Raw genomic sequence first — 115,343 nt, forward strand, 5'->3', positions numbered from 1 at the left:
CAGCTAGGTGTGATCAAAAAAGAAAAATCCACAAGCCAGAATAAGAAATCAGTTGATCCAAAAAAGGCAAAGCCTGCTAAAGTAAAAAATAAACATGTACACATTCAAAAGCAAAACAGTCATGATGCTCCATCTATTCAAGCTCTTCCAATGAAAGCGCAAATCAGTGTTCTAGAAAGCGGAAAATCAACTTCCACCGATGAAGCGACAGGGAAATATCAGCTGTCTCAAGGAGCAGGAGAATGGACAGTGAAAGCGGAAGCTTACGGCTTTGAATCACGGTCCCAAAAAGTCAAAGTGGCATCAAAAGAAACAGCAGAAGCGAATTTCTCCTTACAGCCGCTAGAGAAACGAACGATCTCCGGCACGGTCGTCAATGAAACAACTGGTGAAAAGGTGAAGAATGCAACTGTTTATCTTGTGGAGGACGCAAAAATTGAGCCGGTGAAAACAGATGAATCCGGTGAATTTTCTCTAGAGGCATTAAGCGGTGTCTATACAGTCAAAATTTTTGCAAAGGGGTTTAAAGGCTATACGTTTACAGCGGATGTGACGGAAAAGCCACTTGAAAAGTCAGTGAAACTTGAGCCTTTTATCGGTTTTCCGGGAGAGATTGGCTACGATGATGGAACGGCTGAAAATGCACGGGCTTTCTACGATCCTGGCAATGGCTGGGCTGTAAAGTTTTCATTAGAAAAAGGAAAGAAACAAGCACAAGTCACAGGTGGTCTTTTCCGGTTTTGGACATCAGAATGGCCAGCTCCTGGAGGCGATGAATTTGCTGTTGAAGTATATGATGCTTCTGGGAAGGGTGGCGCACCAGGTGAGAAAATCGCAGGACCTTTAAAAGCAAATGCGCTGCGTAATGGTGAATGGACAAAAGTAGATTTAGAAGATCAAGCCATTACAGTGGATGGAGATTTCTATCTTGTTTATATTCAAACGAAAAAGAATACCGAATCTCCGGGACTTGCCACAGATGAAGATGGCCCTAATGCTGAAAGAAGCTGGCAGCTGACGAGCGGTGCTTTTTCTCCTTCTCCGAAAGAAGAGGGGAATTATATGATTCGTGCGCTCGTAAACTATGAAGCAGATGTACCAGAAATCACTTCTCCAAAGGAAGGAACCATTACAAATCAAGGTGAATTGACGATTGAAGGCACAGCCTCTCCGGGGCTCGATGTGGCCATTTATCAGAATGATGAAGAGGTGGCCAACGTCAAATCAGATGAGTCGGGTACTTTCAAAGAAAATGTATCTGTTCCAAGTGGAGAGCATGTCTTCACGGCGGCGACTGTAACGGATAAAGGCTCAACAAAACATTCCAAGCCAGTCAAGGTGATCATCGATCAAACAGCACCGACGTTGACCATTGATACACCGAAAAAAGGCGACAAGTCTAATAGAGAATCACTCACGGTGGAAGGGAAAGTAGCGGATGATTATCTAGATCAAGTCACAGTCAATGGAAAAAAAGCGACTGTAAAGGATGGGGCATATTCTGCAAGGGTGCTGCTTGAGAACGGGAAAAATACAATCAAAGTGACAGCAAAAGATGCAGCTGGAAACAAAACGACTAAAAAGGTCGACATCGATGTTCAATATGATGCACCTGTCATTTCTGAATTAACGCCAAAAGATAATATGAATCTATCATCAGGTGAATCGGTTAAGATTTCATTTAAAAGCAGGGAAAAGCTAGATGCCACCTTTGTTCTTCATATGCCGCTGACAAATGCTAGATCAAAACTTCAAAACACAACCGAACTGCCGATTCGTGAAGTAGCACCGGGAACGTATGAAGGCTACTGGACGGCGACATCTATTGCAAAAGCAAAAGGTGCAGTGATTGAAGTCATTGTCAAAGATGATTATGGAAATGTCACAAGACAGAAGGCAGAAGGAACACTCACCATCAATGAGAAAGAATGACAGCGAAAAAGACACGACTCTTCGGAGCGTGTCTTTTTTTGTGCAATGGGTAGAGGAGACACTTGTCCAACAAATCATTCGGATGTTCTTTCTGTCTCATACGTCGACAAAAACGATAACAATCCACCAAAAGTTCTCTATCATCCCCTACAAGAATTGACAGACTTCCATCCGATGACTGTTTTATACTGGTACAAACAAGTGCAAGTACTGCTTTTGATTCTTTGTTTCAGATGAAAGGAGCAGAAGGTGGTCATTTATTTAGATGTCATTTGGCTGTTAAACTTTTGTTTTGATCTATTGCTGCTCTTACTCACGGCATTTATTCTCAAACGACAAGTGAAAAAAAGGCGATATATGTTAGGAGCTCTCATTGGATCGAGCATTGTTCTCTTGCTCTTTACGCCATTTGCAATGATTGTGTCGCACCCATTAGGCAAACTGCTTTTTTCTGTCTTGATCGTGCTTGGAACCTTTGGCTTTCAAAGATTTCGTTCCTTTTTTCAAAACCTGTTTGCTTTTTACTTTGTCACATTTTTGATGGGAGGGGGCATGATCGGGGTTCATTCGTTTTTGCAGACAAATACAGTCATTCAAGATGGACTGCTTATTTCACAAAATGATGGATTTGGTGATCCCATTAGCTGGCTTTTTGTTCTCACTGGCTTTCCGGCCATTTGGCTGTTTTCAAAGAAACGATTAGGAGAGGTTGGTGCGAAAAAAAGACAATATGACGAACAAGTACTTGTGGAGATACACATTCAAGGAGAAACAATCCGCTTAAATGGTCTGGTCGATTCTGGAAATCAGCTGTATGATCCATTGACGAAAACACCTGTCATGATCGTCCAGCTCGATCAGCTCACATCTATTTTCGGAGAGCCATTTATAGAAAAAATGAAACAGTTTCATCCTGTTGAAGTGATGCAAAAGCTCGATGACCATTTTCCGCTGCTTGATCGTTTAAGACTCGTTCCGTATCGCGCAGTCGGTCATGATCACGGGTTTCTACTATGCTTTAAACCAGATACGGTCGTCCTTTATACAAAAACGCATATGATCCAGCCAGCGAAGTGTTTTGTTGGGATGAGTCTAAGTGGATTATCAGCAGATCAGGAATTTCAATCCATCATTCATCCAGAGATGTTAGACGGAAAAATGATACAAGGGGTGTCGTAGTTTTTTTGTGATGTCTTTTATCTTACGAAGTCAACTGGACATTTAGAAGGGAGAAGAAGATGAAAAAATTAAAATTTAAACTCACTTACTACTGGTATAAACTCCTCATGAAGCTAGGGCTAAAGAGTGATGAGATTTATTATATTGGTGGAAGTGAGGCACTGCCTCCGCCGTTATCAAAGGATGAAGAACAAGAATTGCTCGTTAAATTACCAAAAGGGGATCAAACAGCAAGAGCCATTTTGATCGAAAGAAATTTGCGATTGGTCGTTTATATCGCAAGAAAATTTGAAAACACAGGCATTAACATTGAGGATTTGATTAGTATCGGAACGATAGGTCTCATCAAGGCAGTAAATACGTTTAATCCAGAAAAAAAGATCAAACTGGCCACATATGCGTCTAGATGTATTGAAAATGAGATTTTGATGTATTTGCGCCGAAATAATAAAATTCGTTCAGAAGTATCCTTTGATGAACCGCTTAACATCGATTGGGACGGCAATGAATTGCTTTTATCAGATGTACTTGGGACAGATGATGACATTATCACCCGCGATATTGAAGCAAATGTCGATAAAAAATTACTGAAAAAAGCGTTAGAACAATTAAACGATCGTGAAAAACAGATCATGGAACTGAGATTCGGTTTAGTTGGCGGTGAAGAAAAGACCCAAAAAGATGTTGCCGACATGCTTGGTATTTCTCAGTCCTATATTTCAAGGCTCGAAAAAAGAATTATTAAACGATTGCAAAAAGAATTTAATAAGATGGTCTAAAAAAAATTTTTGAAAGCTTTATCCCTGTACTGTCAAAGGGATCACCATTTTTTCACATATTTCTCGTCATAGACCGTGCATATTTTTCCATCCCACGGAGATACTGAACTTTGTACAACAGCTCCTGTAGGGAGGGAAAAAAGTGTCCAGAAATAAAGTGGAAATCTGCGGAGTCGACACCTCCAAACTGCCTGTTCTGAAAAACGACGAGATGAGAAAATTATTCAGACAGCTGCAAGATGAAGGTGACGATACAGCAAGAGAAAAGCTAGTCAATGGCAATTTGCGGTTGGTTTTAAGTGTGATTCAGCGTTTTAACAACAGAGGCGAGTATGTTGATGATCTCTTCCAAGTAGGCTGTATCGGATTAATGAAATCAATTGATAATTTTGATTTAAGCCACAATGTCAGATTTTCAACTTATGCGGTCCCTATGATCATAGGAGAAATCCGTCGATACTTGCGCGATAACAACCCCATCCGGGTGTCTCGTTCACTAAGAGATATTGCCTATAAGGCGCTTCAAGTCCGTGAGAGACTGATTAGTGAGACAAGCAAGGAACCAACGGCAGAAGACATTGCCAAAGTGTTAGAAGTCCCTCATGAGGAAATTGTTTTTGCCCTAGATGCCATTCAAGATCCTGTTTCTTTGTTTGAACCGATTTATAATGACGGAGGAGATCCGATTTATGTGATGGATCAAATTAGTGATGAACGGAACAAAGATACACAATGGGTAGAAGAATTGGCCTTAAAAGAGGGAATGCGCAGATTGAATGATCGAGAAAAAATGATTCTTCGTAAACGCTTCTTCCAAGGCAAAACACAAATGGAAGTGGCAGAAGAAATCGGCATTTCTCAAGCACAAGTATCAAGGCTTGAAAAAGCAGCAATCAAACAAATGAATAAAAATATTTTTTAAAGCCGCCGCTAATGTGCGGCTTTTTTCATTCTTTTTAGAGAACCCATCTGTAGTATTGACTCTGTTATTTTTTTCATTTAATCTGTTTTTAACAAATGTTATTTAAAATATCATTTGTGAGGGAATAGAGAAGCGGAAAGAAGGGTTATTATGACATTCCATGATGAAAGAAGGCTGCTCATTAAGGTTGCGCATATGTACTATGAAGAAGGCGCCACTCAATCTAAAATTGCAGAAGCTGTTGGGGTTAGCCGTTCGCTCATATCGAAATATTTGGCAAAAGCACGTGAAGCAGGAATCGTGGAAATCATTATTCATGATGAAGTAAATCAACAATATGGTTCGTTAGAAAGAAAAATAGAGCGGAAATACGGGCTGCGAGAAGTCGTGTGTGTGGAATCTCTCAGTCAAGAAACAACAAAAAGTCGAATAGGAGCTGCGGCTGCGGGCTTTTTATTAAAAGTCATGAAGGATGGACAAGTCATCGGTTTTTCATCAGGGACAACCTTGCATGAAATGGCGAAAGCGCTTACGTCTGTTCAGCATTTTCCATCTGTGACATTTGTTCCGCTTGTCGGAGGCGTCGGAAATGAAGATGTTGATATTCATGCCAACTATATTATTGGAAGATGCTCAGAAGCACTCAAATCCAAATGTGAGTTTTTACATGTGCCTGTCATGCTTGATACGAAAGAAGCGAAAGATGTACTCATTAGACAGCCGTCGATCAAAAAAGTCATTGAATTAGGAGAATCATCAAATATCGCGGTCGTAGGAATAGGCGGGGTTCCGCAACATTCAACGATGGTGAAATCCTATATGACAAGTGGTGAGGAAGATATCCTGCAAGCGAAAGATGTTGCGGGCGACATTTGTTATAACTTTATTGATCATAAAGGTGAAGTGTATCCGCATCCGTGGAACGACCGGGTGATGGGGATCAGTCCTCTAAAACTGAAAGAGATCCCTCTTGTGATTGGTGTCGCTGGAGGAGAAGAGAAAATTGAAGCGATCAGGGCAGCGTTAGAAGGTGGATTAATTCATGTGTTAATTACAGATGAACAAACCGGAGATGCCCTATTAAAGTAACTACCTAAGCCGATTAGGTAGTTTTTTTGAGTCTTTAGACTCAAAAAGATTGAGAATTTTATCGATTTTATCTTGACACAAAGTTGACACATCATATAAACTAAGTTCATAACAAATGATAAATAAAATAACAAATGTTACAGTAAACAGATTTTTGTTAATTTTTATAACATTTGTTAAAAGTTTCAGATTATTTTTCTAGCAATCTATTGTGAAGCAAGAAAACCTGAAAGGATGATTTAGATGTCAATTTATCAACAATTGTTAGCACGAGAACGCAGCGGAGATCCAATCAAAGTTGGGATTATCGGGGCAGGCCAAATGGGGTTTGGACTCATTTCACAAATTTCTAAAATTCCAGGCATGATTGTTGCAGGTGTTTGTGATATTCATCTTAGTGCAGCTGAGAAAGCAGCGAATTTTTACAAGCAACATGCGAAACCACATCAAATGGTCGTCACAAATGATTACAGAGAAGTGATTCAATCAGATTCTGTGGAAGTCGTTGTGGATGCAACAGGTGTTCCAGAGGTCGGAGCAAACATTTCTTTGGAAGCGCTTAATTCAAAAAAACATCTCGTTCTTTTAAATGTAGAAGTCGATATTACGATCGGCTTGGTCATGCATAAATTATTCACGAATGCAGGACTTGTTTACTCTGGATCAGCTGGAGATGAACCAGCAGCAACGCTAGAACTATACGAATTTGCAAAAACAATGGGGCTTGAAGTATTGGTTGCTGGGAAAGGTAAGAACAACCCATTCTTCCCAGAAGCAAACCCAGATACGTGTAAAGCTGAAGCAGATAGTAAACATATGAGTGCCCACATGCTAGCAGCATTCCAAGACGGAACAAAAACGATGGCAGAAATGAACCTATTAAGTAATGCAACAGGACTTTTGCCTGATAAAGTCGGCATGCATGGAGTAGAAGCGAATTTAGAAAATGTAGCAGATAAATTAAATCAAAAACAGCAAGGCGGCGTACTGGATAACTTCGGAGTCGTTGAATATGTAAACGGACTGGCACCAGGTGTCTTTGTCATCGTCAAGAGTGATCTTGAGCCAGTAGATGAAGAACTTCGCTACTTAAAAGTTGGAAAAGGTCCTCACTACACACTGTATCGTCCTTTCCACTTAGCAAGTCTTGAAACACCAGTGACGATCGCAAAAGCAGTCTTACAACACGATTCTTCAATCCATCCAATTGGTGTACCAGTATCAGAAACTGTCGCTGTGGCGAAAAGAGATATTAAAGCAGGAGAAACACTTGATGGTATTGGCGGATACTCCGTAAGAGGTGTACTTGAAACACATCAAGACATGAAAGCGAACGGCCACATCCCAATTGGCTTAATCAGCGGAAAAGTGGTAGCGAAAAAAGATATCAAATTGGGGCAATTCCTATCTCATGATGATGTAGAACTTGATGCAAGCACAACGGTCTGGAAGCTGCGTTCATTACAAGATCACTTATTTCAATCATAAGGACGTGAGGCTATGGAAAAATTAGCAATCGTACTTTGTATCATTTTGATTGTGCAGTATGGTTTATCGTTTATTCAAATCAAGTACTACCGCAAGAGCATGGATTCACTGATTGACGACTATAAAGGGAAACAAGGCTATCACTTGTTTTCAGGAATGGAGCGGCGCAAATTTGGTCCTGGAGCCATTGCGCTCATCATTGTCGATGAATCATACATCATTCAAAAGTGTCATGTGCTGGGTGGCGTCTCGATTTTGTCTAAATTTAAGGAACTGCCTTCCTATGAAGGAAAACATGTGGGGGCTGTGCTTGATGAGCATCACATGATGAAACAAACATTGAAAAAGCGCAAAAGGGGACCAGCTGTCATGCAAGCACTCTCCATGGCAGCGGAGCAGGCGCTTGTCTCGATTTCTAAAAAAAATATAACAAATGTGAACTAAGAAAGGGGAGATGAAACATGGAATGGATTCAATGGTTTGGAGAGCACTTTATCGGGATGTTTGAAGCCGGCGGAAAGCAGTTCATGGGTCTTGTGACAGGTATCGTTCCAACTCTTGTTGTGTTACTTACTTTCACTTATGCTGTCATGAAGTTTATTGGAGAAGAGCGAGTGAATAGAGCGATTCAGTTTGCAGCGAAATATACCATTTTGCGCTATACGTTAATGCCGATCTTATCCGTTCTTATTTTGACAAACCCAATGGCTTATACGTTTGGCCGCTTCTTACCTGAAAAACAAAAACCAGCATTCTATGATTCAGCTGTTTCATTTGTTCATCCGGTGACATCGCTGTTCCCGTATGCCAACGCAGGAGAACTGTTTGTCTACTTAGGAATTGCGAACGGGATTAAAGAAGCTGGATACTCTATGTCAGAGCTGGCTGTTCGTTACTTCTTAGTCGGGATCGTTGTCATTTTACTTCGCGGAATCATTACGGAATGGATCACAAAGTACTTAGCAGGAAAAATGAAAGCGAATTCACAATAGGGGAGGGTTAGACATGACAAACCACAAAGTATTTGTTGCAAAAGGTGCTGGCGGATGGGGAAAAGGATTAGAGCTCGAACCAACCGGTAAAAGAAGAAAGGTCGTTTCCATTACAGGAGGAGGCATTCACCCAGTTGCACGTAAAATTGCAGAAATGACAGGGACAGAAGCATGTGATGGCTTTAAAAATTCTATACCAGAAGATGAAATGATGTGTGTTGTCATTGACTGCGGAGGAACAGCGCGAATTGGGCTTTATCCAATGAAACGCATTCCTACTGTCGATGTGCTGGCATCCTCTCCTTCTGGACCGCTTGCAAAACACATTACAGAGGATATCTTCGTATCAGGTGTCACAGAAAAAGATATTTCCTTTGCTGAAGCATCTGATAGTGAAGGGAATGTAGAAGGTCAAGAAAGCAGCGGCCCAATTGACAAAGAGAATTTCAAAGAAACCTATTCAAAACTGAAAGAGGAAAATATCGAGCGTCAAGAAAAAGGGAATTTCCTCATGAGATTCTCAAGAGGAATCGGAAAAGTAACCGGCACATTCTATCAAGCTGGTCGTGATTCTGTTGATATGCTCCTTAAAAACATTATTCCATTCATGGCCTTTGTCAGTATGTTAATTGGAATTATCAATTATACAAAAATCGGTGATCTGATTGCCCATTTCCTTTCACCTTTGGCAGGATCTTTATGGGGGCTCTTACTGCTCGTTGTTGTCTGTACCTTACCGTTCCTATCGCCTGTCTTAGGACCTGGGGCAGTCATCGCACAAGTCATCGGTGTACTGATTGGTAGTCAAATTGCACTAGGAAACATTCCGCCTCAATTTGCTCTTCCAGCACTGTTTGCAATCAACGGTCAAGTAGGGTGTGACTTTATCCCGGTTGGGCTATCACTTGGTGAAGCGAAGCCGGAAACGGTACAATATGGGGTACCAGCTGTTTTGTATAGCCGTCTCATTACAGGCGTTCTATCTGTTGTGATCGCATACGTTGCTAGCTTCGGTATGTATTAAACGTATTAAAGGAGGAATCGAGATACATGGTAACACAATCTGTCGTAAAAGAAATTGGGATATTAGTCCCGCAGTTTAAAGAAGATAAGCTGATTGTTTTATTTGGACCAGCAGCGCCGCAGGAATTAAGAGATATGTCTGTCATTCATGAGTTTGAACACTTAGAAGAAGAGCCGCTGAAATTAGGCGGAACGATTCAAGTGGGCGACCAAACTTATACCATTACTGCTTTAGGCAATAAAGCAAATGACAACTTTAAGGAACTCGGCCATATTTCGATCTACTTCCAAGAGCCGTTTGATGATGTATTACCGGGAGCTGTCTTTGCATCCCCACATACGTTTCCTGATATTAAAGAAGGCGTACGAATTGAAATTTCGTAACCATGGAAAAAAGCTGTTCCTTATAGGGAGCAGCTTTTTTGCGTTAGGTTTACTGATTGAAACATTTGCGATATGCTGTAGACGTTATTATTTGTATATTCAGAATTTTTATTCAGGGGGAAAAGATCGTGTCGCTTGACTTGAAGGATGTTTCTTTAAAACGAAATGGAAAATGGCTGCTTCGTTCTATTGACTGGCAGGTGAAAAACCAGGAACACTGGGTGCTTTATGGTTTAAATGGTGCTGGGAAAACGGCTTTATTAAATATGCTTTGCTCATATTATTTTCCAACGTCAGGTGAGATGACGGTGTTAGGCCATGTGTTTGGCAAGGAAGCGCTTGGTGAAAAACTAAGGAAGAAAATTGGTCTCATCTCTGCTGGTCTTGAAAAGAAGCTGCACAGAGATGACAATGCATTTGAAATTGTTTTGAGCGGGGCATTTGCTTCCATCGGACTTTATGAAACACCGACAGATGAGATAAGAGAGAAGGCGATTGATTTATTAAAAACATTTGGCTCGTTTCAATATGCCAATCGCACGTATGAAACCCTGTCGCAAGGAGAGAAACAAAAAGTGCTCATCGCAAGAGCTTTAATGAATGATCCGAAGCTCCTAATATTAGATGAACCTGTGACGGGTCTTGATTTTTTAGCAAGAGAACAGGTGCTAGAGACGATCTCATTGATTGCATCAAAACCAGATGCGCCCACATTGCTCTATACGACCCACCATGCAGAAGAGATTCTCCCGATTTTTCAGCACACCTTATTATTAAAAGAAGGTACTGTTTTTCATAAAGGGGAGACAAAGCAGATAATGACAAGTGACTTGCTTTCTTCCTTTTTTGAATGTCCAGTCGAAGTCATGTGGCAAAACGGCCGTCCTCACTTAAGTAAATTGTAGATAAGAGAAACTATTGGTCTGCTTCCCTGCTTTTCCATCATACATATTATAGTAGAAAACGAAAGGCGGGGAAGGACAGATGATCAGTATTTCTGAATTCCAAATCAAAGATGTCGTCGATGTGTCCAGCGGAAAAAAATTAGGTACTATTGGAGACATTGATATCAATGTCACGAGCGGTAAAATACAAGCGATTATCATTGGCGGTACAGGTAAAATGATGGGATTTTTCGGAAAAGAAGAGGAAATGATTGTCCCGTGGCGAAATATAGTAAAAATTGGCGAAGATGTGATACTTGTCCGTTTGTCTTCTTAATTTGTGTAAATTCCTCAACTAATAGATCAAATTTTCCTTAAAACAAGCTCTCCATTCTCAGCAATCAATGTCTTTTTCGGGTAAAAAGATTACGTTTTCATATCAATTTGAAAAAAAACCTGTAGAAAGGGCACATTTGAGTGTAATATTTAATGAATCCCACTAACTGTCTTAGCAGGTCTTGTGGTAAAATAGGAGCGATATAAAGAGAGATGAATGAAAGGTGGGAGGCAGCTTTGATAGACAAATATGACCCCTTTCAGCAGAAATCACCTTATGCAATGCTAATTCATGATTGGACGAACATGACATGTTCTGGAAAAGAGATATTGGCCGGTTTTACGACAAAAAATGGCGGCTTTAGTCTTTCTCCATATCAATCAATGAACACTGGACTCCATGTAGGAGATGATGCTTCTAGTGTCCAAATGAATCGTCAAGTCATTGCAGATGCTACTGCTGTGCCGCTCTCTAATTGGGTGTTTGCTGACCAAACACACGAGGATCGCATCATGAAAGTCACGAAGGAACAAAAGGGAAGAGGAAGTCTTCAGTATGATGAAGCACTCTCTAGAACAGATGGTTTATACACCTCTGAACCAAACATCATGCTCGCTCTTTGTTTCGCTGACTGTGTTCCGCTTTATTTTCTAGCGCCGCAATCTGGGCTGATTGGAACGGCTCATGCCGGCTGGAAAGGAACCGTCAAACAAATTGGCGCCAACATGGTTGATGCATGGGTTCGCCAAGAAGGCGCTGATGCCGATCATATACAAGTCGTCATTGGACCATCCATTGGCAGCTGCTGCTACATAGTAGATGATGTTGTCATAGATCAAGTGAAACAGCTTCCTTTTTCAACAGAGGATGTGTATTCCGAGATGTCACAAGGACAATACAAAATTGACTTAAAAACACTAAACAAAAACGTATTACTTCATGCAGGATTAAAAGAAGAAAACATACATGTCAGTTCGATGTGCACAAGTTGCAATAAGCAGCATTTCTTCTCACACCGGCGTGATCAAGGGAAAACAGGACGTATGATGTCTTTTGTCGGGTTTAAGGAGGCATAAGTGCAATTGAATGTACGAGAGAATCTCAGACAAATAAATGAACAAATAAACGAAGCATGTAAAAGAGCAGGTAGACATCCAGACGATGTATCGGTTGTCGCTGTCACAAAGTATGTCTCGATTGAACGAGCATTAGAAGCCAAGGATGCCGGAATTTTGCACTTTGGTGAAAATCGTGACCAAGGGTTACTTGAAAAACAGGCAGCCATAACCGATGAAAACATTAGCTGGCACTTCATCGGCAGTTTACAGACGCGAAAAGTGAAATCTGTCATTCAGACCATTGACTACTTACATTCGCTAGACAGAATGTCCCTTGCGAATGAAATTGAAAAAAGAGCGGATCACACGGTTCGCTGTTTTGTACAGGTGAACACATCACTTGAGGAGTCAAAACACGGCTTACAAAGCGAAGACGTGATTCCATTTGTCAAACAGCTGGCTGATTTCAAACATATTGAAATTGCTGGACTCATGACGATGGCTCCATTTACAGATGATCACACGGTGATACGAAACTGTTTTAAAACATTAAAAAGCCTTCAACAAGAGGTAAAACAACTGAACCAAGTAAATGCACCTTGTCAGCATTTATCGATGGGCATGTCAAACGATTTTGAAATCGCAATTGAAGAAGGTGCGACATTTGTTCGGATTGGCTCTTCACTTGTTGGAAATGAAACAGGAGGTGCGTGACATGAGCATAAAAAATAAGTTTAAAAGCTTCTTCACACTCGATGATGAAGAGTATGAGTACGAATATATTGATGAAGAAAGAGAACCAGCACAAGAAGAAAAAAACACAAAAGATAAAGCGGCATTTCAAGAGCGTCCTCAGGCAGGAAAACAAAATGTCGTCAGCTTGCAAAGCGTGCAAAAATCCTCTAAAGTGGTGTTAAGTGAGCCGCGTGTTTATGCAGAGGCACAGGAGATTGCAGATCATATTAAAAATCGGCGTGCAGTCGTCGTCAATTTGCAGCGCATTCAGCACGATCAAGCAAAGCGAATCATCGACTTCTTAAGCGGAACGGTTTATGCAATCGGTGGAGACATTCAGCGTATTGGCTCGAATATATTCCTCTGCACTCCTGATAATGTGGATGTATCTGGCACAATATCAGAGCTATTGACAGAGGAAGAACCTCAGAGGTGGTAAACCAAAGTGACTCTATATTACATTTTTCAGTTTCTACAGACTGTATTAACGATTTACTCATTCGCGATCATTATTTACATCTTTATGTCATGGGTACCATCTGCAAGAGAAACAGCGATTGGCCGCTTCTTGACAAACATTTGCGAACCGTATTTAGAACCATTCCGTAAAATTATTCCGCCAATTGGCATGATTGACATCTCGCCAATTGTGGCATTGCTTGTGATTCGTTTCGCATCATTGTATGGACTAACTGGTCTTTATAATATGATTGTACGATTCATGTAAACAGGCTGCCGGGCTTGGCATCTGCCAGGCTCTTTTACATAAAAGGGGAACAAAATGAGCGATATTTATCAACATTTTAGAAAAGACGAACAGCCATTTGTCGACCAAGTATTAGGCTGGAAAAACATCGTACTCGAACAATATCGAATGAAATTAACAGACTTTCTTGATCCTCGTGAGCAGTTCATTACCCAGTCCGTGATTCAGCATTCTGATGAACTGGGTCTCATGTTTTTTGGCGGGTATGAGGAAGCGGAGCGAAAAAGGGCTTTGATCTATCCTGACTATTTAGCACCGACCATACAGGATTTTGAACTGACTTGTTTTCAGGTGAACTATGCGAAAAAGTTTATTTCTATAGAACACCCCAACCTTCTCGGTTCGCTCATTGGGACAGGCCTGAAGCGTCAAAAATTCGGTGATTTGTTGTTTTCAGAGGACAACGTGCAATTTATTTGTACAAGCGATGTTGCCGATTTTGTTCGGGCTCAGCTGACGCATGTCGGCAGAGCATCTGTTTCATTAGAGGAAATCAGTAAGGCAGATCTTCAGCCAGTCATCAGCAAAACCGATATCAAAGAAGATACGATTTCTTCACTGCGGCTTGACGCTGTATGTGCTGCTGTCAGCCGTCAGTCTCGGCAAAAAGCACAGCTTTTGGTCAAAAATGGTCTTGTCAAAGTAAACTGGAAAGTCACTGAAGACCCTTCCTTTACAATTGGTGAAGGTGATCAGCTCTCTGTCAGGGGATTTGGCCGCTTTAGCTTAAAAACAATTGATGGGAAGACGAAAAAAGATAAATTCAAAGTAACATTTGAGCTTCTGACATAACGAATTTGAATCTGGAGGTGGCAAGAGTGCCATTAACACCTAATGATATTCATAATAAAACGTTCACAAAAAGTTTTCGCGGCTATGACGAAGATGAAGTAAATGAGTTTTTAAGCCAAGTACGTAAAGATTACGAGATCGTACTTCGCAAAAAGAACGAGCTTGAAGACAAAGTCAACGAGCTTGATGAAAGACTAGGCCATTTTGCAACAATTGAAGAAACATTAAACAAATCCATTCTTGTGGCGCAAGAAGCAGCAGAAGACGTGAAGCGTCATTCTGATAAAGAAGCGAAATTGATCATTCGTGAAGCTGAGAAAAATGCAGACCGTATTATCAACGAAGCGTTATCAAAATCAAGAAAGATTGCAATGGAAATCGAAGAGCTCAAGAAACAGTCGAAAGTCTTTAGAACTCGTTTCCAAATGCTCATCGAAGCTCAGCTTGATCTTCTGAAAAATGATGATTGGGATCATTTGCTGGAATATGAAGTTGACGCTGTCTTTGACGAAAAAGAATAAGCGCATCACCTTGACATGACGTGCTCATGTTGCATATAATACCATCATAAATTAACAAGAGATAAACGTTTGAAAGGGACACTCGCAGCGGTTACATGCGTAATAAAGCGAATCAGGGACGGTGGAAGCCTGACATTACGAAACGCTGCAATGAGATCACCCCTTTAGTTCCTTTTCTGAAATGAATGAGTAAGAAAAGGCGTCAGATCACGTTACGATTTTAGAGTGGATAAGCGGCAATTTCAAAGCGCTTGTCTAAAAGGGTGGTACCGCGAGACAAGCCTTCTCGTCCCTTATGGGATGAGAGGGCTTTTTTTATTGTTTTTTAATACGAATTTGCATGTGGAGGAATAGGTATGAACTACAAAGACACCTTATTAATGCCAAAAACAGAATTCCCGATGAGAGGGAACTTGCCGAACAAAGAGCCTGAAATCCAAGAGGAGTGGGCAGAAAAAGACATCTATCAAATGGTTTTAGAGCGGACAAAAGGACGCCCAACCTTTATTTTGCATGATGGACCTCCATATGCGAATGGTGACATTCATATGGGGCACGCGCTCAATAAAATCCTCAAAGATTTTATTGTCCGTTTTAAATCAATGAATGGATTCCATGCACCGTACGTACCGGGCTGGGATACACATGGCTTACCGATTGAAACAGCCCTTACGAAAAATAAAAAAGTCAAACGCAAAGAAATGTCGACAGCAGAATTCCGTAAACTATGTGAGGAGTATGCTTGGAAACAAATCGAAGGTCAGCGCAATCAGTTTAAACGTTTGGGCGTAAGAGCAGACTGGGATAATCCATATGTGACATTGAAGCCTGAATACGAAGCGCAGCAAATTCTTGTCTTTGGTGAAATGGCGAAAAGAGGCTATATTTACAAAGGTCTTAAGCCTGTTAACTGGTCTCCATCAAGTGAATCAGCACTTGCTGAAGCAGAAATTGAATACAAGGACAAACGTTCACCATCGATTTACGTATCATTTAAAGTGAAAGATGGCAAAGGCGTACTTGAAAACGGCGAGCAGTTCATCATCTGGACAACAACACCTTGGACACTTCCTGCAAACCTTGGCATTTGTGTACATCCAAACCTAGAGTACAGTGTGCTTCAAGTGGGTGCTGAGCGATATGTCATCGCATCTGAGCTAGTTGAACAAGTGGCAAAAACACTTGGCTTTGAAGAGTACGAAGTTGTGAAAACCTTAAAAGGTAAAGAATTAGATAAGGTCGTTGCAGCACATCCAATTTACGATAGAGATTCTCTTGTGATGCTTGGCGATCACGTCACAACAGATGCAGGAACAGGCTGTGTTCACACAGCGCCAGGTCACGGGGAAGATGACTTTATCGTAAGTATGAAGTACGGTCTTGATGTGTTATGTCCAGTAGATGAAAAAGGTGTGATGACAGAAGAAGCACCTGGTTTTGAAGGAATATTCTACGAGGATGCCAATAAAGCCATCACAGAACAGCTTGAAGCAAAAGGCGCATTGAAAAAGCTCGACTTTATCACGCACTCCTATCCGCATGACTGGAGAACGAAAAAACCAACAATTTATCGTGCAACTGCTCAGTGGTTTGCTTCCATTAAAGATTTCAGAGAAGCGCTATTAGATAATATTAAAGAAACGAAATGGGTTCCAGCTTGGGGCGAAACGCGCCTGTTCAATATGGTGCGTGACAGAGGTGACTGGTGCATTTCAAGACAGCGTGTATGGGGCGTTCCAATCCCAGTCTTCTATGCTGAAAATGGTGAGCCAATCATCACAGATGAAACGATTCAACACGTCTCTCAATTATTTAGAGAACATGGCTCGAATATTTGGTTTGAAAAAGAAGCAAAAGAATTATTGCCTGAAGGCTTTACACATCCAGGCAGCCCGAATGGTGAATTTACGAAAGAGCAAGATATCATGGATGTATGGTTTGATTCTGGTTCTTCTCACCAAGCGGTATTAGAAGAACGAGATGACCTGGTTCGTCCGGCAGACCTTTACCTTGAAGGTTCTGATCAATATCGCGGCTGGTTTAACTCATCTTTATCTACAGCAGTTGCAGTCACTGGAAAAGCGCCATATAAAGGTGTTCTCAGCCATGGCTTTACGCTTGATAAAGAAGGACGCAAGATGAGTAAATCATTAGGCAATACGATTGATCCGACGAAAGTGGCGAAGCAGCTTGGTGCGGAGATTCTTAGACTTTGGGTATCTTCTGTCAACTATCAAGCCGATCATCCAGTGTCTGACGACATTTTAAAACAAGTCGCAGAAGTTTATCGTAAAATCCGTAACACGTTCCGCTTCTTGCATGGTAACCTGTTTGACTTTGATCCAGCAGTCAATGCAGTACCAGTCGAAGAGCTTCGCGAAGTGGATCAGTATATCTTAATCAAATTAAACAAATTGATTGATAAAGTGAAAAAAGCTTATGATGATTACGAATTTGCGGTTGTCTATCATGCCATCCACAACTTCTGTACGATTGAGCTTAGCTCTTTCTATCTCGATTTTGCAAAAGATGTGGTATACATTGAGCATGCGGATCATCCAGACCGCCGCAGCATGCAAACGGTTTTCTATGAAACATTAATGGCGTTAGTGAAGCTAACAGCACCAATTCTTCCGCATACAGCAGATGAACTATGGAGCCACTTAAGCTTTGTTGAAGAGCCAAGTGTTCAGTTAACAGATATGCCAGAAGGTGTAGCTGTTCCTCAAGCAGAAGCGACAGAAGTGAAGTTTGACCGCTTTATGGAAGTACGTGACGATGTGCTAAAAGCGCTGGAAATTGCGCGTAATGAGAAAGTCATCGGACGTTCACTTGAAGCGAGTGTGACCCTTTATGCAACAGAGGAAGTGAAAAACCTTCTTGCATCCATTAAAGAAGATGTGAAGCAGCTCTTTATCATTTCTGAGTTAACAGTAGAAGATGAGAAGCATGCAGACGCATCAGCGCCTGAATACACATCAGGACGTATTGTTGTTCAAAAAGCAGAAGGCGAACTGTGCGAACGTTCCCGCATTATTTCAAAAGATGTTGGCGCAAATCCAAAATACCCAACATTGTCGCTCAAAAATGCTGAAATCGTGGAGAAATATTACCAGAATTAACAGCGTGATATCACCAACTAGCGCCCCGCATATAGCGGGGCGTTTTTGATATAGAGAAAATGACAGCGTTTAGAACGAAAGGAAAAATCTTATGGCTTTAAAGTGAACAGGCGGGGCAACAATATGATTATCACGACAGGGCAGGAGTTGAAACAGCGACATGAATGGCGATCTAGAGACGATTTACATGGAACTCCTTCAAATGAGAGAAGAACTGCAATCGAAACTGTTTGAATATGCATCATTGCGTTCACCCGCTGAACATGTCACGTTCGATCAAGCAAAAACGACCACGCTTCTTTATCACATTAAAGAAGAACTGCAAGATGTTTCGCTCGCGATTGCAAAAATTGAACAAGGAACTTATGGCATATGCGAGGCGACAGGGCATACAATGCCTATTGAACAAATGAGTATTCTTCCGACTGCTCGTACGACTGACGACTTTTTATATCATAAGCAATACGAGAAAAAAGCATTCACCCCTTATCCTTATGAATCAAACGATTCTCATTTTGAAGCCTTCCACATGTAGGGAGGTTTTTGTCTGTCAACTAAAGTTTCTTTACTCCATCCTGTTTTCTTGATAAAATGCATAAAGACCAAAGTATGAAGATGGAGGAACGTGTGTGTTCTATTACATAATCGCATTCGTGATAATTTGTTTAGATCAATTAACAAAATGGCTCATTGTCAAACATATGATGCTCGGTGATTCTATTCCTGTGATTGATGGCTTCTTTTACATCACATCCCACCGAAATTCAGGAGCCGCATGGGGGATTCTCCAAGGACAAATGTGGTTTTTCTATGTGATCACACTCGTTGTTATTGCAGGAATTGTTTATTATTTGCAAAAACATGGACAAAAGGACAAGCTACTTGGCGTAGCGCTTGCCTTAATGCTTGGCGGAGCAATTGGAAACTTTATTGACCGTATTTTCCGTCAAGAAGTGGTTGATTTTGCTCATTTCGTATTTGGGGATTATCATTATCCAATCTTTAATATCGCAGATTCCTCTCTATGTGTGGGGGTCATTCTGCTCTTTATTCAAATGCTGTTAGATGGAAAGAAAAATAAGGAGTCAACTACATGAATCAAGTAAACATTGCCGTTTCAGAAGAACAAACGAGTGAACGGCTTGATAAATTTTTAAGCACAACTGAACCAGAATGGTCAAGAACCCAAGTCCAACAGTGGGTGAAAGATGGGCTCATCGAAGTAAATGGAAAACAAGTGAAGGCCAATTATAAAGTACAAGCTGGAGATCAAATCAAAGTAGAAATTCCAGATCCAGAAGCACTAGATGTAGAAGCGGAATCAATGGATCTTGATATTTATTATGAGGATGAAGATGTACTAGTGGTTAATAAACCAAGAGGAATGGTCGTTCATCCAGCACCAGGACATGTGACAGGTACTCTTGTCAATGGCCTCATGGCTCATTGCAATGATTTGTCAGGCATTAATGGTGTGATGAGACCAGGAATTGTCCACCGGATTGATAAAGATACGTCAGGGCTTTTAATGGTCGCAAAAAATGATATGGCGCATGAATCACTCGTCAATCAGCTGGTGGCGAAAACGGTCACTAGAAAATACACAGCCGTTGTTCATGGCATCATTCAGCATGATACTGGAACGATTGATGCACCAATTGGTCGAGACAAAAAAGATCGCCAAAGCATGACGGTCACAAAAGAAAATGCAAAGCAGGCGGTCACTCATTTTGATGTGATGGAGCGCTTTAAAGACTTTACCGTTGTAGAATGCCGCCTTGAAACAGGAAGAACCCACCAAATTCGTGTTCATATGAAATACATTGGCTATCCGCTTGCAGGAGATCCAAAATATGGCCCGAGAAAAACTGTTGATTTCAATGGACAACTGCTGCATGCAGGCGTGTTAGGATTTGATCACCCTAGAACAGGAGAATATATGGAGTTTACAGCTCCAATTCCAGCTGATATGCAAGCTTTTATCGATTCATTAAGAAATAACGATTGACAGGCCGTTCTTTTTTTGAAATAATAAACGAAGAAATTGAGATTCTTTAAAACAGTCCAGAGAGGCTGAGAAGGATAACGGATCAATTTGTGCACGAGTATGCACAAATGAGCGCCCCTCTCTGCCCTTTGCAGAAGGGGCTTTTTATTTGTCAAAAAGAGGTGTAAAAGATGGAACAAAAAGCAGTTATTCTTGATGAACAAGCGATAAGACGAGCGCTTACCCGTATTGCACATGAAATGATTGAGCGCAACAAAGGGATGAAGGATGTCATCCTGGCCGGGATCAAGACAAGAGGTATTCATCTTGCAAAGCGCCTTGCAGAGCGCATCGAGCAAATAGAAGGAAACCCCGTGACTGTGGGTGAACTGGATATTACGCTATACCGTGATGACCTGACAAAAAAGACAGAGAATCAAGACCCGCTTGTCAAGGGTGCAGACATTCCAGCTGACATTAATGACAAAACACTCATTGTCGTGGATGATGTGCTGTTCACAGGCAGAACGGTGAGAGCAGCAATGGATGCGCTTGTGGATGTAGGAAGACCATCTTCCATTCAGCTGGCTGTTCTAGTCGACCGGGGACACCGGGAGCTGCCGATTCGGGCAGATTATATCGGAAAAAACATCCCGACATCAAAAGCAGAGACAGTCATGGTTCAGCTTAATGAAGTAGATCAAAACGACCTTGTCGCTATATATGAAAAATAACCTTTTTAAATGCATTCCAGAGAGTTTGCAAAGAGGGCAATAACAGAGACACCGAGCACACGACTAAAGTGACGTGTACGGTTTTTCTAGGCCTCTTTGCGCATACTCGCAAAGAGGCTTTTTTAATGAAAAAGGACACATCTAGGAGGAAAATCATGAGTCAGCAAAAAGCCAATTTAGGCATTCGAGATATCCCAAAACCGTTCACATGGCTGTCACTCAGCCTGCAGCACTTGTTTGCCATGTTTGGTGCAACCATTCTTGTACCAAAGATCATTGATATGAGCCCAGCCGTTGCGCTCATCTCAAGCGGGGTTGGAACCATTGTGTACTTAATCATCACAAGAGGACAGATTCCGGCGTATCTTGGATCGTCCTTTGCCTTTATCGCCCCTATCTTGAATGTAAAAGCCACCGGCGGCCCTGGAGCCGCAATGGTAGGTGCCTTTATGGCGGGTGTGGCATATGCACTCATCGCATTATTTATCAAATGGCTCGGCACAGGCTGGTTAATGAAGCTTCTGCCGCCTGTTGTTGTAGGACCCGTCATTATGGTCATCGGACTCGGACTCGCTGGAACAGCTGTTAACATGGCGATGTACGTGGATCCAAATGCAAAGGAGCTTGTTTACAGCCTGAAGCACTTAATGGTTGCAGGTTTCACGCTCGCTGTCACCATTATTAGTATGATTTTCCTAAGAGGATTCCTTAGCTTGATTCCAGTCTTAATCGGCATTATCAGCGGCTACCTTTTTGCTTTAACACAAGGTATTGTGAACTTCCAGCCAGTCATTGACGCAAAATGGTTTGCTGTACCAGACTTTGTTGTGCCATTTGTCGACTATACACCTGCTGTGACCTTAAGCATTCTCACAGTGATGGTGCCGGTTGCCTTTGTGACCATGTCTGAGCACATCGGCCATCAAGTCGTGTTAAGCAAAGTTGTTGGACAAGATTTTATTAAAAAGCCAGGTCTTCATCGCTCCATTTTAGGAGACAGTGCGGCGACAATCTTCGCTTCACTCATCGGCGGACCTCCAACAACGACTTATGGAGAGAACATTGGTGTCCTTGCGATCACAAGAGTGTTCAGTATCTTCGTTATCGGCGGAGCAGCGGTGTTTGCGATCTGCTTCGGCTTTGTTGGGAAAATTTCAGCATTAATCAGTACAGTACCGTCCGCGGTTATGGGGGGCGTTTCGTTCCTGCTCTTTGGAATCATAGCCTCAAGCGGACTGCGAATCCTGATTGATCATAAAGTGAACTTTGAAGAAAAGCGCAATCTCATTATCGCATCAGTCATCTTAGTCATTGGAATTGGCGGGGCATTCATTGAGGTGAAACAAATCAATCTGACGCTGTCAGGAATGGCACTCGCTGCCATTACTGGCGTCCTGTTAAACCTGATTCTGCCGCATCAGAAGGCAGAAGATGATGAGTCAAATGAATCGAATACTGAAAACCTTTTAAAAGAAGTCCAGTGAGGCTGACAAGGGTTCTAAACGGAGCAGAACGTGCGAAAGCACCCCTGCTTCTTTTGGAGAACCCTAAGCTGTCGAGGCTTAGGGTTTTTTTGAACCTGAAAGTGATGAAAAACTAGAGGGGGCAGAAAAAATGAATGATTTATCGACAATGAGCAGCTTGTCAAAGGAAGAAATTTTACAGCTGATTGAAGAAGCATGTGCATTGAAAAAAGGGAAACAGGAACATGGTTTAACAGGTGAATTTGTAGCGAACCTCTTCTTTGAACCAAGTACAAGAACGCGTTTTAGCTTTGAGGTGGCAGAGAAGAAACTTGGAATGAATGTGCTGAACCTAGACGCAGCAAGTACCTCTGTTCAAAAGGGAGAGACCCTTTACGATACAGTGAAAACACTTGAATCCATCGGAGTCAAGGCATGTGTCATCAGAGACAGTACAGACGAATATTACAAAGAGCTGATTGGGAAGGTCGGGATTCCAATCATTAATGCGGGAGATGGCTGCGGTCAGCATCCTACCCAATCATTGCTGGATTTGATGACGATTTATGAAGAGTTTGGCGGTTTTGAAGGATTAACGGTCTCGATTCATGGTGATATCAAACATAGCAGGGTGGCAAGGTCCAATGCTGAAGTCCTCGCAAGACTAGGAGCGACAGTGCTCTTTTCAGGACCAGCTTCTTTCCAAGATGAACAAAATCCTCATGGAACGTATGTCGAAGTGGACGAAGCCATGAAGCGGTCTGACGTGGTGATGCTGCTGAGAATTCAGCATGAAAGACACTCAGAAAAGATGGGCAACGAGGGTTACTTATCGACTTATGGATTAACAGTAGACAGGGCAAGCAAAATGAAAGAAAGAGCAATTATTATGCATCCAGCACCAGTAAATAGAGGTGTTGAAATAGATGATTCATTAGTAGAGTCAAAACAGTCAAGGATTTTCAAACAAATGGAAAATGGTGTGTATATCCGAATGGCTGTGTTAAAAAGGGCTTTTCAAAATAGCAGACTACATCAAAAAGGGAGAGATTCTGTCTATGTCATATCTCATTAAAAACGGTTTTATCTTAACAAGCACAGGGGAAAGAGTGCAGCAGGATATTAGGGTAGAAGGAAAAGTGATTCAAGCAATGGGTCACTTAGAAAGAGAAGACGGAGAAGAAGTCATTGATGCAGCAGGGCTATTTGTATCACCAGGTTTGATTGATCTGCATGTGCATTTAAGAGAGCCAGGCGGCGAGAAAAAAGAAACCATTGAAACAGGTTCTAAGGCAGCAGCAAGAGGCGGGTATACGACCATTGCAGCGATGCCGAATACAAGACCAGTTCCAGATACAAAAGAACAAATGGAATGGCTGATGAATCGAATCAAAGAGACCTCCTCTGTAAGAGTACTGCCATACGCTTCCATCACGACGAGACAAATTGGCGAAGAGATGACAGACTTTGCAGCGTTAAAAGAAGCGGGCGCATTTGCCTTTACGGATGACGGTGTTGGTATTCAAACCGCAGGCATGATGTACGAAGCAATGAAAAAGGCAGCAAGCCTTGATCAAGCCATAGTGGCGCACTGTGAAGATAACTCACTCATTTATGGAGGATGCGTTCATGAAGGAGACTTTTCAAAAGCAAATGGGTTAAACGGGATACCGTCAATTTGTGAATCGGTGCATATTGCAAGAGATGTCCTCTTAGCAGAAGCAGCGAATTGTCATTATCATGTATGTCATATCAGTACAAAGGAATCCGTCCGAGTGGTACGCGATGCAAAAAAAGCAGGCATTCGTGTGACGGCTGAGGTCTCTCCACATCACCTTCTCTTATGTGATGCAGACATTCCAGGTCTTGACACAAACTATAAAATGAATCCGCCGCTCAGAGGAGCAGAAGATCGCGAGGCACTGATCGAGGGACTTTTAGATGGCACGATTGATTTTATTGCCACAGACCATGCACCGCATACAGAAGAAGAAAAGAACGAAACGATGCAGAGGGCACCATTTGGGATTGTCGGACTTGAAACAGCGTTCCCGCTTCTGTACACACGTTTTGTGAAAACAGGGGAATGGACATTAAAAGAACTAGTTGATTATATGACCATCAAACCAGCAGAAGCCTTTGCTCTTCCATACGGAAAGCTGGAAGAAGGTCAAATCGCTGATATCACACTGATTGATTTAAACAAAGAAATGGCAATTGACAAAAAAAGCTTCTTATCTAAAGGGCAAAATACACCGTTTGACAAATTGACTGTATCAGGATGGCCGGTCATGACACTTGCATCTGGGAAAGTCGTTTATGAAGAGGGGAGACTAGTAAAATGAAGAGACGCTTAGTGCTAGAAAACGGAACAGTATTCGAAGGAACAGGCTTTGGCAGCTTAGAACCGTCAGTCGGAGAAGTCGTCTTTAACACAGGGATGACAGGCTATCAAGAAATTTTGTCTGACCCGTCGTACTGCGGACAAATTGTCACACTCACTTACCCGCTGATCGGCAACTATGGCATTAACCGTGATGATTTTGAATCGATCACACCGTTTGTGAAAGGGCTGATCGTGAAAGAGCTTTGTGAAAAGCCTTCAAACTGGCGCTCTTCATACTCACTTGATGAGTATTTAAAAATGAAAAATATCCCGGGTCTTAGCGGCATTGATACACGCAAGCTCACGCGCATGATTCGAAGTGCAGGTACATTAAGAGGAGCTTTTGCAGGACCGGATGAACAAGTAGAAGACGTTGTGAGCCGCCTTCAAACAATGCAGCTACCAACAGATCAAGTAAGCCAAGTATCTGTGAAAAATGCGTATCCAAGTCCAGGAAGAGGCAAAAGAATTGTGCTTGTCGATTTCGGCATGAAGCATGGCATTTTGCGCGAACTCAATAAGCGAGATTGTGATGTCATTGTGGTGCCATACAATATCACGGCAGATGAAGTATTACAGTTAAAACCAGATGGCATCATGCTTTCAAACGGACCTGGGGATCCAGTCGATGTGCCAGAAGCGGTTGAAATGATTCAGCAGCTGATTGGAAAGGTACCACTCTTTGGTATCTGCCTAGGACACCAGTTATTCGCGCTTGCGTGCGGCGCAAGTACAGAAAAAATGAAATTTGGGCATAGAGGATCCAATCATCCAGTCAAAGAACTAGCAACTGGCAAGGTAACCTTGACGTCTCAAAACCATGGCTACACGGTTAGCGCCATTAATGAAGACGTGCTTGAAGTCACACATATTGCGCTAAATGATAATACGATTGAAGGATTAAAACATAAAGAAGCACCAGCATTCACTGTCCAGTATCACCCAGAAGCATCACCGGGTCCAGAAGATGCGAACTACTTATTTGACGAGTTCATGGACATGATTCATACAACTGAGAAAGAAGGGGAAGAAGTATGCCAAAACGCGTAGATATCAAAAAGATTTTAGTGATCGGTTCAGGTCCAATCATCATCGGTCAGGCAGCGGAGTTTGACTATGCAGGCACACAGGCTTGCTTAGCGCTAAAAGAAGAGGGCTATGAAGTCGTTCTTGTGAACTCTAACCCTGCGACGATCATGACAGATACAGAAATGGCCGATAAGGTATACATCGAACCACTGACACCAGAATTTTTAACACGAATCATTCGAAAAGAACGTCCTGATGCGATTTTGCCGACACTTGGCGGACAAACTGGATTGAACCTTGCTGTTGAATTATCAGATCTTGGTGTACTCGCTGAATGCGGTGTTGAAGTACTAGGGACCAAGCTGTCAGCTATTCAAAAAGCAGAGGACAGAGATTTATTCCGTAATCTAATGAATGAATTAAATGAACCTGTACCAGAAAGTGAAATCATCCATAACCTTGAAGAAGCGATGGCATTCACAGATCAAATCGGTTTCCCGGTCATTGTTAGACCAGCCTATACACTAGGCGGAACAGGCGGCGGAATTTGTACAAATGAGCAAGAATTAAAAGAAATCGTCGAGAATGGACTGAAGTTAAGTCCGGTGACACAATGTTTGCTTGAAAAAAGTATCGCAGGCTTTAAAGAAATTGAATATGAGGTCATGCGTGACAGCGGAGATCATGCCATTGTGGTTTGTAACATGGAAAACTTTGACCCTGTCGGCATCCACACAGGAGACAGTATCGTTGTGGCACCAAGTCAAACGCTAAGTGATCGTGAATATCAGCTGCTTCGTAATGTGTCACTCAAGTTGATTCGTGCACTTGGCATTGAAGGCGGATGTAACGTACAGCTGGCGATTGACCCAGACAGCTTCCAATACTATATCATCGAAGTAAACCCGCGCGTGAGCCGTTCTTCTGCTCTTGCGTCTAAAGCAACTGGATATCCAATTGCAAAACTTGCAGCGAAAATCGCAGTCGGCCTAACACTTGATGAAATGATGAACCCAGTCACAGGCAAAACATATGCAGCGTTCGAGCCAGCACTTGACTATATTGTTTCAAAAATCCCGCGCTGGCCTTTCGATAAATTTGAATCTGCCAACAGACGACTTGGAACACAAATGAAAGCAACGGGTGAAGTCATGGCGATTGGCCGCACATTAGAAGAGTCTCTTTTAAAGGCTGTTCGTTCACTTGAAGCGGATGTGCATCACATTGAATTAAAAGACGAAGCGGACATTACAAACGAAGTGCTTGAAAAGCGGATTATCAAAGCAGGAGATGAGCGTCTGTTTTATATCGCTGAGGCGCTAAGAAGAGGCTATACTGTCGAACAGATTCATGAATTCTCGAAAATTGATTATTTCTTCCTTCATAAACTGGAAGGCATCATCGCATTTGAAAAGACACTAAAAGAAAACAAAGGCAATGTAGACGTTTTAAAAGAAGCGAAAGAAAAAGGTTTCTCAGATATTTATATTAGCCGCGAATGGAATATGAATGAGGCAGATGTCTATAACCTAAGAACAGAAGCAGGCATCGTTCCTGTGTATAAGATGGTGGACACATGTGCGGCAGAATTTGAATCAGAAACACCGTATTTCTACAGCACATATGAAGATGAAAATGAATCCGAACGAACAGATAAGAAAAGTGTCATCGTGCTAGGCTCAGGTCCAATCAGAATCGGACAAGGAGTAGAATTCGATTATGCGACCGTGCATTCAGTGTGGGCAATCAAACAAGCAGGCTATGAAGCCATTATTATTAACAACAACCCTGAAACTGTCTCAACAGACTTTAGTATTTCAGATAAGCTCTACTTTGAACCACTCACTGTAGAAGATGTGATGCACATCATCGACCTTGAACAGCCAGAAGGTGTCGTCGTTCAGTTTGGCGGACAAACAGCGATTAACTTAGCAGATGAATTATCAAATAGAGGGGTTAAGATTCTTGGAACTTCGCTTGAAGACCTTGACCGTGCGGAAAACCGTGACAAGTTTGAACAAACATTAGAAACACTCGGCGTGCCGCAGCCAAATGGTAAGACAGCAACGTCTGTGCCAGAGGCAGTAGCGATTGCGAATCAAATCGGTTACCCCGTGCTTGTCCGTCCTTCCTATGTATTAGGCGGCCGTGCAATGGAAATTGTGTATCAAGAAGCTGAGCTACTTCACTACATGGAGAATGCGGTGAAAGTCAATCCGCAGCATCCAGTGCTCATTGATAAGTATTTGACAGGAAAAGAAATTGAAGTAGATGCTGTGTCTGACGGAGAAACGGTTGTCATACCAGGCATTATGGAACACATTGAAAGAGCCGGAGTTCACTCTGGAGACTCCATTGCGGTCTACCCGCCGCAAACTTTGTCTGAGGACATCAAAGCGAAAATCGCAGAATACACGATTAAACTCGCAAAAGGCCTTAACATCATTGGGCTTTTGAACATTCAATTTGTTCTATCAAAAGGTGAAGTGTATGTACTTGAAGTGAATCCGCGTTCAAGCCGGACTGTCCCATTCTTAAGTAAAATTACAGGCATTCCAATGGCGAACTTAGCTACAAAGGTTATTTTAGGAGAAAAACTGAAAAACTATGGCTACCAAGAAGGGCTTCATGTTGAGCAAGAAGGCGTATATGTTAAAGTTCCAGTCTTCTCTTTTGCAAAACTAAGAAGAGTAGATATTACACTAGGGCCTGAAATGAAATCAACAGGTGAAGTCATGGGGAAAGATGTCACAATCGAAAAAGCCCTCTACAAAGGGTTGATTGCATCAGGCATTCAAATTCCAAAAGACGGAACGGTTCTCCTGACAGTGGCTGATAAAGATAAAGAAGAAGGACTTGAGATTGCAAGAAGATTCCATTCCATCGGCTATCATATTTTAGCAACAGAAGGAACAGCGAATTACTTAAAACAAGCCTCCATTCCATCAAGTGTTGTTGGCAAAATAGGAGAAGAAGGAAAGAATCTGCTGGATGTCATTCGAAATGGTGAAGCCCAATTTGTCATCAACACCTTAACAAAAGGAAAACAGCCGGCAAGAGACGGCTTTAGAATTAGACGTGAATCTGTTGAAAATGGTGTCGCTTGCTTAACGTCACTAGATACAGCGGAAGCGATTTTAAGAGTGCTAGAGAGCATGACATTTAGAGCAGATGAAATGCCAGAAGTGAAAACGAATGCTGAGGTGACTGTAACGATATGAAAAAAGCATACTTGACGGTCGTCTCGAACCGAGAGATCGCTGATCATATTTACGAAATGACATTAAAGGGTGATCTTGTTGAATCCTTTCAAACAGCTGGACAGTTTCTTCATATAAAGGTCAGTGAATCCATGACACCGCTGCTGAGAAGACCGATCAGTATTGCCAACATTCATGCCGAAAAGCAAGAAGCAACCATCATTTACCGCGCAGAGGGAGAGGGCACAAAGCTCCTTTCCCAAAAGCGGGCGGGAGAGTCAGTCGATGTGTTAGGTCCGCTTGGAAACGGCTATGACCCTTCAGTCGTTCAGGCTGGACAGACCGCATTATTAGTCGGTGGAGGAATCGGTGTGCCTCCGCTATATGAACTGTCTAAGCGGTTAACGAAAAAAGGCGTCATCGTAAAACATGTTCTCGGTTTTCAATCGAAAAAGGATGTATTTTATGAGGAGAAATTTCAAGCACTCGGAGATACGTTTATCGCAACCGTTGATGGGACATATGGTTCGAAAGGTTTCGTGACAAATGTCATTGAAGAGAATGAGCTGGACTTTGATGTCTTGCTTTCCTGTGGACCGACACCTATGTTAAAAGCACTAAAAGACTCTTATCCCGATAAGCCTGTCTATATTTCAATGGAAGAACGAATGGGCTGCGGAATCGGTGCATGCTTTGCTTGTGTCTGTCATACCGATCAGCACGAGAAACCGTACGTTAAAGTTTGTCTGGATGGACCTGTTTTTAAAGCGGAGGAGGTGGCGCTATCATGCTAAACATCGAATTACCCGGCTTATCTTTAAAAAATCCAATCATTCCTGCATCAGGCTGTTTTGGATTTGGAAAAGAATTCGCATCATTATATGACCTTTCCTTGCTGGGTGGCATCATGATTAAAGCCACGACCCTTGAACCGAGATTTGGCAACCCGACACCGAGGGTAGCTGAGACAGGAGCCGGTATGCTGAATGCGATTGGTCTCCAAAATCCAGGTCTAAAAGGCGTGCTTGAACATGAATTACCTTGGCTTGAGCAGTTCGATACCCCTATTATTGCCAATGTTGCTGGATCACAAGTTGATGATTATGTTGAAGTAGCAAAGCAAATTAGTCAAGCAAGCAATGTTCACGCCCTTGAACTGAATATCTCGTGTCCGAATGTGAAAACAGGCGGAATTGCCTTTGGGACCGATCCAGAAATGGCGGCTACATTGACAAAAGCTGTTAAGGAAGTTTCCTCCGTTCCTGTTTATGTGAAACTGTCACCTAATGTAGCCAATATCGTTGAGATTGCTAAAGCGATTGAATCGGCTGGAGCGGATGGACTCACCATGATCAATACCTTGATTGGGATGCGTTTAGATTTAAAAACAGGCAAACCCATTCTTGCCAATAAAACAGGCGGATTATCAGGTCCTGCTGTAAAACCTGTTGCCATCCGAATGGTACATGAGGTCAGTCAGGCCGTTTCTATTCCGATTATTGGGATGGGCGGGGTGCAAAGCGCTGAAGATGTACTTGAATTTTTACTAGCTGGCGCAAGTGCGGTAGCTGTTGGGACAGCCAATTTTGTGAACCCATTTATTTGCCCGGAAATCATTGATGAACTACCGAATGTGTTAGCGGCTTATGGGTATTCATCTGTAGAGGAATGCATCGGAAGGAGCTGGAAACATGAAGTACTTGCCCATCATCGCGCTTGATTTTCCATCAGGACAGGAGGCGCACGCCTTTATAGATCGTTTTGAAGGCACTCCATTATTCGTAAAGGTCGGCATGGAGCTGTTTTACCAAGAAGGTCCTGCCATTATTGATGCACTGAAAGAAAAAAATTGCCGTATTTTCCTTGATCTGAAGCTTCATGACATTCCAACAACCGTGCAAAAAGCGATGAACAGGCTTGCTGCACTTGGTGTTGATTTGGTGAATGTACATGCAGCCGGCGGGAAAAGAATGATGCAGGCGGCCGTAGAGGGGCTTGAAAGCGGAACCCCTGCCGGGCAAAATCGCCCGGCTATTATTGCAGTGACCCAGCTGACAAGCACGTCAGAAGATATGATGAAAAAAGAATTACTAATTGACCGCCCATTGCAAGAGGCGGTGCTTCATTATGGACAATTGGCATATGAAAGTGGACTTGATGGTGTGGTGTGCTCTGTTCATGAATCAAAACAGCTTCATGAACAAATCTCTCCTTCCTTTCTCACTGTGACGCCAGGAATTCGCTTACCAAATGATCAAACGGATGACCAAAAGCGTGTGGCGACACCTGCCTTTGCCAAAGAACAGGGTGTTTCACAGATTGTTGTGGGAAGATCGATCACAAAAGCCACAAACCCAGTGGAAGCTTATCAACAAATTTTGAAAGAGTGGGAGTGACTGCCGGATGAAAACGAAAATCGCGAAGCATTTATTACAAATCAAAGCTGTCTCTTTAAAACCAGACGAACCATTTACATGGGCGAGCGGTATCAAATCACCGATTTACTGTGACAATCGCCTCACCTTGTCTTATCCTGAGGTCAGAGGGGACATTGCGGAAGGTTTAAAAGACTTGATTCTCACTCATTTTGAAGGAGCGGAAGTTGTCGCAGGTACAGCTACAGCTGGCATTCCTCATGCGGCATTAGCAGCTGATCGTCTGAATGTACCGATGTGTTATGTAAGAAGTAAACCAAAAGCACACGGAAAAGGAAATCAAATTGAAGGAGCCGTATCACCTGGACAAAAGGTGGTTGTCGTAGAAGACCTCATCTCAACTGGAGGCAGCGTTCTTGAAGTTGTGGCTGCTCTAGAAGACGAAGGCTGTGACGTACTCGGAGTTGTTGCGATCTTCACTTATGGACTGCCAAAAGCAGCTGCGGCTTTTCAAGAGAAAAACATTCCCTATGTCACGCTGACAGACTATGACACACTGACAGAAGTGGCACTTGAGCTAAAAGCAATCGAGCCTTCTGCTATGAATAAACTAAAACGCTGGAGACAGGATCCTTCGTCTGAATCTTGGATGGAAGAAACGGTCTAAAAAGCTTGTCTTGTTTTAAAAAAGCTGTGCTGCGCTGCACAGTTTTTTATTTGGTTAAAAATAGTAAAATAGACTCAAATTTAAATAAAAACTAATCCTATCAATAAAGTCGGGTTGACTTTTGTTTGAATTGTGTTAATATTTAATACAAATTAAAACTCTTATCCAGAGAGGTGGAGGGACTGGCCCGATGAAGCCCGGCAACCTGCGATTTGCAAGGTGCTACTTCCTGCAAAATGATTCTATTTTGAAAGATAAGGAAATCGTGAGCTTCCTCATCTTTCTTTCGGACTGAAAGAAAGTTTTTTTATTTTAACGGTGAGGAGGAAGAGGAGATGGAACTGAAACAAAACCAGGATGAGGACTTAGTGAAGCATATGCAAGAGCTGATTGGGGATATGAAATTCGGTTCAATTACGTTGGTCGTTCAGGACGGTCAAGTGATTCAAGTGGAAAAAAATGAAAAAATCAGATTAAAGTAGTGCGGAGAATAGCAATAGAAGCAGTACTCCGGAAGGGGAGAAACAATGTTAACTTATGAAAATTGGCAAGAGCCGTCCATTACATTTCAAGAGGACGATTTGTATAAAGGGGCCCTATCTGTGCTGAAATGGGCGTACGGCCACTATGGTGATCAGCTCGTTTATGCATGCAGTTTTGGCATTGAGGGCATTGTCCTGATCGATCTTATTGCGAAAGTAAAAAAAGATGCAAGAATTGTCTTTTTAGATACAGGTCTGCATTTCAAGGAAACATACGACACCATTGATGCAGTTAAGGAAAGATATCCTGGGTTAGACATCGTGCTGAAAACACCTGAGCTGACGGTGGAAGAGCAGAATGAGCAGCATGGTGATAAATTATGGGAAACGAATCCTCAAAGCTGCTGCCATATGAGAAAGGTCATTCCATTGCAAGAGGCACTATCTGGCTATCCGGCATGGCTGTCTGGTTTAAGAAGAGAGCAGTCGCCTAAACGAGCAGGTACGAACTTCTTAAATAAGGATGAAAAATTCCAATCAGTCAAAGTATGTCCGCTCATCCACTGGACGTGGAAGGACATATGGAGATATGCGTCTAGAGAGGATCTTACTTATAATCCGCTGCATGACCAAGGATATCCAAGCATCGGGTGTGCACCTTGTACACAGCCGGCATTTACTGCTGATGATTTGCGTTCTGGAAGATGGTCAGGGACAGCAAAGACTGAGTGCGGATTACATGAGTAAGGGAGCATAATGTATGGAAATCGCCGCAATTTTATTTAGCTTATTCTTTGCTTTAAATATTGGCGCAAGCGGAGCAGCCGCTTCGATGGGCATCGCATATGGTTCAGGTGCGATCAAAAAGCCAATATACGCGCTCAGCGTTTGTGCAGTTGGAATATTAGCAGGTTCAGTGATTGGCGGCGGCGAGGTCGTCAAAACGATCAGCTCCGGGATTATGCCTGAATCTGTCATCACACTTGAAATTGTGTGTATCATCATTGGCTCGGCCGCATTATCACTTTTCATAGCGAATCTCTTGGCCATTCCTTTATCCACAAGTGAGGTCACAGTAGGAGCTGTGGTCGGTGTGGCAGCCGCATATAAAGTGCTGTATGTGAAATCGATCTTAGTCATTGTCTCTTTTTGGGTGATTATTCCGATTGTTGCCTTTGTTTTTACCTTTGCTGTTGTCAAAATCATCAGATTGTTCCCTAAACGGACATTATCCAAAAAAGGAATATTGATCTTATCTGTTGTTTTGATTATCAGTGGGTTTTTAGAAGCGTTTTCAGCCGGCATGAACAATGTCGCCAATGCGGTCGGCCCGCTTGTCGCATCAGGTGTTTTGTCAGTCGGGCAAGGGACCCTTTACGGCGGAATTTTTGTGGCCATTGGGGCGCTGCTTCTAGGAAGAAGGGTGCTAGAAACAAACGGAAAGAAAATTACACGCTATCAAACGGGTGAAGGCATTCTATTATCGAGCACCGGTGCAGGACTTGTCATCGTCAGCTCTATATTCGGACTCCCTGTTCCCCTTACTCAAATTACCTCCTCGTCCATTATTGGGCTTGGTATGGCAAAGGGTGGCCCGAACATTTTTCATAAACATGTTGTGAAAAAAATGCTGAAGGTATGGGTTGTGTCACCTTTCTTATCACTTAGTCTATCTTATTTGTTGGTAAGCCTTTTCTTAAAAGGAGACTATTACTCTATCTTTATCATGATGAGTGTACTGCTTGCTTCACTAGGTGCACTGAGTCTTATGAAGGCAGTTAAAAATGAGAGCAGCTCGATTCATGAACAGGGCGGCGGGATTTAAATATAAATCCGACTATTAACATCTAATAAATATGAACATTGAGAGGAAGATGAACAAATGAGTTTAACACCACATGGTGGCGTATTAATTAATCGAGTAAATGAAGAATTTGATCTAAGCACAGCTGCGAAAGAAATTGAGCTGGATGCCATCTCTTTTGCAGACCTTGAACTCATCGCAATTGGCGGGTATAGTCCGATTGAAGGGTTTTTAACGAAAGCTGATTATGAAGCAGTTGTCAGCAGTATGCGACTAGCAAGTGGTGTCGTTTGGTCTCTTCCGATTACTTTGCCTGTCACAAAGGAAAAAGCAGCGGAGATCAATCAAGGTGACATTGTTCGTCTATCGTATAATGGAACAGTATACGGGGTCATTGAGGTGGAAGATCAATACACACCTGATAAGGAAAAAGAAGCAGTGAATGTGTATAAAACAGATGACCGCAATCACCCAGGCGTGAAAAAATTATTTGAACGCGGTGATACGTATATTGGTGGTAAAATTACACTGACGAAACGCAGCGAAAAACCTTTCCCGCAATTTACGTATGAGCCAGAAGAAACAAGAAAACAGTTTAAAGAAAACGGCTGGAAAACCATTGTCGGTTTCCAAACGAGAAACCCAGTCCATCGTGCGCATGAATACATTCAAAAGACAGCACTGGAAACAGTGGATGGTCTATTTCTAAATCCACTTGTTGGTGAAACAAAATCTGATGATATTCCAGCAGATGTAAGAATGAAAAGCTATCAAGTGTTACTGAACGGTTATTACCCGAAAGACCGCGTCTTTTTAGGTGTTTTTCCTGCTGCCATGCGTTATGCTGGACCAAAGGAAGCCATTTTTCATGCGCTTGTGCGTAAAAATTATGGCTGTACACATTTTATTGTCGGCAGAGATCATGCAGGTGTTGGTGATTATTACGGCACATACGAAGCGCAGGAGCTATTTGAACAATTTACAAGCGAAGAAATTGGGATCACACCATTAAAATTTGAGCACAGCTTTTACTGCAATACATGTGAAGCCATGGCAACACCAAAAACATGCCCACATGATAAAAGCGAACATGTCATTCTTTCAGGTACAAAGGTTAGAACGATGCTGAGAAATGGTGAATTACCACCGAGCACGTTCAGCCGAAAAGAAGTCATTGAAACATTAATCGAAGGATTAAAAACGACGGTATCTTAAAGGAGGGTATGACATGAGCAACGAACATATCGTGTGGCATGATTCATCTATTACTAAAAAAGAATATCAACAGAAAAACAACCATACAAGCGGGATCATTTGGCTGACAGGACTAAGCGGTTCAGGTAAATCGACGATCGCCAACGCAGCGGCTCGAGAGCTGTTTGAACAGGGGTACCAAGTGACAGTCCTTGATGGCGATAACGTACGCCATGGACTCAATAAAGACTTAGGCTTTTCAGATGACGACAGAAAAGAGAACATTCGGCGCATCGGTGAAGTGGCGAAATTATTTGTTGAGCAAGGAACGATTGTCATTACTGCTTTTATTTCACCATTTCAAGAAGACCGCCAAATCGTAAGACAGTTAGTCGAAGACGGAGAATTTCACGAAGTGTTTGTGAAATGTGATCTGAACGTGTGTGAAGAGCGTGATCCAAAGGGATTATATAAAAAAGCAAGAAACGGCGAAATTCCATTTTTCACGGGAATCGATTCACCATACGAAGAGCCAGCTGCGCCTGAGCTCGTCCTAGATACAGGTGAATTATCACGCGAGGAGTCAAAACAGCGCCTTGTTGATTATGTAAAGGATAAAACGAAATAATCGCCTGATGGCAGGGGGAGAAAGCAAGATGGGGAAAGTATACATTGTTGGTGCCGGACCGGGTGACCCAGACTTAATTACACTAAAGGCCCATAAGGCAATACAGCAGGCAGATGTCATTTTATATGATCGTCTTGTCAATCAAGAGATTCTTGCCCATGCCAAACCGGAGGCGGAGTTGATCTATTGCGGCAAACTGCCGAATCATCACACGATGAGACAGGAAGCGATTAACGAAGCACTTGTTGCTCATGCGAAGGAAGGGAACATAGTCGTTCGTCTAAAAGGCGGTGATCCCTTTGTATTTGGCCGTGGCGGTGAAGAAATCGAATGCTTAGCTGAGCATGGTATTCCGTATGAAGTTGTCCCGGGGATTACTTCTGGCATTGCAGCGGCTGCTTATGCAGGCATTCCAGTCACGCACCGAGAATTCAGCTCAAATGTTGCGTTTGTGACAGGGCATTATCAAAAGGATGAACATTTTGAAGAAAAGTGGGAAGCGCTGGCGACGGGGATTGATACCCTTGTCATTTACATGGGCGTCAAAAACGTGGAAAGAGTCCAGCGGCTGCTTTTGAAAAATGGGCGGAATCCTGAAACCCCAGCTGCGTTTATTCACTGGGGAACGACCACAAGGCAAAAGACGACTTGCTGCACGGTGGCGACACTATCTGAAACGGTTGAAAAAGAAGGGATCGAGCACCCAAGTTTAATCGTGGTAGGAGATGTCGTTCACTTTCATCAAAAGTTGAACTGGTTTGAACCAGCACTGATTGAGAAATGAGAACAAAGGTGAAAAGACACGTGTAGGCATCGTGTCTTTTCGTCTGAATAAAACTAAGGTCGCAAGGAGGAGTCAAATGAAACAAGCTGTCCTTTATGTTGGGCATGGAAGCAGGGTAAAAGAAGCACAGGATAAAGCCATTTCTTTTATGAAAAGCTGTATGCCGTTAGTGGAAGCAGATATCCAAGAAATTTGTTTTTTAGAGTTGACGGACCCTTCAATCGAAGAAGGGTTTGAGACTTGTGTACAAAAAGGAGCAACCCACATTGCGATCGTCCCGCTCCTCCTTTTAACTGCCATGCATGCCAAATCAGATATTCCAGATGAGATTGTGAAAGTACAAAAACGTTTCCCACAAGTGAAGGTGACATATGGAAGACCTATAGGCGTGAACCAAGAAGTCACGAAAGCGGTTATCGCAAGGATTGAAGAAGCTGGATACAAGGGAGAGCGTGCAAAAATTCTCTTAATTGGCCGTGGAAGCTCTGATCCAGATGTAAAGCGGGATGTGTTTGGCATTGCAGATGATGTCCGAAGCATGTTGCCTTGTGCAGAGGTTTTTCCGTGTTTTATTACAGCGTGTGAACCGAATTATCGTGACGTCTTAGCACAGTTAACAGTAGATGACGATACACCTGTCTATCTCGTGCCTTATCTTTTATTTACCGGCATTTTAATGAAAGAGATTGAGAGTGAAGCAAATCAGGCGAGAGAGCGGCTGCGAGATGTCCGTGTCTGCCGATATATTGGGTTTCATCCCCATGTAAAAGCAGCTTATATTGAACGTGTGCAGGAAACCATCTTAAACAAAGAGGATGCGTTTCGTTTTCAAGGAGAAAGCCATGCTTCCAGTTCATCTTGATCTAACCAATAAACACGTGCTAATTGCCGGCGGTGGAAGGATTGCGGCTAGAAGGACGAGTGCGCTATGCATGGAGCCATGCAGCATAACCATTGTGAGCCCTGACATTTGTGCTGAAATGGCGAATCTCATTGAGACATATCAGCTGACTTGGAAGAAAAAGAAAGTTGATGCGGAAGATGTAAAGGATGCATTTTTAATTGTTGCTGCTACAGATGATCCTTCAGTAAACGAGTGGATGACGCAATCAGCGCTTCCTCATCAGCTCGTCAACTGTGTGAGCCAGTCAGAGCTAGGCAATGTGATTGTGCCAAAGGTTGTAAGGGCAGGAAAAGTAACAATCTCCATATCTACGAGTGGTGCAAGCCCAGCCCGCACTAAACAGCTGGCTGCGGCCATTGAGACCTTGCTTGAACAAGAGGATGTAGATGCACTGGATGAGCTCTATATAGAAAGAAAAAAAAGACAAAGAAAAAGCCGATAAAATCTCATCTAAAGATTTAATCGGCTCTTTTTTATTTTCTTAGCTTTAGGACAACATCCTCATCAGGCGTCACAAATAATGTTTGCTGCTGATCATATGTGACAAAGCCCGGTTTTGCTCCGTTTGGTTTTTTCACATGCCGGATTTTCGTATAATCGACAGGGACGGAGCTTGATTCTTTTGCCTTCGAGAAGTAGGCAGCAATTTGTGCCGCTTCAAGCAAGGTTTGTTCATCAGGTGCTTTGTGACGAATGACGACATGTGATCCAGGAATATCCTTTGTGTGCAGCCAAATGTCATCACGAGCTGCCGCCTTTGTGGTCAAATATTCGTTTTGCTTGTTGTTTTTTCCAACGAGAATCGGAACACCTTGAGAGGATTCATATGCTTCAAGCTGAATGGCCGATGGTTTTTTCTTTTTGGCATTGCGTTTTTGTTTGGGACGCAAATATTTTCCTTCCACCAGTTCTTCTCTTATTTCCTCTAAATCTTTTGGTGAGGCAGAGGACAGCTGCTGGATCAGCTCGTCAAAATAAGCAATTTCTTCATGTGTACGCTCAATTTGTTCATTTACGGCCTCTACTGCATTTTTTGCCTTTTGGTATTTTGTAAAATACGCTTGCGCATTTTCAGAAGGGGTTTTGTTTGTTTTGAGCGGGATCGTGATCTCTCCGCCATCTTCATCATAATAATTGATAACTGTCGCTTCTTTATCCCCTTTTTTAATCGCATATATATTGGCAGTAAGCAATTCACCATAAAGCTGATACTTATGCGCATTTTGAGATTCTTCAAGCGTTCTTGTTAGTTTTTTTAGCTTGTTTTCATTTTTCTTTTTTTCATTGGCAACAAAGCGTTCAAGATCAGCCGCCTGCTGTTTGACTCTATCTCTTTCAGCTTTTCCGAAATAAAAGCGGTCAAGTAGCTCACTAAGAGAATCAAACGTCTTCATGTCACCATCGACGTGCTGAAGTTCTAATAAATAAAAATACTCTTTCCCATCTTTTCTCGTGAGCTGAGGGGTAAAAGAATGCGCCTGAATGAGCTGAAACATCTCGAGCAATGTACTTGGAATCGTTTCCTGATTGGCAAGACCGGCCCTGTGGACAGCTTCCTTAGCAAACAGCGGAGAAACCCCAGAGAATGTATCGACAATTTGATTGGCGATTTTCCCTTCTTGAAAACGTAAATGCTTTAAAATATCTTCCTTCGTCACGTCAAAAGGATTCAGCTTTTGCTGTGCCGGCGGCAGAAGATATTGATGTCCGGGCAGCACCGTTCGATAGCTGTTCACAGATGGAGAAAGATGTTTCAGTCCGTCAATGATCTGCTCCGTTTCGTCCTCCACGAGAATTAAGTTGCTGTGCCTGCCCATAATTTCAATATACAGCTTACGGGTTTGTTCATCGCCAATTTCATTTCGGCTTCGCACGTGCAGCACGATCACCCGATCTAACCCAATTTGTTCAAAACGTTCAATGAACCCACCCTCAAGATGTTTTCTGAGGAGCATACAAAACATTGGCGGTTCGCTCGGATTATCATCATGGTGCTCAGTGAGCTGTACCCTTGCATAGCTCGGGTGAGCGGATAAAAGAAGCTTATGATTCTTCCCCTTTGACCGGATATGAAAAATCAGCTCATGCTTGTAGGGCTGATGTATTTTCGAAATTCTTCCGCCAGTTAATGTTTCTTGCAATTCATTTGTCATACCATATGTAAAAATGCCGTCAAATGACATGTTGGATACACCCTCTTCTTTCACACAAATCTACTGAAAGAACCTTACGTTTTCTCGTTCTTTAGGCAGTCTTATTATTATAGCATGATTTAGGACGAGTCTGAATAAACTGGCTTATAGAACACTGCATAAGAGAGAGAACAAAAGAGGAGTGGACGAGGTCAAATGAATTGGCATGAACTGAACCAAACCGATTTATTAAAAACAATGAATACATCGATAGGTGACGGACTGTCAGAAAAAGATGTGCAAAAGCGGCTTGAAAAGCATGGGCCAAATGAATTACAGGAAGGGAAAAAGGCGTCGGCGTTCGTTATTTTTTTAGCGCAATTTAAAGACTTTATGGTGTTAATCCTGCTTGCGGCAACGATTATTTCTGCTTTTTTAGGTGAATACATTGATGCTGTGGCGATTGTGGCGATTGTGCTGATAAATGGTGTGCTTGGCTTTTATCAGGAACGCCGTGCGGAAAAGTCCCTCCAAGCACTAAAGGAATTATCAACGCCGCATGTCTATGCAAGGAGAAACAATGAATGGGTCAAGATCCCGTCAAAGCACCTCGTGCCGGGAGATATTGTGAAGTTTTCAAGCGGGGACCGAATTGGGGCAGATATCAGATTACTAGAAACAAAGAGTTTGGAAATCGAAGAATCTGCCCTCACCGGAGAGTCCATCCCAGCGGTCAAACATGCGAGTCCGCTCTCGCGAGATCATGTCTCACTTGGAGATTTGACGAACATGGCCTTTATGGGGACGCTTGTCACGAGGGGAAGCGGTGTAGGGGTTGTCATTGGTACAGGGATGAATACGGCGATGGGACAAATTGCCGGTATGCTGGATTCAGCAGGTAATATGGAAACACCGCTGCAAAGACGCCTTGAGCAGCTGGGGAAAATTTTAATTGTTGCTGCATTATTTTTAACTGTTCTTGTGGTTGTTCTTGGTGTGGTGCAAGGTCATGATTTGTATCATATGTTCTTAGCGGGTGTATCTCTCGCTGTTGCTGCGATTCCAGAAGGACTGCCGGCGATCGTCACTGTCGCACTTTCCCTAGGTGTGCAGCGGATGATTAAACAAAAATCCATTGTCAGAAAGCTGCCGGCTGTGGAAACACTCGGCTGCGCCTCGATTATTTGCTCCGATAAAACAGGCACAATGACACAAAATAAAATGACAGTGACACATGTATGGGCAGAGGGGAAAACATGGAATATTTCTGGCACTGGGTACGAGCCGTCAGGTGATTTTACCTTAAACGGAGAACTTGTCCATGTAGACAAACATCCAAACCTGCAAAAGGTGCTATTATACGGAGCACTTTGTAATACATCGACCATCGTTGAAAAAGACGGAGAGATGAGACTTGATGGCGATCCGACAGAAGGAGCACTTCTAACCGCTGCGCGTAAAGCGGGTTTTACAGAGCAATTCATCGAAGCGGGATTTCGTGTGGTGGAGGAATTCCCTTTTGACTCTGAAAGAAAAATGATGTCAGTCGTCGTGGAAACGAATCAGAAGGAGCGGTATGTCATTGCCAAAGGGGCGCCAGATGTGCTGATGAACCGTTCAAGTCATATGATGCACGGCGGACGCACCGCCTCATTTTCAAAGGCCCACCGGCAAGAAACAGAAGCTGCCATTCAAGGTTTAGCAAGACAAGCGCTTAGAACCATTGCGATTGCATATAAAAAAGTAAGCCTGACAGAAAAAATTACCTCTGTTCAGCAGGCAGAAACTGGCCTCACATTTATCGGTCTAGAGGGCATGATTGATCCACCTCGTCCTGAAGTGAGACGAGCGATTAAAGAATGCCGGGATGCTGGCATTAAAACAGTGATGATTACAGGCGATCACGTAGAAACGGCCAAAGCGATCGCTAAAGATTTAAGTCTCTTACCGAAGCAAGGAAAGGTGCTTGATGGAAAAGCTCTGGATCAGCTAAGTGACAAAGAGCTGGAGCAAACAGCAGAAGATGTGTACGTCTTTGCCCGTGTATCACCTGAGCATAAACTGAGAATTGTGAAGGCCTATCAAAAAAATGGCCATATTGTCGCGATGACAGGTGATGGGGTGAATGATGCGCCAGCGATTAAACAGGCGGATATCGGCATATCCATGGGGATTACCGGAACAGACGTTGCCAAAGAAGCTTCTTCTCTTATTTTGCTTGATGACAACTTTGCGACCATTAAATCCGCTATTAAAGAGGGCCGGAATATTTATGAAAACATTCGCAAATTTGTCCGCTATTTGCTGGCATCGAATGTGGGAGAAATTTTGGTCATGCTGTTTGCGATGCTTCTTGCGCTTCCATTGCCTCTCGTTCCAATTCAAATTTTGTGGGTAAACCTTGTCACAGACGGCTTGCCGGCTATGGCACTTGGAATGGATAAACCAGAAGGCGATGTCATGAAGAGAAAGCCGCGGAACATGAAAGAGGGGATTTTTGCAAGAGGGCTTGGTTGGAAGGTCATATCAAGAGGGTTTCTGATCGGGATTGCCACTTTGTTAGCCTTTATGTTTGTGTATCACCGTGATCCGAACAATCTTCAATATGCGCAGACGGTTGCATTCAGCACACTCGTTTTGGCGCAGCTCATTCATGTGTTTGACTGCCGCAGTGAACGGTCTATTTTTGAACGCAATCCATTTGGTAATATGTACTTGATCGGCGCTGTTGTGTCTTCACTGCTGCTGATGCTTGTGGTCATTTATTATCCGCCGCTTCAGCCGATTTTCAAAACGGTGGCAGTTGCACCAGTTGATTGGCTTCTGATCATCGGTATGTCTGCATTGCCAACTTTTTTACTGGCGGGATCACTTTTGACAAGAAAAAAATAATTGGTTATGGTATAATTTTGAGGTAATAGTGTCTGCTATTACCTTTTTCATTTTATTAATATGAAAGAATTGGGTGTTTTCAAATGATACGCAGTATGACGGGATTCGGCCAAGCGAGTAAAACGGATGGTGAACTGACAGTGTCAGTTGAGCTAAAATCGGTCAATCACCGTTTTAAAGAGGTTCATGCCCGTTTGCCGAGGCCGCTTTTATATTTCGAAGATACATTAAAAAAAATCATTCTTCGTCACGTGCAGCGCGGTCGAATTGAGCTGTTTGTTACGATTGAAGGCGGTAAACTTGCAAGCCGGTCTTTACAGATTGACTGGCCGCTGCTTGATGAATATATGAAAGCCGCAAAAGACCTTGAGGACCGCTATCATATTTCAGGTATTCAGCATGCACATGACTTACTGAAGCTGGAACAGGCTGTTCAGGTGGAAGAGTCAGTCAGCCGGAATGAGCAGCTGGAGCATTTGCTGATTGACACTTGTGAAGAAGCTGTCAAGGAGCTTTGCTTTATGAGAGAGCAGGAGGGAACATCACTTCAAAAAGACTGTGAACTCAGGTTGTCTGAACTCGAGGCATTTACAGAAGAAATCAAAGTGTTTGCACCAGAGGTTGTGAGTCAGTACAAAGAACGATTGAATCAAAGATTGCAAGAATGGATCGGAGAGGCGCTTGAAGAGAGCAGACTGACCACAGAGGCGGCCATCTTTGCTGATCGCTGTGACATTACAGAAGAGATTACCAGGCTGAAAAGTCATTTTCAGCAGTTCCAGCAAATTTTGATGCAAGGCGGCGCTGCCGGACGAAAGCTTGACTTTCTTGTACAGGAGCTCAACCGTGAAGTGAACACGATTGGATCAAAAGCAAACCATCACCAATTAACAAAGCTGGTGGTTGAAATGAAAAGCGCTATTGAAAAAATAAAAGAACAAGTGCAAAATATAGAATAGTCATTGTGTATGCTGTTTACAGTGCGTCTCTTTCGGCGAGACTAGAGACGTTTATATTACAGGGGGACGAAAGAAGATGACCATAAAGTTGATCAATATCGGATTTGGAAACATCATTTCAGCGAATCGGATGATTTCGATCGTCAGTCCGGAATCAGCACCGATTAAACGAATGATACAAGACGCAAGAGATCGAGGCATGCTCATTGATGCGACATACGGAAGAAGAACCCGTGCTGTTGTCATTATGGACAGTGACCATGTCATCTTATCTGCCGTTCAGCCTGAGACTGTCGCGCAAAGACTTTCTGTAAAAGAAGAAATCATAGATGAAGGGCAGGGGTAATACGCCATTATGAAAGAAAGAGGACTTTTAATCGTTCTCTCTGGACCTTCGGGAGTTGGAAAAGGAACGGTCAGACAAGCCATTTTCTCCCAGGAAGATACGAAATTTGAATACTCTATTTCTGTGACAACCCGCAAACCGCGTGAAGGTGAAAGAAATGGTGTTGATTATTTCTTTAAAACCAGGGAAGAATTTGAACATATGATTGAAAACAAAAAGCTGTTAGAATGGGCAGAATATGTCGGGAATTACTACGGCACGCCTGTTGACTATGTAGAACAAACATTGAGCGAAGGAAAAGATGTTTTCCTTGAAATCGAAGTGCAAGGTGCACTTCAAGTAAGAGAAGCATTCCCGGAAGGTCTCTTTATTTTCCTTGCACCGCCAAGTCTTTCAGAACTTCAAAACCGCATTATTACACGCGGGACAGAATCTGAGGATCTCATCCGTAACCGAATGGCTGCTGCAAAAGAAGAAATTGAAATGATGGATGCTTATGACTATGTCGTTGAAAACGACGATGTCGAGCTTGCATGTGAAAGAATTAAAGCGATCGTCCTTGCAGAGCACCTGCGAAGAGACAGAGTCGCACCAAGATATAAAAAAATGCTGGGGGTAGAATAAACCATGTTAGATCCTTCAATTGACTCATTGATGAACAAACTTGACTCAAAATATACACTTGTCACAGTGTCTGCACGCCGTGCACGTGAAATGCAAATCCATCAAGATCAACAAATCGAAAACACAAAATCCTATAAATTTGTAGGGAAAGCTCTTGAAGAAATCGATGCTGGTCTTTTGACATTTGAAAAAGAAGAGCAAGAATAACATCGCTTCTGCTATGCAGATACGATACGTTCAAAAAAGTCAAAACTATGATTGGTTTTGACTTTTTTGAATTGTAGACGAATTTGTGAAAAAGGCCGTTAAGGGGGACAAACAAATGTTACAGTCAAAAAATATTTTACTCGGCGTCAGCGGAGGAATCGCCGTATATAAAGCAGCTGCACTCACTAGTAAACTCGTACAGGCAGGCGCAAACGTAAGAGTGATTATGACAGAATCTGCCCGTGAGTTTGTGTCTCCGCTCACCTTTCAAGCCCTATCTCGGCATGAGGTGTATGTGGATACATTTAAAGAAAATAATCCAAAAGTCATAGCGCATATTGATGTAGCTGACTGGGCCGATCTCATTCTTGTTGCCCCTGCAACAGCACATACCATTGGTAAAATGGCCGCAGGACTTGCTGATGATATGCTCACAACGACCTTGCTTGCTTCAACAGCTCCTGTATGGGTTGCACCGGCTATGAATGTGCACATGTATGACCATCCAGCTGTCAAGCGGAACATCCGCACTTTATATGAAGACGGCTACCGGTTTATAGAGCCAAGTGAAGGCTATTTAGCATGCGGCTACATTGGAAAAGGACGCTTAGAGGAGCCTGAAAAAATTGTTGAACACATCCGTGCGTTTTTTGATGAGCCAACCAGCTTGCCGCTTTCAGGCAAAAAAGTCGTGGTCACAGCTGGCCCTACACGAGAAGTGATCGACCCTGTTCGTTTCCTTTCAAATCGATCTTCTGGGAAAATGGGCTATGCCATTGCAGAAGCTGCCGAGCAAATGGGGGCTGATGTCACGCTCATTTCAGGACCTGTTTCGTTAACTGCGCCTGAGCATGTGAATGTGGTGCAAGTGGAATCGGCTGAGGAGATGTATCAAGCAGCGTTAGAGGTGTACGAGAAAGCAGATATAGTGATTAAATCAGCAGCCGTTGCCGATTATACGCCTGTCACGACGTATTCTCATAAAATGAAAAAACAAGACGGTGAACTAGCGGTTGAATTTAAGCGGACGAAAGATATTTTAAAAGAGCTTGGGAAAAGAAAAGAACATCAGGTCCTAGTCGGCTTTGCAGCTGAAACGCAAGATGTAGAATACTATGCGAAAAAGAAAATCGAATCCAAGCATTTAGATATGATTGTCGCGAACAATGTTGCAGCAGAGGGCGCGGGCTTTGGCACAGATACGAATGTCGCAGCATTGATCAAAGCAGACGGAACAAAAAAAGAGCTGCCAATGATGAGCAAAAAAGATCTTGCCTTTGAAATCTTACAGGAGGCAAAGCAGCTGCTGCCAAAAGAGCGTGATCGAGCATGATTGCTGAAGTGATCGTCGATGTCACAACGAAAGCCATTGACAGGCCATTTGACTATCGTGTGCCAGACCGCTTTAAAGGCCTTGTCAAGGCTGGTATGAGGGTAGTGGTTCCTTTTGGCCCAAGGAAGATTCAAGGGTTTGTGACAAAAATCAAAGAAGAAACAGACGTACAGTCAGGAAACATCAAGGACATTGTCGATTTATTTGATTTATCTCCTGTTCTGACAGATGAGCTATTGGAGCTTTCCCACTGGCTGACGGAAAAAACATTGTCCTATCATATTACGGCGCTTCAATCGATGCTTCCAGCAGCGATGAAAGCCAAATATGAAAAAGAAATTCAGGTGTTATCAGCTGAGGAACTTCCGCAGTCATTGAAAGAGCTTTTCGGTCAGCAAGAGAGCATCCTTTACGCTGACATTCCGCCTGAACAGCTGAAGCCTATTCAAAAGCATGTCCAAAAAGGTCATCTAGAAGTCAGATATCACGTCTCACAAAAATCCGGAAAGAAAAAGGTACGGACACTTCAGGTAGCAGTTACGAAAGAAAAACTTGAAGAAAAACAGAAGCAGTTAAAGAAAAATGCGGTGAAACAGAAGGCGCTGCTTACCTTTTTATTTCAAGCGAATGAAACGACGTTTTTAGCAAAAGATTTGCAGCAGCAAACAGGTGCTAGTTCTCAAACGATAAAAGCCTTGATTCAAGAAGGTCTGTTAACAGAAAGCTATGAAGAGATTTATCGAGATCCTTATCGGGATAGGGAGTTTACACCATCTACTCCTCTTGATCTCACAACAGAGCAAGCAGAAGCGGCAAAACCCATTCATCAAGCAGTGAGCGATGAAAAATATGAAACGTTTTTACTGCACGGGGTCACAGGAAGCGGTAAAACCGAAATTTATTTACAGACGATTGATCATGTCCTCCAAAAGGGAAAAGAAGCGATCGTCCTAGTTCCTGAAATTTCATTAACGCCTCAAATGGTCCAGCGTTTTAAAGAGCGCTTCGGGTCCAATGTGGCTGTCCTTCATAGCGGCTTATCGACTGGGGAAAAATACGATGAATGGCGGAAAATCCACCGCAAGGAAGTCAAGCTTGTCGTTGGCGCAAGATCGGCTGTTTTTGCCCCGTTTGAAAATCTAGGAATGATCATTATAGATGAAGAACACGAATCGTCATATAAACAAGAAGAAATGCCTCGGTATCATGCGAAAGATGTGGCCATTGAACGAGCAGGGCGGCACCAATGTCCGGTTGTATTAGGCAGTGCAACGCCTTCACTTGAGTCATATGCGCGTGCGAAAAAGGGTGTGTATACACTGCTGACGCTCAAACGGCGCGTCAATCAGCAGCAGCTGCCGCACGTTTCGTTAATTGATATGAGAGAAGAATTAAGAAACGGAAACCGCTCCATGTTCTCAGAAGAATTAATGCTCAGGTTAAAAGAAGTACTTGAAAGGAAAGAGCAGGCGGTTTTATTTCTCAATAAAAGAGGTTATTCATCCTTTGTGATGTGCCGGGATTGCGGATATGTGGAACAATGTCCTCATTGTGAGATCTCTCTCACTTATCACCGCTTTCAAAAACGGCTGAAGTGCCATTACTGCGGTCACGAAGCTCCTGTACCTGCAGAATGTCCAGAATGCCATAGTGAACATATTCGCTATTTTGGTACAGGCACGCAGCGTGTGGAAGAAGAGCTGACGAAGGTATTGCCAGAAGCAAGGGTCATCCGAATGGATGTAGATACAACCTCTCGGAAAGGTGCACACGAAAAGCTTCTCACGTCCTTTGGTAATAAAGAAGCGGACATTCTGCTTGGGACGCAAATGATTGCAAAAGGATTAGACTTCCCAGATGTTACACTTGTCGGTGTCCTTAGTGCGGATACGTCTCTTCACATCCCTGATTTTCGTTCAAGTGAAAAAACGTTTCAGCTTCTTACACAAGTAAGCGGACGTGCGGGACGTCATGAAAAAGCGGGGTCAGTCATTATTCAATCATATACACCTTCGCATTATAGTATTGAATTAACCAAACAGCATGATTATGAAGCCTTTTATGAGCAGGAGATGTTGCATCGTCGTCATCAGTCCTATCCGCCATTTTATTTTTTGGCGATGGTGACTGTATCACATGAAGAAGTGACAAAGGCAGCGCATGTCACAGACAAAATTGTTCAGTTCCTGAAAATGAATTGTGCACCGAATACAAGAATTCTCGGTCCTGCTGCTTCTCCGATCGCTAAGATCAAAGATAGATATCGATATCAATGCGTGATAAAATACAAAAGGGAAAATGAACTGGCAAGTTTATTACGAAAAATACAAGATCATTATCAAAAAGAAATGGAACAAAAACAGTTGATGATATCAATCGATATGAATCCATATATGATGATGTAAAACGGAGGTCTTTTCGTGGCAATCAAACCGATAGTCTTACATCCTGCAGACGTGCTTGAACAACAAACAGAGCTTGTTGATACATTCGATAAAAAACTGAAAAAACTGCTGGATGATATGTATGATACAATGCTTGAACTAGATGGAGTCGGCCTAGCCGCACCACAAATCGGCATCTCAAAAAGAATCGCCGTGGTCGATATCGGAGAAGATTCTGGGAGGATTGACTTAGTAAATCCTGAGATTCTTGAAGTGGAAGGGAGCCAGACAGACATTGAAGGCTGCCTGAGCTTTCCATCTTTGTACGGAACGGTTGAAAGACCAAATTATGTGAAGGTGAAAGCCTTTGATAAGAAAGGCAAACCATTTACAATAGAAGCAGAAGGATTTTTAGCAAGAGCTTTATTGCATGAAATTGATCACTTAGACGGCGTATTATTCACGTCGAAGATCATTCAAACGTATACAGAAAAAGAACTTGCGGAAATGGAAGGGTGAAGAAAATGGCACGTATCGTATTTATGGGAACCCCTGATTTCTCAGTACCTGTGCTGCAAACACTTATAACAGAAGGATACGAAGTTGTCGGGGTCGTCACACAGCCAGATCGCCCGAAAGGCAGAAAACGAGTGCTCACGCCGCCTCCTGTAAAAGTAGAAGCCTTAAAACACGGCATTCCAGTTTTACAGCCTGAAAAGGTACGTCTTGATGAAGAAATTGATAAAGTGCTTGCGTTAAAGCCAGATTTGATCGTAACAGCAGCATTCGGACAAATTTTGCCAAAAAGATTACTTGATGAACCTGAATTTGGCTGTATCAACGTTCATGCCTCACTGCTCCCAGAACTAAGAGGCGGTGCACCGATCCATTATGCGATCCTGCAAGGCAAAAAGAAAACAGGCGTGACGATCATGTATATGGTAGAAAAGCTTGATGCAGGTGACATGATTAGCAAAGTAGAAGTAGAAATTGATGAATTAGACAACGTCGGAACACTGCACGATAAATTAAGTGTGGCTGGTGCGGCCTTATTAAAAGACACAGTTCCAAATGTGTTAAGCAGGTCTATCTCGCCAATTCCGCAAAATGAAGAGGCAGCAACGTATGCACCAAATATTAAGCGAGAGCAGGAAAGGTTAGACTGGACCAAGCCAGGGGAAGAGCTTTACAACCAAGTTCGCGGCTTAAATCCATGGCCAGTTGCCTATACTGAATGGAACGGTGCTAACTTAAAAGTATGGGAAACGAAAAAAGTTCCGCTTCAAGCACCAGAAGAACCTGGGAAAGTGATTGAGCTTCAAAAAGAAGGACCAGTCGTTGGAACAGGAAATCAGCAAGGCCTTTTATTAACGAGTGTACAGCCCGCTGGAAAGAAAAAAATGAGCGGTGAAGACTTCTTAAGAGGCGCAAATATCGAAATTGGACAGAAATTAGGGCTAATCAATGAAGAAAAGTAATGTGAGAGAAGTAGCGCTAGACGCTTTAATCAAACTCGAACAAAATCAAGCCTACAGTAACTTGCTTTTGCAGTCAGTGATGAAAGAGAAAGAACTCTCCGATCAAGACAAACCGCTATTAACAGAACTTGTATACGGTACACTGCAAAACAAGCTGGCACTTGATTATATGCTCACACCCTTTGTGAAAAAACCGCAAAAAGTGGCTCCTTGGGTGATGCAGCTTTTACGGATGTCTCTTTATCAGATGGTTTATCTTGAAAAAATTCCAGATCGTGCAGCCATCCATGAAGCAGTGGAACTCACGAAAAAGCGCGGACATAAAGGTATTTCTTCACTAGTCAACGGCGTTCTTCGTTCTGTGCAAAGAGAAGGCGTGCCATCATTTGATGCGATCAAAGATCCGGTCAAGCGGCTATCGGTTGAGACAAGCCATCCATTGTGGCTCGTACAAGAATGGGTGGAGGCGTACGGTTTTGAAGCAGCAGAAAGCATGTGCCGTATTCATTTAGTCCCGCCAAAGCAGACATTGCGTGTCAATCAAATGAAAAAAAACCGCACTGCACTGCAGCAAGAACTCATGGATGCAGGAATTGAGACAGAACTCGGCGATCTCTCTGAGGATGCACTCAAACTCATGAAAGGATCTATCGTATCCACTCCTTTCTTTCAAGAGGGCTTTGTCACGATCCAAGATGAAAGCTCCATGCTTGTCGCAAGAGCGCTGGACCCTCAGCCGGGAGAAATGGTGCTTGATGCCTGTGCCGCCCCTGGTGGTAAATCAACACATATTGCAGAGCGAATGAACGATGAGGGGAACATTGTGTCTCTTGATTTACATGAGCACAAAGTAAAACTGATCAAACAGGCGGCAAAGCGTCTAAACTTAACGCATATTGAGGCAAAAGCGCTTGATGCAAGAAAAGCATCCGACCATTATGATGATGCTTCGTTTGACCGTATTCTCATTGATGCACCATGTTCAGGTTTTGGCGTCATCAGACGAAAACCAGATATGAAATATACAAAGTCCTCGGAAGACTCAGCAAGACTTGCGACAATTCAGCAATCGATCTTGCATGAAACAGCCCAGCTGCTAAAGCCAGGCGGAACCCTTATATACAGTACATGTACAATGGATCCAACAGAAAATCAACAAGTGATTCATGCGTTTTTACAAGAACACCAAGACTTCGAACCCGATCTATCTCTTAATGAACGGCTGCCTGAGCAGGTTGCTCCGTTTGTTCAAAACGGAAGTGTACAAATACTTCCTCATTATTTCGGAACAGATGGTTTCTTTATTTGCAGCATGAGAAAGAAGGGATAAAAAATGACAGAACAAAAACAAAAAGTAAGAAAAGAACTGAAAACAGACATGCCGTCGATCTACTCGTTTGAGCTAAATGAAATCAAAGACTGGTTAAAGGAACAAGGCGAAAAGCCTTTCCGTGCAACACAAATTTTTGAGTGGCTTTATGAAAAACGCGTCACATCCTTTGATGAAATGTCTAACCTTTCAAAGGAATTAAGAGAAAAATTAAAAGATCAATTCGCCATCACGACTTTAAAAACAGTGATCAAACAAACATCTCAAGATGGAACGATCAAGTTCTTATTTGAATTACACGATGGCTATACCATTGAAACCGTGCTAATGCGCCACGAATACGGCAACTCTGTCTGCGTCACAACACAGGTTGGCTGCCGGATTGGCTGTACATTCTGTGCATCTACACTTGGTGGATTGAAACGTAACCTTGAGGCGGGAGAAATTGTGGCCCAAGTCTTGAAAGTACAACAGGCGCTTGATGAAACAGATGAACGTGTCAGCTCAGTTGTCATTATGGGAATTGGCGAACCGTTTGATAACTTTGATGAAATGCTTGCATTCCTTAAAATCATTAACCATGATAACGGCTTAAATATTGGAGCACGTCATATTACGGTTTCGACGAGCGGGATCATTCCAAAGATTTATCAATTTGCGGATGAGCAAATGCAAATCAACTTTGCTGTCTCCCTGCACGCACCAAATACTGAAATTCGAAGCCGCCTCATGCCAATCAATAAGGCATACAAGCTGCCAAAATTAATGGAAGCTATTGAATATTACATTCAAAAAACAGGCAGACGCGTGAGCTTTGAATACGGTCTGTTTGGCGGAGTCAATGATCAAGTCCATCACGCAGAAGAACTTGCTGATTTATTAAAAGGAATCAAATGCCATGTAAACCTCATCCCGGTGAACTATGTACCAGAAAGAGATTACGTGAGAACACCAAGAGAACAAATCTTCCTATTTGAAAAAACGCTGAAAGAACGAGGCGTAAACGTAACGATTAGACGAGAGCAAGGCCATGATATTGATGCTGCTTGCGGTCAGCTAAGAGCGAAGGAGCGTCAGGAAGAGACGAGGTGACGAATGTTGATAAGGGCAGCCTTTCAAACCGATACAGGAAAAGTCCGTCAGCATAATGAAGATGATGCAGGTATTTTTGAAGCAAAAGAAGACACACTTCTAGCTGTTGTAGCAGATGGAATGGGAGGTCATCTTGCTGGTGATGTAGCCAGCAAGATGGCAGTTTCTTCTTTAAAAGAATACTGGCAGGAAACATCTTCAATTCCAAATAAACCAGCCGATCAAGAAAATTGGTTAATCTCAAAAATTAGCGACATTAATGACCAAGTATACGAACATGCGAAAAACAATGAGGAATGCCAAGGAATGGGGACGACCATCGTTTGTGCGCTCGTTCATTTGCAAACGGTCACAATTGCCCATATTGGTGACAGCCGCTGCTACTTGCTAAGAGAAGGCGCGCTGACCCAATTAACAGATGATCACTCACTAGTGAATGAGTTAGTGAAAACAGGAGAGATTTCAAAAGCGGATGCAGAATATCATCCAAGAAAAAATGTGCTGACCAAAGCGTTAGGAACAGATAAACACGTTCAAATTGATGCACGAACTTTTGAAGTGGATCCAGGAGATCAAATTTTGCTTTGCTCAGACGGATTATCGAATAAAGTAGAAGAAGAACATTTGATTCAGATTTTATCGCAAACAACCGCACCAGATGAAAAAGTAACAGAGTTAGTTCAAACAGCGAATGACAACGGCGGTGAAGATAACATTACAGCAGTACTGTTAGAAATCTCCTCCCAAACAGAGGAGGGTGACAGCAAGTGTTGATCGGAAAAAGGATCAGCGGCCGTTATCAAATTCTTCGCGCCATAGGCGGAGGCGGAATGGCCAACGTTTATTTGGCGGAGGATATGATTTTAGATCGCGAAGTGGCGATTAAAATTTTACGGTTTGACTTTGCAAGCGATGATGATTTTATTAGACGGTTCCGGAGAGAAGCGCAATCAGCAGCCAGCTTAGATCATCCGAATATTGTCAGTATCTACGATGTAGGAGAAGAAGATGACATTTATTATATTGTCATGGAATATGTCGAAGGGATGACGCTGAAAGAATACATACACGCCAATGGACCGCTTCATCCAAAAGAAGCCGTTCGCATCATGGAGCAAGTCGTTGCGGCGATGGAAGAAGCCCATGCGAAACAGCTCGTCCATCGAGACATTAAGCCTCACAATATATTAATAGACAACTTGGGAAATATCAAAGTCACTGATTTTGGCATTGCCATGGCACTTAGCTCAGCGACCATTACCCATACGAATTCTGTTCTTGGTTCCGTGCATTATTTGTCCCCAGAGCAAGCGCGCGGCGGTCTTGCAACGAAAAAGTCAGACATTTATTCACTTGGTATTGTTCTTTATGAGCTGATTTCAGGACGCATGCCATTTGAAGGAGAATCCGCTGTCAGTGTCGCACTGAAGCATTTGCAATCAGAGCCGCCATCTGTGAGAAGGTGGAATCCTTCTGTACCACAAAGCGTGGAGAACATCATTTTAAAATCGATGGCCAAAGATCCATTCTATCGATACGAAGATGCATCTGAAATGCAAAAAGACTTAAAAACGGCTTTTGACCCTGCAAGACTAAAAGAAAAGCGCTTTGTCATTGAAGAAGATCATGAAGCAACAAAAGCCATTCCTATTATAAAAGATCATCAAGTCGATCAAGACAATGAAAAAACAGCCGTCCACCAGGTTCAAAAACCAAAGAAAAAAGAGAAACAAAAGCCGAAGAAAAAACGGAAAAAATGGCCGTGGATTGTAGCGTCGATCTTATTTGTTTTGACGGCTGCGACCATTTTAGCGATCACGGTCTTCCCAGGATTACTCTTTCCAAAGGATGTAGAGGTGACCGATGTTTCTGGCATGACGGTTGAAAAAGCGGAAGACACCTTGAAGAAAGCCGGATTTACCGTCGCTTCTGAACCCATTGATATTGCCGACGAGAAGATTGAAAAAGGGCTGGTTGTCAAAACAGACCCGAAAATCGGAACGAAGGTAAAAGAAGGGACAGAAATTCAGCTTTATCAAAGTACAGGTAAAGAAAAAACCGAATTACCTGATGTAACAGGTGAAAAGGTCGAGAAAGCAAAAGAACTATTAGAGAAAAAAGGGTTTAAACAGGTTGTTGTGGAGGAAGTAAATGATAATGACACAGAATCAGGCATTGTCATGGAACAGAAACCTTCCGCGAATACAGAACTTGTCGCAGCAGATGAAGAAGTCACATTGACCGTCAGTATAGGCCCTGCCGATATTACCTTACGGGATTTAACGACGTATAGTAAACAGGCCGCATCAAATTATCTAGAGGATAATGGACTAAAGCTAGATGAAAAAGAAGCATATTCTGACGATGTGCCAAAAGGTGAGGTCATGAAGCAGGAACCGGGAGCTGGGACAGCTGTTAAACCTGGTGATACGGTTAAAATTACGTTCTCTCTTGGCCCAAAAGAGAAACCGGCTAAAACGGTGACTGAAAAGATTGCGATTCCGTATGAACCAGAAACAGAAGGACAAGAAATGAATGTTCAAATATCTATTGATGACGCAGAACATAGCATTTCTGATTTATATGAAACCTTTAAAATCACTGCGCCCACTGAGCGAACGATTAAATTTAAGATAGAACCTGGTCAAAAAGGATACTATCAGGTGACAGTGGATGATAAAGTAGTAAGCTCCAAAACGATTGAATACCCTGATGATGAATAAAGGAGGGACTTTATGCCTGAGGGCAAAATTATTAAAGCATTAAGCGGATTTTATTATGTGCTGGATGAGTCTCTAGAAAGTGGCAAAGTAATTCAGTGTAGAGCGAGAGGGATTTTTCGTAAAAACAAAATAACCCCTCTTGTTGGAGATTATGTCGTCTATCAAGCAGATAACGATAAGGAAGGCTATTTGCTGGAAGTAAAAGAGCGGACCAATGAGCTGATTCGGCCGCCTATTAGCAACGTTGATCAAGCGGTGCTCGTTTTCTCAGCAGCAGAGCCGACCTTTAGTACATCGCTTTTAGACAGATTCCTAGTGCTTGTTGAAGAGAGCCGGATTGAACCGATTATCTGCATCACAAAAATGGACTTGCTGAAAACAGAGCAAGAGCGAGAAACGATTCAAGCCTATGCAGAAGACTATCGCCAAATTGGATACGACGTTCATTTAACATCGACGATCGAAGGGGATGGAATTGAAAAGCTGACCCCGCATTTCCATCACAAGATTACTGTATTTGCAGGTCAATCAGGTGTAGGGAAGTCTTCTCTCTTAAATGCGATGAGTCCTGATTTAGCACTGAAAACAAATGATATTTCCTCCCATCTTGGCAGGGGGAAACATACAACAAGACATGTGGAACTCATTCGAACGGCTGAAGGGCTCATTGCTGATACACCAGGATTCAGCTCGCTTGAATTTACAGGTATCGAAGCGGAAGATTTAGGGCTCTATTTCTTAGAAATCAGAGAGAAGAGTGCAGAATGTAAATTCAGGGGCTGTTTGCACGTAAAAGAGCCTGGATGTGCGGTAAAAGAGGCAGTAGAACACGATCGCATCAGAGAGTATCGCTATCAGCATTATTTAGAGTTTTTAACTGAAATTAAAGATAGAAAGCCGAGGTACTAAATCATGGTTTATATTGCCCCATCCATTTTATCAGCCGATTTTGCCAATCTGGAGAAAGATATCCGTGATGTGGAACAAGGTGGAGCGGATTATATTCATATTGATGTGATGGACGGTCATTTTGTACCGAATATGACATTTGGACCAAATGTAGTGGAGGCGATCAGGCCGCATACAAAGTTGCCGCTCGATGTTCACTTAATGATTGAGCAGCCAGACCAGTATATCCCTGCATTTGCAAAAGCGGGCGCTGATATTATTTCTGTTCATGTCGAGGCGTGTCCACACTTACATCGCACGATTCAGCATATAAAAGAACAAGGTGTCAAAGCAGGGGTTGTTTTAAACCCGCACACACCCGTTTCTCAAATTGCGCATGTATTAGAGGATGTTGACCTAGTCTTATTCATGACGGTGAACCCTGGTTTTGGCGGACAGGCGTTTATTCCATCTGTTCTCTCAAAGGTAAAAGAAGTAAAGACACTTAGTGAACAAAAAGGCTTAACTGATTTACTCATTGAAATAGATGGCGGTGTCAATGTAGAGACAGCAAAGAGCTGCAAAGAAGCAGGCGCTAATCTACTTGTTGCCGGCTCAGCGGTATATGGGAAAGACGACCGCGCGGCGGCCATTCAGGCCATTCGAAAAGCATAACAAAAAGAACCAAAGTCATTGTGATCTTTGGTTCTTTTTCAATGGAGAGGAGCGTAATCATGCACATACATATCGTAGCCGGCGGTCCTTTTGCGTACATCCCGCCGCTTGATCATGAAGCATCTGAGGAGGACATTCTCTGGGTCGGCGTAGATCGGGGGACCCTTTTCTTACTAGAGCATGGCATTGTACCTGACAGAGCATTTGGTGATTTTGATAGTGTGACAGAAGAAGAGCTTCATGAACTGAAAAAGAAATTGCCTGCACTCAATTTATTTCAGGCAGAGAAAGATGAAACGGATTTAGAACTTGCGCTGAACTGGTCTTTGCGTCAGAATCCAGCACATATTCAAATTTACGGCATCACAGGCGGAAGAGCAGATCATTTTCTTGGGAATATCCATCTCCTTTACAAAGGCATTCAGCACAAACAGAGCATGACCCTTGTAGATAAACAAAATATCATTCAAATGTTTGGACCTGGTACATACGAAATCAAACAAGACTCGGATAAAAAATATGTGTCGTTTTTGCCCTTCGGTACATCGGTTGAAAAGCTGACATTAAAAGGTTTCAAATATCCTCTGAAAAATTGTCATATTGAGCCTGGTTCCACACTATGTATTAGTAACGAACTCATCCACTCAAATGGTACTTTTTCTTTTCATGAAGGCATATTAATAATGGTAAGAAGCAAAGATTGACCAACCTATCAATGTGGATGGCTGATTAAGCTCAATTGTGCTGCAAGCGGTACTTTTAGGAGGGGGACAAAATGAAATTTTATACAATCAAACTGCCTAGATTTCTTGGCGGCATTGTCCGTGCGATGCTTGGTTCATTTAAGAAAGATTAATGAGTAATCTCCTTTATTTCCACATAAAAACGCCTGCTACAGTTAAATGTAGCAGGCGTTTACTCTTGCTTATACACGCTCAACTTTACCAGATTTCAAAGCTCGAGCTGATACATATACTCTTTTAGGCTTACCGTCCACTAGAATACGAACTTTTTGAAGGTTCGCGCCCCATGTACGTTTTGTAGAGTTCATTGCGTGAGAACGGTTGTTCCCAGCTTTTGTTTTTCTGCCTGTAATAACGCATTTACGTGCCATTTGTTTCCCTCCTAACTGCGAAAACATCATCATATTCTTCATATACGTACTTAGAGATGCCTCAAGATACTTTAATAATTTACCACAGCTTCAAGGGGTTTGCAAGGATTGTTTACTCCTCTTTCAAGAAAAATACCTTGACATCTTGATAAAAAATCAAGGCTATAGTATAAGTAGGATTGGGTCGGATTGAATGATTTCTTTTAAAAAGAAGGGTCTTATAGTAAAATAGTGATAACTCAGGGCAATTTCTCAAAAAGGGGGAACCAATGTGTCCATTGAACTTAGAACGAAATACGGACAAATTGATATATCAAATGAAGTCATTGCAATGGTGGCAGGAGGCGCTGCGATCGATTGCTATGGTATTGTTGGCATGGCGTCCAAAAATCAAATAAAGGACGGCTTGACGGATATTCTCCGCAAAGAGAACTTCAGCCGGGGTGTTCTTGTGCGTCAAAAAGAAGATCGCATTCATATTGATATGTACATCATCGTCAGCTACGGTACAAAAATATCAGAAGTCGCACATAATGTTCAAACGAAAGTCAAATATACGATTCATCACACGATTGGACTTTCAGTTGACTCAGTCAACATTTATGTACAAGGAGTAAAAGTTACGAACCCGTAGTAAGGAGGAAATATATTGTCTATTAGAAATCTGGGTGGCCGCTCATTTGCAAAAATGATTCTTGCAGGTGCTCACCATCTTTCTCAAAACGCACAAATTGTTGATGCGTTAAATGTTTTTCCAGTGCCAGACGGAGACACGGGGACAAATATGAATTTGTCAATGACTTCAGGGGCAAAAGCAGTTGAAGAAACAAATACCGATCACATTGGTAAGGTCGGGGTGGCTCTGTCGAAAGGGCTGTTAATGGGGGCAAGAGGAAACTCAGGTGTGATCCTGTCTCAGCTCTTCAGAGGTTTTAGCAAAAATATAGAACAAAAAGAAACAATTGATGCAAAAGAATTTGCGCTTGCCTTGCAGGCCGGTGTTGATACAGCATATAAAGCCGTCATGAAACCGATTGAAGGAACCATCTTAACGGTTGCAAAAGACGCAGCAAAGAAAGCGGTTGCTGTTTCAGCAACAGAAGACCAAATCGATCGTGTGCTTGAATTAACGATTGAGGAAGCAAGAGCATCACTAGACCGCACACCAGATCTCCTTCCTGTTTTAAAAGAAGTCGGCGTTGTAGATAGCGGCGGTAAAGGACTTCTTTGTGTATATGAAGGTTTCCTTGCTTCATTAAGAGGAGAAGAGCTTCCTCCTAAAACGGCCTCTTTGCCAACATTAAAAGAATTAGTGAGTGCAGAGCATCATAAAAGTGCACAAAGCCATATGAACACAGAAGATATTGAATTTGGCTATTGTACAGAATTTATGGTGAAATTCGAAGAAGACAAACAGTCCTTTGACGAAAATGCCTTCAGAGAAGAATTAAGCGAATTCGGAGATTCACTTCTTGTGGTATCTGATGATACGCTTGCAAAAGTTCATATTCATGCAGAGCAGCCAGGGGATGTCTTATCATATGCACAGCGCTACGGCAGCTTAATTAATATGAAAATTGAAAACATGAGAGAGCAGCATAGCTCGATCGTCAATGAAGAAAAAGATCACTCGCCTGCTGCACCAAAAGCAACAGCTGCTGAAAAACAGCGTTTTGGAGTAGTGAGTGTCGCAATGGGAGAAGGGATTGCTGACTTGTTTAAAAGTATCGGAGCATCCGTCGTCATTGAAGGCGGACAGACAATGAATCCGAGCACAGAAGACATTGTCAAAGCAATTGATAGCATTCATGCCGAAACCGTCTTTATCTTACCTAATAATTCTAATATTGTCATGGCAGCTAAACAGGCGGCAACTGTCTCAAGTCGTGAGGTCGTTGTTATTCCGACAAAGACCGTTCCTCAAGGAATGTCGGCACTTCTTTCTCTAAATGAAGCAGCTTCAAATGAAGACAATGAAGCAGCGATGTTAGAAGCGATTGATCATGTGAAAAGCGGCCAAATTACCTTTGCAGTGAGAGATACCCAAATTGATGGGATCGACATTGCCAAAGGCGATTATATGGGCCTATACAATGGAAAAATCACCTTAACAGCTAAAAATCAATTAGATGCAGCAAAAGAGCTTTTGACCCAAATGGTGACAGAAGATGATGAGATTGTCACAATCATCAAAGGGGAAGATGCATCATCTGATGAGATGGAAGCTTTAGAAGCATATATTGAAGAAACATTTGAAGATGTAGAAGTTGAAGTCCACGATGGAAAACAGCCGCTTTATTCATATATTTTGGCTGTTGAATAAAGAAAGAAGGGCACATGAAGCCCTTCTTCTTCTTTTGCATTTTTTTACTATGTGTTCATTCGTCAAATGAGTTGCGGGAATCGAATGAATCCATTAGTCTAAAGGGAGTAACAAACCAATCTGTGATTGGTGATGAGAGGGGAAGACCTATGAAATTTAGAAGTGTGTTTGATATTATTGGACCCGTCATGATTGGTCCATCAAGTTCGCACACGGCGGGTGCGGCTCGTATTGGAAGAGTGGCTCGCAGCTTGTTCGGAAGAGAACCGAAACGAATTACTGTATCGTTTTATGGCTCTTTTAAAGATACGTATAAAGGACACGGGACAGATGTAGCCATTATCGGCGGTGTTCTTGACTTTGATACATTTGATGAACGAATTAAAACAGCGATCGATATTGCAAAAAGCAAAGAAATCGACATTGAGTTTAAAGAAGAAGATGCGGTGCCAGCGCATCCAAATACAGCAAAAGTAGAAATTTCAGATGCGAATGGAAGCCTTGAATTAATCGGGATTTCCATTGGCGGAGGTAAAATTGAAATCACAGAATTAAATGGCTTTGAACTGAGACTCTCAGGGAATCACCCGGCCATTCTTGTGGTTCATAACGACCGTTACGGGACGATTGCAGCAGTTGCCAATGTGTTAGCGAAATTCGCCATCAACATTGGTCATATGGAAGTGGCACGTAAAGAGGTCGGGCAAGAAGCACTCATGACGATTGAAGTGGATCAGAATATTGATCCAGCGGTTTTAACAGAGCTTGAGACGCTGCCAAACATTATTCAAGTCACACAAATTGCAGAGTAACAACAAGGAGGTTATGTATGATGTTTAAAAACGTCAAAGAACTCGTGCAGCTAACAGAAGAACGGAATACCTCCATTTCAGAAATTATGATTACTCAAGAAATGGAAGTGACAGGGAAGTCACGTGAAGACATTTTCTCGCAGATGTACCGCAACCTAGAAGTAATGGAACAGGCCGTTGAAAACGGACTGAAAGGTGTGAAATCATTATCTGGTTTAACAGGCGGGGATGCGGTGAAACTTCAAGCATATATCGCATCAGGCAAAACATTGTCTGGTCATACCATTTTAGATGCTGTCAGTAAGGCAGTGGCAACAAATGAAGTGAACGCAGCAATGGGAACGATCTGTGCAACGCCTACAGCTGGCTCAGCAGGTGTTGTGCCAGGAACGCTCTTTGCGGTGAAAGAAACATTAAAGCCAACAAAGGAACAAATGGTCAGATTCCTATTTACATCTGGTGCATTTGGTTTTGTTGTCGCCAATAACGCAAGTATCTCTGGTGCAGCAGGCGGCTGTCAGGCAGAAGTAGGATCTGCATCAGGTATGGCAGCAGCAGCCATTGTAGAAATGGCAGGCGGTACGCCGCAGCAATCCGCTGAAGCCATGGCCATCACCTTAAAAAATATGCTGGGTCTTGTTTGCGATCCAGTCGCAGGACTTGTGGAAGTGCCATGTGTGAAACGAAACGCAATGGGCGCTTCTAATGCGATGATTGCAGCAGATATGGCACTTGCCGGCATTACAAGCCGCATCCCTTGTGATGAAGTCATTGATGCGATGTACAAAATTGGTCAAACGATGCCAACCGCTCTTCGTGAGACCGCACAAGGCGGACTTGCTGCAACACCGACAGCAAGAGAGCTTGAAAAGAAGATTTTCGGAGGTGTGACCTCATCTCGTGATACAGAAATTGCAAGATAAGATCTCTGCCTTGAAAGGGATTGGAGAAGAAACAGAAAAAACACTAAATGAACTTGGAATCTACACAGTAGCCGATTTACTCGGCTACTTTCCTTATCGATATGACGACTATGAGCTTCGCAACTTAGAAGAAGTCAGGCATGACGAACGTGTCACAGTTGAAGGAAAAGTGCACAGTGAGCCCGTTCTCACCTATTATGGAAAAAAACGAAGCAGGCTGACATTCAGGCTGCTTGTCGGTCGTTTTTTGATTACAGCCATATGCTTCAATCGCCCTTATTTAAAACGAAGTCTTGTTTTAGGCGATACGGTATCCGTCACAGGGAAGTGGGATAAAAACCGGCAATCCATTATGGTTCAGGAATTTAAAAAAGGAACACACGAACAAGATGGCAGTATAGAACCTGTTTATTCAGTCAAAGAAAATGTAACCGTGAAGATGATGAGACGATTTGTAAAACAAGCGTTGTCACTCTATGTAGATCATGCAGAAGATCCACTGCCAAAACAGCTTGTAGCTGCTTATAAACTCATGTCTTATCAAGAAGCACTAAAAACCATTCATCTCCCTGAAACGAGAGACTCGCTCAAGCAAGCAAGACGACGCTTCGTGTACGAGGAATTTCTCATCTTTCAGCTGAAGATGCAGGCGATCAGAAAAAAAGAACGAGAAAAAACATCAGGCATCCAGCATCCGTTCTCAAAAGAGGCGGTCTTTGAGTTTGTTCATAGCCTGCCGTTCCCGCTGACAAAAGCACAATCAAGAGTGCTGGATGAAATTATGTCAGATATGGCATCCCCGTACCGAATGAACCGGCTTCTTCAAGGGGATGTTGGATCGGGGAAAACAGCTGTAGCGGCAATTGCCCTTTATGCCGCTCATTTATCCGGCTTTCAAGGTGCGCTGATGGTGCCAACTGAAATTTTGGCTGAACAGCATGCCGATTCACTGTATCAGCTATTTGAAAAATGGGGGCTAAATATTGCTCTTTTGACGAGTTCAGTGAAAGGAAAGCGCCGCAGAGAACTGCTTGAACGTCTGAAAGAGGGAGATATTGATATTTTAGTCGGCACGCATGCCCTTATCCAGGACGAAGTGGAATTTCAGCAGCTTGGTCTTGTTATTACAGATGAACAGCACAGGTTCGGCGTGGAACAGCGGAAAAAACTGCGAAGCAAAGGACAGGACCCAGATGTTTTGTTTATGACCGCAACGCCGATTCCAAGAACGCTTGCCATCACAGTATTTGGAGAAATGGACGTCTCTGTCATTGATGAGCTGCCAGCTGGCCGAAAGCAGATTGAAACGTATTGGGTGAAGCATGACATGCTTGAGCGGATTCTTGCTTTTGTTGATAAAGAGCTGAGAAAAGGCAGACAAGCGTATATTATTTGTCCACTTATAGAAGAATCAGACAAACTGGATGTCCAAAATGCGATTGATGTTCACAGCATGCTGACAGAGGCGTATCGCGGAAAATGGTCGATCGGCTTAATGCACGGGAAACTTGCAAGTGATGAAAAAGATCAAGTGATGAGAGATTTCACTTCCAATGAAGTGCAAATCCTTGTATCAACGACAGTTGTTGAAGTTGGAGTCAACGTGCCAAATGCGACCATCATGGTCATTTATGATGCGGACCGTTTTGGGCTGTCACAGCTTCATCAGTTAAGAGGCCGGGTCGGACGCGGAGAGCATCAATCTTTTTGTATTTTAATGGCGGACCCTAAATCAGAGACCGGTAAAGAGCGCATGCGGATCATGTCTGAAACAACGGATGGCTTTGAACTGTCTGAAAAGGACTTAGAACTAAGAGGCCCTGGCGACTTCTTTGGCAAGAAACAAAGCGGAATGCCTGAATTTAAAGTGGCTGATATGGTTCATGACTATAGAGCGCTTGAAACCGCTAGAAAAGATGCGGCAGAGCTCGTGCAGTCTGAAGCCTTTTGGACAGACCCTGAATACAAAGAACTTAGGCAAACACTCGTAGACAGCGGTGTGCTTGGCGGAGATAAATTGAGCTGATCAAGTGCTGGAGGAATTTTCTTGTCTTTTTGAAACAAGGATTGATTTATCATCTATGAGATTATATACTACTATTAGTACCTAGTCATAAATGTACGGATGGTGTCTGCATATGAAACTAAATAAAAAAGAACGACAAAGGCTTCTCCAGCAAACGATCAGCTCGACTCCGTTCATTACTGATGAAGAATTGGCAAGTAAGTTCGGTGTAAGCATTCAAACAGTTCGTCTTGACCGTTTGGAGCTGTCAATCCCTGAGTTACGCGAACGAATTAAGCACGTGGCCGAAAAGACATTAGAGGATGAAGTGAAGTCTCTTCCGCTGGATGAAGTTATTGGAGAAATGATTGATGTAGAGCTTGATGATCAAGCGATTTCCATTTTTGAAGTAAGAAAAGAGCATGTATTCAGCCGTAACCAAATTGCCAGGGGACATCATCTTTTTGCCCAGGCAAATTCGCTGGCAGTAGCCGTCATCGACGATGAACTGGCTTTGACAGCAAAAGCAAATATTAAGTTTACAAGGCAGGTCAAACAAGGCGAAAGAGTCGTCTCAAAAGCCAAAGTTGCCTCACATGATAAAGAAAAAGGCAGAACCGTAGTTGAAGTAAACAGCTATGTAGGTGAGGAAGTTGTCTTCTCAGGCGATTTCGTCATGTATCGCTCAAAACAAAAGTAAAAGGTGGCACATAACATGAGAATTGCAGTCGATGCAATGGGGGGAGATCATGCCCCTAAAGCCATTATTGACGGTGTGCAAAAAAGCTTAGAAGCATTTTCAGATATCGAGATTACACTAGTCGGCGATGAAAGCAAGATCAAATCATACATAACAAATCATGAACGCATCACGATCTTAGATGCAAAAGAAGTCATTGAACCAACGGATGAACCAGTGCGTGCAGTGAGACGTAAAAAGGATTCTTCTATGGTGAAAATGGCGCAGGAAGTTTCAGAAGGAAGAGCAGATGCCTGTATTTCAGCTGGAAATACTGGGGCACTCATGACAGCAGGCCTGTTTATCGTAGGCAGAATTGATGGCATTGACAGACCAGCACTTGCTCCGACGTTGCCAACACTTGATGGCAGCGGGTTCTTATTATTGGATGTCGGCGCAAACGTTGATGCAAAGCCAGAGCATCTTGTGCAATATGCGATGATGGGATCTATTTACGCAGAGCATGTCTTCCCGAAGAGCAATCCACGCGTTGGACTTTTAAATGTCGGGACAGAAGATAAAAAAGGCAACGATTTAACGAAAAAAACCTTTGAATTATTAAAAGCATCAGATTTGAATTTCGTAGGAAATGTAGAATCGCGTGACTTATTAGAGGGTGTAGCTGATGTCGTTGTCACAGATGGTTTCACGGGGAATATCGCCCTTAAAACGATCGAAGGCACAGCCCTTTCTGTTTTTAAAATGCTGAAAGAAACCTTAACATCCAGTTTCACAGCTAAAATAGCAGCAGGTATGATGAAGCCAAAATTAATGCAGATGAAATCTAAAATGGATTACTCCGAATATGGTGGTGCCGCATTATTTGGTTTAAAAGCACCCGTTATTAAAGCGCATGGTTCCTCTGATGAAAATGCGATTTTTCATGCCATTCGTCAGGCGCGCGACATCGTTAAAAAAGACGTTTCAGCTATCATTCATCAAGAAGTTCAAAAAGAAGACACGAATGAGTCGTAATGGAGGTAGAGCAGCATGAGTAAAATTGCTTTTTTATTCCCAGGCCAAGGCTCTCAAAAAATTGGCATGGGAAAAGATTTATTTGACCAAGAAGCAGCATCTAAAGCTGTGTTTGAAGAAGCAGATCAGACCCTTGGTTTTGATTTATCTTCAATGATTTTTGAAGGAGATGCAGAAGAACTGACGCTGACATATAATGCACAGCCAGCTCTTTTAACGACAAGCATCGCGATCTTAAAGAAGTTTGAAGAGAGCGGAATCAAAGCAGATTATGCAGCAGGGCACAGCCTGGGTGAATATACAGCCCTTGTTGCAGCGGGAGCTCTTTCGTTTAAAGATGCCGTTTACGCAGTGAGAAAGCGCGGCAAATTAATGAATGAAGCCGTTCCAGCAGGAGAAGGCGCAATGGCGGCGATTCTTGGCTTAGACCAAGCAGCGCTTGTAGAAGTGACAAAAGAAGTGACAGAAAGCGGTCATCTTGTAGAACTTGCGAACTTAAACTGTCCGGGCCAAATCGTCATCTCTGGTACAGCAAAAGGTGTGGAACTTGCATCAGAGAAAGCGAAAGAAAAGGGCGCAAAACGTGCAATTCCACTTGAAGTGAGTGGACCTTTCCATTCTGCATTAATGAAACCAGCAGCTGAAAAATTCACAGATGTATTATCTAAATTAGACATTTCTGATGCCGCGACGCCAGTGATTTCAAACGTAACAGCAGACATCGTGACATCACGTAATGAAATTGAAACGAAGCTGATTGAACAATTGTATTCTCCTGTTCGATTTGAAGAAAGTGTAGAACGCCTGATTGACTTAGGCGTGACAACATTTATTGAAATTGGTCCTGGTAAAGTGCTCTCAGGTCTTGTGAAAAAAGTCAATCGCCGCCTGACGACCATTTCCGTATCAGATCAAGCAACAATTGAAGCAGCCATTCAAACACTCAAGGGGGATTCTTGATGCTTACAAATAAAACAGCCGTTGTTACAGGTGCATCACGCGGTATTGGCCGTTCGATTGCGATCGATTTGGCGAAAAAAGGTGCCAATGTTGTGGTGAACTATTCAGGCAACGAAGCAAAAGCAAATGAAGTCGTCGATGAGATCAAAGCAATTGGCCAGCAGGCTTTTGCTGTCAAAGCGGATGTGTCAAATGCAGAAGAAGTACAGGCATTAATGAAACAAGCCGTTGATACATTTGGTTCAATCGACATTCTTGTGAATAATGCTGGAATTACAAAGGACAACCTGCTCATGAGAATGAAAGAAAATGAATGGGATGATGTCATTAACATAAACTTAAAAGGTGTCTTCAACTGTACAAAAGCTGTGACACGTCAAATGATGAAACAGCGCAGCGGAAGAATCATCAATGTAGCATCTGTTGTCGGCGTTTGCGGAAACCCTGGACAAGCAAACTACGTTGCAGCAAAAGCAGGTGTGATCGGTTTAACGAAAACAACAGCGAAAGAGCTGGCAAGCCGTCATATTACAGTCAATGCCGTAGCACCAGGCTTTATTTCTACTGATATGACTGACAAGCTTGATGAGAATGTTCAAACAGAAATGCTGAAGCAAATCCCGCTCGCACGCTTTGGTGCGCCTGAAGATATAAGCAACGTTGTTGTCTTTTTAGCTTCAGAAGGAGCAGGTTATATTACAGGCCAAACCATCCAAGTAGATGGCGGAATGGTTATGTCCTAAGAAATATCAAAATTTCGTTACGTTTTCTCTAGTTTTTTAAAAACGAATCAACTATAATACTTTGAGGGGAGGTGAAAGGCAATGGCAGACGTATTAGAGCGTGTATCAAAAATTATTGTAGACCGCCTTGGCGTTGATGAGGCTGACGTGAAAATGGAAGCTTCATTTAAAGAAGATTTAGGCGCTGATTCCCTTGATGTAGTTGAGCTAGTTATGGAACTTGAAGATGAGTTCGATATGGAAATTTCTGACGAAGATGCTGAAAAAATTGCAACAGTCGGTGACGCTGTGAACTACATAAATAGCCAGCAATAAGCGTAACAAAGTCCCGTCTATTTTCATGGCGGGACTTTGAAAATTTATGTTAGTTTCAACATATTCAGCTGATCAATTGTCAGCCTTTTTCAGATGCTAAGGAGCACGGTTTCCTTGCATGTAGAAAGAGAGACTCCATATAATCAGTATCCTTAAAGGCGATGACGCCTACCTGGAGGTTGCTATGCCAAAACACTATAAAGACAAACAGAAACAGAGCAAAAAACTAGAGCAATTCAGAGAATTTCAGCAGCGCATTTCTGTACACTTTAAAAATGAAAAACTACTCTATCAAGCCTTTACACATTCCTCTTATGTGAATGAGCATCGGAAAAAACCTTATGAGGATAATGAAAGACTTGAATTTTTAGGGGACGCTGTTTTAGAATTGACGATCTCACAGTTCTTATTTGCAAAGTATCCAGCCATGAGCGAGGGAGATTTAACAAAATTGAGAGCGGCGATCGTATGTGAGCCATCACTTGTGTCATTAGCACATGAGCTGTCCTTCGGAGACCTTGTTCTTTTAGGAAAAGGGGAAGAAATGACAGGCGGCAGAAAGCGTCCGGCACTCTTAGCAGACGTATTTGAGGCGTTTATCGGAGCGCTTTATTTAGATCAAGGACTTGAGCCTGTTGAACGATTCCTAGAAGCCTATGTGTACCCGAAAATTAATGACGGGGCATTCTCACATGTTATGGACTTTAAAAGCCAGCTTCAAGAATTTGTTCAGCGAGATGGAAAAGGTGTACTTGAATACCGAATCCTGCATGAAAAAGGCCCAGCACATAACCGGGAATTTGAAGCCAATGTATCCCTTAGAGGAGAAGTGCTCGGAATTGGAAATGGCCGTTCAAAAAAAGAAGCGGAACAGCATGCTGCACAGGAAGCACTTGCTAAATTACAGAAACATCATATGAACCAATAAAATCCCCCTCGTGATTCAGGGGGATTTCACTCTGTTTTCCATCATCTTTTTTCAGTTCATATGGTAAGATAAAAGTACTTTAAATACATAAGGAGGATCACTCTCATGTTCCTCAAACGTTTAGACGTGATAGGATTCAAATCTTTCGCACAGCGGGTGACTGTAGACTTTGTCAAAGGGGTTACAGCTGTTGTTGGACCAAACGGAAGCGGCAAAAGTAATATTACTGATGCGATCCGCTGGGTACTTGGAGAGCAATCAGCAAAAAGCCTCCGCGGAGGAAAAATGGAAGACATCATTTTTGCAGGAAGTGACTCAAGAAAACGAGTCAACTTAGCAGAAGTGACATTAACGCTCGATAACGAAGATCACTTTTTGCCGATCGATTTTCACGAAGTCAGTGTGACAAGAAGAGTCTATCGTTCTGGAGAAAGTGAATTTCTCATTAACAATCAATCTGTCCGCTTAAAGGATATTATTGATCTTTTCATGGATTCAGGTCTTGGAAAAGAAGCTTTTTCGATCATCAGCCAAGGTAAGGTAGAAGAGATTCTATCGAGTAAAGCTGAAGAAAGACGTAGTATCTTTGAAGAAGCAGCTGGTGTCCTGAAATATAAAACAAGAAAGAAAAAAGCCGAGAACAAACTGTTTGAAACGCAGGACAACTTAAACCGGGTAGAAGATATTCTGCATGAACTAGAAGATCAAGTAGAACCACTAAGAATGCAGGCATCTATTGCAAAAGACTATCTGCAAAAGAAAGAAGAACTTGAAAATGTAGAAATTGCTCTCACCGTCCATGATATTGAAGCACTGCACAAAAAATGGACAACACTTGGTGAAGCTGTCGAGCGGTTCAAACAAGATGAAATGAAGCAGTCCACAGACATTCAAGCGAAGGAAGCCAAAATCGAAGAATCGAGAGACCGTATTCAGGCGCTTGACGATTCGATTCATGACCTCCAAGAAGTCCTCCTTTTCACAAGTGAAGAACTAGAAAAGCTTGAAGGGAAAAAAGAAGTTCTAAAAGAACGGAAAAAAAATGCGGCCGCTAACCAAGGGCAGCTAGAAGACACGCTCGTGCGTTTAACCGAAAAACAGGCGTTGTTAACGGAAAAGATTGAACAGCAGAAAGTCACACGTGACAGCCTGCAAACAGAAGTGCAGCAGCTAAAAGATGAAGTGAAAACAAAACAGCATCAGCTGTCTCTTCATAGTGAAGATGTGGAAGGGCAAATTGAACAGCTGAAAAGCGATTATTTTGACCTATTAAACGAGCAAGCTTCTATCCGAAACGAACGTAAATTACTAGAAGAACAGCAGCGCCAAGCAGCCTTGCAGCTAGAGCGGTTAACGCAAAATAATCAGAAACATATCGAAGAACGGGTATCTGTGAAGGAAAAGAAAACAGAAGCCGAGAAGCAACTTTCAGAACGAGAAGAAGACATTTTGGCTCAGGTGAAACGCTTTAGAGAAGCGGAACAAAAGCTAGAGCAGATGAAACGTCAATACGAGAAAAAAGAAACGGCACTTTACCAAGCCTATCAATATGTACAGCAGGCAAAATCTAAAAAAGAAATGCTTGAATCCATGCAGGAAGACTTCTCAGGATTTTTCCAAGGAGTGAAAGAGGTTTTAAAGGCAAAGGATCGGTTAGGCGGTATTCACGGGGCGATTGCAGAGCTGATTCAAACAGAGCAGCAACATGAAACAGCGATTGAAATTGCACTTGGCGCAGCCACGCAGCATGTCGTTACTGAAAATGAAGCGGCTGCCAGACAGGCCATTGGATACTTAAAGCAGCATTCCTTTGGGCGTGCGACCTTCCTGCCGATGAACGTCATCAAAGAACGAACCATTCAGTTCAGAGATATTCAAACAGCTGAGCAGCATGACGCATTTATCGGCGTAGCGAGTCAGCTCGTTTCCTTTGATGAAAAGTATGAAAAAGTCATTCGGAATTTGCTTGGAACGGTCCTGATTGTTCAAGACTTAAAAGGTGCCAACGAGCTAGCGAAAATGCTTGGACATCGTTATCGTATCGTGACCCTTGATGGGGACGTGGTGAACCCAGGCGGTTCAATGACTGGGGGAGGCGTAAAGAAAAAGAACAATTCCCTCCTGTCCAGAAACCGAGAGATTGAAACATTAACAAAGCAGCTCGTTGAAATGGAAGAAAAAACAACGATCCTTGAAAAAGAAACAAAAGAAACGAAGCAATCGATTGCCGAAAGCGAAGTCCAATTAAATGAATTGCGTCAGCGCGGCGAAATGCTTCGAGAAAAGCAGCAAGAGTTAAAAGGGACATTATATGAACTGCAAGTAGCTGAAAAAAATATTAACGCTCATCTAGAGCTCTATGATCAAGAAAAAGAAGAGTTGCAGCAGCGCTCTAGCGAACTTGCGAGCAAGGATAAAGAGCAGGCAGCCCTTGAAACATCTATAGGTGAGAAACTGACCTCTCTTGACGAAGAGATCAACACGTTAACAAAACGGAAGCAGACCCAAAGCTCAACGAAAGAAACCATTTCTTCCGAATTAACAGAGCTGAAAATCTCGCTTGCCAAAAAAGAGCAGTCTTTAGCAAATGAACAAGAAAAACTGTCGAGCTTAACGGCTGAATTAGAAGAGGCTGAAAAGACGCTGACGGAAACAAAAGAAGATTTGTCCCTCTTAACAAGTGAAATGTCATCCAGCTCAAGCGGCGCCGAACAACTGGAAGAAGCGGCAAAAGAGAAACTGGAACATAAAAACAAAACGACAGCGCTTATCTCAGAGCGACGCAAACAGCGCCTGGCTCTTTCTGAAACATTAGAATTCGCTGAACGTGAACTGAAAGAGCAAAAACGTCTGTATAAACAGCTCACGACAAGCTTAAAAGATGAAGAAATCAAGCTTGGCCGCATGGAAGTTGAACTTGATAACCTCATCGCCTATTTAAACGAAGAGTATGCCCTTTCGTTTGAAGGAGCAAAAGAAATGTATCATCTGACGCTATCGCCGGATGAAGCAAGAAAACGCGTGAAATTGATCAAACTAGCCATTGAAGAGCTTGGAACAGTGAACTTAGGCAGCATTGACGAGTATGAACGTGTGAATGAACGTTTTCTCTTCTTAACTGAACAACGCAATGATCTGACAGAAGCGAAAAATACGTTATTCCAAGTCATTGAAGAAATGGATCAGGAGATGACGAAACGTTTCTCTGAGACATTCTCTCAAATCCGCGGGCATTTTGAATCTGTTTTCCAAGCATTATTTGGCGGAGGAAGAGCAGACCTTAAGTTGACAGATCCAAACGATTTACTAAACTCAGGTGTCGATATTGTGGCGCAGCCGCCGGGGAAAAAGCTGCAAAATCTAAGCCTACTTTCAGGCGGAGAAAGAGCATTAACAGCCATCGCTTTATTATTCTCGATCTTAAAAGTGAGACCAGTTCCATTCTGTGTGCTAGATGAGGTAGAAGCGGCACTTGATGAAGCGAATGTGTTCCGCTTTGCCCAGTATTTAAAGAAATACAGCCAAGAAACACAGTTCATTGTGATTACACACCGAAAAGGAACCATGGAAGAAGCAGATGTTCTGTACGGTGTCACGATGCAGGAGTCAGGTGTCTCAAAACTGGTATCTGTCAAACTAGAGGAAACGAAAGAGCTTGTCCAGTAATTAAAGGAGGTTTTTGAACCCATGAGCTTTTTTAAGAAATTAAAAGAAAAATTTACGCAGCAAACCGATTCAGTATCAGAAAAGTTTAAAGATGGACTTGAAAAAACGAGAAATTCGTTTCAGGGAAAAGTAAATGAACTCATTTCTCGCTATCGTAAAGTGGATGAAGACTTTTTTGAAGAACTAGAAGAAGTGTTAATCGGTGCGGATGTTGGTTTCACGACTGTGATGGAACTGATTGATGAGCTGAAAAAAGAAGTGAAATTAAGAAACATTCAAGACCCAAGTGAAGTACAAGCAGTCATCTCTGAAAAACTCGTGGAGATTTACAATAGCGGTGAGGAACAAATTTCTGAACTGAACATTGAAGACGGCCGTTTAAATATTATTTTATTTGTAGGCGTGAACGGTGTCGGCAAAACCACAACCATTGGTAAGCTGGCAAACAAGCTAAAAAATGAAGGGAAATCCGTCATTTTAGCAGCAGGTGATACGTTCCGTGCGGGGGCGATTGAGCAGCTTGAAGTATGGGGCGAGCGCTCTGGTGTTCCTGTCGTTAAACAAACAGCAGGCTCTGACCCGGCAGCGGTCATCTATGATGCCGTTCAATCAGCTAAAGCCAAAAAAGCAGATGTCTTGATCTGTGATACAGCAGGCAGACTGCAAAACAAAGTCAACTTGATGAAAGAGCTAGAGAAGGTCAAGAGAGTCATTGAGCGCGAAGTGCCCGATGCACCGCACGAAGTACTGCTTGCCCTTGATGCGACAACAGGTCAAAATGCGATGGCGCAAGCGAAGGAATTTTCTAAAGCGACAAACGTGACAGGTATCGCTTTAACAAAGCTTGACGGTACTGCAAAAGGCGGGATTGTTCTTGCCATTCGCAATGAGCTCAACATCCCTGTAAAACTTGTCGGATTAGGTGAAAAAGTAGACGATCTGCAAGAGTTCGATGCTGAATCGTATGTGTACGGATTATTCTCAGACATGATTGATCAAGAAGACTAATCAAAAAGCCGGCAAAACTGCCGGCTTTTTTATTTAAATATCGCCGCAGGAAGTGACAAGATAAAAACTTGACACATAGATCAGAACCGTGTAAACTTAGTTGTTGTAAAGGGAATGAACTTAACAAAGGGGAGAGAGCCCATGACGCTTGAAAAGACAACGAGAATGAACTACTTGTTTGATTTCTATCAATCGTTGTTGACCGCAAAACAAAAGAGCTACATGTCGCTTTACTACCTAGACGATTTTTCCCTCGGTGAAATTGCGGATGAATATGAAGTATCAAGACAGGCTGTTTATGATAATATTAAACGGACTGAAGCGATGCTTGAACAATATGAAGAAAAGCTGCTCTTGTTTAAGAAATTTAAAGAGCGTAAAGAACTTCTCACAAAAATGAGAGAGCTTGTAGCAGATTCCGCGCAAAAGGAAGAAGCAGAAGCTTTAATTGAATCGCTTGAGAAATTAGATTAGGAGGCGGCACAGTATGGCATTTGAAGGATTAGCCGACCGACTGCAGCAGACGATTTCAAAAATCCGCGGCAAAGGAAAAGTGTCAGAGCAAGATGTAAAAGAAATGATGCGCGAGGTACGCCTTGCCCTTCTTGAAGCTGACGTCAATTTTAAAGTAGTCAAAGACTTTGTGAAAAAAGTAAGCGAGCGGGCAGTTGGACAAGAGGTCATGCAAAGTCTTACCCCAGGACAACAGGTCATTAAAGTTGTAAAAGAAGAACTCACTGAATTAATGGGTGGGGAAGAGAGTAAAATCGCTGTAGCGAAAAAATCTCCAACTGTCATTATGATGGTTGGTCTTCAAGGGGCAGGTAAAACGACCACAACTGGAAAGCTTGCCAACTTACTTCGCAAAAAACATAATCGCAAGCCGATGATGGTGGCCGCTGATATTTACAGACCAGCAGCGATCCAGCAGCTTCAAACGCTTGGGAAACAGCTTGATATGCCCGTATTCTCATTAGGTGATCAAGTCAGTCCTGTCGAAATTGCCAAACAGGCAATTGAAAAAGCGAAAGAAGAACATCACGATTATGTCATTTTAGATACAGCAGGACGTCTTCATATTGATGAAGACTTAATGGATGAACTTCAGAAAGTAAAAGAAGTCGCAAATCCAGAAGAGATTTTCCTCGTTGTTGACTCGATGACTGGTCAAGATGCTGTCAATGTCGCAAAAAGCTTTAATGAACAGCTTGGTTTAACAGGTGTCGTTCTGACAAAACTAGACGGTGATACGCGAGGCGGGGCAGCACTATCAATTCGTGCAGTCACAAATACGCCGATTAAATTCGCCGCACTAGGTGAAAAGCTTGATGCAATTGAACCATTCCATCCGGAGCGGATGGCATCGAGAATTCTTGGCATGGGAGATGTGCTCACGCTTATTGAAAAAGCACAAGCAAACGTTGACCAAGATAAAGCGAAAGAGCTTGAACAAAAAATGCGGACAATGAGCTTCACGCTCGATGATTTCCTCGAGCAGCTTGGGCAGGTTCGTAACATGGGTCCACTTGATGAACTGATCCAAATGATGCCGGGAGCCGGTAAAATGAAAGGGCTCAAAAACGTCCAAGTAGACGAAAAGCAGCTCAATCACATCGAAGCGATCATTAAATCAATGACGACCGAAGAAAAAGAACAGCCAGAGGTCATCAATGCAAGCCGAAGAAAACGGATTGCAAAAGGAAGCGGAACATCTGTACAGGAAGTCAATCGCCTTTTAAAACAATTTGACGAAATGAAAAAGATGATGAAGCAAATGACCAATATGTCCAAAGGAAAGAAAAAAGGCGGCTTTAAATTACCATTTATGTAATTGGTTATACATGATAAAACCGTTGTTAAGAAAAAACACTTTACAAACCCTTTTATCATTGTTAATATACTATCTTGTTGAAATATTTTCGGAGGTGCTAGTAAAATGGCAGTAAAAATTCGTTTAAAACGTATGGGATCAAAAAGATCTCCTTTCTATCGTATTGTTGTAGCAGATTCTCGTTCACCACGTGACGGTCGTTTCATCGAAACAGTTGGAACATACAATCCAGTGTTATCACCAGCTGAGGTGAAAATCAACGAAGAATTAGCGCTTAAATGGCTTCAAAATGGTGCGAAACCATCTGATACAGTTCGTAACCTTTTCTCAAGCCAAGGAATTCTTGAAAAATTTCATAATGCGAAAAACAGCAAATAATGAATGAGCTGTCCTTGGAAGAATTGATTGTGTCCATCGTCGAGCCACTTGTTGATTTCCCTGAAGATATTCACGTATCTTCATTAGAAAAAGATGAGCAGGTCATTTACACACTGTCTGTCAATGCTGAAGATACCGGAAAAGTGATCGGAAAGCAGGGACGTACAGCTAAAGCGATACGAACAGTCATGTTTGCAGCAAGTGCAGAGTCTTCTAAGAAAGTTCAACTTGAGATTGCTGACTAAAAAGGGAGAGGGCTTAGGACCTCCCCTTTTTTTACACGTTTAAATCTATTTTTCGTTATACTGTAGAGGACAAATGCCTTCGGATAGGGGGACAAAAAGGAAGATGCAGATCATTCAACATGTCACCGTCATGCAAGTATTAACTGAAAGCAGTAAGGACAAACTGTTAACGACTTTTTTGGAGAAAAAAGAAAGACTAGAACGTGAGTGCAATCAACTATATTTTCAACTCAAAAAGCATGAAAAAGAACCACATCAGCAAGAAGCCATCCCTCAATTTCAAAAAGCCATTGAAAAAAGACAAGAGAAAATGAGGCAAATTGATTTTCAAGTCGAGCAGCTGCATATCTTGCCTCTTGGCAGTGAAATGAAAGAAACAGAAGTGGATGCGCTGATTGAAGTAAAAATAGGTGATAAATGGGATGACAAAATGCAAGACAATGTCATCGTCGTGAAAGACGGCACCATTGTGGAAATACGTCAGGGGTGATTGAGAACATGGAGCTAGAATGGTTGAATGTCGGAAAGATCGTCAATACACATGGAGTGCGCGGAGAAGTACGTGTTGTGTCAAAAACTGATTTCCCAGAAGAACGCTACAAAAAAGGCAGCGTCCTTTATATTTTCAAACAAAATCAAAAAGAACCGCTAAAAGTGACTGTCGCATCACATAGACAGCACAAACAATTTGATTTACTGACATTTGAAGAAGTCGGTTCATTAAATGAAGCTGAGCAATTAAAAGAGTCGATTTTAAAAGTAGAAAAAGAACATCTTGGTTCATTAGATGAAGGGGAATTCTATTTCCACGAAATCATCGGCTGTGAAGTATATGATGAAGAGGACAAACTGATTGGTCAAATCAAAGAAGTTTTAACGCCAGGGGCAAATGATGTATGGGTGGTTGGAAGAAAAGGCAAAAAAGATGCCCTCATCCCTTATATTCCATCTGTCGTCAAAACAGTTGATATTTCATCCAAGAAAGTACACATTGAAGTGATGGAAGGACTCATTGACGAATGAAAATTGACTTTTTAACACTGTTTCCTGAAATGTTTGAAGGAGTGCTTCACTCATCGATCTTAAAAAAAGCTCAGGAAAAAGATGCGGTCTCATTTGATGTCGTGAATTTTAGGGAGTATTCCGATCATAAACATAAAACAGTGGATGACTATCCGTATGGCGGCGGTGCTGGCATGGTTCTGAAAGCACAGCCTGTATTTGATGCGGTAGAAGATTTAACGAAAAAAGCAAACAAGAAGCCCCGCATTATTCTTGTCTGTCCTCAAGGAGAAAGATATACACAAAAGAAAGCAGAAGAGCTTGCAAAAGAAGAGCATCTTATGTTCATTTGCGGCCACTATGAAGGCTACGATGAGCGCATCAGGGAGCATCTTGTCACAGATGAAATCTCAATCGGGGATTTCGTTCTCACAGGCGGAGAGCTGCCGGCGATGATGATTGCAGACAGTGTGGTCAGGCTTTTGCCTCATGTGCTTGGAAAAGAAGCGTCTCATATCGAAGATTCATTTAGTACAGGTCTGCTTGAGCATCCGCACTATACAAGACCAGCTGATTATAAAGGATTGAAAGTACCAGATGTGCTTCTCTCTGGAAATCATGCCAAAATTGAAGAGTGGCGGCGTAAAGAATCGTTGAAGCGAACCTATACAAGACGGCCAGATTTGATCGATTCTTGCAAAACATTAACGGATGAAGAAAAAAGATGGCTTTGGCAGCTTCATAATGACTAGATTGTATTGCACAAGGTATACAGGTGTGGTATGATACTACTTGTGACTTGGACGGCTTGCCGATTCAAGTTTGAAAACGATGTTCCGCTGCAATGAAGAAAGAGGACATGAGCATCTGTTGGAAGGAGTTGAAAACGATGCAACAATTGATTGAAGAAATCACAAAAGAACAATTACGCACTGATCTTCCTGCGTTCCGTCCTGGTGACACTTTACGTGTACACGTGAAAGTTGTCGAGGGTACTCGTGAGCGTATCCAGATCTTTGAAGGTGTTGTAATTAAGCGTCGTGGTGGTGGAATCAGCGAAACTTTCACAGTTCGTAAGATCTCTTACGGTGTAGGCGTTGAGCGTACATTCCCTGTACACACACCAAAAATCGCTAAGATCGAAGTTGTACGTCACGGTAAGGTACGTCGTGCGAAACTTTACTACCTACGTGAACTTCGCGGTAAAGCGGCTCGTATCAAAGAAATCAGACGATAATGATATCAAAGGAAAGAGCTTGTTACCTGTAACAGGCTCTTTTTTTGTACAATGTATAGAGACAACCGTTAGAAGAGAGAAGGTGCACATATGACAATTCAATGGTTTCCAGGCCATATGGCAAAAGCAAGACGGGAAGTCACAGAAAAATTAAAGCTCATCGACATCGTATTTGAATTAACCGATGCAAGAATTCCGATGTCCTCTAGAAACCCAATGATTGAAGAAATCCTCCAAAACAAACCGAAAATTATGCTTTTGAACAAAGCAGATAAAGCAGATCCTCGTATGACAAAAGAGTGGCAGGCACACTTTGAAGCGCAAGGTGTACGGTCGCTTGCCATTAATTCTGTCGATGGACAAGGGTTAAATCAAATCATTACGACATCAAAAGAAATCTTAAAAGAAAAGTTCGATCGAATGAAAGCAAAAGGTGTTAAGCCGCGTGCCATTCGAGCTTTGATTATCGGAATTCCCAATGTCGGCAAATCAACGCTGATCAATCGGTTGGCAAAGAAAAATATTGCGAAAACAGGAGATCGACCTGGTATTACGACGTCACAGCAATGGGTGAAGGTAGGAAAAGAACTTGAACTGCTCGATACCCCCGGAATTCTCTGGCCGAAATTTGAAGATGAACAAGTAGGTCTTAGGCTGGCCGTCACTGGAGCGATTAAAGACTCTATCATCAACTTGCAGGATGTCGCAGTGTATGCGCTCCGCTTTTTAGAAGAGTACTATCCAGAGCGGTTAAAAAAACGCTATGATTTAGCAGAAATACCTGAAGATACAGTTGAGCTGTTTGATGCCATTGGCACAAAACGCGGCTGTCTGATGAGTGGAGGATTCATTAATTACGACAAAACGACCGAAATCATTATTCGGGATATTCGAACGGAAAAATTTGGTCCCCTCACTTTTGAGAAGCCTGAAAGCTAAAAGACACGCAGCTCATGCGGGTCTTTATTTTTTGCGAAAAACTGCCGATATAAAGAAGGAGGCTGCGGAAAAGCCAATGTACACGGTCAAACAAATAAAAGAATTAATAGAACAACATGCTGACGACGAGTCATACATTCGTGAACTATTGAAAGACGATACAAGAAAAAGTGTCCATAAGCTGATGGACAAATGGAACAAAGAGAGAGAAAAGCAGCAAGAACTGCATGCAGCATGGAAGCAAATGCTGCAATTTGAAACCAAAGCAAGAGCGCAAGGATACAATTGTATTGCAGGCATAGATGAAGCAGGAAGAGGACCACTGGCTGGCCCAGTTGTTGCGGCAGCTGTGATATTAAAAGAGGATACCGTCCTACTCGGTTTAAATGATTCAAAACAGCTATCTGAGAAAAAAAGAATGACCTATTATGAGCTCATTCAAAAGGAAGCACTCGACATCGGCATCGGCATTGTTGATGCGGCAACGATTGACGAAATAAATATATACGAAGCATCAAGACTGGCGATGGTGAAGGCTGTAAAGCAGCTCACTCACACACCTGATTATCTACTCATAGATGCGATGACGCTCCCGCTTCCTACTCAACAGGAGAATATCATCAAAGGAGATGCTAAAAGCGCATCCATCGCAGCTGGTGCATGTATTGCCAAAGTGACAAGGGACAAAATGATGGAAGAGTATGGACGCCAGTACCCTGAGTATCAATTTGAAAAACATAAAGGGTATGGAACGAAAGAGCACCTGGCTGCCATTCAAACACATGGCGCCACACCTATCCACCGGTTATCATTTGCACCAGTGAAATCTGTTATTTCATAAATATTTTGACACAAGGAGGCTGCCTGTGATGACAAGAGTTGAAGATATACATACTGCACTGAATAGTCGGCTGAATACAGCAGAATCTGTTCCGCTTAACACGGAAGGAAAGGAAAATATTCACCGGCTCATTCTCGGCAAAGTACTGAAAATGCTTGGGGATGATACAGCACTTGTTCAAATAGGTTCGACCAAAATCAAAGCGCAGCTAGCGGCTCAGCTAAAAGCCGATTCTTTCTACTGGTTCCAATTAGAACAAGAAGGTGGAGGCAGTCTGAGTAAATTAAGACCTGTTCAGCAATTTGACCAAGATCCTAAAACATTAAAGGATGCCGCAGCTAAACTACTAGAAGGTCTGTCGCTTAAAAATGGACTTGAACAAATGTTAACAGCTACAGCCTTTTTAAAAGAAAAACCGGTCATCAACGAAGCAGAGTTAAAAACGGCAGTAAAATGGATTGAACAACTTCAAGGCGCGGATATCAAAAAAGGCCTGCAAGCACTTCTTTTTGCTTTAAAGAAAGATTTGCCGATTCAACAAGGAGTACTCCAATCAATATTAGCGATGAAATCCCCCTCTGCACTTCATCAGGATGTGACAGCACTGCTAGATCGATTAACACAGCTTCCGAAGCAATCAGAAGCCACACAGGCTCTTACACAGGCCGTTCGTACGGTTGTAAATGCTGAGACAACTGTTCATGCAGAAAAGCTCTTATCGGTGCTTCTAGGAGCAAAAGAAGGTCAAACGAAGCAAGGAGAAAGCTTGCAGCAGGTGAAGCCTCATGTCAATCCGGCTCAGCAAACAAAGCAGAGCCAGCCCGCCGCTATACAAGGGCGACAGGTGGATACAGTGAATCAGAACAGCGTGCAGCAATTATTAAGTCCAAAACAGCTCCCGCTTCAGCAAATAGAACGCATTCTGACAAGCATCACAAAGCAAGGCACAGACGGACAGCAGCAGCTTGATGTAAAACAACTCACATCACTGGTTCAAGCAGTCCAGCAGGCAGGGCCACAGGCTGACGCAAAGGCAGCCGTGCTTCAAAAGGAATTTCCGTTTCTTTCAAAAACAGAGGCGAACGCATTGGCAAAGGTCATTCAGCAGACTGAACCAGCATTAAGCAATAAAACCGATGTACTCGATTTACTGATGACGATGAAAAAAGCGATAGGTGTACGAGATGAAATTGGGATGCTGAAATTACTGGAAAAGGGCAGCCAAGATGTCAAAAGCCAAGAGCTTCACCAATTAAAGATGGTTTTAAATGATGCAAGGCAAGCTGATGTTCCGGAACCCGTAAAAAAAGAAATGGATCAATTATTCCATAGATTAAATGGGCAGTTACTAGTGCATCAGGAAAACCAAACAGTTAGTCAAATGATGGTTTCTTACCCGCTTTTCTCAAAACATAGTGTTCAAGATTTAACCTTTATTCTAAAAGGGCATAAGAAAAAAGATGGCTCTATTGATATTTCTCAGTGCCGTTTAATGTTTTATTTAAACATGGAAAACTTAGAAGAAACGTTAATAGACTGTACGATTCAGCAAAAAGTAATGTCAATTACAGTCGAGACGGCTTACGAACTGCAAGGGACCATTAATCCAATGATTCCAGCTGTTCGAGAGAATTTAAATGCCCTAGGGTATAGTTTGACGGGGATTACAGCGAAAAAGAGAGAAGAGCCAATTGATCCGTCTGACTTTCTAGATGAACACTTTCATAAAATCAGCGAGAAAGGGCTGGACTTACGAGTATGAAAGATTCAAAACCGCTTAGAAGAGCGGTCGCTCTACACTATGATGAAGAAAAACAAAAAGCGCCAAAAGTCGTTGCAACAGGCAGCGGCTATGTGGCTGATCATATTATTGAAGAAGCTCAGAAAGCTGGGGTTCCTATCCAAGAAGACCGTAATTTAGTAGAACTGATGCGCCACTTAACGCTTGATGAGGAAATCCCAGAAGCGTTATACGATACTGTAGCAGAAATATTTTCATTTATCTATCGATTGGATCAAAAAATGAAAAAATAAGGTAAAATAAGTGTTTTGACTGAAAAATTTATATTTTTAATAAAATAAAAGTTTGAATGTTTAGAAGGATTTTACGATTTTACATAGAACCCTAGACATTCTCTTTTTTATTCTTTAAAATGAAAGCGCAGTCTATTTTATAATTTTTGTTTCTACATATGTTGGGAGGATGGGAAATGAATATCCATGAGTACCAAGGAAAAGAAATCCTAAGAAAATATGGGGTTTCAGTTCCAAATGGTAAAGTAGCATTTACACCTGATGAAGCAGTGAAAGCATCAGAAGAGCTAGGAAGCTCTGTATATGTCGTAAAAGCACAGATTCATGCAGGCGGCCGTGGTAAAGCAGGTGGGGTAAAAATTGCAAAAACAAAAGATGAAGTGAAAGGGTTTGCAGAGGAATTGCTCGGCAAGACACTTGTCACACATCAAACAGGGCCTGAAGGGCGCGAAATAAAACGCTTACTTATTGAAGAAGGCTGCGATATTCAAAAAGAGTACTATGTAGGACTCGTTTTGGATAGAGCGACATCAAGAATTGTTTTGATGGCTTCTGAAGAAGGCGGTACTGAAATTGAAGAAGTAGCAGAAAAAACGCCAGAAAAAATCGTGAAAGTGGTCATCGACCCAGCGATTGGTCTCCAAGCCTATCAGGCGAGAGAAGTTGCGTTTAAAATTAATATTCCAACAAAATTAGTTGGTCAAGCTGTTAAGTTTATGACAAGCCTTTACAATGCGTTTATTGAAAAGGATTGTTCAATTGCCGAGATAAATCCTCTTGTTGTAACAGGTGATGGAAAAGTCATGGCACTTGACGCAAAATTAAACTTTGATAGCAATGCCTTATATAGACAAAAAGATATATTAGAATACCGTGACCTTGATGAAGAAGATCCAAAAGAGATTGAAGCATCTAAATATGACCTAAGCTACATTTCTCTAGATGGGAATATTGGCTGTATGGTGAATGGAGCAGGCCTTGCGATGTCTACAATGGATATCATCAAGCATTACGGCGGGGACCCTGCAAACTTCCTTGATGTTGGCGGCGGTGCAACTGCTGAAAAAGTAACGGAAGCATTTAAAATCATCTTATCTGATCAAAATGTCAAAGGGATTTTCGTGAACATTTTTGGCGGCATCATGAAATGTGATGTCATCGCAGAAGGTGTTGTTGAAGCGACGAAACAAGTCGGCTTAACATTACCACTCGTTGTACGTCTTGAAGGAACAAACGTTGAATTAGGGAAGAAAATCCTGAGTGATTCAGGCTTAAATATCACTTCTGCTGAGTCTATGGCTGACGGGGCAGAAAAGATCGTATCTTTAGTCAAGTAGAGCAGAAAGGCAGGGAACCTAAATGAGTGTATTTATTAATAAAAATACGAGAGTAATTGTTCAGGGGATTACCGGTTCAACCGCATTATTCCATACAAAACAAATGATTGAGTATGGAACAAATATCGTTGGCGGTGTCACACCTGGAAAAGGTGGAACTGAAGTAGAGGGAGTTCCTGTATTTAATACTGTATCTGAAGCAGTACAGACAACTGGAGCAAATGCTTCTGTTATCTATGTACCAGCACCATTTGCAGCAGACGCCATTTTAGAGGCTGTTGATGCAGAAGTGGATCTAGTGATTTGTATCACAGAACACATTCCAGTTCTGGATATGGTTAAAGTGAAACGCTATATGGAAGGTAAGAAGACAAGACTTGTTGGGCCGAACTGTCCTGGCGTGATTACACCTGAAGAATGTAAAATTGGCATCATGCCTGGCTACATTCATAAAAAAGGTCATGTTGGTGTTGTGTCTCGTTCTGGAACGCTTACATATGAAGCGGTACATCAGCTTTCAGAGGCTGGTGTTGGTCAATCAACAGCTGTAGGAATTGGCGGAGACCCTGTCAATGGCACGAACTTTATTGATGTATTAAAAGCCTTCAATGAAGATCCTGAAACGCATGCTGTGATCATGATTGGTGAAATCGGTGGTACTGCTGAAGAAGAAGCAGCTGAATGGGTAAAAGCAAATATGACCAAGCCGGTTGTTGGCTTTATTGGCGGTAAAACAGCGCCTCCAGGAAAACGTATGGGACATGCTGGTGCCATTATTTCTGGTGGTAAAGGAACTGCTGATGAAAAAGTAAAAACAATGCGTGAATGTGGAATTGAAGTGGCAGAGACACCATCTGTCATGGGAGAAACCTTAATTAAAGTGTTAAAAGAGAAGAATCTCTTCGAAGCTTGTAAAACGCATTAATGACACAAGAAGACTTGTTCTTTGACAAGTCTTCTTCTTTCTATCTTAAACTGGAGGAATGGTATGTACAACGTGTCCGAAAGAATGATTTTTCACCGCTTAAAAGGCCTCATCTCACCCTCTTTGTTAACAAAATGGTGGAAAGTCGATCCTGAGCTATATATAAATGAAGAAACACATCATTTCAAACAGGATCGATCATTACAAAAGATCGACTTTACCCGCTTACAACAAGCTGAAGAAAATGAATTCCCCATTTTTCAACACATCGTTCAAGCCTATTTAAAGCAAAATATTCACATGATTCCCATCACATCACCTTTATATCCCAGCTCACTAAAACACATTTATGATCCTCCCCCAGTATTATTCCTAAAAGGAAACGTTACCTATTTAAATGAAGAAAAAAGTTTAGGTGTAGTAGGTACACGAGTGCCATCCTCTTACGGAGAAGCGTGCGTGAAGAAAATTGTTGGAGAACTTGTAGAGGAAGATTGGATGATTGTGAGTGGTTTAGCAAAAGGAATTGATGGACTTGCACACAAAGAGTGCATAAGAAAAAAAGGAAAAACGATTGGTGTTGTAGCTGGCGGCTTTCAACATGTATATCCAAAAGAACATGTGCAAATGGCTCAATATATGGGAGAACATCATTTACTGTTGTCAGAGCATCCGCCTTATATCAAACCAGAAAAATGGCATTTTCCAATGAGAAACCGATTAATTAGTGCCCTGACAAGAGGAACCATCGTGGTCCAGTGCAAAGAAAAGAGCGGTTCGCTTATTACAGCCTACCAGGCATTAGAGCAAGGAAAAGAAGTGTTTGCTGTTGCAGGATCGATCTTTGATTCTAATTCTATAGGTCCAGCTAGACTGATTCAGCAAGGTGCCAAGCTTGTTCATTCAACGAAGGATATTTTAGAGGAATTCTCCTTGAGTGGTGTTCAATATACTGAACTCCCATAAAAATATCGTTTGACAAAAGACATCGGAATATTTAATAATAGTGAGGATTTAAGTTTACACTTTGTTTTTCGTGTTTATAATGATGTTCATCATAAAGAATTTTTAACGATTGCCTGTTAGATAGGTGCAATTAACATAAATATAAATTTGTGAAATGGATAAAGAGAGAACACCTCTTAAGGGGGATTTTGAGTATGGCTGATTATTTAGTCATCGTTGAGTCGCCAGCAAAGGCGAAAACGATTGAGCGTTATTTAGGAAAAAAGTATAAAGTAAAGGCTTCAATGGGGCACGTAAGGGATTTACCGAAAAGTCAGCTTGGTGTTGACACTGAGCATGACTTCGAACCGAGATATATTACGATTCGAGGAAAAGGTCCAGTCTTAAAAGAATTAAAAACAGCAGCGAAAAAAGCAAAAAAAGTATATCTCGCAGCTGACCCCGACAGAGAGGGAGAAGCGATTGCTTGGCATTTAGCCCACAGCCTTGACCTTGACCTCTCTTCAGATTGCCGCGTTGTCTTTAACGAGATTACAAAAGATGCAATTAAAGATTCCTTTAAACATCCACGTATGATCGATATGGACTTGGTTGATGCGCAGCAGGCAAGACGAATCTTAGATCGTCTCGTTGGATATAAAATCAGCCCAATTTTATGGAAGAAAGTCAAAAAGGGCTTAAGCGCCGGTCGTGTTCAATCAGTTGCACTCCGCCTGATTATTGACCGCGAGAATGAAATTAATGAATTCAAACCAGAAGAATACTGGACAATTGATGGTACCTTCCTAAAAGGGAAAGAAAGCTTTGAAGCGAGTTTCTTTGGCGTAAATGGCAAAAAACATCCGCTAAAAACAAAAGAAGATGTAAAAGAAATCCTTTCGAAATTAAAAGGAAGCAAGTTTTCTGTTGAAAAAGTGACGAAAAAAGAACGTAAACGCAACCCAGCTGTTCCGTTTACAACATCTACCTTACAACAAGAGGCAGCGAGAAAACTAAACTTTCGTGCGAAGAAAACGATGATGATTGCACAGCAATTATATGAAGGAATTGATCTTGGTAAAGAAGGTACAGTAGGTCTCATTACATATATGAGAACGGACTCGACACGTATTTCCAATACGGCAATTGAAGAAGTATCTGCTTTCATTGATCAAACGTATGGCAAGAATTTCTTGAATACAACAAAACGTACTGCCAAAAAGAACGAAAATGCACAGGATGCTCACGAAGCCATCCGTCCGACTTCTACGCTAAGAAAACCAGCAGATGTCAAACACGTGCTAAGCAGAGATCAGCTTCGTCTTTATAAATTGATTTGGGAACGTTTTGTGGCAAGCCAAATGGCACCAGCTGTTCTTGATACAATGAGTGTGGATCTTGAAAATAACGGGCTTACTTTCCGTGCAAATGGAAGTAAGGTGAAATTCCCTGGATTTATGAAAGTATATGTTGAAGGGAAGGACGACCAGTTAGAAGAAAAGGACAAAATGCTTCCTGATCTGAAAGAGGGAGATACCGTTCTTTCAAAAGATATTGAACCAGAGCAGCACTTTACGCAGCCGCCTCCACGCTACACTGAGGCTAGACTTGTCAAAACCCTTGAAGAGCTAGGTATCGGCCGCCCATCGACGTATGCACCAACATTAGATACCATTCAAAAGCGCGGCTACGTGGCACTTGATAACAAACGGTTTATTCCAACAGAGCTTGGAGAGATTGTGCTCAACTTAATTATTGAATTCTTCCCTGAAATCATTAACGTAGAATTTACTGCGAAAATGGAAAAAGAACTTGATAGCGTTGAAGAAGGTACGATTGAATGGGTACGCATTATCGACAGTTTCTATCAAGATTTTGCAAAACGGGTAGAAAAAGCAGAAGCAGAGATGCAGGAAGTTGAGATCGAGCCTGAATACGCCGGAGTTGATTGCGAAGAGTGTGGTCATCCAATGGTGTACAAAATGGGGAGATACGGTAAGTTCATGGCATGCTCTAATTTCCCTGACTGCCGTAACACAAAACCAATTGTCAAAGATATTGGTGTCAAATGCCCGACTTGTCACGAAGGAAATATCGTTGAACGGAAATCTAAGAAGCGCCGCATTTTTTACGGTTGCGATCGTTTTCCAGAGTGTGAATTCGTCTCTTGGGACAAACCAATTGAAAGAAAGTGTCCAAAATGCGAAAATATGCTTGTAGAGAAAAAGCTGAAAAAAGGCATTCAAGTTCAATGTGTGAACTGTGATTATAAAGAGGAACAACAAAAATAGCGGTGAGCAACCTTGTTCACCTGCTTTTTTATGTCATCAAATAGAACTTACGAAATAGGAGAGTTGTACAATGAGTCAATTTGTAAATGTGATCGGAGCAGGTTTAGCAGGGAGTGAAGCGGCATGGCAAATTGCCAAGCGCGGAATTAAAGTTCATCTGTATGAAATGAGACCTGTCAAACAAACACCAGCTCACCACACTGATAAATTTGCGGAGCTCGTATGCAGTAACTCATTGCGTGCGAACGCTTTAACAAACGCAGTAGGTGTACTAAAGGAAGAAATGCGTCATTTAGATTCAGCAATCATCGCAGCAGCAGATGAAAGCTCGGTTCCTGCTGGTGGAGCGCTTGCAGTAGATCGTCATGAATTTGCAGCTAACGTCACAGACCGCGTGAAAAATCACCCGAATGTGACGGTCTTTCAAGAAGAAGTGCAAAGCATTCCAGAAGGTCCGACGATTATCGCAACGGGTCCTCTAACATCAGAAGCACTTTCAAAAGAATTAAAATCCTTAACAGGTGAAGAGTATTTATATTTCTACGATGCAGCAGCGCCGATCCTCGAGAAAGACAGCATCGATATGGATAAAGTGTACTTGAAATCACGTTATGATAAAGGGGAAGCGGCTTATTTAAACTGTCCGATGACAGAAGAAGAATTCGATCGTTTTTATGAGGCGCTCATTTCTGCTGAAACTGTGCCGTTAAAAGAGTTCGAAAAAGAAATCTTCTTCGAAGGCTGTATGCCCATTGAAGTCATGGCCAAAAGAGGGAAAAAAACCATGTTGTTTGGCCCGATGAAACCAGTTGGACTTGAAGATCCAAAAACAGGGAAAAGACCTTACGCTGTTGTTCAATTAAGACAGGATGATGCAGCAGGTACTTTATATAATATTGTTGGGTTCCAAACACATCTAAAATGGGGCGATCAAAAGGAAGTATTCCGTTTGATCCCAGGTCTTGAAGAGGCAGAGATTGTTCGCTATGGTGTGATGCACCGTAATACATTTATTAACTCGCCAAGCCTTCTAAAACCGACGTATCAATTTAAAAATAGAGACGACTTATTCTTTGCCGGACAAATGACTGGTGTTGAAGGATATGTTGAGTCCGCGGCTTCAGGACTAGTGGCTGGAATCAACGCAGCTCGTTTTGTTAAAGGAGAAGAGCTTGTGACACTTCCAGAAGAAACAGCGATTGGCAGTATGGCTTACTACATCACATCAACAAACAAGAAAAGCTTCCAGCCGATGAATGCAAACTTTGGCTTGCTGAAAGATCTTGGCGTTCGAATTAAAAACAAACAAGAGCGCTATGCAGAGTACGCTAAACGCGCAATCGAAACTATTCAAACTATTTCGAAATCTCTGTAGTAAAACATTGCACGGGAAGCAAGATATGTGATACCATTTAAAAGCCTTAAAGAGGTGTAAAAATGACAGAGAAACAGCGTCTTGTCCACTTATTCATTGAATATTTGCAGATTGAAAAGAACTATTCAGCTTTAACGATCTCGGGTTATACTGAGGCGATTGAAGAGTTTGTCAGATTTATGAACATTCAAGGAATAGACGGTTTTGAAGAGGTATCCTATCAAGATACGAGAATTTATTTAACAGAAGCTTATGAAAAAGGCCTTACAAGAAGAACGATTAGTAAGAAAGTCTCTGCACTTCGCAGCTTTTATAAATTTTTATTAAGAGAACAGCTTGTGAAAGAAAATCCTTTTTTACTCGTTAGCTTACCAAAGCAGGATAAGCGAATTCCTTCATTTTTGTATGAAGAGGAGCTAAAAGAGCTATTTACAGTTTCTGATGTAAATACACCGCTTGGTCAAAGAAATCAAGCCATTTTAGAACTTCTTTATGCAACAGGTATGAGGGTCAGTGAGTTATGTTCATTAAAAGAATCTGATCTTGATTTATCGATGGATACAGTGCTTGTTCATGGGAAAGGCAGCAAACAACGGTATGTACCTTTCGGCTCTTATGCACATGAAGCGCTCTCCACATATTTAGAGGATGGAAGGCAGAAGCTGAAAGTGAAGGGAAAGGATCGTGCTGATTCACATGTGTTTTTGAATCAGCGCGGAGCTCCTCTTACAGACAGAGGCGTTCGATTCATTCTAACTGAATTAATGAAAAAGGCGTCTGGCACATTACATATCCATCCTCACATGTTAAGGCACACCTTTGCTACGCATCTTTTAAACGAGGGAGCGGATTTAAGAAGTGTTCAAGAACTTCTCGGTCACTCAAATTTATCATCAACACAGGTGTACACGCATGTATCAAAAGATTCTTTAAGAAAAACGTACATGTCTCATCACCCAAGGGCTTTTAAACGATCCTAAAAGGAGGTTTTTTCATGTCATCATTTCATGCAACCACAATCTTTGCCGTTCAACATAAAGGAAAAAGTGCGATGGCTGGAGACGGTCAAGTCACTTTTGGGCAGGCTGTCGTCATGAAACACACAGCAAAAAAAGTGCGCCGTCTTTTCGGAGGCAAAGTACTCGCAGGTTTTGCTGGTTCAGTTGCAGATGCATTTACACTCTTTGAGAAGTTTGAAACGAAGCTTGAAGAATACGGTGGTAACCTAAAACGAGCAGCTGTAGAACTGGCGAAAGAATGGCGAAGTGACAAGATGCTCAGACAGCTTGAGGCCATGCTGATCGTCATGAATAAAGAAAGCATCCTGCTCGTATCTGGAACAGGAGAGGTCATCGAGCCAGACGATGGCATTTTGGCTATCGGGTCAGGCGGTAACTACGCGCTTAGCGCCGGGAGAGCACTCAAAAAACATGCAGGTGACCATCTCTCAGCTCGAGAGATTGCAAAGGCGGCTCTTGAAACGGCCGGAGAAATCTGTGTCTATACGAACGATCAAATCACTTTAGAAGAGCTTGAATAGAAAGGACATGAGACGTATGGAGAAAAAGCCGTTCACCCCAAGAGAGATAGTTGAAAAGCTCGATCAGTACATTATTGGTCAGCTTGATGCGAAAAAAGCAGTGGCGGTGGCTTTAAGAAACCGTTACAGAAGAAGTCTTTTACATGATAAGCTAAAGGATGAAGTCGTTCCTAAAAACATCTTAATGATTGGTCCGACAGGTGTGGGGAAAACAGAAATTGCCCGCAGAATTGCAAGGATTTCTGGTGCACCTTTCATTAAAGTGGAAGCGACGAAGTTTACTGAAGTTGGATATGTCGGACGTGACGTAGAATCAATGGTCAGAGATTTAGTGGAAACAGCAATCAGACTAGTCAAAGAAGAAAAAATGAAGGATGTTCAAGAAGAAGCGGAAAAACAAGCAAACAAACGGCTTGTTCATCTACTTGTTCCTGGAAAGAAAAAAAGTCAGTCTGTGAAAAATCCTTTTGAGATGCTGTTTGGTGGTTCTGATGCTGATGAAAGTGATCGAGATCACTCAAGTGAAGAAGTAGAACTTGAATCGACGAGAAAACGCATTGCGCACCAGCTGGCGATGGATGAACTTGAAGACCATTATGTCACGATTGAAGTCGAAGAGCAGCAGCCTTCCATGTTTGATATGCTTCAAGGCTCGGGTATGGAGCAAATGGGTATGAACATGCAGGATGCGCTTAGCAATCTCATGCCTAAAAAGAAAAAACGCAGAAAGCTGACCGTCAGAGAAGCGAGAAAAGCGTTAACTGCTGAGGAAGCTTCAAAACTGATTGATATGGATGAAGTCGGTCAGGAAGCCGTGCAAAAAGCAGAACAGCAAGGAATAATCTTTATCGATGAGATCGATAAAATTGCCAAAAGCGGTGGTGCATCGTCTGCAGATGTTTCTCGTGAAGGGGTTCAACGTGATATTTTACCGATTGTAGAAGGTTCCACTGTGATGACGAAGTATGGGGCTGTGAAAACAGATCATGTTCTATTTGTAGCAGCAGGCGCTTTTCATATGGCGAAACCCTCGGATTTGATTCCAGAGCTTCAAGGACGCTTCCCAATCCGTGTAGAATTAGATAAATTAAGTATAGAAGACTTTGTGAAAATCTTAACGGAACCAGATAACGCGTTATTAAAGCAATATAAGGCTCTACTTGAAACAGAAGGTATATCTCTTGAATTTTCTGACGATGCTATTCATAAGATTGCCGAAGTGGCTTATCACGTCAATCAGGAGACGGATAACATCGGTGCAAGAAGGCTTCACACCATACTTGAGAAGCTGCTAGAAGAGCTCTCATTTGAGGCGCCTGATATTACGATGGAAACAGTGACCATTACCCCTCAGTATGTAGAAGAGAAGCTAGGAAAGATTGCAAATAATAAAGACTTAAGTCAATTTATACTTTAACAAATGAATAAAGTAATCTAGGAGGATCATTATTATGGCGTTACTACAAAAAACAAGGATTATTAACTCGATGCTGCAAGATGCAGCGGGGAAGCCGGTTAATTTCAAAGAAATGGCAGAAACATTGAGAGATGTCATTGATTCAAACATTTTCGTATTAAGCAGAAGAGGGAAACTTCTTGGCTACTCCATTAACCAGCAGATTGAAAATGCACGTATGAAAAAAATGTTGGAAGATCGTCAGTTCCCTGAAGAATATACAAAGAGTCTATTCAACATCCCTGAAACATCTTCAAATCTTGACATCAACAGTGAGTATACAGCTTTCCCGATTGAGAACCGTGATTTATTCCAATCAGGTTTGACAACGATTGTACCAATCATCGGAGGCGGAGATCGCTTAGGGACGTTAATCCTTTCTCGTTTGCAAGATACATTCACAGATGATGATTTAATTCTTGCTGAATACGGCGCAACAGTTGTTGGAATGGAGATCCTTCGTGAGAAGTCAGAGGAAATCGAAGAAGAAGCAAGAAGTAAAGCAGTTGTCCAAATGGCGATTAGTTCTCTTTCATATAGTGAGCTTGAAGCCATTGAACACATCTTTGAAGAACTTGATGGCAACGAAGGGCTTCTAGTGGCAAGTAAGATTGCAGACCGTGTAGGAATCACTCGTTCAGTGATCGTAAACGCACTGCGTAAGTTAGAAAGTGCAGGCGTTATTGAATCACGTTCTCTTGGAATGAAGGGAACATACATCAAAGTATTAAACAATAAATTTTTAATTGAACTTGAAAATTTAAAATCTCACTAATCAGAAAACCCCTTTTCGGCCGAAATAATTGTTGAAAAGGGGTTTTTTGTATGAAAAAAGAGGATTTGTCCGAAAAATGACACTCTTTTTCCCAAGAAACCCCTTACAATTCTGTAGTTCTTTGAATCTAGGTCTTTATACCTATTCGTAAAATAGATATATATTACGAGTTTTTTTTACAATTACATCATAGACTTTAATCCTATTATTTCTTACAATGAACATATGGTTTTACAAATCTCGACATGATTAAATGGAATGAAATACATATGATTGGAGGTATATGGTTTTGGATATATTTTCTGGAACGATAAGCAACCTTGAGAATGCCTTGGGCAGAGCGAATGTTAAGCAAAAAGTCATAAGCAATAATATCGCGAATATAGACACACCGAACTACAAGTCTAAAAAAGTTGCATTCCACGACATGCTAAATGATGCGTCAATCAAATTAGATGCTAAAAAAACATACCAAGGTCACATTGATTTTTCTAAAACAGGGTCTAATTATTCAGTTGTTTCGAGTAACCGTACTTCTTATCAAGAAAACGGAAATAATGTCGATATTGATCAAGAGATGAGTGAACTCGCTAAAAACCAAATTCAGTATAATGCGTTGGTTGAAAGAATGAGCGGAAAGTTCAATTCTCTTAAAACAGTTTTGACAGGAGGTAAGTGATGTCGATTTTTTCAGGCGTGAACGCTTCGGCCTCAGCATTAACAGCACAGAGGCTCAGAATGGACGTTGTATCCTCTAACCTTGCGAATATGGATACAACAAGAGCTAAACAGGTTGATGGCAAGTGGGAGCCTTATAGACGCAAGCTCGTCACATTACAGCCGTCAGGTGAATCATTTTCATCTATATTGAACTCAAGCATGAATTCAAGCGGCAAATTAGGAAACGGCGTCAAAGTAACAAAAATTACTGAAGACGAAACTCCATTCAACCTTCAATATGATCCTACAAATCCCGATGCCAATGAAAATGGATATGTTCAAACACCAAACGTTGATCCATTAAAGGAAATGGTTGATCTCATCAGCAGCTCAAGATCATATGAAGCAAACGTGACTGCGCTGAATGCGAATAAAAGCATGCTGATGAAAGCTTTAGAAATAGGAAAGTAAGGTGAAAAGAATTGGTTAACGCAATATCTCCTTTCCAGCTTCAAACCGCTCAGCAAGCAAGTGAATTGACGAATGCATCGTCTGTGCAGGCGGCTGCACCTAAAAGTCAAACGAATTTCTCTGATGTGCTGAAGAATTCCATTGAGGCATTAAATCAATCACAGCTGAAATCAGACCAGTATACGAATGCTCTCGCACAAGGGAAAGATGTCAATCTCGATGAAGTCATGATTGCTTCACAAAAAGCGAGTGTGACACTCACAGCTGCAACCGAGTTTCGGAATAAAGCAGTCGAAGCGTACCAAGAGATTATGAGAATGCAGATGTAGGAGGTGCTGGTGGACAAAAAATAGACTGAATGGAATGACCGGGGGTTAAGATGAATCGTACTTTAATGCAATTAAGAACAAAAACAGTTGAGTTTTGGCGAAATCGATCAAAATTACAAAAAATACTCATGATTGGCGGCGTAGCTGCCCTAGCAATCATTATTACGGTTGTTAGCATCTTTGCTTCTTCTGAAAAAATGGTTCCGTTGTTTAGAGATTTGTCTGAGGCAGAAGCAGGACAAATCAAACAGGAACTGGATGGCAAAAACGTTAAATCGGAACTTGCAAATAACGGAACGACGATTTTAGTTCCAGAAAAGCAAGCAGACACTTTAAAAGTAACACTTGCATCAGAAGGACTTCCTAAAACAGGGAATATTGATTACTCCTTCTTTGCGAACAATTCCGGCTTCGGTTTAACAGATAATGAATTTGATGTTCTGAAAGTAGACGCAACTCAGACAGAACTATCCAATCTGATCAACACGATTGATGGGATTAAAGATTCAAAGGTTATGATTAACCTGCCAAAAGATTCCGTTTTTGTTGGAGAAGAGCAAAGTAATGCATCAGCATCAATTGTGCTGCAAGTTCAACCAGGCTACACGCTTACTCAGCAACAAGTAAAAGGCCTTTATCATCTTATTTCAAAAAGTGTGCCGAATTTAAAAACAGAAAACATTGTCATTATGGACCAAGATTCCAACTACTATGACTTAAACAGCAGCTCAGATTCCTATGCGAGTGGAATGGATGCACAGCAGCAGAAAAAAGAGGAGATTGAAAAGAATCTTCAACGAAAAATTCAACAGCTGCTTGGAACGATGATGGGTCAAGAGAAAGTTGCCGTATCGGTCACTACAGACATTGATTTTACTGAAGAAAAAAGAAAAGAAGATCTTGTCGAACCAGTTGATCAAGAAAACATGCAAGGAATTGCTGTCAGCGCTGAAAAGATTGCTGAAACTTATTCAGGCAATGGTGCAGCAGCTGGAGGCACCGCTGGAACAGGTGACGATGATGTCACAAATTATCAAGGCGCCGATGGAACGAACGGAAGCGGAGATTACGAAAAGAGCGAAGATCGTATCAATTATGAAGTCAACCGCATTCATAAAGATATCAAAGAAAGTCCTTATAAAATCAGAGACGTTGGCATTCAGGCACTGGTTGAACCGCCTACTGCAAACGATCCGAATTCATTAACTGCTGAAAGGCAGGATGATATCAAAAAAATTCTTTCAACCATCATCAGTACATCGATTGATAAAGAATACACAAACGGTCAAGCGCTCACTCAAGCTGACTTAGATAACAAAATCGTTTTATCTGTATCAAAATTAGACGGTAAACAGCAAACGGCAGCAGAAAACCCTTCAAACAATATTCCAATTTGGGTTTATATTGTTGGCGGTGTGCTACTACTCGCCATTATCGCTCTCATCATTCTTCTCGTACGTAAGCGAAGAAAAGAAGAGGAAGAAGAGTTTGAGTTTGATGAACGTACACCAATTCATGTTCCTGATATCGATACTGAACCAGAAACAGAAGAAATGGTGAGAAAAAATCAGCTTGAAAAAATGGCAAAAGATAAACCAGAAGACTTTGCTAAATTGCTACGCAGCTGGCTGTCCGAGGATTAGGAGGAATACACATGTCGAGAAAAGATCCAAATCGACTAACAGGCAGACAAAAAGCAGCAATCCTAATGATTTCCTTAGGGCTAGACGTGTCAGCATCTGTATACAAACATCTGTCTGAAGACGAAATAGAAAAATTAACATTAGAAATTTCAAATGTACGAAGTGTAGATACTGCTAAAAAAGATGAAGTCATCGAAGAGTTTCACAGCATTGCCATCGCGCAGGACTACATATCACAAGGCGGCCTTATGTACGCAAGACAAGTGCTTGAAAAAGCGCTTGGTGAGGACAAAGCGGACAGTATCTTAAATCGCTTAACATCCTCACTTCAAGTGAAACCATTTGATTTTGCTAGAAAGGCTGACCCAGAGCAAATTTTAAACTTTATCCAGCACGAGCATCCACAAACCATTGCGCTCATTCTTTCCTACTTAGATCCAGTACAGGCTGGACAGATTTTATCTGAGTTAGGCGAGGAAGTACAAACTGAGGTTGCAAGAAGAATTGCTTTAATGGATCGCACATCTCCAGAGATCATCAATGAGGTGGAACGTATTCTTGAACAAAAGCTTTCTTCAACCTTTACGCAAGATTATACCCAAACGGGCGGAGTCGAAGCGGTAGTCGAAGTACTGAATGGTGTAGACCGTGCAACGGAGAAAACCATTTTAGATACACTGGAAATTCAAGATCCTGAACTTGCTGATGAAATTAAGAAACGTATGTTTGTCTTTGAAGACATTGTTACTCTTGATAGCAGAGCCATTCAGCGCGTGATTCGAGATGTTGAAAATGACGATTTACTACTTGCACTCAAAGTGGCAAGCGAAGAAGTCAAAGAAATTGTCTTCCGCAACATGTCGCAACGTATGGTCGAAACGTTCAAAGAAGAAATGGAGTTTATGGGACCTGTCCGGCTTAGAGATGTCGAGGAAGCACAGACTCGTATTGTCAGCATCGTAAGACGACTTGAAGAGGCTGGAGAAATCGTCATAGCTCGAGGTGGAGGAGACGATATCATTGTCTAGGATTATCAAACATGAAACATCTGTTATTCCTGAACAAGGCCGTCAAACCATTCCCTTGCAGCAAGTGGAATTCAAAAGAGAACATCACGAAGAAGAGCTTGTCAACGAGACAGAAGCATCCCAGCTTGTATTAAGTGATGCACAAGATGAAGCAAGCCGTATTTTAGAACAAGCAAATCGTGAGCTGGAACAAACAATGGCTGAAATCAATCAGCGGCGAGCTGATTTTGAAGCAGAAAGAGTACAGCTCATTGAAGAAGCGAAACAAACAGGATATCAAGATGGTTTTCAAAAGGGCGAAGCAGATGCGAATTTACAGTATCAATCGATTCTTGATCAAGCGAATGACATTGTCAGCCTTGCAAAGCAGGACTATGAAGCAAAAATCGAAAGCTCTGCTGAAGAAATTGTCGAACTTGCGTTTGAGCTCGCTAAACGAGTATGGAATGCAGCTGAGGACACAAAAGAACAATTTTTAACGCTAGTGAAGCAGGTCATTTCAGAAGTGAAGGAATATGACGATATTTCCATCTATGTCGACCCTGCACATTACGAACATGTGATGGAATATAAAGACGAATTAAATAGAATCCTTCAAAAGAATACACATCTTGCCATTTACTCAGATGAAAAAGCACCAAAAGGTACTTGTTACGTCGAAACAAGCTTTGGAAAAGTGGAAGCGAGTGTTGATACCCAAATGAATCAGTTAAAAGAAAAGTTATTAGAAGTCATTGATTCAGGTGATCACAAATGAACATAGATGTGCTAAAAGAAACGATTGAAACCGCCGATCCCTATAAACGTTTTGGTAAAGTCAATCGAGTTGTTGGACTGATGATCGAGTCCAAGGGGCCAGAAAGCTCAATCGGTGATGTATGTCTTATTCACAAAAAAGGGAGTAAGAATCATCCGATCAAAGCAGAAGTCGTTGGCTTTAAAGATGAAAACATTTTGCTCATGCCCTACGTAGAAGCCTCTAACATCTCACCAGGCAGTCTTGTTGAAGCAACAGGTGAGTCGTTAAAGGTCAAAGTAGGAACTGGTTTAATCGGGCAGGTTGTTGATGCCTTCGGTGATCCACTGGACGGCAGCATGCTTCCTAAAGGACTTGCACCTGTCTCAACAGAACAATCTCCTCCAAACCCGATGGACAGACCGCCTATTCGTGAAAAAATGGGCGTTGGTGTCAGAGTGATTGACAGCTTGCTCACAGTCGGCACTGGTCAAAGAATTGGCATATTCGCGGGAAGCGGTGTTGGTAAAAGTACCTTGATGGGGATGATTGCCAAGCAGACAGAAGCGGATCTCAATGTCATTGCACTTGTTGGAGAGCGTGGACGTGAAGTTCGCGAGTTTATCGAAAAAGATTTAGGAGCTGAAGGACTGAAGCGTTCGATTGTTGTTGTCGCAACTTCAGATCAGCCCGCACTGACAAGATTAAAAGCAGCCTATACTGCAACAGCTATTGCCGAATATTTCAGAGACAGAGGCAAAAATGTCATGTTTATGATGGATTCTGTCACAAGGGTCGCCATGGCACAGCGCGAAATAGGACTTGCAACCGGTGAACCGCCAACAACAAAAGGATATACGCCTTCAGTGTTCGCTATACTGCCAAAATTGCTAGAACGAACTGGTACAAATCAACTTGGTTCCATCACAGCGTTTTACACAGTGCTTGTTGATGGTGACGATATGAATGAGCCGATCGCTGATACAGTGCGGGGGATTTTAGATGGCCATATAGTACTTGATCGTGCACTGGCCAACAAAGGACAGTTTCCAGCTGTCAATATTCTGAAAAGTATCAGTCGTGTCATGAGTAATATCGCAAGTCATGATCACAAGGAAGCGGCTAACCGGTTCCGCCAGCTTTTATCCACATATCAAAACGCTGAAGACCTCATTAACATTGGAGCATATAAAAAAGGCTCCTCTAAAGATATTGATGAGGCCATGCAAGCTTACCCACAACTGATTTCATTTTTGAAGCAGGACGTTGAAGAGGCTGTATCGATTGAAGACAGCGTGAGGATATTGCTCAGTTTGATGAATAGAGAGGATTGACAAAAACAGTGAGATATCAATACAAATTTCAAAAGCTCTTAGAATTGAAAGAAAGTGAAAAAGACAAATCACTCGCAGCGTATCAACAATCCGTTTCGGCATTTGAGCAAGCCGCTGAAAAACTCTATGAAAATATGAGTAAAAAAGAGCTAATGGAAAAGAGCAAAGAAGAAAAGCTGAGAAGTGGGATGAGTGTTCAAGAAATGCGTCATTATCAGCAATTTGTGACGAATTTAGATAACACCATTCATCATTATCAGCAGCTTGTGATCATGAAACGCCATCAAATGAATGAAAAACAATCTGATTTAACTGAAAAAAATATTGAGTTTAAAAAGTTTGAAAAAATGAAAGAAAAGCAATTTGAAAAGTTCTCCCTTGAACATAAGGCAATTGAAATGAAAGAAATGGATGATATCTCTATCAGCCAATTCATGTTTCAAGGACATTAGGAGTCGAGATGAATGCCTAAGAAGGAAAAAACAAAGGAATCAAGCGGCGGCGGTAAATTTCAATGGATCTTGTTTATTGTCATTATCCCATTGGTTGTGCTTGTGATTGTAACGGGCACAATCCTTTATATGGCAGGTTATGATCTAAAGAAACCGCTCCAAAACATTCCGGGGATTAGCAGCTTGGTTGGATCAGATGACACATCAAAAACGTCATCTTCAAATAACGATCAACGTGATACAGAGTTGAAAGCGTTGAAAAAGACGATTAAAGAACAAGAGAATGAACTTGAAATTGCTCAAAAAGACTTGAAGACAAGTGATGAAGAGATTAAACGATTGAATCAAAAAATCAATTCACTTGAAAAAACATCTGATAAAGAGAACACGTCAGCAAGTGACAGTTCATCAAACAGTACATCATCAAGTAATAACGCATCAGGATCTTCAACTGATTCGTCAGCATCTTCTAATCAGCAATCAAAAGGAAAGGTCGCCAGCATTTATGAAAGCATGGATGCAGGGAAATCTGCCAAAATTCTATCAGAGCTAAGTGATAAAGAAGCTTTGAAGATCCTTGAAGAGCTGAGTAAAAATAAGCTGACGGACATATTAGCAAAACTGACACCTCAGAAGGCAGCAACGTTCACGAAGGAGCTTGCCAAAAAAGAAGAAAGTGAAAATGGAGGTGGACAATAAGTGAAGCTATTGGACATTGGAGCCTTACAGCAATCTTCCCAAGGTCTCTCGGGACTAAAGGGAGAGGGGGCAGTATCTGCTCGCGGCCTGTTTAAACAATTGTTAAATGGCGCAGGTATTCAAAGTGGTCCAGCTATTTCTCAGCCAGCGGAAACCAATCTATCCATGAATGATGCGATGCAAATCATTGAAAAATGGATGCAATCACCTGAAGAAGGAATAGATGGAGATCTTCTTGCGGCACTTCAGGCGCTGCAAGGACAAAAGCTTGAGGGGGCTGACTTAAAGTCACTTGAAGAGCTATTTCAAAAGATGGAATCGGTGATCTATGGCGATCAGGATGAGAAGCCAGTTGCTGAACATAGTGAACAGCTCATACAAGTCCACTTTTTCTTATATCAAATACTGAATCAGCAGCCGGTGAGCTTTGATGCAAAACATGTACAGGATATCCAAGCAAAAGGTGAAGATTTCATCAAGTTTCTAACGAAAAACGGAGCAGATGAAAAGCTCATTCAACAAGTAAAAGAGCAGTTCTTCTCGCAAGGATCGGCACCTAAGCTGAATAATATGTCGCAAAGCGAGCTGAAACACTTTAATCAGTTAATCGATCATATGATGGCGAATGCGAAAGGGTCAGATAAAGAGTGGAAAATTTCCTTAGGAGAGTTAAAAGAAATGGTTGCTCCAAGGCAAGAATCTTCCTTCTCATCTCCAGCAAAAGGTGCTGCCTCACTTGAATGGCTTATGAAAAAAGAAGTCACCAAAGGTCAAGGCACTACGGCACCTGCTTCTGAAAAAACAATCACCCATACGCTGCTTCCAGGGCATAAACAGTTCTTCCAACTGCAATCAGCTGCTCCTGTGCAGCAGACGCAAACAACTGACGAAAAGCCAGGCACGGTTGATCAGCAGATTTTAAATACGTGGAAACAAATGAAGTTCACACCATTTGGCAATTCAAGCGGACGGTTTACCGTACGATTAAATCCAGAAAATCTAGGGTTTATTACCATCCAGCTAACGAAACAAAACGGGATGTATGCGAGTAAAATTACAGCTTCAACGCAAGCAGCAAAAGAGCTGCTTGAGCATCATCTGCCGCAGCTCAAGCAGGCGCTACCGAATATGTCGGTTCAAGTTGACCGTTTCCATATACCGCTTCAGTCAAATGAGCAGCCGTCTTTTGGACAATTTAATGAGGAAGGCAAGCAGCAGCCATCAAAAGGACAAAGTTTCCAGCAGCCTGAAGAACAGGAAGCTGAATTCCAAGATGTACTGGATGCTCTTGTTGGATCAGAAGAAGAAGAGGAGGAGATCTAATGGCAACTGTTGATGCGACAAATAGAACAGCCGCTCAAGCGGACACTTCTTCAAACGCAGCAAAGAAAACAGATACACTTGGCCGAGATCAGTTCTTGAAAATCTTGCTTACGCAGCTTCAAAACCAAGATCCGACAAACCCGATTGATGACCGTGAGTTTGTCACACAGCTTGCAACATTTTCTTCTTTAGAACAGCAAATGAATATGAACGAATCTATCACTCAAATGAATCAGATCATGTCTACATTTGTTGCACACCAAGATCCATTTACGACATATGTAGGCTGGATTGGTAAAGAAGTAGCGGGCAAACAAGATGATAAAGACATATCTGGCACTGTGAAGTCTGTGAAAAACATAAACAATGAATACTTCCTATATTTAGAAGATGGAACGAAAATCAGCCCATGGGATGTTACAACTGTTGGAGAAAAATCGTAAGCAAATCGAGGAGGAAAATAAATGTTACGCTCACTTTACTCAGGAATTAGCGGAATGAAAAACTTCCAAACAAAATTAGATGTTGTAGCCAATAACGTGGCCAACGTCAATACACATGGATACAAAAAAAGCCGTATCACTTTTAAAGATATGGTCAGTCAAACCATTGCAAGTTCTGGTGGACCGACGAATAACTCTGGTTCAATCAACTCAAAACAAGTTGGATTAGGATCAGCTTTATCTTCTATTGATAAAATCATGACATCAGGTTCTTCTCAAAATACAGACGAACCATATGATTTCTATATTAATGGAGATGGATTTTTCCGTATTGAAAAGCAAGGTGAAATCCTTTTTACAAGAACAGGGAACTTCAAACCTGATTCAAATGGGGATTTGGTAACATCTGATGGAAACTATCTTCTTGGTATGGATGGGCAAAGAATCAACATTCCACGAGACAATGTGTCAAGTGTTAGTGTTGGGCCAGATGGGACCGTTTCTGTTGTTGAGAACAACGTTTCTCGTACTGTTGGACAAGTATCACTTGTGTCTTTCAGTAATGCAGGAGGACTAGATAAAGTTGGGGATAACTTATATCGCCAAACACTCAGTTCCGGTGCACCAAGTAATGCCATGGCTCCTGGAACTCAAGGAACAGGTGAACTTCAAACAGGTAAACTTGAAATGTCAAACGTTGATTTAACAGACGAGTTTACAGAAATGATTATCGCACAGCGTGGATTCCAATCGAATGCAAAGACGATCACAACATCTGATGAAATTCTGCAAGAACTTGTGAATCTGAAACGATAGGAGGTAGGGGGAGCGGTTTATCGCTTCTCTGCTTAATATGATTGAAGTGACAAGATTAAATGGCAAAGGATTTATGCTCAACGCTCTCCATATCGAGCAAATCGAAAGCTTTCCAGACACGACCATTACACTCGCCAATGGAAAGAAATTCGTTGTGAAAGAAGATGAAGAGCAGCTTCAGGAGAAAATCATTTCTTTCTATAGAAAAATCCAAGTCATTTCATTGAATCAAGGAATAGAGGAGTTTGAATGAAGAAGAAATTAGTCGTAGTAATGCTAATCATGATTATTGCTATCGTCGGAATTGGAGCAGGTATTTTCTTTCTGGTGAATGGGTCAGACGAAGCAAAAGCAGAAAAAGAGCCAACAGCAGATGAAGTCGTAAAAGCTTCTGTTGAAATTCCTGAGATTGTGACCAATTTAAAATCTGAAGGAAATGCGGTTAAACTTGTACTAAATATTGAAACTGATTCAGAAAAAGCCAAAGAAGAGCTTGAAAAAAGAAGCTTCCAAGTGAAAGATGCCGTGATTGACATTTTATCAGACACGAATGCAGATGAACTTGATGGCAAAAAAGGCAGAGAACATTTTAAAACACAGGTCAAAAACAAAGTGAATAACTATTTGCAAGATGGCAAGGTGAAAGAAGTTTATATAACCTCCTTTAATCTGCAATAGAGGCGATTAATTGACACGATGGAGGTGAAGAAATGTCAGGAGAAGTGCTTTCCCAGAATGAGATCGACGCATTATTATCCGCCATATCAACAGGCGAAATGGATGCAGAAGAGCTGAAAAAAGAAGAAACGACGAAAAAAGTGAAAGTGTACGACTTTAAACGTGCACTGCGCTTTTCAAAAGACCAGATTCGAAGTTTAACAAGAATTCATGATAACTTCGCTAGACTGCTTACCACACACTTTTCAGCGCAGCTAAGATCATATATTCAAATTTCTGTCAGCTCGGTTGACCAAGTGCCATATGAAGAATTTATTCGTTCGATTCCTAATATGACATTATTAAACTTATTTTACGTCAGCCCGCTTGAAGGAAGAATCATGCTTGAAGTGAACCCAACGATTGGCTATGCCATGATGGATAGGCTGATGGGTGGGATTGGCATTAGTCATAATAAGACAGAATCACTGACAGAAATCGAAACAAAGATTATCTCAAACATGTTTGAGGGAGCTTTGGAAAACTACAGAGAAGCGTGGCAGTCCATAACCGACATCGAGCCAGAAATGGCAGATTTCGAGGTAAATCCCCAGTTTGTTCAAATGGTGTCACCAAACGAAACAGTTGTCGTCATTTCTCTTAATACACAAATTGGTGAGGTAAGCGGGGTTATTAACCTCTGTATTCCTCACGTAGTATTAGAGCCTATTATTCCGAAGCTGTCTGTACACTACTGGATGCAATCTGAACGAAATGAACCGAAACAAGAAGAAACAAAGGCCATTGAAAAACGGATTATGACGGCGAAAATACCGGTAGTCGCAGAGCTTGGACAATCGGAAATGACGGTGGAAGAGTTTTTGAATTTGGAAATTGGTGATTGTATTGCCTTGGACAAACCAGTAAATGCGCCTCTTACTGTTATGGTCGGAAATAAACCGAAATTCTTGGGACAGGCCGGCCGCGTGAATCGGAAACAGGCGATTCAAATTCTAGATCACGACATAAGAGGTGAAGAAGATGGAGAATAACGGAAGTAAATTATCACAAGATGAAATCGATGCGCTCCTTAAAGGAGGCAGCAATGACGATATAGAGCCTGATACACTCCTTTCTGCAATGGAACAAGATGCCATTGGGGAAATCGGAAATATATCATTTGGAAGCTCTGCAACAGCACTTTCAACCCTATTAAGTCAAAAAGTGGAGATTACAACTCCAACTGTCACAGTGATTCAAAAAAGCAAGCTGAATGAGGAATTTCCTCATCCGTATGTCGCGATTGAAGTGAATTATACGGAAGGCTTCAGCGCTAGTAACCTGCTTGTCATCCAGCAAACCGATGCGGCAGTCATTGCGGATTTAATGATGGGCGGAGATGGAACAAATGCTGACCCGTCGTTAAGTGAAATTCACTTAAGTGCAGTACAAGAAGCGATGAACCAAATGATGGGTTCAGCAGCGACGTCCATGTCAACAGTCTTTAATAAAAAGATTGATATTTCTCCGCCTCGCGTTGAGTTGCTTGATGTGAAAGAAGGAGAAGGCACAGACCGCATTCCAGCTGAAGAGATGCTTGTCAAAGTGTCCTTTAGATTAACAATAGGTGAACTCATAGATTCAAATATTATGCAGCTTTACCCTATTACGTTTGCGAAAGATTTGATTGCAGAATTAACAGACCCAGCGGAAGAAGAGCCGGTTCAAGAAGCACCTCAGAGTGCACCTGAACCACAGCAGGCTGCTCCGCAAGCACAATCTGCTCCTATGCAGCAATCGGCACCGCCGAAAAGACAGGCGAAGCCAAAGCCGGCAGAACCAGTCAATGTGGCGCCAGTTGAATTTGAGGCATTTAGTGAGCCTCAGCATACAACAAGTCAGCTCGGTAATCTTGATATGCTGATGGATATTCCACTTTCCATTACAGTGGAGCTTGGAAGAACGCAGCGCAGTGTGAAAGAAGTACTTGAACTTTCCGCTGGAAGTATCATTGAACTGGACAAACTTGCAGGTGAGCCAGTCGACATTCTGGTCAACAAACGAATCGTCGCCAAAGGAGAAGTTGTTGTCATTGATGAGAACTTTGGTGTACGTGTGACTGACATTTTAAGTCAGTCTGAAAGACTTTCTAATTTAAAATAAACAAACATATAGGGAGAGAATAAGTAAATGGCTACTAAGGTATTAATCGTAGATGATGCAGCATTCATGAGAATGATGATTAAGGATATTCTTGTAAAAAACGGATTTGATGTAGTAGGAGAAGCAGAAAACGGCGCACAAGCTGTTGAAAAATTTAAAGAAACATCTCCTGATCTAGTCACAATGGATATCACAATGCCAGAAATGGACGGGATCACAGCATTAAAAGAAATTAAACAAATCGATGCTTCTGCAAAAATCATTATGTGCTCAGCGATGGGACAACAATCAATGGTTATTGATGCCATTCAAGCAGGTGCAAAAGACTTTATCGTGAAGCCATTCCAGGCAGACCGTGTACTTGAAGCAATTAATAAAACGTTAGGCTAAAAAAGGGTGTAAGACTTGTTGAAAAAACGTTTGATATGTATAGCAATGATCAGTTTTATGCTTTTCTTGACAGCGCAGCCAGCCTCACTGTTTGCTGAAACAAAAGATTCTGAAAATGGCACAGTGAATGACTGGCTCAAAGATGAGAAAGAAAGCAAAAAGGATACAGAAAAGAAAACCACTGACAATCAAACGAATCCGGCAGAAGAAGTTCCCTCTTCTTCTGTCTCCATTATGGATTTTGTCAAAATGATTGGTGCCTTACTTTTTGTCATCCTGCTCATTTACGGATTGGTGAGATTTGTTGGAAAGCAAAACCGCTTACTCAAGCCATTTCGCTATGTTGAAAATATTGGCGGAACGACGGTTGGTCAAAATCGTTCAGTTCAGCTGATCAAAGTGGGCAAACGAGTATTAGTTGTCGGCGTAGCAGACTCAATCCAGCTGCTAAAAGAAATCGATGATGAACAAGAATGCGAAGCGATTGTGAAACAATACGAAGAAGCGATGGAAAGTAAGACTGACTTACCGAAAATGATGCAAAAATTAACATCGCAAGTGAAGAAACACGATCAGCCGACCACTTCTTCTTTTTCAGCCAATTTAAAGGCGCAGCTAGCCGAATTGAAAAAGACCCAATCAGAAGTCAGAAAGAAAGGCCCGAAACAAAATGAATGAGTTTATCGATTTATTTAATTCCAGTGGCGCAGGGAATATTAGCACATCTGTCCGTCTTCTTTTATTGTTAACTGTATTTTCAGTTGCACCAGGCATTCTTATTTTAATGACCTGTTTTACACGGATTGTGATTGTTCTTTCGTTTGTCAGAACATCACTTGCAACCAACTCAATGCCGCCAAACCAAGTGCTTGTAGGACTTGCTTTGTTTCTTACATTTTTTATTATGGCACCCACGTTTTCAGAGATTAATAAAGAGGCACTCACGCCGCTTTTAAATGATGATATTACGTTAAATCAGGCCTATGAAAAAGCCGAAGTGCCAATTAAAGAGTTTATGAGTAAACATACGAGACAGAAAGATTTGGCTTTATTTCTTAGTTACGCAAAAATGGATACCCCTGAATCGATTAAAGATATTCCCTTAACGGCGATGGTACCAGCGTTTGCAATTTCAGAATTAAAGACGGCATTTCAAATTGGTTTTATGATTTTTATTCCATTTTTAATTATTGACATGGTGGTCGCAAGTGTCCTGATGTCGATGGGGATGATGATGCTTCCGCCGGTTATGATATCGCTCCCTTTCAAAATATTGTTATTTGTATTAGTTGATGGATGGTATTTGATTGTTAAATCTTTGCTGCAAAGCTTTTAGAGTAGGTGCTTAAAACATGAGTTCAGAATTTGTCATTACGATGGCTGAAAGATCAGTGTATGTTGTATTACTTGTCAGCGGGCCGCTTCTAGCGCTCGCACTAATCGTGGGACTAATTGTCAGTGTGTTTCAGGCGACAACCCAAATCCAAGAACAGACGCTTGCGTTCATTCCAAAAATTGTTGCAGTGCTCATTGGACTTGTTGTGTTTGGTCCGTGGATGCTTTCAACAATTGTGTCATTTACAACAGAGCTGTTCTCGAATTTAGATCGATTTGCAGGTTAATCAGAGATGTCAATCATAGAATTATTTCCTGCCTTTCTTCTCGTTTTCATTCGGATCACCGCTTTTTTCGTGACAGTGCCGCTATTAGCGCATCGAACGATACCAGCAGTTCACAGAGTTGGTTTTTCACTGTTTTTGGCTGTCATTAGTTTTAGCACCATTAAAGAACCGCCAGCACTCGATATCGACGGTCTTTACATGATGCTTGCCGTGAAAGAAGCAATGGTCGGACTTCTGCTTGGACTGATTGCATATATCATGGTGTCCGCAGTTCAAATTGCCGGCTCATTCATCGATTTTCAAATGGGTTTTGCGATTGCCAATATTATTGATCCACAAACAGGGGCGCAAACGCCGCTGATGGGGCAGTTTTTTTATACGGTGACCTTGCTACTGATGCTGGCAACAAATGCACATCATTTGCTGCTTGATGGAATCTATTACAGTTTTCAATATATTCAAGTTGACCAGTATGCACTGAACTTCGGTAGTGAATCCTTTGCTTACTTTATTGCAAAGAGTTTCAACCAAATGTTCATCATAGCCTTTCAAATCTCAGCACCTGTTGTGGCTAGTTTGTTTTTAGTCGATTTGGCATTAGGAATTGTGGCACGTACAGTTCCGCAAATGAACGTATTTGTCGTTGGACTTCCCATTAAAATGGGCGTGAGTTTTATTATGATCATCATTTGTATGGGTGTCATTTTCGGGGTCGTCCAAAATACATTTGAAACGATTGTGCTCACCATGAGGAATTTCTTAGCATTGGTCGGTGGTTCGTCATGACGACAAGACTTAGACTCGACTTGCAATTTTTCGCAGGTGAAAAAACAGAAAAAGCAACACCGAAAAAGAGACGGGATTCACGTAAAAAAGGGCAGGTTGCCAAAAGTACCGACGTCAATACAGCCATCTCATTTCTACTAATCTTTTTATCATTCTTTTTTATTGGGCCTTTTATGAAAGAGCGTATTATTGCGCTCATTGAACGTTTTTATTCAACAACGATGCTAATGAAGGTTAGCACATCTAATATTCATCAACTATTTGTGGAATTGCTTCAGGAAACAGGACTCCTCCTCATGCCAATCCTTGGTGTTGGTATGCTGGCAGGGATCATTAGTAACTATTTGCAGGTTGGCTTTCTCTTTTCGACAGAAGTAATCAAACCGAAATTAGAAAAACTCGATCCAATCAAAGGGTTTAAACGAATATACAGTATTCGAGCCCTCGTAGAGCTATTAAAATCCATTTTGAAAATTGGTTTAATTGGTTTTGCGACATTTATTGCACTTTGGATGCACTTTGACGATATCCTGAGGCTTCCTTTATTAACAGCAGAGGAAACTCTTCATTTCGTGGCAAATATGACCTTGATTATGGGTCTATATGCAGCAGGTGCTCTCATGATCTTAGCAGGGCTTGATTATATGTATCAGAAATTTGATTATGAAAAAAACTTACGGATGTCTAAACAAGACATCAAAGATGAGTATAAAAAATCAGAGGGTGACCCGCTCATAAAATCAAAAATTAAACAGCGGCAAAGGGAAATGGCCATGAGACGGATGATGCAGGAAGTCCCAAAAGCGGACGTCATCATTACAAACCCGACCCACTACGCAATTGCCTTGAAATATGACGAAGAAAAGATGGACGCGCCCTATGTTGTAGCAAAGGGAACAGATATTTTGGCTTTGAAAATTAGAACAATTGCGAAAGAACATGATGTCATGACTGTAGAGAACCGGCCACTCGCCCGCGCCCTCTATGATCAAGTGGATATCGACCAAGCGGTGCCGGAAGAGTATTTTAAGGCGATCGCAGAAATTTTGGCTTACGTATATAAAACGAAACAAAAGATTTTATGAATTTTTGGTTTTAAAAGGAGAGAACAGGCATGTCAGCAAGAGATTTATCTGTTTTATTCAGTGTTATTTTAATCGTGGCGATGCTGGTCATACCGTTTCCGCCCATCCTATTAAGTATTTTAATCATTATTAATATTTCTCTTGCGCTTATCGTGCTTCTCACCACAATGAACATGCAAGAACCACTGCAATTTTCCATTTTTCCATCTTTGCTTTTGCTCTTAACACTGTTTCGTTTAGGGCTTAACATCTCTACAACCCGTTCTATTTTATCAACTGGAGATGCTGGTAAGGTTGTAGAAACGTTTGGATCATTTGTTGTTGGGGGCAATATACTCGTTGGTCTGGTTGTCTTCCTTATTCTGATCATCATTCAGTTTATTGTCATCACCAAAGGGGCAGAGCGTGTATCAGAGGTTGCGGCCAGATTTACACTCGATGCGATGCCAGGTAAACAGATGAGTATTGACGCAGATTTGAATGCAGGAATGCTGACAGAAAGTGAAGCTAGAAACCGCCGTGAAAAAGTAGCAAGAGAAGCAGACTTTTATGGTGCGATGGATGGTGCAAGTAAGTTCGTTAAAGGGGATGCCATCGCAGGTATTATCATCGTTATTATCAATATTATTTTTGGCATCATTATTGGGATGATTCAGCAAGGAATGTCAATTCAAGAATCAGCTTCCCACTTTACTCTTTTAACAGTAGGGGACGGAATTGTTTCGCAGATCCCTGCACTTCTTATTTCAACAGCGACAGGGATTGTTGTCACGAGAGCGGCTTCTAACGGAAACCTTGGTTCAGACATTACGGGTCAGCTCTTTGCCTTCCCTGCCATGCTTTACGTCACAGCAGGTACGATCTTCCTGCTTGGATTGTTTACGCCAATTGGCGTACTTTTGACAGGGCCGATCGCAGGTTTACTTGCACTCGGTGCGTACATGATGTCGAAAAACAAACAGGATCAAGAAGAGATTGAAGAAGTACTGGAAGAACAGGCAGAGGTAGAAGAGATGAAAAGTCCAGAAAGCGTCATTCATCTCCTGCAAATGGATGCCATTGAATTTGAATTTGGCTACGGGTTGATCCCACTTGCAGATGCCAATCAAGGCGGAGACCTGCTAGACCGAATTGTCATGATCAGAAGGCAGCTTGCTCTTGAACTAGGTCTTGTCATTCCAGTTGTCCGTATTCGAGACAACATTGCGCTGAACCCGAATGAATACAGGCTCAAAATAAAAGGGAACGAAGTGGCAAAAGGAGAGCTGCTGCTCGATCATTACTTAGCGATGTCTCCAACGCCTGATGATGATCCGATTGAAGGAATTGAAACAATCGAACCATCCTTTGGTCTGCCGGCAAAATGGATATCAGAAGCAGAAAAAGATCAGGCTGAAATGCTTGGGTATACAGTGGTCGATCCAGCATCTGTTGTGTCTACCCACATCACAGAGAAGATTAGACAGAACACCCATGAACTGCTTGGACGCCAAGAAACGAAGCAATTAATCGATCATCTGAAAGAAAGTTATCCAGTTCTAGTAGATGAGGTAACACCGAATCCACTAGCAGTCGGGGATATCCAAAAAGTACTTGCAAAGCTTCTGAAAGAAAAGGTCTCCATTCGAAACCTTGTGACCATTTTTGAGACCCTTGCAGACTACGGAAAATTAACGACTGATACAGACTTGCTAACAGAGTATGTTAGACAGGCACTTGCAAGACAGATTACTGCACAGTATGCAAGAGAAAATGAATCACTGAAAGTCGTGACATGCTCAGGACGAGTCGAAAAGGTGATTGCAGACAGCGTGCAGCAAACAGAGCATGGGAACTACTTATCGTTAGATCCAGAATCCTCTGAAAGTGTGATTCAATCAGTGGCGAGAGAAATTGAACAGCTTTCGCTTCGTCAGGAAACGCCGGTTCTATTATGCTCACCTCCTATAAGAATGTACGTCAAACAGTTGTTAGAAAGATATTTCCCAGATTTACCGGTACTATCTTATAACGAACTAGAAGCAAATGTGGAAGTACAGAGCATCGGAGTGGTGGATATCTAATGAAAATGAAAAAAATCACAGCGAATTCTATGCAGGAGGCAACGATCCAAATCAGGCAGCAGCTTGGGAAGGATGCCGTCATATTAAATTCGAAAACCGTTGTCAAACGAAAGCTGTTCGGTTTAAAGAAACAGCAAATGGTCGAAGTGATTGCAGTGCTGGATCAAGATTTTGAAGAAAGAGCCGGTAAAGGATTACAACCAGCAGCTGCGCCTATCCCAGTGTTACCGAAAAAGGAGCAGACTCAACACCTTACACAAGAGCTGCCGGCTGCTGCTCAAGCAGTCAAAGCAGCGCCTTCTCATTCTCAGCCTATAGAATATGCAAGAAACGAACGCCATGCCGGGATCTTGCCGGATTCTCTCATGAAAATGGATCAAAAGCTAAAGGATCAAGGTCTTGATGATGAGATTCGAGATGAGTGCTTAAAGGGTCTTTTAACAAAAGGTGCTGTGAAAGAAGAGCAGATTGAAAAAGAACTTGAAAAACTACTCACAGGGATGCTGCCGGCTCACACTTCTGATGAGCCGATGATTCGTTCGAAATACATTGTGCTGTTTGGTTCAACTGGTGCTGGTAAAACGACAACGATTGCAAAGCTTGCTGCGAAAACGGCTATTCAGCAGCAAAAGAAAATTGCTTTTATCACAACAGATACGTACCGTATTGCCGCGATTGAACAACTAAAAACATATGCTGAACTGCTGAATGCACCTCTTGAGGTTTGTTATTCAAGAGAGGACTTTGTGAAAGCACAGCAGACCTTTAAAGACTATGATCATATTTTCATCGATACAGCAGGCCGTAACTTTAAAGAAGAGGCGTACATCAAAGAGCTGACAGATATCATTCCATTTGATGAAAGCATTCAAAGTTTTCTCGTCATGAGTGCGACATCGAAATATCAAGATATGAAAGCCATGGTCAAACGTTTTGAACACGTTCCAATCGATCAATTTATTTTTACAAAAGTTGATGAAACAGACACGATGGGAACGATCTTTCAAATCATTGCAGAATCTCAAATCGGGCTCGGGTTTTTAACAAATGGTCAAAATGTACCTGAGGATATTCTTGAGAGTTCCCCCCTTGATTTGACAAGGATGGTCTTACAATGATGAAGCCTGACCAAGCCGAAGGTTTAAGAAAGCTTGTTCAGCAGAATCAACTGATTGTACCGAACTCTCTTCATGCGAATGGACAAGCGAAAACCATTGCTGTCATGAGCGGTAAAGGCGGAGTAGGTAAATCGAATTTGACGCTGAATATGGCACTGTCTATCGCAAGTACGGGCAAGCAAGTGCTCATCATCGACCTCGACTTTGGCATGGGGAATATTGATATTTTACTAGGGAAAACATCGACCAGCTCTATATTAGACGTGCTTGTTAGAAAAAAATCCTTCCAAGCGGCTATGACAAAAGGAACGGACAATCTGTATTACATTTCTGGCGGAAGCGGGCTTGAACAGCTGTTTTCTTTAGACAAAGATCAATGGTCGTTCTTTTTAGAAGAGATGGAGAAAATATTGAATGACTTTGATTGTATATTCTTTGATATGGGTGCAGGCTTGTCAAAAGATCAACTCCCCTTTGTCTTATCGGCAGGAGAGGTGGTCGTTGTGACAACGCCAGAACCAACATCCATCATGGATGCCTACAGCGCAATTAAGCACTTAGCCATTCATCAGTTTGAACAGTCTGTTCAAATCATCGTCAACCGGTGTAAAACCCCGTCAGAAGGGTCTGAAACGTACCGGAAATTAGCAGGAGTGGTGACATCCTTTCTACACCGAAAGCTTGTGTTTGCTGGGGCGGTGCCTGATGATCCTGCTGTTCCTAAAGCAGTCACTGAACAAATTCCATTTTATATGAAGCAGCCTCATTCAAGGCTAAGTAAAACCATTAAAATGCTGGCTGAAACACTGTATCATCAGCAGATAAGAGAGGCACGGAGAGAGCAGCATACGTTTATAGATAAGTTGTCCTCTTTTTTTAAAAGGAGGAAGGTGGACTCATGATTAGAGTGCTTGTAGTAGATGACTCGGCCTTTATGCGAAAACTCATCAGTGATTTTCTAAGTGCCGAGCAAGAAATTGAAGTCGTCGGAACGGCGCGAAATGGGGAAGATGCCTTAAAGCGGATTAAGGAATTGAATCCAGATGTTGTCACACTTGATGTGGAAATGCCTGTTCTAAATGGAACAGAAGCATTAAAACAAATTCTGGCTGAACACGACCTTGCTGTAATTATGGTGTCAAGCCAGACGAAGCAAGGGAAGGAATTAACCATCCATTGCTTAGAACTCGGTGCTTTTGACTTTGTGACAAAGCCTTCAGGAAGTATTTCGCTCGATTTACACAAAGTAAGAGGTCAAATTGTAGAGCGGGTACTTGCGGCAGGCCTGTCTAGAAAACGTACTGAGAAACAAGTTTCTCCTAAGCCGTTCATGAAGCCGCCAAGTCCAATTCCAGCGGCCGCTCCCCGTCTGCAAGAAGTAAGAAGCGGCTCATCACTCCGAAAGATTATTTCAATCGGAACTTCTACGGGAGGGCCTAGGGCGCTTCAACGAGTCGTCACGAAGCTGCCAAAAGACATAGAGGCGCCGATTTTGATTGTGCAGCATATGCCGGCAGGATTTACGGCATCGCTGGCTACTAGATTAGATCATTTATCACAAATTACAATCAAAGAAGCTCAAGATGGAGACATCGCTAAAAATGGAGTGGCTTACATAGCTCCTGGTGGATTGAATATGTCACTTCATGAACAAGGGGCAGCTTTAGTGATCAGGCTGTCCCCAGAAGACACTGACAGCCGTCACAAACCTTCTGTTAACTATTTATTTGAATCCATCAGCAACATAAAAGGTTACGAGAAAATCGCTGTCATTATGACAGGAATGGGTAGTGATGGCACAGAAGGTGTCAAAAAAATGGTCGCAAGCGGTCATACAAAAGTCATTGCAGAAAAAGAAGAATCATGTGTTGTTTTCGGAATGCCTAAATCAGTCATTAAAGCAGGCCTTGCACATGAAACAAGGCATGTGGATGACATCGCACATGCAATTATAAGCTCCATGAAAAAAGAGAGGGCGTGAACACGTTGGATGTAAACCAATACTTAGATATCTTTTTAGATGAAAGCAGAGAACACTTACAAACTTGTAATGAAAAACTTCTTGAATTAGAAAAGAACCCAACAGACTTGCAGCTAGTGAATGATATATTCAGAGCCGCTCATACACTGAAAGGCATGAGTGCAACGATGGGCTTTGATGATATGGCTCAATTAACACATCATTTAGAAAACATGTTTGATGCCATCAGAAACGAACAAATGATTGTCACTCCTGAATCAATGGATACGATGTTTGAAGCACTCGATCACCTTGAAGCAATGGTTCAATCGATTGCAGAGGGCGGGGATGGAAAACGTGATGTCACGGAGATTAGTAAAAAACTAGATGTGACAGGAAGCCATGCAGAAACAGCATCTGCCGTTGAGACTGCTGAAGCATCATCAGCTGCAAGCGACCTAGACTATAACGAATTTGAACGAACAGTTCTTGATGAAGCGAGAGAACAAGGCTTTAAATGTTATGAGCTGAACGTGACATTAAGTGACGCATGCTTATTAAAAGCCGTTCGTGTCTATATGATTTTTGAAAGACTGAACGAAGCAGGAGAAGTTGTCAAAACGGTTCCGAATGCAGAACTTTTAGAATCAGAAGATTTTGAATCTGAATTCAGCATTTCTTACTTATCGAAACAGCCGATGGAAGAAGTGAAAAAAATCGTGACAGCGATCTCAGAGGTTGAACAAGTGGAGATTTCTGAAGTCTCTGCCTTTGAAGAAGCGGCTCCGGCTGAAACAAAAGCAGAGAAACCTGAGCAGAAAAATGAAGAAGTCGCAGCTCCTGCTGCTAAAGCGCCAGCAAACGATGCGCCAAAAGCAAATGGCAATAACGGTGCAGCTGCCGGCGGAACGAAAACGATCCGTGTCAACATCGATCGTCTAGATTCACTTATGAACCTGTTTGAAGAGCTTGTCATTGATAGAGGACGTTTAGAACAGATTGCCAAAGAACTTGAAAACAACGAACTCACGGATACAGTGGAAAGAATGTCCCGTATTTCTGGAGACCTGCAATCGATCATCTTGAACATGAGAATGGTGCCTGTAGAAACGGTGTTTAACAGATTCCCACGTATGATTCGTCAATTGACGAAAGAGCTCAATAAGAAAATTGAACTGATCATTGAAGGTGCTGAGACAG

At 42.1% G+C, this 115,343-nt stretch carries 120 protein-coding genes and 1 riboswitch (2 of these 121 cut by a window edge); of the genes, 118 read left to right on the forward strand and 2 right to left on the reverse strand.

Annotated features, from left to right (window positions below; genetic code table 11):
* The 40 genes from MHH31_RS07400 to MHH31_RS07595 all read left to right on the forward strand — a co-directional run.
* A protein-coding gene (locus MHH31_RS07400) for a S8 family serine peptidase (protein ID WP_342495491.1) crosses the window boundary here: on the forward strand, nt 1-1,932 show its end. It extends 2,382 nt beyond the left edge of the window; the window shows 1,932 of its 4,314 coding nt (coding positions 2,383-4,314); the start codon falls outside the window, past its left edge; the stop codon is at nt 1,930-1,932.
* 249 nt (nt 1,933-2,181) lie between these two features.
* The gene (gene spoIIGA / locus MHH31_RS07405) at nt 2,182-3,111 is read left to right on the forward strand and encodes a sigma-E processing peptidase SpoIIGA (RefSeq protein ID WP_017367198.1); all 930 of its coding nucleotides are present in this window, start codon (nt 2,182-2,184) and stop codon (nt 3,109-3,111) included.
* A 59-nt stretch (nt 3,112-3,170) separates the two neighbouring features.
* Entirely contained in the window at nt 3,171-3,890 is a 720-nt protein-coding gene (gene sigE / locus MHH31_RS07410) for an RNA polymerase sporulation sigma factor SigE (RefSeq protein WP_007499746.1), read from the forward strand.
* 142 nt (nt 3,891-4,032) lie between these two features.
* Nucleotides 4,033-4,812: an RNA polymerase sporulation sigma factor SigG gene (gene sigG, locus MHH31_RS07415; protein WP_003211879.1), complete on the forward strand. Its 780-nt coding sequence runs from the start codon at nt 4,033-4,035 to the stop codon at nt 4,810-4,812.
* Nucleotides 4,813-4,962: 150 nt separating this feature from the next.
* Nucleotides 4,963-5,901, forward strand: a complete 939-nt coding sequence (locus MHH31_RS07420; protein ID WP_024720314.1) for a sugar-binding transcriptional regulator — start codon at nt 4,963-4,965, stop codon at nt 5,899-5,901.
* A 243-nt stretch (nt 5,902-6,144) separates the two neighbouring features.
* Complete coding sequence (locus tag MHH31_RS07425) at nt 6,145-7,389, forward strand: SAF domain-containing protein (protein WP_007499740.1); 1,245 nt, start codon at nt 6,145-6,147, stop codon at nt 7,387-7,389.
* A 12-nt stretch (nt 7,390-7,401) separates the two neighbouring features.
* Nucleotides 7,402-7,833: a transcriptional regulator GutM gene (locus MHH31_RS07430; protein WP_008354650.1), complete on the forward strand. Its 432-nt coding sequence runs from the start codon at nt 7,402-7,404 to the stop codon at nt 7,831-7,833.
* A 17-nt stretch (nt 7,834-7,850) separates the two neighbouring features.
* The gene (locus tag MHH31_RS07435; protein WP_003210918.1) at nt 7,851-8,381 is read left to right on the forward strand and encodes a PTS glucitol/sorbitol transporter subunit IIC; all 531 of its coding nucleotides are present in this window, start codon (nt 7,851-7,853) and stop codon (nt 8,379-8,381) included.
* A 13-nt stretch (nt 8,382-8,394) separates the two neighbouring features.
* The gene (locus MHH31_RS07440) at nt 8,395-9,405 is read left to right on the forward strand and encodes a PTS glucitol/sorbitol transporter subunit IIB (protein WP_024720315.1); all 1,011 of its coding nucleotides are present in this window, start codon (nt 8,395-8,397) and stop codon (nt 9,403-9,405) included.
* 26 nt (nt 9,406-9,431) lie between these two features.
* A complete protein-coding gene (locus MHH31_RS07445) occupies nt 9,432-9,788 on the forward strand; it encodes a PTS glucitol/sorbitol transporter subunit IIA (protein WP_007499733.1) in 357 nt (118 codons plus the stop codon).
* A 128-nt stretch (nt 9,789-9,916) separates the two neighbouring features.
* Nucleotides 9,917-10,693, forward strand: a complete 777-nt coding sequence (locus tag MHH31_RS07450; RefSeq protein WP_024720316.1) for an ABC transporter ATP-binding protein — start codon at nt 9,917-9,919, stop codon at nt 10,691-10,693.
* Between the two features lie 79 nt (nt 10,694-10,772).
* On the forward strand, nt 10,773-11,009 hold the full coding sequence (locus MHH31_RS07455; protein ID WP_008344958.1) for a YlmC/YmxH family sporulation protein: 237 nt from the start codon (nt 10,773-10,775) through the stop codon (nt 11,007-11,009).
* Between the two features lie 212 nt (nt 11,010-11,221).
* Entirely contained in the window at nt 11,222-12,085 is an 864-nt protein-coding gene (gene pgeF, locus MHH31_RS07460) for a peptidoglycan editing factor PgeF (RefSeq protein ID WP_268355681.1), read from the forward strand.
* A 6-nt stretch (nt 12,086-12,091) separates the two neighbouring features.
* Complete coding sequence (locus MHH31_RS07465) at nt 12,092-12,781, forward strand: YggS family pyridoxal phosphate-dependent enzyme (protein WP_026050091.1); 690 nt, start codon at nt 12,092-12,094, stop codon at nt 12,779-12,781.
* A 1-nt stretch (nt 12,782) separates the two neighbouring features.
* Entirely contained in the window at nt 12,783-13,241 is a 459-nt protein-coding gene (gene sepF, locus MHH31_RS07470; RefSeq protein WP_017359354.1) for a cell division protein SepF, read from the forward strand.
* Between the two features lie 6 nt (nt 13,242-13,247).
* Nucleotides 13,248-13,529, forward strand: a complete 282-nt coding sequence (locus tag MHH31_RS07475; protein ID WP_024720319.1) for a YggT family protein — start codon at nt 13,248-13,250, stop codon at nt 13,527-13,529.
* Nucleotides 13,530-13,583: 54 nt separating this feature from the next.
* Nucleotides 13,584-14,360, forward strand: a complete 777-nt coding sequence (locus tag MHH31_RS07480; RefSeq protein WP_159145663.1) for an RNA-binding protein — start codon at nt 13,584-13,586, stop codon at nt 14,358-14,360.
* 26 nt (nt 14,361-14,386) lie between these two features.
* The gene (locus MHH31_RS07485) at nt 14,387-14,881 is read left to right on the forward strand and encodes a DivIVA domain-containing protein (RefSeq protein ID WP_008344947.1); all 495 of its coding nucleotides are present in this window, start codon (nt 14,387-14,389) and stop codon (nt 14,879-14,881) included.
* Between the two features lie 356 nt (nt 14,882-15,237).
* Nucleotides 15,238-18,003 carry an isoleucine--tRNA ligase gene (gene ileS, locus MHH31_RS07490; RefSeq protein WP_159145664.1) on the forward strand — a complete coding sequence of 922 codons (2,766 nt, stop codon included), beginning with the start codon at nt 15,238-15,240 and terminating at the stop codon, nt 18,001-18,003.
* Nucleotides 18,004-18,163: 160 nt separating this feature from the next.
* Nucleotides 18,164-18,538 (forward strand): hypothetical protein, encoded by a 375-nt coding sequence (locus MHH31_RS07495; protein ID WP_008344944.1) that lies wholly within the window; start codon nt 18,164-18,166, stop codon nt 18,536-18,538.
* Nucleotides 18,539-18,632: 94 nt separating this feature from the next.
* Nucleotides 18,633-19,100, forward strand: coding sequence for a signal peptidase II (gene lspA, locus MHH31_RS07500; RefSeq protein WP_008344942.1), 468 nt, complete (start codon nt 18,633-18,635; stop codon nt 19,098-19,100).
* Complete coding sequence (locus tag MHH31_RS07505; RefSeq protein WP_024720321.1) at nt 19,097-20,011, forward strand: RluA family pseudouridine synthase; 915 nt, start codon at nt 19,097-19,099, stop codon at nt 20,009-20,011. Before lspA ends, MHH31_RS07505 begins: the two co-directional genes overlap by 4 nt.
* A 170-nt stretch (nt 20,012-20,181) precedes the next feature.
* The gene (gene pyrR, locus MHH31_RS07510) at nt 20,182-20,724 is read left to right on the forward strand and encodes a bifunctional pyr operon transcriptional regulator/uracil phosphoribosyltransferase PyrR (protein WP_007499718.1); all 543 of its coding nucleotides are present in this window, start codon (nt 20,182-20,184) and stop codon (nt 20,722-20,724) included.
* Nucleotides 20,725-20,879: 155 nt separating this feature from the next.
* Complete coding sequence (locus MHH31_RS07515; protein WP_045034243.1) at nt 20,880-22,208, forward strand: solute carrier family 23 protein; 1,329 nt, start codon at nt 20,880-20,882, stop codon at nt 22,206-22,208.
* Between the two features lie 130 nt (nt 22,209-22,338).
* The gene (locus MHH31_RS07520) at nt 22,339-23,262 is read left to right on the forward strand and encodes an aspartate carbamoyltransferase catalytic subunit (protein WP_342495418.1); all 924 of its coding nucleotides are present in this window, start codon (nt 22,339-22,341) and stop codon (nt 23,260-23,262) included.
* Nucleotides 23,246-24,532 carry a dihydroorotase gene (locus tag MHH31_RS07525; RefSeq protein ID WP_035392124.1) on the forward strand — a complete coding sequence of 429 codons (1,287 nt, stop codon included), beginning with the start codon at nt 23,246-23,248 and terminating at the stop codon, nt 24,530-24,532. The genes MHH31_RS07520 and MHH31_RS07525 overlap by 17 nt, the downstream gene beginning before the upstream one ends.
* A complete protein-coding gene (locus MHH31_RS07530; protein WP_019743288.1) occupies nt 24,529-25,623 on the forward strand; it encodes a carbamoyl phosphate synthase small subunit in 1,095 nt (364 codons plus the stop codon). Before MHH31_RS07525 ends, MHH31_RS07530 begins: the two co-directional genes overlap by 4 nt.
* Entirely contained in the window at nt 25,608-28,823 is a 3,216-nt protein-coding gene (gene carB / locus MHH31_RS07535) for a carbamoyl-phosphate synthase (glutamine-hydrolyzing) large subunit (RefSeq protein WP_039166760.1), read from the forward strand. Before MHH31_RS07530 ends, carB begins: the two co-directional genes overlap by 16 nt.
* Nucleotides 28,820-29,596, forward strand: coding sequence for a dihydroorotate dehydrogenase electron transfer subunit (locus MHH31_RS07540; RefSeq protein ID WP_007499709.1), 777 nt, complete (start codon nt 28,820-28,822; stop codon nt 29,594-29,596). The genes carB and MHH31_RS07540 overlap by 4 nt, the downstream gene beginning before the upstream one ends.
* Nucleotides 29,590-30,522 carry a dihydroorotate dehydrogenase gene (locus MHH31_RS07545; RefSeq protein ID WP_135008925.1) on the forward strand — a complete coding sequence of 311 codons (933 nt, stop codon included), beginning with the start codon at nt 29,590-29,592 and terminating at the stop codon, nt 30,520-30,522. Before MHH31_RS07540 ends, MHH31_RS07545 begins: the two co-directional genes overlap by 7 nt.
* On the forward strand, nt 30,494-31,198 hold the full coding sequence (pyrF, locus tag MHH31_RS07550) for an orotidine-5'-phosphate decarboxylase (protein WP_342495419.1): 705 nt from the start codon (nt 30,494-30,496) through the stop codon (nt 31,196-31,198). Before MHH31_RS07545 ends, pyrF begins: the two co-directional genes overlap by 29 nt.
* Before the next feature lie 7 nt (nt 31,199-31,205).
* On the forward strand, nt 31,206-31,844 hold the full coding sequence (pyrE, locus tag MHH31_RS07555; RefSeq protein ID WP_284725215.1) for an orotate phosphoribosyltransferase: 639 nt from the start codon (nt 31,206-31,208) through the stop codon (nt 31,842-31,844).
* Nucleotides 31,845-32,002: 158 nt separating this feature from the next.
* Nucleotides 32,003-32,105: riboswitch (SAM riboswitch) on the forward strand.
* Nucleotides 32,106-32,179: 74 nt separating this feature from the next.
* Nucleotides 32,180-32,326 (forward strand): YezD family protein, encoded by a 147-nt coding sequence (locus MHH31_RS07560; RefSeq protein ID WP_072367285.1) that lies wholly within the window; start codon nt 32,180-32,182, stop codon nt 32,324-32,326.
* Nucleotides 32,327-32,371: 45 nt separating this feature from the next.
* Nucleotides 32,372-33,073 carry a phosphoadenylyl-sulfate reductase gene (locus MHH31_RS07565; protein WP_008344917.1) on the forward strand — a complete coding sequence of 234 codons (702 nt, stop codon included), beginning with the start codon at nt 32,372-32,374 and terminating at the stop codon, nt 33,071-33,073.
* A gap of 13 nt (nt 33,074-33,086) precedes the next feature.
* On the forward strand, nt 33,087-34,151 hold the full coding sequence (locus tag MHH31_RS07570) for an inorganic phosphate transporter (protein ID WP_342495420.1): 1,065 nt from the start codon (nt 33,087-33,089) through the stop codon (nt 34,149-34,151).
* Nucleotides 34,152-34,208: 57 nt separating this feature from the next.
* On the forward strand, nt 34,209-35,345 hold the full coding sequence (gene sat, locus MHH31_RS07575) for a sulfate adenylyltransferase (protein WP_045034247.1): 1,137 nt from the start codon (nt 34,209-34,211) through the stop codon (nt 35,343-35,345).
* Nucleotides 35,346-35,358: 13 nt separating this feature from the next.
* On the forward strand, nt 35,359-35,952 hold the full coding sequence (gene cysC, locus MHH31_RS07580; protein ID WP_008344911.1) for an adenylyl-sulfate kinase: 594 nt from the start codon (nt 35,359-35,361) through the stop codon (nt 35,950-35,952).
* A 28-nt stretch (nt 35,953-35,980) separates the two neighbouring features.
* A complete protein-coding gene (gene cobA, locus MHH31_RS07585; RefSeq protein WP_035700704.1) occupies nt 35,981-36,736 on the forward strand; it encodes a uroporphyrinogen-III C-methyltransferase in 756 nt (251 codons plus the stop codon).
* A 76-nt stretch (nt 36,737-36,812) separates the two neighbouring features.
* The gene (locus MHH31_RS07590) at nt 36,813-37,598 is read left to right on the forward strand and encodes a sirohydrochlorin chelatase (RefSeq protein WP_024720330.1); all 786 of its coding nucleotides are present in this window, start codon (nt 36,813-36,815) and stop codon (nt 37,596-37,598) included.
* Nucleotides 37,579-38,082: an NAD(P)-dependent oxidoreductase gene (locus MHH31_RS07595; protein ID WP_277519255.1), complete on the forward strand. Its 504-nt coding sequence runs from the start codon at nt 37,579-37,581 to the stop codon at nt 38,080-38,082. The genes MHH31_RS07590 and MHH31_RS07595 overlap by 20 nt, the downstream gene beginning before the upstream one ends.
* A 31-nt stretch (nt 38,083-38,113) precedes the next feature.
* On the opposite strand, the gene MHH31_RS07600 is transcribed toward MHH31_RS07595, so the two are convergent.
* Entirely contained in the window at nt 38,114-39,823 is a 1,710-nt protein-coding gene (locus tag MHH31_RS07600) for an NFACT RNA binding domain-containing protein (protein WP_342495421.1), read from the reverse strand.
* Nucleotides 39,824-39,988: 165 nt separating this feature from the next.
* Here MHH31_RS07600 and MHH31_RS07605 point away from each other — a divergent pair, with 165 nt between their 5' ends.
* From MHH31_RS07605 to spoVM, 17 genes are all read left to right on the forward strand, one after another.
* A complete protein-coding gene (locus MHH31_RS07605; RefSeq protein WP_342495422.1) occupies nt 39,989-42,664 on the forward strand; it encodes a calcium-translocating P-type ATPase, SERCA-type in 2,676 nt (891 codons plus the stop codon).
* An 83-nt stretch (nt 42,665-42,747) separates the two neighbouring features.
* Nucleotides 42,748-43,623 carry a YicC/YloC family endoribonuclease gene (locus tag MHH31_RS07610; RefSeq protein ID WP_342495423.1) on the forward strand — a complete coding sequence of 292 codons (876 nt, stop codon included), beginning with the start codon at nt 42,748-42,750 and terminating at the stop codon, nt 43,621-43,623.
* A gap of 76 nt (nt 43,624-43,699) precedes the next feature.
* Complete coding sequence (remA, locus tag MHH31_RS07615; protein WP_008344898.1) at nt 43,700-43,969, forward strand: extracellular matrix/biofilm regulator RemA; 270 nt, start codon at nt 43,700-43,702, stop codon at nt 43,967-43,969.
* Between the two features lie 9 nt (nt 43,970-43,978).
* Complete coding sequence (gmk, locus tag MHH31_RS07620) at nt 43,979-44,593, forward strand: guanylate kinase (RefSeq protein ID WP_007499680.1); 615 nt, start codon at nt 43,979-43,981, stop codon at nt 44,591-44,593.
* Nucleotides 44,594-44,596: 3 nt separating this feature from the next.
* Nucleotides 44,597-44,800 carry a DNA-directed RNA polymerase subunit omega gene (gene rpoZ / locus MHH31_RS07625; protein WP_008344896.1) on the forward strand — a complete coding sequence of 68 codons (204 nt, stop codon included), beginning with the start codon at nt 44,597-44,599 and terminating at the stop codon, nt 44,798-44,800.
* Nucleotides 44,801-44,915: 115 nt separating this feature from the next.
* On the forward strand, nt 44,916-46,133 hold the full coding sequence (coaBC, locus tag MHH31_RS07630; protein WP_041090556.1) for a bifunctional phosphopantothenoylcysteine decarboxylase/phosphopantothenate--cysteine ligase CoaBC: 1,218 nt from the start codon (nt 44,916-44,918) through the stop codon (nt 46,131-46,133).
* Nucleotides 46,130-48,538, forward strand: coding sequence for a primosomal protein N' (gene priA, locus MHH31_RS07635; RefSeq protein ID WP_212360434.1), 2,409 nt, complete (start codon nt 46,130-46,132; stop codon nt 48,536-48,538). The genes coaBC and priA overlap by 4 nt, the downstream gene beginning before the upstream one ends.
* A gap of 15 nt (nt 48,539-48,553) precedes the next feature.
* Nucleotides 48,554-49,036, forward strand: coding sequence for a peptide deformylase (gene def, locus MHH31_RS07640; RefSeq protein WP_017359337.1), 483 nt, complete (start codon nt 48,554-48,556; stop codon nt 49,034-49,036).
* Nucleotides 49,037-49,041: 5 nt separating this feature from the next.
* On the forward strand, nt 49,042-49,995 hold the full coding sequence (gene fmt / locus MHH31_RS07645) for a methionyl-tRNA formyltransferase (protein WP_342495424.1): 954 nt from the start codon (nt 49,042-49,044) through the stop codon (nt 49,993-49,995).
* Entirely contained in the window at nt 49,982-51,325 is a 1,344-nt protein-coding gene (gene rsmB / locus MHH31_RS07650) for a 16S rRNA (cytosine(967)-C(5))-methyltransferase RsmB (RefSeq protein WP_342495425.1), read from the forward strand. The genes fmt and rsmB overlap by 14 nt, the downstream gene beginning before the upstream one ends.
* Nucleotides 51,326-51,328: 3 nt before the next feature.
* Nucleotides 51,329-52,417, forward strand: a complete 1,089-nt coding sequence (rlmN, locus tag MHH31_RS07655; protein ID WP_024720337.1) for a 23S rRNA (adenine(2503)-C(2))-methyltransferase RlmN — start codon at nt 51,329-51,331, stop codon at nt 52,415-52,417.
* Between the two features lie 3 nt (nt 52,418-52,420).
* Nucleotides 52,421-53,191 carry a Stp1/IreP family PP2C-type Ser/Thr phosphatase gene (locus MHH31_RS07660; RefSeq protein ID WP_034647887.1) on the forward strand — a complete coding sequence of 257 codons (771 nt, stop codon included), beginning with the start codon at nt 52,421-52,423 and terminating at the stop codon, nt 53,189-53,191.
* Complete coding sequence (pknB, locus tag MHH31_RS07665; RefSeq protein ID WP_268412741.1) at nt 53,185-55,140, forward strand: Stk1 family PASTA domain-containing Ser/Thr kinase; 1,956 nt, start codon at nt 53,185-53,187, stop codon at nt 55,138-55,140. Before MHH31_RS07660 ends, pknB begins: the two co-directional genes overlap by 7 nt.
* A gap of 12 nt (nt 55,141-55,152) precedes the next feature.
* Nucleotides 55,153-56,049 carry a ribosome small subunit-dependent GTPase A gene (rsgA, locus tag MHH31_RS07670; protein WP_144678830.1) on the forward strand — a complete coding sequence of 299 codons (897 nt, stop codon included), beginning with the start codon at nt 55,153-55,155 and terminating at the stop codon, nt 56,047-56,049.
* 3 nt (nt 56,050-56,052) lie between these two features.
* Nucleotides 56,053-56,703: a ribulose-phosphate 3-epimerase gene (rpe, locus tag MHH31_RS07675; protein ID WP_217967218.1), complete on the forward strand. Its 651-nt coding sequence runs from the start codon at nt 56,053-56,055 to the stop codon at nt 56,701-56,703.
* 59 nt (nt 56,704-56,762) lie between these two features.
* The gene (locus MHH31_RS07680; RefSeq protein WP_047947055.1) at nt 56,763-57,407 is read left to right on the forward strand and encodes a thiamine diphosphokinase; all 645 of its coding nucleotides are present in this window, start codon (nt 56,763-56,765) and stop codon (nt 57,405-57,407) included.
* A gap of 71 nt (nt 57,408-57,478) precedes the next feature.
* Complete coding sequence (gene spoVM / locus MHH31_RS07685; protein WP_008354550.1) at nt 57,479-57,559, forward strand: stage V sporulation protein SpoVM; 81 nt, start codon at nt 57,479-57,481, stop codon at nt 57,557-57,559.
* A 69-nt stretch (nt 57,560-57,628) separates the two neighbouring features.
* Here spoVM and rpmB read toward each other — a convergent pair whose 3' ends face one another.
* A complete protein-coding gene (gene rpmB, locus MHH31_RS07690) occupies nt 57,629-57,817 on the reverse strand; it encodes a 50S ribosomal protein L28 (RefSeq protein ID WP_003212514.1) in 189 nt (62 codons plus the stop codon).
* Between the two features lie 271 nt (nt 57,818-58,088).
* Between rpmB and MHH31_RS07695 the strand changes: the two genes are divergently transcribed.
* From MHH31_RS07695 to MHH31_RS07995, 61 genes are all read left to right on the forward strand, one after another.
* Nucleotides 58,089-58,451 carry an Asp23/Gls24 family envelope stress response protein gene (locus MHH31_RS07695; RefSeq protein WP_008344871.1) on the forward strand — a complete coding sequence of 121 codons (363 nt, stop codon included), beginning with the start codon at nt 58,089-58,091 and terminating at the stop codon, nt 58,449-58,451.
* Between the two features lie 15 nt (nt 58,452-58,466).
* Nucleotides 58,467-60,140 (forward strand): DAK2 domain-containing protein, encoded by a 1,674-nt coding sequence (locus tag MHH31_RS07700; protein ID WP_017367228.1) that lies wholly within the window; start codon nt 58,467-58,469, stop codon nt 60,138-60,140.
* Nucleotides 60,141-60,289: 149 nt separating this feature from the next.
* The gene (gene sdaAB, locus MHH31_RS07705; RefSeq protein ID WP_017367229.1) at nt 60,290-60,952 is read left to right on the forward strand and encodes an L-serine ammonia-lyase, iron-sulfur-dependent subunit beta; all 663 of its coding nucleotides are present in this window, start codon (nt 60,290-60,292) and stop codon (nt 60,950-60,952) included.
* Nucleotides 60,953-60,972: 20 nt separating this feature from the next.
* Nucleotides 60,973-61,875, forward strand: coding sequence for an L-serine ammonia-lyase, iron-sulfur-dependent, subunit alpha (sdaAA, locus tag MHH31_RS07710; protein WP_024720342.1), 903 nt, complete (start codon nt 60,973-60,975; stop codon nt 61,873-61,875).
* Nucleotides 61,853-63,901: an ATP-dependent DNA helicase RecG gene (recG, locus tag MHH31_RS07715; protein WP_041507316.1), complete on the forward strand. Its 2,049-nt coding sequence runs from the start codon at nt 61,853-61,855 to the stop codon at nt 63,899-63,901. Before sdaAA ends, recG begins: the two co-directional genes overlap by 23 nt.
* 112 nt (nt 63,902-64,013) lie before the next feature.
* Nucleotides 64,014-64,580 (forward strand): transcription factor FapR, encoded by a 567-nt coding sequence (gene fapR / locus MHH31_RS07720; protein WP_008344859.1) that lies wholly within the window; start codon nt 64,014-64,016, stop codon nt 64,578-64,580.
* A 15-nt stretch (nt 64,581-64,595) separates the two neighbouring features.
* Nucleotides 64,596-65,594: a phosphate acyltransferase PlsX gene (plsX, locus tag MHH31_RS07725; RefSeq protein WP_017359101.1), complete on the forward strand. Its 999-nt coding sequence runs from the start codon at nt 64,596-64,598 to the stop codon at nt 65,592-65,594.
* A gap of 15 nt (nt 65,595-65,609) precedes the next feature.
* Nucleotides 65,610-66,554 carry an ACP S-malonyltransferase gene (gene fabD / locus MHH31_RS07730; RefSeq protein WP_342495426.1) on the forward strand — a complete coding sequence of 315 codons (945 nt, stop codon included), beginning with the start codon at nt 65,610-65,612 and terminating at the stop codon, nt 66,552-66,554.
* Nucleotides 66,554-67,297, forward strand: a complete 744-nt coding sequence (fabG, locus tag MHH31_RS07735; protein WP_342495427.1) for a 3-oxoacyl-[acyl-carrier-protein] reductase — start codon at nt 66,554-66,556, stop codon at nt 67,295-67,297. Before fabD ends, fabG begins: the two co-directional genes overlap by 1 nt.
* 81 nt (nt 67,298-67,378) lie before the next feature.
* Nucleotides 67,379-67,612 (forward strand): acyl carrier protein, encoded by a 234-nt coding sequence (gene acpP, locus MHH31_RS07740; protein WP_003212028.1) that lies wholly within the window; start codon nt 67,379-67,381, stop codon nt 67,610-67,612.
* Nucleotides 67,613-67,796: 184 nt separating this feature from the next.
* Nucleotides 67,797-68,540 (forward strand): ribonuclease III, encoded by a 744-nt coding sequence (gene rnc, locus MHH31_RS07745; protein WP_017367233.1) that lies wholly within the window; start codon nt 67,797-67,799, stop codon nt 68,538-68,540.
* Nucleotides 68,541-68,645: 105 nt separating this feature from the next.
* Nucleotides 68,646-72,206: a chromosome segregation protein SMC gene (smc, locus tag MHH31_RS07750; RefSeq protein ID WP_100324974.1), complete on the forward strand. Its 3,561-nt coding sequence runs from the start codon at nt 68,646-68,648 to the stop codon at nt 72,204-72,206.
* Between the two features lie 21 nt (nt 72,207-72,227).
* Nucleotides 72,228-73,214: a signal recognition particle-docking protein FtsY gene (gene ftsY / locus MHH31_RS07755; RefSeq protein ID WP_017359097.1), complete on the forward strand. Its 987-nt coding sequence runs from the start codon at nt 72,228-72,230 to the stop codon at nt 73,212-73,214.
* A 141-nt stretch (nt 73,215-73,355) separates the two neighbouring features.
* The gene (locus MHH31_RS07760; RefSeq protein WP_008344844.1) at nt 73,356-73,688 is read left to right on the forward strand and encodes a putative DNA-binding protein; all 333 of its coding nucleotides are present in this window, start codon (nt 73,356-73,358) and stop codon (nt 73,686-73,688) included.
* Between the two features lie 13 nt (nt 73,689-73,701).
* A complete protein-coding gene (gene ffh / locus MHH31_RS07765; protein ID WP_008344842.1) occupies nt 73,702-75,045 on the forward strand; it encodes a signal recognition particle protein in 1,344 nt (447 codons plus the stop codon).
* Between the two features lie 105 nt (nt 75,046-75,150).
* Nucleotides 75,151-75,423: a 30S ribosomal protein S16 gene (rpsP, locus tag MHH31_RS07770; protein ID WP_003212139.1), complete on the forward strand. Its 273-nt coding sequence runs from the start codon at nt 75,151-75,153 to the stop codon at nt 75,421-75,423.
* The gene (locus tag MHH31_RS07775) at nt 75,423-75,668 is read left to right on the forward strand and encodes a KH domain-containing protein (RefSeq protein ID WP_012009937.1); all 246 of its coding nucleotides are present in this window, start codon (nt 75,423-75,425) and stop codon (nt 75,666-75,668) included. The genes rpsP and MHH31_RS07775 overlap by 1 nt, the downstream gene beginning before the upstream one ends.
* A 103-nt stretch (nt 75,669-75,771) precedes the next feature.
* The gene (locus MHH31_RS07780) at nt 75,772-76,158 is read left to right on the forward strand and encodes a YlqD family protein (RefSeq protein WP_008344839.1); all 387 of its coding nucleotides are present in this window, start codon (nt 75,772-75,774) and stop codon (nt 76,156-76,158) included.
* An 8-nt stretch (nt 76,159-76,166) separates the two neighbouring features.
* Nucleotides 76,167-76,691, forward strand: a complete 525-nt coding sequence (rimM, locus tag MHH31_RS07785; protein WP_008344836.1) for a ribosome maturation factor RimM — start codon at nt 76,167-76,169, stop codon at nt 76,689-76,691.
* On the forward strand, nt 76,688-77,422 hold the full coding sequence (gene trmD, locus MHH31_RS07790; protein ID WP_007499635.1) for a tRNA (guanosine(37)-N1)-methyltransferase TrmD: 735 nt from the start codon (nt 76,688-76,690) through the stop codon (nt 77,420-77,422). Before rimM ends, trmD begins: the two co-directional genes overlap by 4 nt.
* A gap of 137 nt (nt 77,423-77,559) precedes the next feature.
* A complete protein-coding gene (gene rplS, locus MHH31_RS07795; protein WP_008344834.1) occupies nt 77,560-77,907 on the forward strand; it encodes a 50S ribosomal protein L19 in 348 nt (115 codons plus the stop codon).
* Nucleotides 77,908-77,997: 90 nt separating this feature from the next.
* Nucleotides 77,998-78,846, forward strand: coding sequence for a ribosome biogenesis GTPase YlqF (gene ylqF, locus MHH31_RS07800; RefSeq protein ID WP_268431952.1), 849 nt, complete (start codon nt 77,998-78,000; stop codon nt 78,844-78,846).
* 76 nt (nt 78,847-78,922) lie between these two features.
* Nucleotides 78,923-79,687: a ribonuclease HII gene (locus tag MHH31_RS07805; RefSeq protein ID WP_024720347.1), complete on the forward strand. Its 765-nt coding sequence runs from the start codon at nt 78,923-78,925 to the stop codon at nt 79,685-79,687.
* A gap of 28 nt (nt 79,688-79,715) precedes the next feature.
* Nucleotides 79,716-81,449, forward strand: coding sequence for a glycosyltransferase (locus MHH31_RS07810; RefSeq protein WP_342495428.1), 1,734 nt, complete (start codon nt 79,716-79,718; stop codon nt 81,447-81,449).
* Nucleotides 81,446-81,721, forward strand: a complete 276-nt coding sequence (locus MHH31_RS07815; RefSeq protein WP_008344827.1) for a FlhB-like flagellar biosynthesis protein — start codon at nt 81,446-81,448, stop codon at nt 81,719-81,721. The genes MHH31_RS07810 and MHH31_RS07815 overlap by 4 nt, the downstream gene beginning before the upstream one ends.
* A 176-nt stretch (nt 81,722-81,897) precedes the next feature.
* Complete coding sequence (gene sucC / locus MHH31_RS07820) at nt 81,898-83,058, forward strand: ADP-forming succinate--CoA ligase subunit beta (protein WP_008344824.1); 1,161 nt, start codon at nt 81,898-81,900, stop codon at nt 83,056-83,058.
* A gap of 22 nt (nt 83,059-83,080) precedes the next feature.
* Nucleotides 83,081-83,983 carry a succinate--CoA ligase subunit alpha gene (sucD, locus tag MHH31_RS07825; protein WP_007499624.1) on the forward strand — a complete coding sequence of 301 codons (903 nt, stop codon included), beginning with the start codon at nt 83,081-83,083 and terminating at the stop codon, nt 83,981-83,983.
* A gap of 63 nt (nt 83,984-84,046) precedes the next feature.
* Nucleotides 84,047-84,949: a DNA-processing protein DprA gene (dprA, locus tag MHH31_RS07830; RefSeq protein WP_041090524.1), complete on the forward strand. Its 903-nt coding sequence runs from the start codon at nt 84,047-84,049 to the stop codon at nt 84,947-84,949.
* Between the two features lie 194 nt (nt 84,950-85,143).
* Nucleotides 85,144-87,219, forward strand: coding sequence for a type I DNA topoisomerase (topA, locus tag MHH31_RS07835; RefSeq protein WP_008344821.1), 2,076 nt, complete (start codon nt 85,144-85,146; stop codon nt 87,217-87,219).
* A gap of 70 nt (nt 87,220-87,289) precedes the next feature.
* Nucleotides 87,290-88,594 carry an FADH(2)-oxidizing methylenetetrahydrofolate--tRNA-(uracil(54)-C(5))-methyltransferase TrmFO gene (gene trmFO, locus MHH31_RS07840; RefSeq protein WP_007499618.1) on the forward strand — a complete coding sequence of 435 codons (1,305 nt, stop codon included), beginning with the start codon at nt 87,290-87,292 and terminating at the stop codon, nt 88,592-88,594.
* 62 nt (nt 88,595-88,656) lie between these two features.
* Complete coding sequence (gene xerC / locus MHH31_RS07845; protein WP_039166693.1) at nt 88,657-89,574, forward strand: tyrosine recombinase XerC; 918 nt, start codon at nt 88,657-88,659, stop codon at nt 89,572-89,574.
* A gap of 14 nt (nt 89,575-89,588) precedes the next feature.
* Entirely contained in the window at nt 89,589-90,134 is a 546-nt protein-coding gene (hslV, locus tag MHH31_RS07850; RefSeq protein WP_007499614.1) for an ATP-dependent protease subunit HslV, read from the forward strand.
* Between the two features lie 16 nt (nt 90,135-90,150).
* Nucleotides 90,151-91,551, forward strand: a complete 1,401-nt coding sequence (gene hslU, locus MHH31_RS07855; protein ID WP_216895155.1) for an HslU--HslV peptidase ATPase subunit — start codon at nt 90,151-90,153, stop codon at nt 91,549-91,551.
* 34 nt (nt 91,552-91,585) lie between these two features.
* Entirely contained in the window at nt 91,586-92,365 is a 780-nt protein-coding gene (gene codY / locus MHH31_RS07860) for a GTP-sensing pleiotropic transcriptional regulator CodY (protein ID WP_144678823.1), read from the forward strand.
* A 289-nt stretch (nt 92,366-92,654) separates the two neighbouring features.
* Nucleotides 92,655-93,044: a flagellar basal body rod protein FlgB gene (gene flgB, locus MHH31_RS07865; RefSeq protein WP_017359092.1), complete on the forward strand. Its 390-nt coding sequence runs from the start codon at nt 92,655-92,657 to the stop codon at nt 93,042-93,044.
* On the forward strand, nt 93,044-93,496 hold the full coding sequence (gene flgC / locus MHH31_RS07870; RefSeq protein ID WP_007499610.1) for a flagellar basal body rod protein FlgC: 453 nt from the start codon (nt 93,044-93,046) through the stop codon (nt 93,494-93,496). Before flgB ends, flgC begins: the two co-directional genes overlap by 1 nt.
* A gap of 11 nt (nt 93,497-93,507) precedes the next feature.
* Nucleotides 93,508-93,825, forward strand: coding sequence for a flagellar hook-basal body complex protein FliE (fliE, locus tag MHH31_RS07875; protein WP_007499609.1), 318 nt, complete (start codon nt 93,508-93,510; stop codon nt 93,823-93,825).
* Between the two features lie 50 nt (nt 93,826-93,875).
* A complete protein-coding gene (gene fliF / locus MHH31_RS07880) occupies nt 93,876-95,468 on the forward strand; it encodes a flagellar basal-body MS-ring/collar protein FliF (RefSeq protein WP_017359091.1) in 1,593 nt (530 codons plus the stop codon).
* Between the two features lie 11 nt (nt 95,469-95,479).
* The gene (gene fliG, locus MHH31_RS07885; RefSeq protein ID WP_034281776.1) at nt 95,480-96,496 is read left to right on the forward strand and encodes a flagellar motor switch protein FliG; all 1,017 of its coding nucleotides are present in this window, start codon (nt 95,480-95,482) and stop codon (nt 96,494-96,496) included.
* Nucleotides 96,489-97,253, forward strand: a complete 765-nt coding sequence (fliH, locus tag MHH31_RS07890) for a flagellar assembly protein FliH (RefSeq protein ID WP_017367245.1) — start codon at nt 96,489-96,491, stop codon at nt 97,251-97,253. The genes fliG and fliH overlap by 8 nt, the downstream gene beginning before the upstream one ends.
* Complete coding sequence (gene fliI, locus MHH31_RS07895; protein WP_008344803.1) at nt 97,250-98,566, forward strand: flagellar protein export ATPase FliI; 1,317 nt, start codon at nt 97,250-97,252, stop codon at nt 98,564-98,566. Before fliH ends, fliI begins: the two co-directional genes overlap by 4 nt.
* Nucleotides 98,567-98,574: 8 nt before the next feature.
* Nucleotides 98,575-99,018 (forward strand): flagellar export protein FliJ, encoded by a 444-nt coding sequence (gene fliJ, locus MHH31_RS07900; protein ID WP_024720352.1) that lies wholly within the window; start codon nt 98,575-98,577, stop codon nt 99,016-99,018.
* 12 nt (nt 99,019-99,030) lie between these two features.
* On the forward strand, nt 99,031-99,717 hold the full coding sequence (locus MHH31_RS07905; protein ID WP_007499599.1) for a MotE family protein: 687 nt from the start codon (nt 99,031-99,033) through the stop codon (nt 99,715-99,717).
* Nucleotides 99,718-101,040 carry a flagellar hook-length control protein FliK gene (locus MHH31_RS07910; protein WP_173407996.1) on the forward strand — a complete coding sequence of 441 codons (1,323 nt, stop codon included), beginning with the start codon at nt 99,718-99,720 and terminating at the stop codon, nt 101,038-101,040.
* Nucleotides 101,040-101,483: a flagellar hook assembly protein FlgD gene (gene flgD, locus MHH31_RS07915; protein WP_041507305.1), complete on the forward strand. Its 444-nt coding sequence runs from the start codon at nt 101,040-101,042 to the stop codon at nt 101,481-101,483. Before MHH31_RS07910 ends, flgD begins: the two co-directional genes overlap by 1 nt.
* Nucleotides 101,484-101,504: 21 nt before the next feature.
* Complete coding sequence (gene flgG, locus MHH31_RS07920; protein ID WP_008344796.1) at nt 101,505-102,299, forward strand: flagellar basal body rod protein FlgG; 795 nt, start codon at nt 101,505-101,507, stop codon at nt 102,297-102,299.
* Between the two features lie 37 nt (nt 102,300-102,336).
* On the forward strand, nt 102,337-102,552 hold the full coding sequence (locus tag MHH31_RS07925; RefSeq protein ID WP_008344794.1) for a flagellar FlbD family protein: 216 nt from the start codon (nt 102,337-102,339) through the stop codon (nt 102,550-102,552).
* A complete protein-coding gene (gene fliL, locus MHH31_RS07930; RefSeq protein ID WP_041507304.1) occupies nt 102,549-102,977 on the forward strand; it encodes a flagellar basal body-associated protein FliL in 429 nt (142 codons plus the stop codon). The genes MHH31_RS07925 and fliL overlap by 4 nt, the downstream gene beginning before the upstream one ends.
* 32 nt (nt 102,978-103,009) lie before the next feature.
* Nucleotides 103,010-104,008, forward strand: a complete 999-nt coding sequence (gene fliM / locus MHH31_RS07935) for a flagellar motor switch protein FliM (protein WP_008354483.1) — start codon at nt 103,010-103,012, stop codon at nt 104,006-104,008.
* A complete protein-coding gene (gene fliY, locus MHH31_RS07940; RefSeq protein ID WP_007499588.1) occupies nt 103,998-105,119 on the forward strand; it encodes a flagellar motor switch phosphatase FliY in 1,122 nt (373 codons plus the stop codon). The genes fliM and fliY overlap by 11 nt, the downstream gene beginning before the upstream one ends.
* A gap of 27 nt (nt 105,120-105,146) precedes the next feature.
* The gene (locus MHH31_RS07945; protein ID WP_003212360.1) at nt 105,147-105,509 is read left to right on the forward strand and encodes a response regulator; all 363 of its coding nucleotides are present in this window, start codon (nt 105,147-105,149) and stop codon (nt 105,507-105,509) included.
* 18 nt (nt 105,510-105,527) lie between these two features.
* Entirely contained in the window at nt 105,528-106,187 is a 660-nt protein-coding gene (gene fliZ, locus MHH31_RS07950) for a flagella biosynthesis regulatory protein FliZ (protein ID WP_017367249.1), read from the forward strand.
* Complete coding sequence (fliP, locus tag MHH31_RS07955; RefSeq protein ID WP_007499580.1) at nt 106,180-106,845, forward strand: flagellar type III secretion system pore protein FliP; 666 nt, start codon at nt 106,180-106,182, stop codon at nt 106,843-106,845. The genes fliZ and fliP overlap by 8 nt, the downstream gene beginning before the upstream one ends.
* 16 nt (nt 106,846-106,861) lie before the next feature.
* Nucleotides 106,862-107,131 carry a flagellar biosynthesis protein FliQ gene (fliQ, locus tag MHH31_RS07960; protein ID WP_003211206.1) on the forward strand — a complete coding sequence of 90 codons (270 nt, stop codon included), beginning with the start codon at nt 106,862-106,864 and terminating at the stop codon, nt 107,129-107,131.
* Between the two features lie 6 nt (nt 107,132-107,137).
* The gene (gene fliR / locus MHH31_RS07965) at nt 107,138-107,917 is read left to right on the forward strand and encodes a flagellar biosynthetic protein FliR (protein ID WP_007499578.1); all 780 of its coding nucleotides are present in this window, start codon (nt 107,138-107,140) and stop codon (nt 107,915-107,917) included.
* Nucleotides 107,914-109,002, forward strand: a complete 1,089-nt coding sequence (flhB, locus tag MHH31_RS07970) for a flagellar biosynthesis protein FlhB (RefSeq protein ID WP_041507303.1) — start codon at nt 107,914-107,916, stop codon at nt 109,000-109,002. The genes fliR and flhB overlap by 4 nt, the downstream gene beginning before the upstream one ends.
* A 29-nt stretch (nt 109,003-109,031) precedes the next feature.
* Nucleotides 109,032-111,065, forward strand: coding sequence for a flagellar biosynthesis protein FlhA (gene flhA / locus MHH31_RS07975; protein WP_008344782.1), 2,034 nt, complete (start codon nt 109,032-109,034; stop codon nt 111,063-111,065).
* Nucleotides 111,065-112,183: a flagellar biosynthesis protein FlhF gene (gene flhF, locus MHH31_RS07980; protein WP_017359083.1), complete on the forward strand. Its 1,119-nt coding sequence runs from the start codon at nt 111,065-111,067 to the stop codon at nt 112,181-112,183. Before flhA ends, flhF begins: the two co-directional genes overlap by 1 nt.
* Nucleotides 112,180-113,085, forward strand: coding sequence for a MinD/ParA family protein (locus MHH31_RS07985; protein ID WP_144665406.1), 906 nt, complete (start codon nt 112,180-112,182; stop codon nt 113,083-113,085). Before flhF ends, MHH31_RS07985 begins: the two co-directional genes overlap by 4 nt.
* The gene (locus MHH31_RS07990; RefSeq protein ID WP_008344775.1) at nt 113,082-114,164 is read left to right on the forward strand and encodes a chemotaxis response regulator protein-glutamate methylesterase; all 1,083 of its coding nucleotides are present in this window, start codon (nt 113,082-113,084) and stop codon (nt 114,162-114,164) included. The genes MHH31_RS07985 and MHH31_RS07990 overlap by 4 nt, the downstream gene beginning before the upstream one ends.
* Before the next feature lie 5 nt (nt 114,165-114,169).
* Nucleotides 114,170-115,343: the 5' portion of a chemotaxis protein CheA gene (locus tag MHH31_RS07995; protein ID WP_024720362.1), read on the forward strand. 854 nt of this gene lie beyond the right edge of the window; 1,174 of the gene's 2,028 nt are visible here — the first part of the coding sequence; the start codon lies at nt 114,170-114,172; its stop codon lies beyond the right edge, outside the window.

It is taken from the genome of Bacillus sp. FSL K6-1033, from assembly GCF_038630765.1.
Taxonomy (GTDB): Bacteria; Bacillota; Bacilli; order Bacillales; family Bacillaceae; genus Bacillus; species Bacillus altitudinis.

Coding starts and splice junctions, on each gene's coding strand:
- sigE (WP_007499746.1), top strand. CDS start 3,171: ATGAAAAAATTAAAATTTAAACTCACTTACTACTGGTATAAACTCCTC.
- MHH31_RS07420 (WP_024720314.1), top strand. CDS start 4,963: ATGACATTCCATGATGAAAGAAGGCTGCTCATTAAGGTTGCGCATATG.
- MHH31_RS07425 (WP_007499740.1), top strand. CDS start 6,145: ATGTCAATTTATCAACAATTGTTAGCACGAGAACGCAGCGGAGATCCA.
- MHH31_RS07430 (WP_008354650.1), top strand. CDS start 7,402: ATGGAAAAATTAGCAATCGTACTTTGTATCATTTTGATTGTGCAGTAT.
- MHH31_RS07435 (WP_003210918.1), top strand. CDS start 7,851: ATGGAATGGATTCAATGGTTTGGAGAGCACTTTATCGGGATGTTTGAA.
- MHH31_RS07440 (WP_024720315.1), top strand. CDS start 8,395: ATGACAAACCACAAAGTATTTGTTGCAAAAGGTGCTGGCGGATGGGGA.
- MHH31_RS07445 (WP_007499733.1), top strand. CDS start 9,432: ATGGTAACACAATCTGTCGTAAAAGAAATTGGGATATTAGTCCCGCAG.
- MHH31_RS07455 (WP_008344958.1), top strand. CDS start 10,773: ATGATCAGTATTTCTGAATTCCAAATCAAAGATGTCGTCGATGTGTCC.
- pgeF (WP_268355681.1), top strand. CDS start 11,222: ATGAATGAAAGGTGGGAGGCAGCTTTGATAGACAAATATGACCCCTTT.
- sepF (WP_017359354.1), top strand. CDS start 12,783: ATGAGCATAAAAAATAAGTTTAAAAGCTTCTTCACACTCGATGATGAA.
- MHH31_RS07480 (WP_159145663.1), top strand. CDS start 13,584: ATGAGCGATATTTATCAACATTTTAGAAAAGACGAACAGCCATTTGTC.
- ileS (WP_159145664.1), top strand. CDS start 15,238: ATGAACTACAAAGACACCTTATTAATGCCAAAAACAGAATTCCCGATG.
- MHH31_RS07495 (WP_008344944.1), top strand. CDS start 18,164: ATGAATGGCGATCTAGAGACGATTTACATGGAACTCCTTCAAATGAGA.
- MHH31_RS07505 (WP_024720321.1), top strand. CDS start 19,097: ATGAATCAAGTAAACATTGCCGTTTCAGAAGAACAAACGAGTGAACGG.
- pyrR (WP_007499718.1), top strand. CDS start 20,182: ATGGAACAAAAAGCAGTTATTCTTGATGAACAAGCGATAAGACGAGCG.
- MHH31_RS07515 (WP_045034243.1), top strand. CDS start 20,880: ATGAGTCAGCAAAAAGCCAATTTAGGCATTCGAGATATCCCAAAACCG.
- MHH31_RS07520 (WP_342495418.1), top strand. CDS start 22,339: ATGAATGATTTATCGACAATGAGCAGCTTGTCAAAGGAAGAAATTTTA.
- MHH31_RS07525 (WP_035392124.1), top strand. CDS start 23,246: ATGTCATATCTCATTAAAAACGGTTTTATCTTAACAAGCACAGGGGAA.
- MHH31_RS07530 (WP_019743288.1), top strand. CDS start 24,529: ATGAAGAGACGCTTAGTGCTAGAAAACGGAACAGTATTCGAAGGAACA.
- carB (WP_039166760.1), top strand. CDS start 25,608: ATGCCAAAACGCGTAGATATCAAAAAGATTTTAGTGATCGGTTCAGGT.
- MHH31_RS07540 (WP_007499709.1), top strand. CDS start 28,820: ATGAAAAAAGCATACTTGACGGTCGTCTCGAACCGAGAGATCGCTGAT.
- MHH31_RS07545 (WP_135008925.1), top strand. CDS start 29,590: ATGCTAAACATCGAATTACCCGGCTTATCTTTAAAAAATCCAATCATT.
- pyrF (WP_342495419.1), top strand. CDS start 30,494: ATGAAGTACTTGCCCATCATCGCGCTTGATTTTCCATCAGGACAGGAG.
- pyrE (WP_284725215.1), top strand. CDS start 31,206: ATGAAAACGAAAATCGCGAAGCATTTATTACAAATCAAAGCTGTCTCT.
- MHH31_RS07560 (WP_072367285.1), top strand. CDS start 32,180: ATGGAACTGAAACAAAACCAGGATGAGGACTTAGTGAAGCATATGCAA.
- MHH31_RS07565 (WP_008344917.1), top strand. CDS start 32,372: ATGTTAACTTATGAAAATTGGCAAGAGCCGTCCATTACATTTCAAGAG.
- MHH31_RS07570 (WP_342495420.1), top strand. CDS start 33,087: ATGGAAATCGCCGCAATTTTATTTAGCTTATTCTTTGCTTTAAATATT.
- sat (WP_045034247.1), top strand. CDS start 34,209: ATGAGTTTAACACCACATGGTGGCGTATTAATTAATCGAGTAAATGAA.
- cysC (WP_008344911.1), top strand. CDS start 35,359: ATGAGCAACGAACATATCGTGTGGCATGATTCATCTATTACTAAAAAA.
- cobA (WP_035700704.1), top strand. CDS start 35,981: ATGGGGAAAGTATACATTGTTGGTGCCGGACCGGGTGACCCAGACTTA.
- MHH31_RS07590 (WP_024720330.1), top strand. CDS start 36,813: ATGAAACAAGCTGTCCTTTATGTTGGGCATGGAAGCAGGGTAAAAGAA.
- MHH31_RS07595 (WP_277519255.1), top strand. CDS start 37,579: ATGCTTCCAGTTCATCTTGATCTAACCAATAAACACGTGCTAATTGCC.
- MHH31_RS07600 (WP_342495421.1), bottom strand. CDS start 39,823: ATGTCATTTGACGGCATTTTTACATATGGTATGACAAATGAATTGCAA.
- MHH31_RS07605 (WP_342495422.1), top strand. CDS start 39,989: ATGAATTGGCATGAACTGAACCAAACCGATTTATTAAAAACAATGAAT.
- MHH31_RS07610 (WP_342495423.1), top strand. CDS start 42,748: ATGATACGCAGTATGACGGGATTCGGCCAAGCGAGTAAAACGGATGGT.
- remA (WP_008344898.1), top strand. CDS start 43,700: ATGACCATAAAGTTGATCAATATCGGATTTGGAAACATCATTTCAGCG.
- gmk (WP_007499680.1), top strand. CDS start 43,979: ATGAAAGAAAGAGGACTTTTAATCGTTCTCTCTGGACCTTCGGGAGTT.
- rpoZ (WP_008344896.1), top strand. CDS start 44,597: ATGTTAGATCCTTCAATTGACTCATTGATGAACAAACTTGACTCAAAA.
- coaBC (WP_041090556.1), top strand. CDS start 44,916: ATGTTACAGTCAAAAAATATTTTACTCGGCGTCAGCGGAGGAATCGCC.
- priA (WP_212360434.1), top strand. CDS start 46,130: ATGATTGCTGAAGTGATCGTCGATGTCACAACGAAAGCCATTGACAGG.
- fmt (WP_342495424.1), top strand. CDS start 49,042: ATGGCACGTATCGTATTTATGGGAACCCCTGATTTCTCAGTACCTGTG.
- rsmB (WP_342495425.1), top strand. CDS start 49,982: ATGAAGAAAAGTAATGTGAGAGAAGTAGCGCTAGACGCTTTAATCAAA.
- rlmN (WP_024720337.1), top strand. CDS start 51,329: ATGACAGAACAAAAACAAAAAGTAAGAAAAGAACTGAAAACAGACATG.
- MHH31_RS07660 (WP_034647887.1), top strand. CDS start 52,421: ATGTTGATAAGGGCAGCCTTTCAAACCGATACAGGAAAAGTCCGTCAG.
- rsgA (WP_144678830.1), top strand. CDS start 55,153: ATGCCTGAGGGCAAAATTATTAAAGCATTAAGCGGATTTTATTATGTG.
- rpe (WP_217967218.1), top strand. CDS start 56,053: ATGGTTTATATTGCCCCATCCATTTTATCAGCCGATTTTGCCAATCTG.
- MHH31_RS07680 (WP_047947055.1), top strand. CDS start 56,763: ATGCACATACATATCGTAGCCGGCGGTCCTTTTGCGTACATCCCGCCG.
- spoVM (WP_008354550.1), top strand. CDS start 57,479: ATGAAATTTTATACAATCAAACTGCCTAGATTTCTTGGCGGCATTGTC.
- rpmB (WP_003212514.1), bottom strand. CDS start 57,817: ATGGCACGTAAATGCGTTATTACAGGCAGAAAAACAAAAGCTGGGAAC.
- sdaAB (WP_017367229.1), top strand. CDS start 60,290: ATGAAATTTAGAAGTGTGTTTGATATTATTGGACCCGTCATGATTGGT.
- sdaAA (WP_024720342.1), top strand. CDS start 60,973: ATGTTTAAAAACGTCAAAGAACTCGTGCAGCTAACAGAAGAACGGAAT.
- fapR (WP_008344859.1), top strand. CDS start 64,014: ATGAAACTAAATAAAAAAGAACGACAAAGGCTTCTCCAGCAAACGATC.
- plsX (WP_017359101.1), top strand. CDS start 64,596: ATGAGAATTGCAGTCGATGCAATGGGGGGAGATCATGCCCCTAAAGCC.
- fabD (WP_342495426.1), top strand. CDS start 65,610: ATGAGTAAAATTGCTTTTTTATTCCCAGGCCAAGGCTCTCAAAAAATT.
- fabG (WP_342495427.1), top strand. CDS start 66,554: ATGCTTACAAATAAAACAGCCGTTGTTACAGGTGCATCACGCGGTATT.
- acpP (WP_003212028.1), top strand. CDS start 67,379: ATGGCAGACGTATTAGAGCGTGTATCAAAAATTATTGTAGACCGCCTT.
- rnc (WP_017367233.1), top strand. CDS start 67,797: ATGCCAAAACACTATAAAGACAAACAGAAACAGAGCAAAAAACTAGAG.
- smc (WP_100324974.1), top strand. CDS start 68,646: ATGTTCCTCAAACGTTTAGACGTGATAGGATTCAAATCTTTCGCACAG.
- ftsY (WP_017359097.1), top strand. CDS start 72,228: ATGAGCTTTTTTAAGAAATTAAAAGAAAAATTTACGCAGCAAACCGAT.
- MHH31_RS07760 (WP_008344844.1), top strand. CDS start 73,356: ATGACGCTTGAAAAGACAACGAGAATGAACTACTTGTTTGATTTCTAT.
- ffh (WP_008344842.1), top strand. CDS start 73,702: ATGGCATTTGAAGGATTAGCCGACCGACTGCAGCAGACGATTTCAAAA.
- rpsP (WP_003212139.1), top strand. CDS start 75,151: ATGGCAGTAAAAATTCGTTTAAAACGTATGGGATCAAAAAGATCTCCT.
- MHH31_RS07775 (WP_012009937.1), top strand. CDS start 75,423: ATGAATGAGCTGTCCTTGGAAGAATTGATTGTGTCCATCGTCGAGCCA.
- MHH31_RS07780 (WP_008344839.1), top strand. CDS start 75,772: ATGCAGATCATTCAACATGTCACCGTCATGCAAGTATTAACTGAAAGC.
- rimM (WP_008344836.1), top strand. CDS start 76,167: ATGGAGCTAGAATGGTTGAATGTCGGAAAGATCGTCAATACACATGGA.
- trmD (WP_007499635.1), top strand. CDS start 76,688: ATGAAAATTGACTTTTTAACACTGTTTCCTGAAATGTTTGAAGGAGTG.
- rplS (WP_008344834.1), top strand. CDS start 77,560: ATGCAACAATTGATTGAAGAAATCACAAAAGAACAATTACGCACTGAT.
- ylqF (WP_268431952.1), top strand. CDS start 77,998: ATGACAATTCAATGGTTTCCAGGCCATATGGCAAAAGCAAGACGGGAA.
- MHH31_RS07805 (WP_024720347.1), top strand. CDS start 78,923: ATGTACACGGTCAAACAAATAAAAGAATTAATAGAACAACATGCTGAC.
- MHH31_RS07810 (WP_342495428.1), top strand. CDS start 79,716: ATGACAAGAGTTGAAGATATACATACTGCACTGAATAGTCGGCTGAAT.
- MHH31_RS07815 (WP_008344827.1), top strand. CDS start 81,446: ATGAAAGATTCAAAACCGCTTAGAAGAGCGGTCGCTCTACACTATGAT.
- sucC (WP_008344824.1), top strand. CDS start 81,898: ATGAATATCCATGAGTACCAAGGAAAAGAAATCCTAAGAAAATATGGG.
- sucD (WP_007499624.1), top strand. CDS start 83,081: ATGAGTGTATTTATTAATAAAAATACGAGAGTAATTGTTCAGGGGATT.
- dprA (WP_041090524.1), top strand. CDS start 84,047: ATGTACAACGTGTCCGAAAGAATGATTTTTCACCGCTTAAAAGGCCTC.
- topA (WP_008344821.1), top strand. CDS start 85,144: ATGGCTGATTATTTAGTCATCGTTGAGTCGCCAGCAAAGGCGAAAACG.
- trmFO (WP_007499618.1), top strand. CDS start 87,290: ATGAGTCAATTTGTAAATGTGATCGGAGCAGGTTTAGCAGGGAGTGAA.
- xerC (WP_039166693.1), top strand. CDS start 88,657: ATGACAGAGAAACAGCGTCTTGTCCACTTATTCATTGAATATTTGCAG.
- hslV (WP_007499614.1), top strand. CDS start 89,589: ATGTCATCATTTCATGCAACCACAATCTTTGCCGTTCAACATAAAGGA.
- hslU (WP_216895155.1), top strand. CDS start 90,151: ATGGAGAAAAAGCCGTTCACCCCAAGAGAGATAGTTGAAAAGCTCGAT.
- codY (WP_144678823.1), top strand. CDS start 91,586: ATGGCGTTACTACAAAAAACAAGGATTATTAACTCGATGCTGCAAGAT.
- flgC (WP_007499610.1), top strand. CDS start 93,044: ATGTCGATTTTTTCAGGCGTGAACGCTTCGGCCTCAGCATTAACAGCA.
- fliF (WP_017359091.1), top strand. CDS start 93,876: ATGAATCGTACTTTAATGCAATTAAGAACAAAAACAGTTGAGTTTTGG.
- fliG (WP_034281776.1), top strand. CDS start 95,480: ATGTCGAGAAAAGATCCAAATCGACTAACAGGCAGACAAAAAGCAGCA.
- fliI (WP_008344803.1), top strand. CDS start 97,250: ATGAACATAGATGTGCTAAAAGAAACGATTGAAACCGCCGATCCCTAT.
- MHH31_RS07905 (WP_007499599.1), top strand. CDS start 99,031: ATGCCTAAGAAGGAAAAAACAAAGGAATCAAGCGGCGGCGGTAAATTT.
- flgD (WP_041507305.1), top strand. CDS start 101,040: ATGGCAACTGTTGATGCGACAAATAGAACAGCCGCTCAAGCGGACACT.
- flgG (WP_008344796.1), top strand. CDS start 101,505: ATGTTACGCTCACTTTACTCAGGAATTAGCGGAATGAAAAACTTCCAA.
- MHH31_RS07925 (WP_008344794.1), top strand. CDS start 102,337: ATGATTGAAGTGACAAGATTAAATGGCAAAGGATTTATGCTCAACGCT.
- fliL (WP_041507304.1), top strand. CDS start 102,549: ATGAAGAAGAAATTAGTCGTAGTAATGCTAATCATGATTATTGCTATC.
- fliM (WP_008354483.1), top strand. CDS start 103,010: ATGTCAGGAGAAGTGCTTTCCCAGAATGAGATCGACGCATTATTATCC.
- fliY (WP_007499588.1), top strand. CDS start 103,998: ATGGAGAATAACGGAAGTAAATTATCACAAGATGAAATCGATGCGCTC.
- MHH31_RS07945 (WP_003212360.1), top strand. CDS start 105,147: ATGGCTACTAAGGTATTAATCGTAGATGATGCAGCATTCATGAGAATG.
- fliP (WP_007499580.1), top strand. CDS start 106,180: ATGAATGAGTTTATCGATTTATTTAATTCCAGTGGCGCAGGGAATATT.
- fliQ (WP_003211206.1), top strand. CDS start 106,862: ATGAGTTCAGAATTTGTCATTACGATGGCTGAAAGATCAGTGTATGTT.
- fliR (WP_007499578.1), top strand. CDS start 107,138: ATGTCAATCATAGAATTATTTCCTGCCTTTCTTCTCGTTTTCATTCGG.
- flhB (WP_041507303.1), top strand. CDS start 107,914: ATGACGACAAGACTTAGACTCGACTTGCAATTTTTCGCAGGTGAAAAA.
- flhA (WP_008344782.1), top strand. CDS start 109,032: ATGTCAGCAAGAGATTTATCTGTTTTATTCAGTGTTATTTTAATCGTG.
- flhF (WP_017359083.1), top strand. CDS start 111,065: ATGAAAATGAAAAAAATCACAGCGAATTCTATGCAGGAGGCAACGATC.
- MHH31_RS07985 (WP_144665406.1), top strand. CDS start 112,180: ATGATGAAGCCTGACCAAGCCGAAGGTTTAAGAAAGCTTGTTCAGCAG.
- MHH31_RS07990 (WP_008344775.1), top strand. CDS start 113,082: ATGATTAGAGTGCTTGTAGTAGATGACTCGGCCTTTATGCGAAAACTC.